The 113,083-nt window shown below is 54.3% G+C and carries 120 protein-coding genes and 9 tRNA genes (2 of these 129 cut by a window edge); 73 read left to right on the plus strand and 56 right to left on the minus strand.

Annotated elements, in window-relative coordinates; translation table 11 throughout:
- Together CLOEV_RS07715 and rlmD are read right to left on the minus strand one after the other, a co-directional pair.
- On the minus strand, positions 1 to 712 hold the 5' portion of the coding sequence (locus tag CLOEV_RS07715; protein ID WP_034442945.1) for a recombinase family protein. It extends 212 nt beyond the left edge of the window; 712 of the gene's 924 nt are visible here — the first part of the coding sequence; its start codon is at positions 710 to 712; its stop codon lies beyond the left edge, outside the window.
- A gap of 297 nt (positions 713 to 1,009) precedes the next feature.
- Positions 1,010 to 2,380, minus strand: coding sequence for a 23S rRNA (uracil(1939)-C(5))-methyltransferase RlmD (gene rlmD, locus CLOEV_RS07720; protein ID WP_034442947.1), 1,371 nt, complete (start codon positions 2,378 to 2,380; stop codon positions 1,010 to 1,012).
- A 238-nt stretch (positions 2,381 to 2,618) separates the two neighbouring features.
- On the opposite strand from rlmD, the gene CLOEV_RS07725 reads away from it, so the two are divergent.
- Both CLOEV_RS07725 and CLOEV_RS07730 read left to right on the plus strand, forming a co-directional pair.
- The gene (locus CLOEV_RS07725) at positions 2,619 to 3,089 is read left to right on the plus strand and encodes a signal peptidase II (protein ID WP_034442951.1); all 471 of its coding nucleotides are present in this window, start codon (positions 2,619 to 2,621) and stop codon (positions 3,087 to 3,089) included.
- A gap of 98 nt (positions 3,090 to 3,187) precedes the next feature.
- Positions 3,188 to 3,955, plus strand: a complete 768-nt coding sequence (locus CLOEV_RS07730; RefSeq protein WP_034442954.1) for a C39 family peptidase — start codon at positions 3,188 to 3,190, stop codon at positions 3,953 to 3,955.
- 105 nt (positions 3,956 to 4,060) lie between these two features.
- Here the strand turns inward: CLOEV_RS07730 and CLOEV_RS07735 are convergent, their stop codons facing one another.
- From CLOEV_RS07735 to CLOEV_RS07780, 10 genes are all read right to left on the minus strand, one after another.
- Positions 4,061 to 4,630: a 2-oxoacid:acceptor oxidoreductase family protein gene (locus CLOEV_RS07735; RefSeq protein WP_008711833.1), complete on the minus strand. Its 570-nt coding sequence runs from the start codon at positions 4,628 to 4,630 to the stop codon at positions 4,061 to 4,063.
- Between the two features lie 12 nt (positions 4,631 to 4,642).
- Positions 4,643 to 5,473: a thiamine pyrophosphate-dependent enzyme gene (locus tag CLOEV_RS07740; protein WP_008711836.1), complete on the minus strand. Its 831-nt coding sequence runs from the start codon at positions 5,471 to 5,473 to the stop codon at positions 4,643 to 4,645.
- Between the two features lie 2 nt (positions 5,474 to 5,475).
- Positions 5,476 to 6,606, minus strand: coding sequence for a 2-oxoacid:acceptor oxidoreductase subunit alpha (locus CLOEV_RS07745; protein WP_008711838.1), 1,131 nt, complete (start codon positions 6,604 to 6,606; stop codon positions 5,476 to 5,478).
- Between the two features lie 2 nt (positions 6,607 to 6,608).
- Complete coding sequence (locus CLOEV_RS07750; protein WP_008711840.1) at positions 6,609 to 6,809, minus strand: 4Fe-4S dicluster domain-containing protein; 201 nt, start codon at positions 6,807 to 6,809, stop codon at positions 6,609 to 6,611.
- Positions 6,810 to 6,974: 165 nt separating this feature from the next.
- Entirely contained in the window at positions 6,975 to 7,628 is a 654-nt protein-coding gene (gene tsaB / locus CLOEV_RS15985) for a tRNA (adenosine(37)-N6)-threonylcarbamoyltransferase complex dimerization subunit type 1 TsaB (RefSeq protein WP_051484968.1), read from the minus strand.
- Complete coding sequence (gene tsaE / locus CLOEV_RS15990; RefSeq protein ID WP_051484969.1) at positions 7,625 to 8,137, minus strand: tRNA (adenosine(37)-N6)-threonylcarbamoyltransferase complex ATPase subunit type 1 TsaE; 513 nt, start codon at positions 8,135 to 8,137, stop codon at positions 7,625 to 7,627. Before tsaE ends, tsaB begins: the two co-directional genes overlap by 4 nt.
- Entirely contained in the window at positions 8,112 to 9,644 is a 1,533-nt protein-coding gene (locus tag CLOEV_RS07765; protein ID WP_169732209.1) for an NAD(P)H-hydrate dehydratase, read from the minus strand. The genes tsaE and CLOEV_RS07765 overlap by 26 nt, the downstream gene beginning before the upstream one ends.
- Before the next feature lie 2 nt (positions 9,645 to 9,646).
- Positions 9,647 to 10,012: a holo-ACP synthase gene (gene acpS / locus CLOEV_RS07770; protein ID WP_008711847.1), complete on the minus strand. Its 366-nt coding sequence runs from the start codon at positions 10,010 to 10,012 to the stop codon at positions 9,647 to 9,649.
- Positions 10,009 to 10,764, minus strand: coding sequence for a glucosaminidase domain-containing protein (locus tag CLOEV_RS07775; RefSeq protein ID WP_084482240.1), 756 nt, complete (start codon positions 10,762 to 10,764; stop codon positions 10,009 to 10,011). Before CLOEV_RS07775 ends, acpS begins: the two co-directional genes overlap by 4 nt.
- A 2-nt stretch (positions 10,765 to 10,766) precedes the next feature.
- The gene (locus CLOEV_RS07780) at positions 10,767 to 11,162 is read right to left on the minus strand and encodes a response regulator (protein ID WP_034442963.1); all 396 of its coding nucleotides are present in this window, start codon (positions 11,160 to 11,162) and stop codon (positions 10,767 to 10,769) included.
- Positions 11,163 to 11,623: 461 nt separating this feature from the next.
- Here CLOEV_RS07780 and CLOEV_RS07785 point away from each other — a divergent pair, with 461 nt between their 5' ends.
- Positions 11,624 to 12,814, plus strand: coding sequence for a tyrosine-type recombinase/integrase (locus CLOEV_RS07785; protein ID WP_034442966.1), 1,191 nt, complete (start codon positions 11,624 to 11,626; stop codon positions 12,812 to 12,814).
- Positions 12,815 to 13,133: 319 nt separating this feature from the next.
- Here CLOEV_RS07785 and CLOEV_RS07790 read toward each other — a convergent pair whose 3' ends face one another.
- From CLOEV_RS07790 to CLOEV_RS07800, 4 genes are all read right to left on the minus strand, one after another.
- Complete coding sequence (locus CLOEV_RS07790) at positions 13,134 to 14,192, minus strand: hypothetical protein (protein ID WP_034442969.1); 1,059 nt, start codon at positions 14,190 to 14,192, stop codon at positions 13,134 to 13,136.
- 76 nt (positions 14,193 to 14,268) lie between these two features.
- On the minus strand, positions 14,269 to 14,520 hold the full coding sequence (locus tag CLOEV_RS16415; RefSeq protein WP_218915512.1) for a hypothetical protein: 252 nt from the start codon (positions 14,518 to 14,520) through the stop codon (positions 14,269 to 14,271).
- A 114-nt stretch (positions 14,521 to 14,634) separates the two neighbouring features.
- Complete coding sequence (locus CLOEV_RS07795; protein WP_034442973.1) at positions 14,635 to 15,171, minus strand: PH domain-containing protein; 537 nt, start codon at positions 15,169 to 15,171, stop codon at positions 14,635 to 14,637.
- Positions 15,172 to 15,294: 123 nt separating this feature from the next.
- Positions 15,295 to 15,639, minus strand: coding sequence for a helix-turn-helix transcriptional regulator (locus tag CLOEV_RS07800; RefSeq protein ID WP_034442977.1), 345 nt, complete (start codon positions 15,637 to 15,639; stop codon positions 15,295 to 15,297).
- Positions 15,640 to 15,822: 183 nt separating this feature from the next.
- On the opposite strand from CLOEV_RS07800, the gene CLOEV_RS16420 reads away from it, so the two are divergent.
- The 55 genes from CLOEV_RS16420 (at position 15,823) to CLOEV_RS08075 (ending at position 55,932) form a co-directional block, all read left to right on the plus strand.
- Complete coding sequence (locus CLOEV_RS16420) at positions 15,823 to 16,053, plus strand: helix-turn-helix domain-containing protein (protein ID WP_169732211.1); 231 nt, start codon at positions 15,823 to 15,825, stop codon at positions 16,051 to 16,053.
- 266 nt (positions 16,054 to 16,319) lie between these two features.
- Positions 16,320 to 16,757 carry a hypothetical protein gene (locus tag CLOEV_RS07805; protein WP_034442980.1) on the plus strand — a complete coding sequence of 146 codons (438 nt, stop codon included), beginning with the start codon at positions 16,320 to 16,322 and terminating at the stop codon, positions 16,755 to 16,757.
- 14 nt (positions 16,758 to 16,771) lie between these two features.
- Complete coding sequence (locus CLOEV_RS07810; RefSeq protein ID WP_034442984.1) at positions 16,772 to 17,152, plus strand: MerR family transcriptional regulator; 381 nt, start codon at positions 16,772 to 16,774, stop codon at positions 17,150 to 17,152.
- Between the two features lie 181 nt (positions 17,153 to 17,333).
- On the plus strand, positions 17,334 to 17,558 hold the full coding sequence (locus CLOEV_RS07815; protein WP_034442987.1) for a hypothetical protein: 225 nt from the start codon (positions 17,334 to 17,336) through the stop codon (positions 17,556 to 17,558).
- Entirely contained in the window at positions 17,555 to 17,782 is a 228-nt protein-coding gene (locus tag CLOEV_RS07820) for a hypothetical protein (protein WP_034442990.1), read from the plus strand. The genes CLOEV_RS07815 and CLOEV_RS07820 overlap by 4 nt, the downstream gene beginning before the upstream one ends.
- Positions 17,766 to 17,939, plus strand: a complete 174-nt coding sequence (locus CLOEV_RS16795) for a hypothetical protein (protein ID WP_156938382.1) — start codon at positions 17,766 to 17,768, stop codon at positions 17,937 to 17,939. Before CLOEV_RS07820 ends, CLOEV_RS16795 begins: the two co-directional genes overlap by 17 nt.
- Before the next feature lie 71 nt (positions 17,940 to 18,010).
- Positions 18,011 to 18,514: a putative metallopeptidase gene (locus tag CLOEV_RS07825; protein WP_034442992.1), complete on the plus strand. Its 504-nt coding sequence runs from the start codon at positions 18,011 to 18,013 to the stop codon at positions 18,512 to 18,514.
- 238 nt (positions 18,515 to 18,752) lie between these two features.
- A complete protein-coding gene (locus CLOEV_RS07830; RefSeq protein WP_034442996.1) occupies positions 18,753 to 19,562 on the plus strand; it encodes a ParA family protein in 810 nt (269 codons plus the stop codon).
- 382 nt (positions 19,563 to 19,944) lie between these two features.
- Positions 19,945 to 20,319: a hypothetical protein gene (locus tag CLOEV_RS07840; protein ID WP_034443002.1), complete on the plus strand. Its 375-nt coding sequence runs from the start codon at positions 19,945 to 19,947 to the stop codon at positions 20,317 to 20,319.
- Positions 20,320 to 20,328: 9 nt separating this feature from the next.
- A complete protein-coding gene (locus CLOEV_RS07845) occupies positions 20,329 to 20,523 on the plus strand; it encodes a hypothetical protein (RefSeq protein WP_034443005.1) in 195 nt (64 codons plus the stop codon).
- 4 nt (positions 20,524 to 20,527) lie between these two features.
- Positions 20,528 to 20,764 (plus strand): hypothetical protein, encoded by a 237-nt coding sequence (locus tag CLOEV_RS07850; RefSeq protein ID WP_034443007.1) that lies wholly within the window; start codon positions 20,528 to 20,530, stop codon positions 20,762 to 20,764.
- On the plus strand, positions 20,765 to 21,133 hold the full coding sequence (locus tag CLOEV_RS07855) for a hypothetical protein (RefSeq protein WP_034443009.1): 369 nt from the start codon (positions 20,765 to 20,767) through the stop codon (positions 21,131 to 21,133).
- The gene (locus CLOEV_RS07860) at positions 21,117 to 21,305 is read left to right on the plus strand and encodes a hypothetical protein (protein ID WP_034443011.1); all 189 of its coding nucleotides are present in this window, start codon (positions 21,117 to 21,119) and stop codon (positions 21,303 to 21,305) included. The genes CLOEV_RS07855 and CLOEV_RS07860 overlap by 17 nt, the downstream gene beginning before the upstream one ends.
- The gene (locus CLOEV_RS07865) at positions 21,296 to 22,828 is read left to right on the plus strand and encodes a DNA cytosine methyltransferase (protein ID WP_218915513.1); all 1,533 of its coding nucleotides are present in this window, start codon (positions 21,296 to 21,298) and stop codon (positions 22,826 to 22,828) included. The genes CLOEV_RS07860 and CLOEV_RS07865 overlap by 10 nt, the downstream gene beginning before the upstream one ends.
- Positions 22,829 to 23,530, plus strand: a complete 702-nt coding sequence (locus CLOEV_RS07870; protein ID WP_034443017.1) for a phosphoadenosine phosphosulfate reductase domain-containing protein — start codon at positions 22,829 to 22,831, stop codon at positions 23,528 to 23,530.
- A gap of 145 nt (positions 23,531 to 23,675) precedes the next feature.
- On the plus strand, positions 23,676 to 24,551 hold the full coding sequence (locus tag CLOEV_RS07875; protein WP_034443021.1) for a helix-turn-helix domain-containing protein: 876 nt from the start codon (positions 23,676 to 23,678) through the stop codon (positions 24,549 to 24,551).
- Positions 24,544 to 25,404, plus strand: a complete 861-nt coding sequence (locus tag CLOEV_RS15995; protein ID WP_084482248.1) for an ATP-binding protein — start codon at positions 24,544 to 24,546, stop codon at positions 25,402 to 25,404. The genes CLOEV_RS07875 and CLOEV_RS15995 overlap by 8 nt, the downstream gene beginning before the upstream one ends.
- 12 nt (positions 25,405 to 25,416) lie before the next feature.
- Positions 25,417 to 25,944 (plus strand): hypothetical protein, encoded by a 528-nt coding sequence (locus CLOEV_RS07885; protein ID WP_034443024.1) that lies wholly within the window; start codon positions 25,417 to 25,419, stop codon positions 25,942 to 25,944.
- 370 nt (positions 25,945 to 26,314) lie between these two features.
- Positions 26,315 to 26,923, plus strand: a complete 609-nt coding sequence (locus tag CLOEV_RS07895) for a tyrosine-type recombinase/integrase (RefSeq protein ID WP_034443029.1) — start codon at positions 26,315 to 26,317, stop codon at positions 26,921 to 26,923.
- A gap of 358 nt (positions 26,924 to 27,281) precedes the next feature.
- Positions 27,282 to 28,583 (plus strand): site-specific DNA-methyltransferase, encoded by a 1,302-nt coding sequence (locus CLOEV_RS07900; RefSeq protein WP_034443033.1) that lies wholly within the window; start codon positions 27,282 to 27,284, stop codon positions 28,581 to 28,583.
- Entirely contained in the window at positions 28,576 to 29,127 is a 552-nt protein-coding gene (locus tag CLOEV_RS07905) for a hypothetical protein (RefSeq protein ID WP_051484972.1), read from the plus strand. Before CLOEV_RS07900 ends, CLOEV_RS07905 begins: the two co-directional genes overlap by 8 nt.
- Complete coding sequence (locus tag CLOEV_RS07910) at positions 29,030 to 30,859, plus strand: terminase gpA endonuclease subunit (RefSeq protein WP_084482250.1); 1,830 nt, start codon at positions 29,030 to 29,032, stop codon at positions 30,857 to 30,859. The genes CLOEV_RS07905 and CLOEV_RS07910 overlap by 98 nt, the downstream gene beginning before the upstream one ends.
- A 2-nt stretch (positions 30,860 to 30,861) precedes the next feature.
- Positions 30,862 to 31,035 (plus strand): hypothetical protein, encoded by a 174-nt coding sequence (locus CLOEV_RS16800; RefSeq protein ID WP_156938383.1) that lies wholly within the window; start codon positions 30,862 to 30,864, stop codon positions 31,033 to 31,035.
- 201 nt (positions 31,036 to 31,236) lie between these two features.
- Positions 31,237 to 31,449, plus strand: a complete 213-nt coding sequence (locus CLOEV_RS07915; protein WP_034443035.1) for a hypothetical protein — start codon at positions 31,237 to 31,239, stop codon at positions 31,447 to 31,449.
- Positions 31,446 to 33,008: a phage portal protein gene (locus tag CLOEV_RS07920; protein WP_169732213.1), complete on the plus strand. Its 1,563-nt coding sequence runs from the start codon at positions 31,446 to 31,448 to the stop codon at positions 33,006 to 33,008. Before CLOEV_RS07915 ends, CLOEV_RS07920 begins: the two co-directional genes overlap by 4 nt.
- Positions 32,989 to 35,076 (plus strand): prohead protease/major capsid protein fusion protein, encoded by a 2,088-nt coding sequence (locus tag CLOEV_RS07925; protein ID WP_051484975.1) that lies wholly within the window; start codon positions 32,989 to 32,991, stop codon positions 35,074 to 35,076. Before CLOEV_RS07920 ends, CLOEV_RS07925 begins: the two co-directional genes overlap by 20 nt.
- A 14-nt stretch (positions 35,077 to 35,090) precedes the next feature.
- Positions 35,091 to 35,567: a DUF2190 family protein gene (locus CLOEV_RS07930; protein ID WP_034443037.1), complete on the plus strand. Its 477-nt coding sequence runs from the start codon at positions 35,091 to 35,093 to the stop codon at positions 35,565 to 35,567.
- Positions 35,568 to 35,570: 3 nt separating this feature from the next.
- On the plus strand, positions 35,571 to 35,894 hold the full coding sequence (locus tag CLOEV_RS07935; RefSeq protein ID WP_034443041.1) for a hypothetical protein: 324 nt from the start codon (positions 35,571 to 35,573) through the stop codon (positions 35,892 to 35,894).
- Positions 35,891 to 36,484 carry a hypothetical protein gene (locus CLOEV_RS07940; protein WP_034443043.1) on the plus strand — a complete coding sequence of 198 codons (594 nt, stop codon included), beginning with the start codon at positions 35,891 to 35,893 and terminating at the stop codon, positions 36,482 to 36,484. Before CLOEV_RS07935 ends, CLOEV_RS07940 begins: the two co-directional genes overlap by 4 nt.
- A 7-nt stretch (positions 36,485 to 36,491) precedes the next feature.
- Positions 36,492 to 37,079, plus strand: a complete 588-nt coding sequence (locus CLOEV_RS07945) for a hypothetical protein (RefSeq protein WP_034443046.1) — start codon at positions 36,492 to 36,494, stop codon at positions 37,077 to 37,079.
- Positions 37,060 to 37,353: a hypothetical protein gene (locus tag CLOEV_RS07950; protein WP_034443048.1), complete on the plus strand. Its 294-nt coding sequence runs from the start codon at positions 37,060 to 37,062 to the stop codon at positions 37,351 to 37,353. The genes CLOEV_RS07945 and CLOEV_RS07950 overlap by 20 nt, the downstream gene beginning before the upstream one ends.
- A gap of 4 nt (positions 37,354 to 37,357) precedes the next feature.
- On the plus strand, positions 37,358 to 38,836 hold the full coding sequence (locus CLOEV_RS07955) for a phage tail sheath family protein (RefSeq protein ID WP_034443049.1): 1,479 nt from the start codon (positions 37,358 to 37,360) through the stop codon (positions 38,834 to 38,836).
- A gap of 12 nt (positions 38,837 to 38,848) precedes the next feature.
- Positions 38,849 to 39,373 (plus strand): phage major tail tube protein, encoded by a 525-nt coding sequence (locus tag CLOEV_RS07960; RefSeq protein ID WP_034443051.1) that lies wholly within the window; start codon positions 38,849 to 38,851, stop codon positions 39,371 to 39,373.
- On the plus strand, positions 39,373 to 39,648 hold the full coding sequence (locus CLOEV_RS07965; protein WP_034443053.1) for a phage tail assembly protein: 276 nt from the start codon (positions 39,373 to 39,375) through the stop codon (positions 39,646 to 39,648). Before CLOEV_RS07960 ends, CLOEV_RS07965 begins: the two co-directional genes overlap by 1 nt.
- A 209-nt stretch (positions 39,649 to 39,857) precedes the next feature.
- A complete protein-coding gene (locus tag CLOEV_RS16805) occupies positions 39,858 to 39,995 on the plus strand; it encodes a hypothetical protein (RefSeq protein WP_156938384.1) in 138 nt (45 codons plus the stop codon).
- Between the two features lie 41 nt (positions 39,996 to 40,036).
- Complete coding sequence (locus tag CLOEV_RS07970; protein ID WP_034443056.1) at positions 40,037 to 43,105, plus strand: phage tail tape measure protein; 3,069 nt, start codon at positions 40,037 to 40,039, stop codon at positions 43,103 to 43,105.
- Between the two features lie 14 nt (positions 43,106 to 43,119).
- Positions 43,120 to 43,311, plus strand: coding sequence for a tail protein X (locus CLOEV_RS17530; protein WP_410171537.1), 192 nt, complete (start codon positions 43,120 to 43,122; stop codon positions 43,309 to 43,311).
- Position 43,312: 1 nt separating this feature from the next.
- Entirely contained in the window at positions 43,313 to 44,431 is a 1,119-nt protein-coding gene (locus CLOEV_RS07980) for a phage late control D family protein (RefSeq protein ID WP_034443060.1), read from the plus strand.
- Positions 44,428 to 44,907 (plus strand): phage baseplate assembly protein V, encoded by a 480-nt coding sequence (locus tag CLOEV_RS16000; RefSeq protein ID WP_051484976.1) that lies wholly within the window; start codon positions 44,428 to 44,430, stop codon positions 44,905 to 44,907. The genes CLOEV_RS07980 and CLOEV_RS16000 overlap by 4 nt, the downstream gene beginning before the upstream one ends.
- A 9-nt stretch (positions 44,908 to 44,916) precedes the next feature.
- Positions 44,917 to 45,210 (plus strand): PAAR domain-containing protein, encoded by a 294-nt coding sequence (locus CLOEV_RS16425; RefSeq protein WP_034443062.1) that lies wholly within the window; start codon positions 44,917 to 44,919, stop codon positions 45,208 to 45,210.
- A 52-nt stretch (positions 45,211 to 45,262) separates the two neighbouring features.
- On the plus strand, positions 45,263 to 45,616 hold the full coding sequence (locus CLOEV_RS07995) for a phage tail protein (RefSeq protein ID WP_169732214.1): 354 nt from the start codon (positions 45,263 to 45,265) through the stop codon (positions 45,614 to 45,616).
- Positions 45,603 to 45,941 (plus strand): GPW/gp25 family protein, encoded by a 339-nt coding sequence (locus tag CLOEV_RS08000; RefSeq protein WP_034443066.1) that lies wholly within the window; start codon positions 45,603 to 45,605, stop codon positions 45,939 to 45,941. Before CLOEV_RS07995 ends, CLOEV_RS08000 begins: the two co-directional genes overlap by 14 nt.
- On the plus strand, positions 45,938 to 47,083 hold the full coding sequence (locus CLOEV_RS08005) for a baseplate assembly protein (RefSeq protein WP_034443068.1): 1,146 nt from the start codon (positions 45,938 to 45,940) through the stop codon (positions 47,081 to 47,083). Before CLOEV_RS08000 ends, CLOEV_RS08005 begins: the two co-directional genes overlap by 4 nt.
- A complete protein-coding gene (locus tag CLOEV_RS16005) occupies positions 47,076 to 48,611 on the plus strand; it encodes a phage tail protein (RefSeq protein ID WP_051484978.1) in 1,536 nt (511 codons plus the stop codon). The genes CLOEV_RS08005 and CLOEV_RS16005 overlap by 8 nt, the downstream gene beginning before the upstream one ends.
- A gap of 14 nt (positions 48,612 to 48,625) precedes the next feature.
- Positions 48,626 to 49,006, plus strand: a complete 381-nt coding sequence (locus CLOEV_RS08015; protein WP_051484979.1) for a phage tail-collar fiber domain-containing protein — start codon at positions 48,626 to 48,628, stop codon at positions 49,004 to 49,006.
- 21 nt (positions 49,007 to 49,027) lie between these two features.
- Positions 49,028 to 49,951, plus strand: coding sequence for a hypothetical protein (locus tag CLOEV_RS08020; protein ID WP_034443070.1), 924 nt, complete (start codon positions 49,028 to 49,030; stop codon positions 49,949 to 49,951).
- A gap of 32 nt (positions 49,952 to 49,983) precedes the next feature.
- A complete protein-coding gene (locus CLOEV_RS08025; protein ID WP_051484980.1) occupies positions 49,984 to 50,349 on the plus strand; it encodes a hypothetical protein in 366 nt (121 codons plus the stop codon).
- A gap of 5 nt (positions 50,350 to 50,354) precedes the next feature.
- Positions 50,355 to 51,464 carry a hypothetical protein gene (locus CLOEV_RS08030; RefSeq protein ID WP_051484981.1) on the plus strand — a complete coding sequence of 370 codons (1,110 nt, stop codon included), beginning with the start codon at positions 50,355 to 50,357 and terminating at the stop codon, positions 51,462 to 51,464.
- Between the two features lie 83 nt (positions 51,465 to 51,547).
- Positions 51,548 to 51,904 carry a four helix bundle protein gene (locus CLOEV_RS08035; protein ID WP_034443072.1) on the plus strand — a complete coding sequence of 119 codons (357 nt, stop codon included), beginning with the start codon at positions 51,548 to 51,550 and terminating at the stop codon, positions 51,902 to 51,904.
- Positions 51,905 to 52,191: 287 nt separating this feature from the next.
- On the plus strand, positions 52,192 to 53,247 hold the full coding sequence (locus CLOEV_RS08040; RefSeq protein WP_034443074.1) for a reverse transcriptase/maturase family protein: 1,056 nt from the start codon (positions 52,192 to 52,194) through the stop codon (positions 53,245 to 53,247).
- 207 nt (positions 53,248 to 53,454) lie between these two features.
- Positions 53,455 to 54,105, plus strand: a complete 651-nt coding sequence (locus tag CLOEV_RS08050) for a glucosaminidase domain-containing protein (RefSeq protein WP_034443078.1) — start codon at positions 53,455 to 53,457, stop codon at positions 54,103 to 54,105.
- Position 54,106: 1 nt separating this feature from the next.
- On the plus strand, positions 54,107 to 54,688 hold the full coding sequence (locus CLOEV_RS08055; RefSeq protein WP_034443080.1) for an N-acetylmuramoyl-L-alanine amidase family protein: 582 nt from the start codon (positions 54,107 to 54,109) through the stop codon (positions 54,686 to 54,688).
- An 18-nt stretch (positions 54,689 to 54,706) separates the two neighbouring features.
- Positions 54,707 to 54,982: a hypothetical protein gene (locus CLOEV_RS08060; RefSeq protein WP_051484982.1), complete on the plus strand. Its 276-nt coding sequence runs from the start codon at positions 54,707 to 54,709 to the stop codon at positions 54,980 to 54,982.
- A 250-nt stretch (positions 54,983 to 55,232) separates the two neighbouring features.
- Positions 55,233 to 55,616 (plus strand): hypothetical protein, encoded by a 384-nt coding sequence (locus tag CLOEV_RS08070; protein ID WP_034443088.1) that lies wholly within the window; start codon positions 55,233 to 55,235, stop codon positions 55,614 to 55,616.
- The gene (locus tag CLOEV_RS08075; RefSeq protein ID WP_034443091.1) at positions 55,606 to 55,932 is read left to right on the plus strand and encodes a hypothetical protein; all 327 of its coding nucleotides are present in this window, start codon (positions 55,606 to 55,608) and stop codon (positions 55,930 to 55,932) included. Before CLOEV_RS08070 ends, CLOEV_RS08075 begins: the two co-directional genes overlap by 11 nt.
- Positions 55,933 to 56,299: 367 nt before the next feature.
- Here the strand turns inward: CLOEV_RS08075 and CLOEV_RS08080 are convergent.
- From CLOEV_RS08080 to CLOEV_RS08100, 5 genes are all read right to left on the minus strand, one after another.
- Positions 56,300 to 56,374 (minus strand) — tRNA-Val (locus CLOEV_RS08080).
- An 11-nt stretch (positions 56,375 to 56,385) separates the two neighbouring features.
- Positions 56,386 to 56,461, minus strand: a tRNA-Lys gene (locus CLOEV_RS08085).
- Positions 56,462 to 56,486: 25 nt separating this feature from the next.
- Positions 56,487 to 56,562 (minus strand) — tRNA-Lys (locus CLOEV_RS08090).
- Between the two features lie 24 nt (positions 56,563 to 56,586).
- Positions 56,587 to 56,663: transfer RNA gene (locus CLOEV_RS08095), tRNA-His, on the minus strand.
- Positions 56,664 to 56,701: 38 nt separating this feature from the next.
- Positions 56,702 to 56,778 (minus strand) — tRNA-Arg (locus CLOEV_RS08100).
- A gap of 247 nt (positions 56,779 to 57,025) precedes the next feature.
- On the opposite strand from CLOEV_RS08100, the gene CLOEV_RS17645 reads away from it, so the two are divergent.
- Together CLOEV_RS17645 and CLOEV_RS08110 are read left to right on the plus strand one after the other, a co-directional pair.
- Positions 57,026 to 57,268: a CPF_0552 family protein gene (locus CLOEV_RS17645; protein ID WP_462804606.1), complete on the plus strand. Its 243-nt coding sequence runs from the start codon at positions 57,026 to 57,028 to the stop codon at positions 57,266 to 57,268.
- 80 nt (positions 57,269 to 57,348) lie between these two features.
- Positions 57,349 to 57,867 (plus strand): MgtC/SapB family protein, encoded by a 519-nt coding sequence (locus tag CLOEV_RS08110; protein ID WP_008711854.1) that lies wholly within the window; start codon positions 57,349 to 57,351, stop codon positions 57,865 to 57,867.
- On the opposite strand, the gene CLOEV_RS16430 is transcribed toward CLOEV_RS08110, so the two are convergent.
- The 3 genes from CLOEV_RS16430 to CLOEV_RS08120 all read right to left on the minus strand — a co-directional run bounded on the left by CLOEV_RS16430 (position 57,815) and on the right by CLOEV_RS08120 (position 58,918).
- A complete protein-coding gene (locus CLOEV_RS16430; RefSeq protein ID WP_084482255.1) occupies positions 57,815 to 58,201 on the minus strand; it encodes a cupin domain-containing protein in 387 nt (128 codons plus the stop codon). The two genes, CLOEV_RS08110 and CLOEV_RS16430, sit on opposite strands and share 53 nt — an antisense overlap.
- Positions 58,202 to 58,295: 94 nt before the next feature.
- Positions 58,296 to 58,370: transfer RNA gene (locus CLOEV_RS08115), tRNA-Val, on the minus strand.
- Positions 58,371 to 58,504: 134 nt separating this feature from the next.
- Positions 58,505 to 58,918, minus strand: a complete 414-nt coding sequence (locus CLOEV_RS08120) for an IS30 family transposase (protein ID WP_051484983.1) — start codon at positions 58,916 to 58,918, stop codon at positions 58,505 to 58,507.
- Positions 58,919 to 59,056: 138 nt separating this feature from the next.
- On the opposite strand from CLOEV_RS08120, the gene istA reads away from it, so the two are divergent.
- On the plus strand, positions 59,057 to 60,607 hold the full coding sequence (gene istA / locus CLOEV_RS08125) for an IS21 family transposase (protein WP_034442200.1): 1,551 nt from the start codon (positions 59,057 to 59,059) through the stop codon (positions 60,605 to 60,607).
- A complete protein-coding gene (gene istB, locus CLOEV_RS08130; protein ID WP_034443094.1) occupies positions 60,600 to 61,334 on the plus strand; it encodes an IS21-like element helper ATPase IstB in 735 nt (244 codons plus the stop codon). The genes istA and istB overlap by 8 nt, the downstream gene beginning before the upstream one ends.
- A gap of 7 nt (positions 61,335 to 61,341) precedes the next feature.
- Here istB and CLOEV_RS16810 read toward each other — a convergent pair whose 3' ends face one another.
- Positions 61,342 to 61,521 (minus strand): hypothetical protein, encoded by a 180-nt coding sequence (locus tag CLOEV_RS16810; RefSeq protein ID WP_156938386.1) that lies wholly within the window; start codon positions 61,519 to 61,521, stop codon positions 61,342 to 61,344.
- The gene (locus CLOEV_RS08135; RefSeq protein ID WP_051484897.1) at positions 61,518 to 62,204 is read right to left on the minus strand and encodes an IS30 family transposase; all 687 of its coding nucleotides are present in this window, start codon (positions 62,202 to 62,204) and stop codon (positions 61,518 to 61,520) included. Before CLOEV_RS08135 ends, CLOEV_RS16810 begins: the two co-directional genes overlap by 4 nt.
- Positions 62,205 to 62,394: 190 nt before the next feature.
- Here CLOEV_RS08135 and CLOEV_RS08140 point away from each other — a divergent pair.
- A tRNA-Leu gene (locus CLOEV_RS08140) sits at positions 62,395 to 62,478 on the plus strand.
- 225 nt (positions 62,479 to 62,703) lie between these two features.
- Here the strand turns inward: CLOEV_RS08140 and CLOEV_RS08145 are convergent.
- The 10 genes from CLOEV_RS08145 to CLOEV_RS08190 form a co-directional block, all read right to left on the minus strand.
- Positions 62,704 to 65,976 carry an autotransporter outer membrane beta-barrel domain-containing protein gene (locus tag CLOEV_RS08145; RefSeq protein WP_034443096.1) on the minus strand — a complete coding sequence of 1,091 codons (3,273 nt, stop codon included), beginning with the start codon at positions 65,974 to 65,976 and terminating at the stop codon, positions 62,704 to 62,706.
- Between the two features lie 409 nt (positions 65,977 to 66,385).
- Positions 66,386 to 66,883 (minus strand): folate family ECF transporter S component, encoded by a 498-nt coding sequence (locus CLOEV_RS08150; RefSeq protein WP_008711859.1) that lies wholly within the window; start codon positions 66,881 to 66,883, stop codon positions 66,386 to 66,388.
- Positions 66,884 to 67,160: 277 nt separating this feature from the next.
- Positions 67,161 to 68,576 (minus strand): glutamate mutase L, encoded by a 1,416-nt coding sequence (locus tag CLOEV_RS08155; protein ID WP_034443099.1) that lies wholly within the window; start codon positions 68,574 to 68,576, stop codon positions 67,161 to 67,163.
- A complete protein-coding gene (locus CLOEV_RS08160; RefSeq protein WP_245591116.1) occupies positions 68,563 to 70,308 on the minus strand; it encodes a cobalamin-dependent protein in 1,746 nt (581 codons plus the stop codon). The genes CLOEV_RS08155 and CLOEV_RS08160 overlap by 14 nt, the downstream gene beginning before the upstream one ends.
- Positions 70,309 to 70,418: 110 nt before the next feature.
- On the minus strand, positions 70,419 to 71,402 hold the full coding sequence (locus CLOEV_RS16010) for a mechanosensitive ion channel family protein (RefSeq protein ID WP_008711864.1): 984 nt from the start codon (positions 71,400 to 71,402) through the stop codon (positions 70,419 to 70,421).
- A 153-nt stretch (positions 71,403 to 71,555) separates the two neighbouring features.
- A complete protein-coding gene (locus tag CLOEV_RS08170; protein WP_008711866.1) occupies positions 71,556 to 72,485 on the minus strand; it encodes a peptidylprolyl isomerase in 930 nt (309 codons plus the stop codon).
- Positions 72,486 to 72,592: 107 nt separating this feature from the next.
- Positions 72,593 to 75,067, minus strand: a complete 2,475-nt coding sequence (locus CLOEV_RS08175; RefSeq protein WP_034443105.1) for an ATP-dependent Clp protease ATP-binding subunit — start codon at positions 75,065 to 75,067, stop codon at positions 72,593 to 72,595.
- Positions 75,067 to 75,564: a UvrB/UvrC motif-containing protein gene (locus CLOEV_RS08180; protein ID WP_008711870.1), complete on the minus strand. Its 498-nt coding sequence runs from the start codon at positions 75,562 to 75,564 to the stop codon at positions 75,067 to 75,069. Before CLOEV_RS08180 ends, CLOEV_RS08175 begins: the two co-directional genes overlap by 1 nt.
- Positions 75,565 to 75,575: 11 nt before the next feature.
- Entirely contained in the window at positions 75,576 to 76,061 is a 486-nt protein-coding gene (locus CLOEV_RS08185) for a CtsR family transcriptional regulator (protein ID WP_008711874.1), read from the minus strand.
- Between the two features lie 157 nt (positions 76,062 to 76,218).
- Positions 76,219 to 76,638 carry an OmpH/Skp family outer membrane protein gene (locus CLOEV_RS08190; RefSeq protein WP_008711876.1) on the minus strand — a complete coding sequence of 140 codons (420 nt, stop codon included), beginning with the start codon at positions 76,636 to 76,638 and terminating at the stop codon, positions 76,219 to 76,221.
- A 249-nt stretch (positions 76,639 to 76,887) separates the two neighbouring features.
- Here CLOEV_RS08190 and CLOEV_RS08195 point away from each other — a divergent pair, with 249 nt between their 5' ends.
- Positions 76,888 to 77,808 carry a carbohydrate kinase family protein gene (locus CLOEV_RS08195; RefSeq protein ID WP_008711879.1) on the plus strand — a complete coding sequence of 307 codons (921 nt, stop codon included), beginning with the start codon at positions 76,888 to 76,890 and terminating at the stop codon, positions 77,806 to 77,808.
- Here the strand turns inward: CLOEV_RS08195 and CLOEV_RS08200 are convergent.
- The 19 genes from CLOEV_RS08200 to ygfK all read right to left on the minus strand — a co-directional run bounded on the left by CLOEV_RS08200 (position 77,805) and on the right by ygfK (position 99,943).
- Entirely contained in the window at positions 77,805 to 79,094 is a 1,290-nt protein-coding gene (locus CLOEV_RS08200) for an adenylosuccinate synthetase (protein WP_051484984.1), read from the minus strand. The two genes, CLOEV_RS08195 and CLOEV_RS08200, sit on opposite strands and share 4 nt — an antisense overlap.
- Positions 79,094 to 80,092 carry a divergent polysaccharide deacetylase family protein gene (locus CLOEV_RS16015; protein WP_051484985.1) on the minus strand — a complete coding sequence of 333 codons (999 nt, stop codon included), beginning with the start codon at positions 80,090 to 80,092 and terminating at the stop codon, positions 79,094 to 79,096. The genes CLOEV_RS08200 and CLOEV_RS16015 overlap by 1 nt, the downstream gene beginning before the upstream one ends.
- Positions 80,093 to 80,104: 12 nt before the next feature.
- Positions 80,105 to 81,310 carry a S41 family peptidase gene (locus tag CLOEV_RS08210; RefSeq protein WP_245591117.1) on the minus strand — a complete coding sequence of 402 codons (1,206 nt, stop codon included), beginning with the start codon at positions 81,308 to 81,310 and terminating at the stop codon, positions 80,105 to 80,107.
- A gap of 23 nt (positions 81,311 to 81,333) precedes the next feature.
- Complete coding sequence (locus CLOEV_RS08215) at positions 81,334 to 82,551, minus strand: murein hydrolase activator EnvC family protein (RefSeq protein WP_008711887.1); 1,218 nt, start codon at positions 82,549 to 82,551, stop codon at positions 81,334 to 81,336.
- Positions 82,552 to 82,570: 19 nt separating this feature from the next.
- Positions 82,571 to 83,455, minus strand: coding sequence for a cell division protein FtsX (locus CLOEV_RS08220; protein WP_008711889.1), 885 nt, complete (start codon positions 83,453 to 83,455; stop codon positions 82,571 to 82,573).
- A complete protein-coding gene (locus CLOEV_RS08225) occupies positions 83,442 to 84,137 on the minus strand; it encodes a cell division ATP-binding protein FtsE (protein ID WP_008711892.1) in 696 nt (231 codons plus the stop codon). Before CLOEV_RS08225 ends, CLOEV_RS08220 begins: the two co-directional genes overlap by 14 nt.
- 7 nt (positions 84,138 to 84,144) lie before the next feature.
- On the minus strand, positions 84,145 to 85,092 hold the full coding sequence (locus CLOEV_RS08230) for a transketolase family protein (protein ID WP_008711894.1): 948 nt from the start codon (positions 85,090 to 85,092) through the stop codon (positions 84,145 to 84,147).
- Positions 85,082 to 85,909 (minus strand): hypothetical protein, encoded by an 828-nt coding sequence (locus CLOEV_RS16020; protein ID WP_051484987.1) that lies wholly within the window; start codon positions 85,907 to 85,909, stop codon positions 85,082 to 85,084. The genes CLOEV_RS08230 and CLOEV_RS16020 overlap by 11 nt, the downstream gene beginning before the upstream one ends.
- On the minus strand, positions 85,902 to 86,912 hold the full coding sequence (gene csaB, locus CLOEV_RS08240; RefSeq protein ID WP_051484988.1) for a polysaccharide pyruvyl transferase CsaB: 1,011 nt from the start codon (positions 86,910 to 86,912) through the stop codon (positions 85,902 to 85,904). The genes CLOEV_RS16020 and csaB overlap by 8 nt, the downstream gene beginning before the upstream one ends.
- A gap of 18 nt (positions 86,913 to 86,930) precedes the next feature.
- Positions 86,931 to 88,838, minus strand: a complete 1,908-nt coding sequence (locus tag CLOEV_RS08245) for a DUF5693 family protein (protein ID WP_034443108.1) — start codon at positions 88,836 to 88,838, stop codon at positions 86,931 to 86,933.
- Positions 88,831 to 89,430, minus strand: coding sequence for a Maf family protein (locus CLOEV_RS08250; protein ID WP_034443111.1), 600 nt, complete (start codon positions 89,428 to 89,430; stop codon positions 88,831 to 88,833). Before CLOEV_RS08250 ends, CLOEV_RS08245 begins: the two co-directional genes overlap by 8 nt.
- A complete protein-coding gene (locus CLOEV_RS08255) occupies positions 89,427 to 89,675 on the minus strand; it encodes a hypothetical protein (protein ID WP_008711903.1) in 249 nt (82 codons plus the stop codon). The genes CLOEV_RS08250 and CLOEV_RS08255 overlap by 4 nt, the downstream gene beginning before the upstream one ends.
- A gap of 2 nt (positions 89,676 to 89,677) precedes the next feature.
- The gene (locus CLOEV_RS08260; RefSeq protein ID WP_008711905.1) at positions 89,678 to 90,487 is read right to left on the minus strand and encodes an undecaprenyl-diphosphate phosphatase; all 810 of its coding nucleotides are present in this window, start codon (positions 90,485 to 90,487) and stop codon (positions 89,678 to 89,680) included.
- Positions 90,488 to 90,498: 11 nt separating this feature from the next.
- Entirely contained in the window at positions 90,499 to 92,130 is a 1,632-nt protein-coding gene (locus CLOEV_RS08265) for a Na/Pi cotransporter family protein (protein ID WP_008711908.1), read from the minus strand.
- 52 nt (positions 92,131 to 92,182) lie between these two features.
- On the minus strand, positions 92,183 to 93,892 hold the full coding sequence (locus CLOEV_RS08270) for a ribonuclease J (RefSeq protein WP_008711909.1): 1,710 nt from the start codon (positions 93,890 to 93,892) through the stop codon (positions 92,183 to 92,185).
- 192 nt (positions 93,893 to 94,084) lie between these two features.
- Positions 94,085 to 94,160 (minus strand) — tRNA-Glu (locus CLOEV_RS08275).
- Between the two features lie 14 nt (positions 94,161 to 94,174).
- Positions 94,175 to 94,248, minus strand: a tRNA-Gln gene (locus tag CLOEV_RS08280).
- A 59-nt stretch (positions 94,249 to 94,307) separates the two neighbouring features.
- On the minus strand, positions 94,308 to 96,893 hold the full coding sequence (xdh, locus tag CLOEV_RS08285; RefSeq protein ID WP_008711911.1) for a selenium-dependent xanthine dehydrogenase: 2,586 nt from the start codon (positions 96,891 to 96,893) through the stop codon (positions 94,308 to 94,310).
- 44 nt (positions 96,894 to 96,937) lie between these two features.
- Positions 96,938 to 99,943, minus strand: a complete 3,006-nt coding sequence (gene ygfK / locus CLOEV_RS08290; RefSeq protein WP_034443115.1) for a putative selenate reductase subunit YgfK — start codon at positions 99,941 to 99,943, stop codon at positions 96,938 to 96,940.
- Between the two features lie 300 nt (positions 99,944 to 100,243).
- Between ygfK and CLOEV_RS08295 the strand changes: the two genes are divergently transcribed.
- The 4 genes from CLOEV_RS08295 to ygeW all read left to right on the plus strand — a co-directional run bounded on the left by CLOEV_RS08295 (position 100,244) and on the right by ygeW (position 104,724).
- Positions 100,244 to 100,888: a helix-turn-helix transcriptional regulator gene (locus CLOEV_RS08295; RefSeq protein ID WP_034443118.1), complete on the plus strand. Its 645-nt coding sequence runs from the start codon at positions 100,244 to 100,246 to the stop codon at positions 100,886 to 100,888.
- 25 nt (positions 100,889 to 100,913) lie between these two features.
- Positions 100,914 to 102,122 (plus strand): diaminopropionate ammonia-lyase, encoded by a 1,209-nt coding sequence (gene dpaL / locus CLOEV_RS08300; protein WP_034443121.1) that lies wholly within the window; start codon positions 100,914 to 100,916, stop codon positions 102,120 to 102,122.
- A gap of 63 nt (positions 102,123 to 102,185) precedes the next feature.
- A complete protein-coding gene (locus CLOEV_RS08305) occupies positions 102,186 to 103,496 on the plus strand; it encodes a YgeY family selenium metabolism-linked hydrolase (RefSeq protein ID WP_034443124.1) in 1,311 nt (436 codons plus the stop codon).
- Positions 103,497 to 103,527: 31 nt separating this feature from the next.
- Positions 103,528 to 104,724 carry a knotted carbamoyltransferase YgeW gene (gene ygeW, locus CLOEV_RS08310; RefSeq protein ID WP_008711920.1) on the plus strand — a complete coding sequence of 399 codons (1,197 nt, stop codon included), beginning with the start codon at positions 103,528 to 103,530 and terminating at the stop codon, positions 104,722 to 104,724.
- Between the two features lie 163 nt (positions 104,725 to 104,887).
- Here the strand turns inward: ygeW and CLOEV_RS08315 are convergent, their stop codons facing one another.
- Positions 104,888 to 107,872: an ATP-binding protein gene (locus tag CLOEV_RS08315; RefSeq protein WP_034443127.1), complete on the minus strand. Its 2,985-nt coding sequence runs from the start codon at positions 107,870 to 107,872 to the stop codon at positions 104,888 to 104,890.
- Between the two features lie 241 nt (positions 107,873 to 108,113).
- Between CLOEV_RS08315 and CLOEV_RS08320 the strand changes: the two genes are divergently transcribed.
- The 5 genes from CLOEV_RS08320 to CLOEV_RS08340 form a co-directional block, all read left to right on the plus strand.
- Positions 108,114 to 110,132 (plus strand): urocanate hydratase, encoded by a 2,019-nt coding sequence (locus CLOEV_RS08320; protein WP_034445609.1) that lies wholly within the window; start codon positions 108,114 to 108,116, stop codon positions 110,130 to 110,132.
- A 135-nt stretch (positions 110,133 to 110,267) separates the two neighbouring features.
- Entirely contained in the window at positions 110,268 to 110,945 is a 678-nt protein-coding gene (locus tag CLOEV_RS08325) for a class I SAM-dependent methyltransferase (protein WP_034443129.1), read from the plus strand.
- A 36-nt stretch (positions 110,946 to 110,981) separates the two neighbouring features.
- Positions 110,982 to 111,275, plus strand: a complete 294-nt coding sequence (locus CLOEV_RS08330; protein WP_008711926.1) for a YciI family protein — start codon at positions 110,982 to 110,984, stop codon at positions 111,273 to 111,275.
- A gap of 35 nt (positions 111,276 to 111,310) precedes the next feature.
- Positions 111,311 to 112,114: a gluconate 5-dehydrogenase gene (locus CLOEV_RS08335; protein ID WP_034443133.1), complete on the plus strand. Its 804-nt coding sequence runs from the start codon at positions 111,311 to 111,313 to the stop codon at positions 112,112 to 112,114.
- A gap of 176 nt (positions 112,115 to 112,290) precedes the next feature.
- Positions 112,291 to 113,083, plus strand: the 5' portion of a protein-coding gene (locus CLOEV_RS08340; protein WP_051484989.1) for a branched-chain amino acid ABC transporter permease. 71 nt of this gene lie beyond the right edge of the window; only the first 793 of its 864 coding nucleotides appear in the window; the start codon lies at positions 112,291 to 112,293; its stop codon lies beyond the right edge, outside the window.

Raw genomic sequence — 113,083 nt, forward strand, 5'->3', positions numbered from 1 at the left:
GTGTCAACTCAATTGTCCGTTTGTTCCACTTATCTTTTCCGGTTGGTGATTTGATACCTAGATTTTCCAGTTCTTTTAGGATGCCTGTCACGCTCTTTCCACCCAGATACAAGTTGAAAATCTTCTGAACAACGGCTACCTGTTCCTCATTAACAATTAATTTTCCGTTCTCATCGCTATCATATCCATAACATTTTCTATCAGCCAGTTTTGAAGTGCCTTGTTCTACTTTCTTCTTAATGCCCCATTTTATATTTTCACTTCTGCTCTCATTTTCTGCTTGTGCCAATGCCTCTACAATGGAAATCATCAGCTGGTTGTCCGTTTCATAAGAGTCCAAATTTTCTTGTTCGAAAATAACACGAACATCAGATTCTCTTAATACTTTTAAGGCTTCAAGTGTATCAACAGTATCCCTGCCAAACCGGCTAAGACTTTTGGTTATCACTATATTAATTTTATTTTTCTTGCCATCTTCAATCATACGAGCAAAGTCTTTTCTTGGCGATTTAGATTTACCAGAAGCAATATCAATATAAACATCAACTAATCTCCAAGTATCCACTGTAGCCACATGTCCGGTGAGTGCTGAAATTTGAGCGGTAAGACTATTTAATTGTTCCATATCATTTGCACTAACCCTGCAATAAATTCCAACTTTCTTTTCAATCTTGGAACGTACAGCGGGGATATAGTTTACTCTCTTTTCCATATCCGCCTCTTGTGGCTAATCAACATCAAGTGTATTTTCACGCATGATGAATAGCCTATTTTTCTTCAAACCACCCATATACTCTAGCGAAAAATCAATTTACAATCATTCCGTCAACTTGCCATCACATCTTAACAATCCTATCTCCACAACCTACCCGTTTTCAAGCTGTCAACTCGACCCTACGGCATTTTTGCAGTGGATATGTTTAGTTCCTCGATTACAACCAAAAATTTGAGGGCTGAAGTTTAACCTCCAGCCCTCAGAAAGCCCTTTATTTCAAGCCTTTTTCACACATTACTTCTGAACCCTTGACATCAACACGACACTCTCAACGTGCCCCGTCTGTGGGAACATGTCAAAGGGGCGCGCCAGCGACAGTGCGTAGCCGCCTTCGGCTAGGCGCTTTGTATCTCTCGCCAGGGTCGCCGGGTTGCAGGAAACGTAGACTATCCGTTCCGGGGCTATTTTCAATATGGCGGCGAGCACCTTTTCATCACAGCCGGAGCGCGGCGGGTCCACTACGACGACGCCGTACCTGTTGCCGCTGAGGCTGCCGGCGATGTCCTCGGCCTGCGCGGTGTGCGGGATTATCTTTTTTATTCCATTGCGCCCGGCGTTCACGGCAATATATTTCGCCGCCGGCTGCCAGCTCTCGACGGCCGTCACCTCGGCTCCGCCCGCGGCGAGAAAGACGGTGAGGCTGCCGACGCCGGAATAGAGCTCGAGTATCCTGTCCGCCCCGCCGGCAAGCGCCAGCTCCGACGCATATTCGTAGAGGTTGCGGGCCTGCGCTGAATTTACCTGAAAAAAGGAGCTCGCTTCAAAGGTGAATTTGTATCTCCCAAGTTGTTCGCTCATCCGCTCTTCGCCAAATAAAGATACGGTCCTGCTTCCCCAAATGAAGTTTCCGGACGCCTCGTTTATGTTGTAGACCATCCCGGAAAACCCCGCTATTTTTTCAGCGATGGAGCGAAGTTTGTTTTCTTCTTTTTTAGCAAGCGGCCTTCTGCCGACCACCGCGCACAGAGAATCTTCGCCAAACTGCGCCTGTCGAACCACGATATGGCGTATCAGCTCGTGCGGCTGCGGCCGCCCCCCCTCTTTGGCCCCGCAGAAACCCTCTTCGCGCAGCGCCGCGAGAAGCTCCCGCAGGTTTTGGTTTATTTTTGGCAGCAGCACTGGACAATTTGAATAAGGTATTATATCGTGGCTCCTCGGCCTGTAAAAACCGGCGCGCAGGTTTTCTCCGCGAAGGCTCTGCACCGGCAGCGAGGCTTTATTACGGCAGCCCCACCGCTGTGGCGACGGGACGCATTCAAGCACGTTCGGATTCGTTATTTCGCCTATCCTTGTAAGGGCGTCAAATACCGTCCTTCTTTTCAGCTCAAGCTGTGCGTCGTACGATATATGCTGAAGCTGACAGCCGCCGCAGCGCCCAAAAGCGCCGCAATTCGGCGGCGTGCGCAGGGGCGATTCGGATATCCGCCGTATGACCTTGGCCGTCCCGTAATTTTTCTTTTTTGAGACGATGCGCGCCTCCACCTCTTCACCGGGAAGAGCGTCCGGGACAAATATCACGAACCTTTCCTCTCCGGCGCGGACCACGCCTTCGCCCTCATTATTAAGATCTGCAACTGTCACGCGTATTTTATCACCCTGTATCATGTAAGATACTATACACTAAAAACCGTGTCATTGCGCGGGCAAGATTTATTTTATAACTGAAGCCGCATATTATCTGGCGCTAGTGTCCCTGACCACGGAGAAAAAGGGGTTTCTCCCATGGCTTGAAGAGAATATAATGATAAGCGTTGCGAAATGACCGCCGCTCACACCGGGGCTCCGGCGACGGCGCATCCGGGCGGATGGGCGCAAATGATTTTACAACGACGGAGGGGATCGATTGAAGAAATATCCTGTTTCAAGGACGGCAGTTTTTTTGACCGCCGCCGTTTTCTCTTTTCTTGTCGATCACCTGACAAAAATCGCTGCGCAGAGGCTGGCTTGGAAGACCAGCTTCAACGAGGGCGTCTCGTTCGGGCTCTTCAATTCAGTCGATCCTGCCGCCCTATCGGCAGCCAATATCGTGATTCTCTTTGTATTGCTCATTCTCTGTATAAGATCCTCCGGCAGAAGAGGCCCTGCGTTCTATCTCGGATGCGGAATGATGTTTGGCGGGACCGCCGGCAACCTTGCCGACAGACTGGCCCACGGCCGCGTGATAGATTGGCTGCCACTTCCCTTTTCGGAGTTCTTTTTCAGGTCAGGCTTGTGGGTGAACGCGGCGGATATTTTTCTTACCGCCGGCTCGGCGACGGTCATTCTTGCGCTGTGGATGGCCGCCGGTGCGGATAAAGGGTCTGAGGCCGACTGACCGGCAGTTCGTCAATTCAGTAAAACTATGCCGAATGCTCCGAAGCGGCTTTTAATTTTATGTTATCATAATACGTATTCAAAAAGGAGATGTTTTTCATGAAAAAATTACGATTTTACATACTGTTAACTGCCCTGATCATCACTTGTCCGACCGCGGGAGCCGCCGAACGTGTCGTACCGTTCCCTCATGAACTCGACACGCAGTCGTCGGGGGCCTCTTCATATAACGCGGCGGGTGACGTGAAGGATTCACCCTATTTCCCGGTCATGGATTATTATGCGCTGAAAAGCAATTCAAAAGGCCTTACGATCTTGAGCGCTTTCCCCACCTACCAGCAGACGACGGAGGTCACCTGCGGCCCTGCCGCCGCTCTTACGGTGCTCTACTATTTCGGCAATAAAAAGTATGACGAACATATGCTATCTATCTTGATGGGAACGCTGCATGAGGCAAAGAATGGCGGAGAGATGGGAACTTCGACCTCCGGCATGGTGAAGTTCTTTAAATCCATCGGCTGGAAGGTAGCCTCAAGCCTGGACCGCCCTAAGAACAGGGCTCATGACTTTGAGACCCCCGAACAATTCAGAAACTTCATCCTTAAAAACTTGCGCGAGGGCGTGCCCGTGATGGTAGAGAACATGTACTGGGGCGGCCATTGGCGCGTCATCATCGGATACGACACGATGAACACCGAAAAGACGACCGACGACGTGATTATCTTCATGGACAGCTATGACGTGCTGGACCACAGACAGGACGGCTATACGGTACAGGCCGCCGAAGGCCTCTTCTACACATGGAAGGATATGGAATACCTGCCGAAAGGCGAACGCGTGCAGCAGTGGCTCACGGCCCGTCCGTAAATCATCGGCGAAACAGGCGATATTCCAATCTCAATATTACGACAAAAAGAGGGGCCTCTTACGTGAGAAGCCCCTCTTTTATATTCTTGCGTCCAGGCTGTGAAGCTATTTCTTCGCCGCCACTGCCTCGGACATCATCTTGTAACCCTCTTCGAAGGCCTTTTCGTTAAGCTCTTCGGTTCCCTTGGGAACGCGGGCAAGGATGGCGTCTTTGATCGCCTCGGGCTTCGTCAGCCCCTTGTCCTCAAGCACCTTCGCAGCCGTCCCAAGCGCCACCATGTTGACGACGAGCTCGCGTCCAAGTTTCTCGCGGGCCGTTCTTACGATGGGGAGCATGTAGATGTCGGCGTCAAGTTTCGGGGGGTCCGTCACAAAGAAATCATCGAGAATGACGGTCGCGCCCTTAGCCGTATCGTGGCTGTAAGTGTCGCAGGCTTTCTGAGTAAGGATGACCTGAAGGTTGGGATGGGCAGCCTTCGGATAATCTATTTCGTCGCGGTCGTAGACCACTTCAGATTTCGAAGCGCCGCCGCGGGCTTCCGGGCCATAAGCCTGGCTCTGAACCGAATTGAGGCCCTCCGTACGGAGAGCGGCGGCCTCACCAAGGATCACTGCGGCGAGGATTACTCCCTGTCCGCCGGATCCAGCAACGCGAATTTCAAAACGATCGCCCATGATCCGTACCTCCTATGCCTTTCCCTGCGCGCGCGCGATAACGTCGTTGTAGCGGTCGGTGTATTCGCGGGCGTTTTCTATGTTGACAAATTCGCCGACAACGATCTTGCCCTCGAGCTCCTCGGGGGTCATCTTGTCAGCCTGAGCCTTAAGGACCGTATGCTCCTTAAGGAACTTGATGTTGTCTGTCGGACGGCTGCGCTTGTTCTTGCGGCCAAACTGCGTATGGCAGAAGGAGATGATCTCGACGAGCGCAAAGCCCTTCTTCTGATGTTCGATCGCCTTCTTGAGTATCTGTTCGCACATCACGGGGTTCGCTACCGTGGCGCGCGCCACAAAGGTCGCGCCCGCGCCGGCGGCGAGCTTGCAGATGTCGAACGTCGGGTCTATCGATCCGTAGGGGGCCGTCGCGGCGAAGGCGCCTTCCGGCGTCGTCGGCGAAGCCTGTCCGCCCGTCATACCGTAGATGTTGTTGTTCATCAGAACGGCTGTGATACCGATGTTACGGCGGCAGGCGTGGATGAAGTGGTTTCCGCCGATCGCGGTGCCGTCTCCGTCTCCCATAACGTTGACGATCGTGAGATCTGGATTGGCCATTTTAACGCCCGTCGCGAACGCGAGCGAACGTCCGTGCGCCGTGTGGAGCGTGCAGGCGTCGATATATCCGGGCATACGGCTTGAGCAGCCGATACCTGATGAGATGCAGACCTGCTCCCTGGGGATGTCAAGGTCGGCAATGGCGCGGAGGATGGAATGCATGATGATACCGTGTCCGCAGCCGGGGCACCAGATATGGGGCATGAACTTTGAGCGCAGGAGTTTCTTTACATCTTCGCGTGGCATAGTTACGCCACCTCCTTGATGAAGGACATAATCTCAGCCGGCTTGTAGAGTTCGCCGTTGATAAGGTTCTTCGCGTGTACTTCGCAGTTGCCCTTAACGGCTCTTTCTACTTCGAGCACCATCTGTCCGGCGTTGAGCTCCGGTACGATGATGTGCTTTACCTTCTTTGAGAAGGCGGCTATTTCTTTATCCGGGAAGGGCCACAGTGTGATCGGGCGGAAATGTCCGACCTTTACGCCCTGCTCGCGAAGCTCGCGGATCGCGCGCAGCGACGAGCGGGAGACCGAACCGTAAGAGATTACGACGATCTCGGCGTCTTCCATAAAGTCTTCTCTGTATTCGACGATCTCGTCGCGGCAACGGTCAACCTTACGGATGATGCGGTTAGCCTTGAGGTCGATATCGGGAGCGTCATTTGTCGGGAAGCCCCACTCGTTCGTGGTAAGCCCCGTAACGTGCCAACGGTAGCCATCACCGAATGCGGGCATCGGAGGGACGTCGTCGGCATCGGGACGGTAGGGCACGAAATCATCGGGAGCGACCGTAGGCTTTTTGCGGTCGATCACTTCATAGGTGCCGGGTTCGGGGATGGTGATCTTCTCACGCATGTGTCCGATGACCTCGTCAGCCATGACAAGGACGGGCTGGCGGAAGCGCTCTGCCATGTTGAAAGCCTTGACCGTGAGCGAGTAGCACTCGGGGATCGAGCAGGGAGCATACGCGATAGTGGCGTGGTCGCCGTGCGTTCCCCATTTGGCCTGCATGACGTCGGCCTGGGAAACCTTTGTGGGAAGACCGGTAGAGGGGCCGCCGCGCTGGATGTCGGCGAGGACCATGGGAATCTCCGCGATATATCCATAGCCGAGGAGCTCCTGTTTAAGGGAGATTCCGGGGCCTGAGCTCGCTGTCATTGCCTTCTTGCCCGCTATCGAGGCGCCGAGGGTGGCAGCGATACCGCCGATCTCGTCCTCCATCTGAACGAACTTTCCGCCCAGCTTCGGAAGCTCTTCGGACATAACTTCCATTACCTCTGTTGACGGGGTGATAGGATATCCGCCGAAGAATCTGCATCCCGCGGCGATAGCGCCCATTGCTATGGCCTTATTACCCTGCCAAAATTCGTTCTGGGCCATAATTATTCACACTCCTTAACAGTGATTGCCAGGTCAGGGCAGATATTCTCGCACTGACGGCAGCCAATGCAGTCCTCCGGACGAACTGCGACGCACTTAACCTGATCGTTAAGTTCCAGAACCTTCTTGGGGCATATAGCGATACAGAGGCCACATCCTTTACACCATTTCTCAACTATTTCGATGTTGAACTTCTTCGCCAAAAGACCCACCTTCCTTCCACACATCTAATCGATTTTGTCTGTCAACCAGAATTACAGAGACGCGATTGGCATAACTCTTCGTATTATGCCAAAAGTTGTGAATTTATTCAAGGAAAAGATTAAATTCTTTATTTTCTGATAACTTAAAAATATTGCGAACATTTATCAATCGCACGGCCCGATGTCAGGCTCACGCAGATATTGTCCGCGGACGTCGCGCGGCGAGACCGCGTTGTCCGAATAAAATTCGCCCATGAGGGCACATGCCGCTCCGTCGGCGCTCTCCCGCTCTATCACGGCATGGCCGCATTCCCGCAGTCCGGCGTACTGGCCGATGTCGGGAGATACGATCGCCGCTCCCGGATATCCTCTCAATATTTCTATCAGCGCGTCCTCGGAAACAAACCGGGGAGATACAAGGGCGCGTCCATACAGCGAATCGTATACCGCGGCATAGCAGTGACCGCGCTTTGCTTTGAAAACAGGCGCGAGGCAATCGTGTCTCTCCTTAAGATCCCAAATAAATATTTCCAGCGACGACAACGGCACCACCGGTACGCGCAGCGCCTCGGCGAGTGCCGCTCCATAGGCGATACCGGCACGGATCCCCGTATAATAGCCGGGACCTGTGCCGACCGCGATACGATCTATCTCGGCAAACGTGATCCCCGCCTCTTCCAAAAGTGCCGCCGCGATGACAGGCAATTCTTCCGACTGCCTGCGCCCAAGTTCCTGGCTGCTCCCGCCGGCCGCTTTCCCGTCTATCGCGAGGCCGACGTTTGTCCATCGTCCGGCACAGTTTATCCCCAGTATCTTCATTTCGTCATCCCCATCGATTTTATCTCCTCGGCAAGCCGCTCAAAGGCCTCGCGCGGTCCGCCGCCATGGCGGGTAAAGGTTAACATTCTGGATTCACTGCCCCCGGGGGCCGTCTCAAATTCAATATCTATCCTACCGTTTTCCGGGGCCTCCGGCCACCGGTCCGCCCACTCAACGACCGCCGCATAGCCATCTTCGAGGTATTCTTCTATCCCAAGCGAATCTATCTCCACCTCCTCTTCCAGCCGGTAAAGGTCGACGTGAAGAAAAGGGACCGTGCCCTCGTATTCGCTCATTATAATGAACGTCGGACTCTTTACGCGTTCGTATCCCAACGTATGGCCGATACCCTGGGCAAGCTTTGTCTTTCCCATTCCCAGCGTTCCCTTGAGCAGGATGAGAAGCCCGGGATATACGACCCTCCCCAGCGCCGTCCCTGCAAGGTAAGTCTCTTCCGGGCCGTCGCTAATAACGGCGAAGCACTTATCTGAGTATCGCTGGAATTTCATCCGCTATCTCCCTTGCGAATGCGCCGCGCAGCCCGAAGCGGGCCTCCAAAACTTCGCCCGCGGCGCCGTGAGCCAAAGCCCCCGCCGTCGCGGCATCGGCGATCGAAAGTCCGGCGGCGATAAAGGCGCCGATTATCCCGCTCAACACATCGCCCGAGCCTGGGACGGCGAGCGCGGGCGAACCCGTGCCGATCATCCGTAACGGCCCGCCCGAGGCAATCAGAGTGTTTCGTCCCTTAAGCAGAGCCTGCCCCGTCTTAACGGCAAGTGCCTTGACGCAATCCGCGCGCCCCGCATCTACTTCGGCGGGAGACAGGCCAAGAATACGCCCTGCCTCCGCGCTATGCGGGGTCAGCAAAACGTCTTCGCGCGAGGGGAGCCCTGCCCCGCTTTGCGCGAAAAACCAGAGCATGTCCGCGTCAAGCAGCATCGGCAGCCGGCAGTTTTGCCAAAGCCAGGAAAATAATTCTCCGACCCCGTCGGAGCGTCCGCAGCCCGGGCCGGCGACAAGCGCCGCGCATTTAGGCAGACATTCGGCAAGAACGGACACAGCCGGAGCGCTCTCGACCTCGCCGTTTCTCGTGGCAAGCGGCAGGACGATGACCTCCGGCATCTCGGCGGAAAGGTGCGGCGCTATGAAATCCGGCACCGCCATAAAAACGAGCCCCGCGCCCGCGCGCAGAGCGCCTCTGGCCGTAAGCAGCGGCGCGCCGCGATAGCTGCCGCTGCCCGAATATATAAGCAGATTGCCGCGGTCCGTCTTATGTATGCTGCGCGAAACTTCAGGCAGCAGGTCGTGCAAATCATCCAGCCCCCAGAGACTCAGAACAGGCTTTTGGGGCAGTATGGCATTAGACGGTATGCCGATATCCGCCGTTATTATCCTGCCGCAGGCCTCCAACGCCGGCAGGAAGGCCATTCCGCGCTTGGGTGCCAGGAAGGTAACCGTCTCTGCGGCCTTCACACAGGGATCGTAGACAGCTCCGTTTTCCGGATCGATGCCGGAGGGGATATCCAGGGACAAAATCTTTTTACGCCCCTCCAAAAGCCTTATGAGACGCGCGGGCTCCTTACGCGGAGCTCCCGCCGTCCCGGTCCCGAGCAATCCCTCTACGATACAGCCGGCGCCGTCAAGCAGCGCCGATATCTCGGAATCGATCAGCTTCGGCGTATCAAAAATCCGCAGGCGGCCACCATTCAGCCGTCTCAGTATCGCAAGATTTACGGCGGCGTCGTTTCTGTAGGCTTCGTCGGCGTCGCTTTTCAGCACCGTTACCTCCGCTCCGCCGATGATGAGGTGGCGCGCCGCGGCAAAGCCGTCGCCGCCGTTGTTTCCGCGCCCCGCCAACACCACAAAACTGCCCTTTGGATCACCTGACAGCCTGACGGCCTCACGGGCGGCGTTTTTTGCGGCATTCTCCATCAGCACCACGGACGGCACGCCATATTTATCGGCGGCGATAATGTCCGCTTCACGTATATCCGCAGGCAAATAAAAATTTTTCACCGTCATCCCTCCAAAACGACCATGGCGGCGGCCATGCCCGACTCATGCGAAATGCTAAGAAAAACTTGGTTTATTCCCTCTTCGTCGAGGCGGCTCTGAAAGTCGGCGCTGAAATTGAAAATAGGCCCTTTCTCAGTGCGGATGACCTCGCAGGCATCGAGCCCCATCTTCCCCAGCCCCCAGCCCCCGGCCTTGGCCAACGCCTCTTTTGCGGCAAAGGCCGCCGCATAGTGCAGCGCGGCGTCCGCCCTGTCTCCGGCATACGCGATCTCGTTCTTTGAGAACAGACGTTCAACAAAGCCAGCGCGCGCGGCGGCCTTTTTCATCCGCTCTATGTCGCATAGATCGATACCGATGCCTTTAATCATGATCCGCCTCCCAGCGCCCTCTCAACGGCTATAATCTGCCACTCCTCAAGTATCCCGAAGCCCTTCGCGGTCTCAAACTGTCTGTACAATTTCCTTTTCCATGAAGGACCGTATACCTCCGGTGCCAATTTTACAGCCTTTACAGCGAGTTTTTCAAAATATCTGTGATCCGTGGCCCATTTTCCATACCTTCCTTTGTACAGGCCGCCAAGGTATCCCCATATATTATTATTATGCTTCGCCGAAAGAGGATAGTCATCCCTTATTTTCCGGGAATAATCGCCGAGGAACTTCTTCAGCGACCCATACTTTCTGAATGAGGACGCAACCATCATACTCTTTCCGCCGACGCGCTCCTCGCTCTCCGTATCGATATACGGCATGCCCAGCATCTTCCAGGCGCTGTTTGCCTTTATCCCCGCGCCATTGTTGCCCTCGCGCCAAAGGCGGCTCTGCCAGTCGCCGGTCTCATGCGAACAGTGAACGGCGGCTCCAAATGGATTTACACTCTTATACCTTTTCGCCGCCCGGTAAAAATCTACCGAGGAAAAAGCCTCGGTTCTCCAGGGGACGGACAGCAGGCAAAACAAAATGCAGAACAACACACCGCGGCATAAAACGAGATAATGATGTTCCGCATTCGGGAAATATCGATTTTTTAGTTTTTTAAACCCGTCCGATAACACAAAAAACTGCCGCTCAATTTGATAAGAGATTCTATAGCCTGTCGATATTATGCACCGAAAATCCATATTTACGCTTTTATCAGCGCAGCCAGGATATTGTACAGGTTTGTCGGGTCTACCGGTTTGGCAAAATGGGCGTTCATTCCGGCCGCCAGAGAGTTGTTCCTGTCCTCGCCGCAGTCCTTCGCGGTCATCGCAATTATCGGTATCGTTCCGGCGTCGGCCTTGCGGCTGGAGCGAATAGCCCTGGCCGCGTCAAGACCGTCCATTACCGGCATACTGATGTCCATCAGGATCGCGTCAAAGTATCCCGCCGGCTCATTAAGGAACAGCTCAAGCCCAGACTTGCCGTTATCCGCATGTACCACGGAAATGCCCTCATGTTCAAGTACCTTTATAGTGATAGAGGCGTTTAAAGAGTGGTCTTCACATAGCAATATACGCTTTCCGGTCAGTGCAACCATATAAACTCTTCCTTCCCATGACGTAATGTATGATTACTCATAAACTCCATAATTAAAATTATACCATTTTTTACAAAATGGTCATCATCTATGAGCGGAAAATCCTACGCAGATGATGGACAAGCGCCAATACCCGACGCTGTGGCACTTACTTTGTCTTTTTAATTTTACAGCAGCCAGACGATAGGCCAGAAAGATAAAAGGACCTTCGGAAAACTCCGAAAGTCCTGTGATAGCGATGGTGGGCGATATTGGGTTCGAACCAACGACTTCCACCGTGTGAAGGTGATTATATGTAAAACAACGGGAAATGCTACGTTTTCATTATTATCATTTTTGTTGATTACCACAGAGTTTATTGCGTTCTATGTTTTATTGTCTTTTCCCCTGTGTTATAATTTTTCCAGAAAAACAGTAGCCAATCAGTAGCCACTCTATTTCTGGAATCAGGGGGAACGAAAATGAAAACAAAGCTCACCCAAACCATGATAACATCACTAAGCCTCTCGGAGAAGAGGACAGTGTACCGCGATTCTCAAGTTCCGGGGCTAACTCTGCGAGTTGGCGCTACGGGCAAGAAGTTTTATCTCGACTATAAAATAAACGGGAATCGCCGATGGTATCTGATCGGAGACGCGGCTTATATGAAACTGGATGAGGCCAGACGCGAAGCCCATGCCTTTTTAGGTATCCTTGCCACAGGCAAAGACCCGCTGGCCGTGCCCGAGCCACTTATGACATACAAGGCCCTGCGGGACGATTATTATGCTCCATGGGTAAAAGAGCACCGTAAAAGCGGCGCTGAGACCATCAAGGGACTTAAGCGGTATTTCGCCCAATTTGACGATAAAGCAATCAACGAACTTACGCTTGCAGACATGGAGGCGTGGCGTCGGGAGATGCGTGAGAAGAGGCATCTTAAGTCCGCCACGCTAAACAGGTCGGCGGGGTATTTAACCTCCATGATCAACTGGGCTGTAAACAAGAAAATCATATCTTCCAACCCTATAGCCGACCTTGAGCACCTGAAGGAGACAGATTCTAAAAAGGCTTGGCGCTTTCTGTCGAAAAACGAGATCGTTATTTTGAAGGAAGCGCTAGCCGCCAGGGACAAGCAGGTGCGCGACGGTGCGAAAAAGTGTATCTATGATATCCCTTTGCCTGGAGCTTACCCCGACCCTCTAACTCCTATGGTACTGACGGCGTTATATTCCGGCATTCGCTGGGGCTCCCTGGTTGCTCTGCACTGGCATAGCCTCGACCTCACGCATGGCAGCATCTACCTCGAGGCCGACGATACCAAATCTGAGGACATGCAGAGCATCCCTATCAACGGCGCTCTCTTAGCCGTACTTCATGATTGGCAACAAGAGTTCCCTTCTGCCCCCGGCGATCTTGTTTTTCCGGCTCCGAAGGGCGGAATATTCTATAACGTCAACGCTGCGTGGTATGAACTGCTTGCCGACGCAGGCATTGGCCATCTGCGCTGGCACGACTTGCGCCACACCTTCGCATCGCAGCTCGTAATGGCCGGTGTGCCGCTCAACACCGTCCGCGAGCTGCTGGGACACAAAAACATAAAAACGACCTTGCGTTACGCTCATCTGGCACCGCAGGGGCTAAAATCGGCTGTTGAACGCCTGGTGGATTGAAATTTTAGTTGTAGACGGAACTGCGGTGTCCAATCTTCACCACGAGAACAATAAGGCGTCCATATAACATTAAGATAAAATTTTTTTCTTTTGTGGTGCTGTATTCAAGCTTCGTGATATTTCCAAAACATGAAAACGACCCTGAGTTACGCGCACCTAGCGCTACAGGACCTAAAATCCACAGTCTAGGTACTAAAGTAAACCACCGCTTGACAAACATGTTGAAAAAGGAGAAATTACTTGCGAACATTTGTGAAAGTAATTTCTCTTTTTTGGGTCAAACGGTAAAGTGTTTTTCTGGTTAAACTTAAGAGCGTTCCTAGATCCAACCGGCCTGGTTCATCATCAGTACAGCGGTCTCCGCGACGCTATATTTTTCCTTTTTATTCTCAAGAAAGAAATCATCTATGGCTATGGCGAGCTGTTCTGCATATGGCTTTATGGCAGCCACGACTTCAGGAGTGTTAGAGGTTTGAGGAATATTAAGATTGAGTTTCTTGTCCTTGTAGAATTTAAAAATATAGTCGGCGCAAGTGGATATTCGGTTTTGATGAGATGCCTTTAACCAGTCCGAGGAGCTTTTATCATGCAGCGTTCCACACTGATACCATTCTTTTCCGACTTCATTTCTAGGAATCGAATATCCCATATCTGCGAATCTTTCTGCGTCAGGGCCTGGCCATCCTTTTAGAAGACCCTCCATCATGATATTGCCCGCCTCTTTTTCAGTGAGCTTATTCTTTTTACGAAATTCGGCTTTTTGTTCATCAGCGTTAAAGTCCGGGTCTTTTAATGCAATACGTTCAGCAAGAATCGAATTGCTATAAAAAGCCTTCCTCTTTTTCTCAGGCATCTTCCCGACTATAAATTTTGACACATCTACAAAATAATAATCTGAAATGTCGGGTTCTCCGTTACCATTTCCTTTATCGCCAATATCAATGGTACCAGCAGCAAGACTATTAAAATTTTCAACCTTATCATGGAAAGCATTTACCCATACTCTATCTACTTTCTCCTCTTCTTTTACTTTTTTAGCCACATGTTCAAGCACCTGTCCAAGCTGCTCTTTAGTCAACCCAAGCGGGACGGTAATTATTACTTGCCGTCTGGAATAATTGAGCATATTTGCATTTTTTACGGCAAGCATCGTATAATGCTTTGAAGGATCAAATGAGGGCGCTGGAGCTTTTTCAGGTTCGGCGGCGGTCTTTTCTTGTACTGGTGCAGGAGCGGGAACATTATTGTTCGCCTTCTCGTTTTTAGGTGGTTCGGGCAGCAATGACCCAACAGCAGAAAAAACACATAAAACGATGAGCAAAATACCCCACCATCTTTTATACCACGGCTTTGTCGGAATAATTTTTAACTCTCCCATTTATACCTCTCCTATACGACTACAATGATTTTTTAAATGTGATATCCACTAATGCTATCGCGTGTGCAAGTAAGTTTCATTGCGGCGGCCTGCATTTTTTGCAGGGGCCGTATCCTTGGTCTTTGGCTTCTTTGAGTGTGATTTCAATTTTTGATCTTGAAAGACTTCCGCATCCGTCCCTGTGATATTTTGCGCCGGTGCGAGTAATGTAGACAATCGTGTTGCTCGATGTTGCTGTTGGTTGCGGCGGCGACGCCACGGCTATTGCAGAGGCAGACAATATAAAAAGCAAAACAAGGAAAGCGAAAACTTTGATATGTTTCTTCATAGCTACCACTCCTATATTTAGATGTAACCTGCACTTGCAGGGTGTAGCCTAATATTTAGGAGGTACTTACTATGTTGACAATGTTGAATTTTGTTTAAAACATATCCCAAAAACTCAGTTCAGCAATTTAGCCTTTGCCGCCACATACTCTTCATCTGTTAAAAGCCCCTTTTCTTTCATACTACCCAGCCGTTCCAATTTTGAAATAATATCATCTACAGGTGCTTTACTTCCCACAGCAGTAGGATTAGTATGCGTATATTGATTATGTATGTGGTTGGATATAATTTCATTCATTTTAGAAACGTCGGCCTTTGCAATGTTGTCAATAATGACATCCCCCGATGATGTTCCAATAGAAATTTTTCCCATTAACATGCCGAGTTTATGAGAAATAGAGCTTATCTTATCGTAAGGGTACTCAATTTGTTTTAATCCGTAAATAAACCCCTTATCGAGAAAAATGAGGCGCATGTTTGTTGCTGTAATGAGCCATGTATTGCCGTCTGTGAACCCGCTTGTCAGAAACAATATCTCTTCGCTTTCGCGCATTATCTCTGGCAAAAAAGCAATTTCTTTTTTGGTACCAAATGAATCGAATAGGCCAACTGATTTGATTTGAGCGTCCACAACATCTTTTGATAATGCCATAAAAATCACTCCTATATTTAATAATAACCTGCAAGAGCAGGGCGTAGCCTATATAGAGTGGAGATATTATTATAGTGGTGCGGCTTCTCTCATATTTTTCCAGCAAGCTTCAAAAGATGATATCTATCCAGCGCTTTTTTTTGATGTTTTGGCACGGTATTTCTGATAACTAAGATAGCCAGCAAGCTCTTCTTTACCCTTTTTATCTAAGCCTCTAAAAAGTTCGATCAAATCCTCTTCCTCGGCAGACAATATAGTAGACGTTCCCTCCAAAGGTGGCGTTGGGGCAGCAATAAGATCCGCATACGCGCAATTTAAGACTTCTGCTAATTTTTCACCAGTTTTCCGCGTAAAATTGGCGTCCTCCGATTCAATCCTGCTGATAGAGCGGAGTGACACGCCACTTATTTCTGCTAACTGTAACTGTGTCAACCCTTCTTTTTCTCGAAATTCCTTTAATCTATTCACGATATCACCATTTAAAAGGTACTATAACATGCAATATTTTGCAATAGAAAGATATTGATAGTTAATTTTAATAAAAGTGTAATATATTGCTTGACTTTTAGGCAATATATTCATATACTACAAACACGCAACATATTACTATTGCATAAATTAATATATTGCATGTTAGAAGGAGGGATCAGATTGATAAACGCAGAAAAACTTCGCACGAGAAGAAAGGAATTAGGCCTAACGCAGCGCACTCTTGCGGACAAAGCAAAGATTGCCTGCAGGAACTTGGCGCGGCTCGAAAATAACGAAGGCGATACCACGACAGGAGTACTTCTTTCTCTTGCAAAAGAGCTTGATTGTAGTCCTTTAGATTTGCTTATTGATGTTTCAAACCCTACCCCGCCCCTGCCACGAACGGGCTAAAAGCAGGGGCGAAAAGCCAAGACAAGCCCACGCCACAGGAGATCGCGGCGGAGATCGCCGCGTTTCGTGACGCGATCAACGCTCTTTTCCCCGAACTGTCCGACCGGGACGCCTACGCCGACATCTTACTCGACCTGAAAGACAACGGCCGCATCGACGCCCCGGAGATGAGGGCAAAGATCGAAAGAGGCATCAAAGCGCTGGAAGCATCGCTGGCGTAAGGGCAACGCCGCACTATGACAGCTGAATAGAGGGGAGATTGGCTTATGAGGTTGCGGACGGTCTTTGAACAAACCGGCTGGCGGCGGCCGTATCCGCAGGTGCTGTGTATGCGGTACGAAACGCTCTGCAAGATAACGGAGTATGGTTACGACCTAAGCGACGCCAGCTTCGTAGATTACGCTCGCCGGCGAGGATGTCTGAACGCGGCGTTCAGAGAAGGAAGCGCCCTTCGTGAATATGTGCGAGATCATTGGCGCACGCTGGAGGAGTTCCTTGCCGACAATCGCATCGATATCACGCACGCGCAGCTTTACAAGGGCAAACGGCATAAATATACGCACGAGGAGATACTTGGCAGCTGGAAGATCGTATTAGTGGCCAGAGCGCACTTACAGGACTGCTGGGAGGTCTGGCACATGTCAGCGGCGGAATGCAGGCCCGTACCGCCGGCAATGCAGCTTGGACAGACGACATTGTTCTAGAAAGGGGTGAGGATATGGAAAGCATCGTAGCCGTCCAGGTAGCGGACGCGACAGCAATATACGCAAAGCTTGACGAGCTTTGCGAAAAAGTAAACCTACTGCTAGCGGAGCGAGACTCCCCCGTTCCGACCGGCGCTAACCCAAACAGCATGACGACGGCGGAGGCGGCCGTATATCTGGGGATGTCAAAGGGGCAGCTCAACAAGAGCCGCATCAAAACGGCGAACGCCTGCGACGGGCCGCCATACCACGCCACCGGCGGAAAGGGGTCAAAGGTTTATTACGTGAAGTCGGAGCTGGACGAGTGGCGCGCCGCCTCAAAGATAAAAGCGGGGCGCGTCATGACAAAGATGGAGCAACGGCTCGCCGCGATAGAGCGCGGCGGAAAATCATGAAAGGAAGGACGAAATGAAGTGGAGGGAATAGCTTGCATTTTGGGAAGTATATTCGCGGCGGCGGCGTTGGTCTGCACATATATGCTTGTTGGCTATGTGCTGCGGGCGCGTGAGAGGGAGCGGAAGCTACGGAGGTTTTTGTACATCGAAGACCAGCGGAATAAAAGGAGGCGGGGTGGCGATGACCACTAGGGGGTGTGGACGTTCAAAATATATATCCCCCAGGCAAGCGATAATCCTTGCCTGCTACAGCGCAGGGATGTCCCGGCGCGATATAGCAAAGAAATTAAAAATAAACATCAACGCTTTAGAGTGTGCCGAGAATCTCATCTCGGACTATTTCAAGGAATATGAGATGGCTGACTGCGCCCGAAAGTGGCAGCAGGAAAGGAGCAATGCAAAATGAGCGGTGCACCACTTAGAGATAAGATAGAACACGATGTGTATCTGATAGATATGCTTTTAATGGATATAAAGGACGGCCTCACGCGCAAAAAACCCCTCCCGCTTAGACAATACGCGCGATGCATAAGCACTGTCGCTGATTCGATGTATGGTGTGCTTGACATGTATGAGGAGCTTCGGAATTCTGACAATGAAGAGGATGGTGAAGATGATGGGCAAATATGAATACGCGGCAATGATCCTCGATTACCTCTGCGACGGCGATCGTCGCATGTTAAACGAAAAGGCCAGGAATATTGGCTCTATAGCCACAATCGACCAGATGGGAATGCTTGCGGCATTAGCAAACAAAGAACCCTCCGGCGTTGGCCAAAGGGCGTAAGGGAAAACCGAACTTCATTAGGCGGCAGTCACAACCTGCCGCCTCAGATTATAACATAGGGAGGCACTAATATGACAGTGAGAACAGACGCTGAATTTGATTATGAAATCGCAATCGATAGGATTCGCCCCATTGCGGAGGCCCTCGTCAAAAAGTATGACGAACTGCACCATATCGACCCCGATAAGATACTCTTTGTCGTAAACCACAAAAGCGTAGGCAGCCGTAAAAAAGTAGTGCTCGCGAGGACGAGCTTGGTACCGCCGAAATGGGCGGAGCTGCTCTACCAGCTTGGAGGCCGCTCATATTTTTACATGATCGAATTTATAGCGAAGACAACGGCGGCGATGGACGAATCGCAGATGATCGCGGTGGTTTATCGCGAACTGCGCAAAATCGGACCGGAGGGCGAGATACTTACCTATGACGTCCAGGACTGGTGGCAGATATTGATGGGGCTCGGACGCAAATGGTATTACCCAGAAAATTCGTGCCCGAACCTGCTTGATGATTCCGTCGACTGGCGTAAGCTCATGGGCACCTATTACGAAGATATCCGGCATGAGCCTGATTGAGATACTGAAATCCTGTTTTCGCTCCCGCGAAACCACACGCCCGCTCCGACCGGACAAAGCGAGACCGGCAGCTTGCGTCAAATGCGCCGACTGCCGGCACTTTGACCGGCCAGAGCGAATGAATACCTTCTGGCTCTCAAACCTGCGCCGCTGCGGCGCGACCGGCGAGATGCGCTGGAAGGGCGACGACGCCGAGCGATGCCCGGCATTTGATTTTTACGATCGGAGGCGGCAATAAATGACAAAGATTATCGCCATAACAAATCAAAAGGGCGGCGTCGGGAAGACGACCACGGCCCACAATCTGGCGGCGGGGCTGGCACGTTTCTACAACCGCGCCGTCCTGCTGGTTGACCTAGACCCGCAGGGCAACCTTACCGCCGCCGCGGTGCCATTTACCACGGATATTGAGAAATTTCGCAATATATATGACGTCCTCACTGGCGCTGCGCCGATGCACAACGAGGAGGACAGCGCCTACAGCGCCTCAGTCTGCACTACCAGCATCATTGGCGACAACGCGGTACAGATATCGCCTTATTCGCCGAAGCTCGCATACATCGACCTTGAGCTCGGCTCAAAGCCCGGGCGGGAATACAGGCTAAAAAAGGCTCTCGCCATGGTAGAGCCATTCTACGACTATATCATCATCGACACGCCTCCGGCGCTGGGGCTGCTGACCCTCAACGCCCTGACGGCGGCCGACGAGGTGATCATCCCCTGCCAGGCGGATATCTTTTCTCTGCACGGGATGGCACAGCTACGCGACACGATAGAAACGGTGCGAGAATACACAAACCCTAAAATACGTATCGGCGGCATCCTGCTCGTGCGCCACAACCCCCGCACGGTACTGAGCCGCGATATCACCGTCACAGTCGTACACGCCGCGGAATCCCTCGATACAAAGGTATTCAAACGCACCATTCGCGAATGCGTGGCGCTGCGCGAGGCGCAGTTGAACAAAGTCGATATCTTTACCTACAAGATGGATACCAACGCGGCGATGGATTATTGCGAATTTGTCGGCGAGGTGTACTACTCATGAAATCGTTCAGGGACAACCCCGCGCTGCGTTTTCTGACGCCTGCTTCCCCGGAAGCCGATCCGGTAAATGAAAGAGATGTTGCGCCGATACCAGCACAAGCACCGGCGCAAGCACAAGCACCGACACAAGCGTCAGCACAAGCACAAAGAGACTGCCTTACGAAACGCCTCCCCATCATGCTCGACCTGGCCATGTATCAGGGGGTATGCAATGAAGCCTCTCGCCAGCGTGTGAGCTTAGCCGAGCTTGTACGCCGGGCACTGACGGAATACTTGCGGGAGCGAGAGTGACAAGATGGGTAAACGATATCTATATCGCGACCGTATCTTGTATATAAAAGCATATCAATCGGTGAACAACGTAAATTACGCGCCGTTTTTTATTGACCTTAAGGGATACGCGCGCCTGTTCCTTTTCCGCGGAGAGCTATTCATACGTCAAAGAATGGAAGACGCGCAGGCCGACCTTGACGCCTTCGCGCAGAAAAGAGGGCTCCGTGAAGCAAAAGCCAAGTAAAGAACACCCGATACTCTTCAGCGCGCCGATGGTCAAAGCCCTGCTCGAAGGCCGTAAAACGCAGACGCGCAGGCCGCTGAAGCCGCAGCCGGAAAATTGCCAAGTACGGCAGGAAATCGGCGACCCCCGTTGCCCTTTTGGGAGCGTCGGGGATCGCCTTTGGGTGCGCGAGACGTACAAGATCGTGCCCGCGGCCGCCGGCGATCAACGCCACCGCGAGGAGACTGGGGCTGAACTATAAGAGGGCGGCATGGAACGCTATGTAAGACAAAAGATAGAAACGACGATGGACGGCGAGATGTGCGCGCCGGGGTGTTACTTCTACTCCGAAAACCGGCGCAAGCCCATCTGTTGGCTTGGGCGAGGGAGCGAACGGCTCCGCGAAGGATGTCGGACGGCGCTTTGCAGATATATGGAAGAAAAAAGAGGAACGGAGGAAGCATAATAACATGATAGAAGGAAAATTAATCTTGCTCGACAACGTCCCCCCCGGTTGCTGCTCTGAGTGCGCTGCTAATCATGCTCCGGACATCCCGCACAACAAAGACAGCTTATTTTATATGTACAAATTTTACGCAAAAAACGGTCGCTGGCCAACATGGAAAGATGCTATGGCACATTGCCCAGATGAGGTAAAGGCGCTGACTATTAAAGCGCTTAAAAAGCATGGAATTGAGGTGGATTAGATGCCGCATGACTTTGAAAAAAATTATCCGTTGCCGTTTAGGGCACATGTCTTTCAAGAAAAGCTTTTAAAAAAACCTAAAACCCTGATGGTCTATGCGAGGAATGGTTACTACATTTTTTCGTCCCGCATCGAAAATAGGTTTGACGTGTTTAAGTATATGGTATCCTGCGCGAACCTCATGCCGGAGGCGGCGGAAGCGCTGAAAACGGCGCAAGGCGCACTGGAGGCAGTAAAAAGCTCACCGCTTTGTAATTTCTGCTCCGATATTAGTCTGTGCGAAATCTGCGATGTACGAATAGCACTGGATAAGGTGGCTTCCGTCCTCGCGAAGCTCGAAGGAGCAACTGTGAATGAAAAGCAGATATGAAGAAATCACGCGAGATCTGGGGATAGAAGGATTCGCGATGTTCCTCCGCGATTCCGCGAAAGAAAAATGCGAATTCTGCGAATATAAGGATGATGAAGATAAATGCCCGACAGGAGATGTTACTTGCAAAGACGGCATCAAAAAATGGCTGGAGGGATCGGATTGGGACTAATAGTTGACAGCTTTGCCGGCGGCGGAGGCGCGAGCACCGGCATCCGTATGGCTACGGGACGCGATCCTGATATAGCAATCAACCACAACGCCGAGGCGATGGCGATGCATAAGGCCAACCACCCCGGAACGCGGCACTACATCGAGGATATATGGGGCGTTGACCCACTCTCCGTTACCGGCGGCGAGCCGGTTGATCTGATGTGGCTGTCGCCAGACTGCACCCATTTTTCCAAGGCTCGCGGCAGTGCGCCGAAGTCTGACCGCATCCGCGGGCTGGCGTGGTCGGCGGTAAAGTGGGCGCGCCGCGTTCGCCCCGCCGTTATCGTGCTGGAAAACGTCGAAGAATTCCATGACTGGTGTCCGCTCGACAAACACGGAAAAGCAAAGATGCATCTCCGGGGCATCACCTTCGCAAAATTTGTGCGCCACCTGCGCCGCGAGGGATACTCCGTCAACTGGCGCGAGCTCGTGGCCTGCGACTACGGAGCGTCGACCTCGCGCAAGCGTTTCTTCCTCGTCGCGACCGCCGACCGCACGCCGGCGCAGTGGCCGAAGCCTACACATGGCCCAGGGCGGAAACCGTACCGCACGGCGGCGGAGTGTATCGACTGGTCCGTGCCAGCGCCCTCCATCTTCGAGCGCAAAAAAGAGCTTGCTGACGCTACCAAGCGGCGCATTGCGAAGGGGATCATGCGCTACGTGGTACGCAACCCCAAGCCCTACATCGTGGCGAAAGATAAAGCTCCCTTTATCACGGAACATGCCAACGCCTCGAAGCAGCGGAACTTTGCCGCCGACGACCCTCTGCGTACCCAATGCGCGCAGGTAAAAGGCGGACATTTCGCCCTCTGCGCCGCGTTTTTGCAAAAATACCATGGCGCGCACAAAAATGGAGGAGGCGGGTTTCGGGGACAGGGGCTTGACATACCCCTTGCCACGCTGGACGCATCAGGCCGCTTCGGCCTCTGCACGGCGATCATCACCAAGCACTATACAAGCGACGACGTGGGACGCAAAGTAGATCAGCCCCTGCCTACTATCACGGCTAACGACCACAACAGCCTCACCGTCTGCCACCTCATGCGCCAGTTCGGGACGTCGACAGGCACGGCGCTCGACAACCCTCTAGGCACGGTCATGCCTCAAGGCGGCGGCGGTAAATCTGGGCTTGTGGCCGCCCTGATGGTCAAATACTACGGCAGTGAGCGAGGCGGAGAGCCGCTGTCCGAGCCGATTGACACGATAACGGGCAAAGACAGGTTCGGCCTTGTTACCGTGGAAATAGAGGGAGAGCCGTACATCATCACCGATATCGGCATGAGGATGCTCACGCCGCGGGAGCTCTTCAACGCGCAGGGTTTTCCGCGGGACTATATCATTGCCCCTATTTACAACGGCAAGCCCCTCACCAAAACCGCGCAGGTGCGCATGGTCGGCAACAGCGTATGCCCACCGGTGGCCGAGGCAATCGTCAAGGCCAACTGCGGCTTTATGACGCGGCAAGAGCGAGAAGTGGCGTAGATGTCCAAATACATTGCTAGTGTTAGTTGGGGCAAGGATAGCCTCTGTATGCTCTTGCTCCTGATCGAAAAACAATATCCTCTTGATGAGGTTGTTTTCTTCAACACAGAGATGGAGTTCCAGGGCGTCTATGACACAAGAGATAGGGCTCTTCCTCTTCTGAAGAAACATGACATCACCTATACAGAGCTGTATCCAAAAGACCAATTTCTTTGGAATATGCTCGATAGGCCCGTAACGGGAAAGAATGGCAATGTCCACAAAGGTTACTCATGGTGTGGTGGCCCATGCCGCTGGGGAACGACCGAGAAGCTTCGCGTTTTGGATGCTCATTGTAAGGACTCGTTTGTATACGTTGGCCTCGCTCATGATGAAAGAGAGCGACTGGGGAAAAATCGAGCAGCCAACAAGATATTCCCTCTTGCGGAATGGAAAATACCCGAGGGGCAGGCCCTTATCCACTGCTACCAACGTGGTTATTGGTGGGAGGAAAACGGAGTGTGTCTCTATTCTCTGCTGGATCGTGTTTCTTGTTGGTGTTGTTCGAACAAAAACCTCAAGGAATTACGAAACTATTATAATTACCTCCCTTATTATTGGGAGAAGCTAAAGGATCTGCAATCCCGTACTAGCCGGCCATTTAAGCGCGGGGTATCGTTGCTTGAGTTGGAAGATCGGTTCCGGCAGGAGTGCAGTAGATGAGTCAGTCGGCCTACCACCGTAAATATAATCATATGCCCAGCGATCACGAGCTGGGGGTCTAGTCGCTACGGAACTTAGAAAAAATAGGGATGACTGATGTTTCGTGGATTCTGGATGATGGTCGGGAGTGAAAGGATGAAGAACAATGACGTCGGATGAAGCCATCCTGCAAATACAAGATGATCGCGGTTTCTGGTTCGCGGCCGTTGACATCTGCGTTCTCCGCGACAAGACCCTTTCTTTTAACGCGAAGGGGGTTTATGCCGTGTTGGTCGCCTTTGTCAATATTGGCACCAAGGAGTGGGCGATTAAAACAGAGACCCTCGCGGCGGAGTGCGGCGTCAGCCGCCGCACCGTAATGTACGCGCTGAAAGAGCTTGTAGAGCATGGGTATATCGAGAGGAAAAAGCGTCATGCAGATGGGCATCAAATTGCCTCGATATATAAAATTATCGGTCATAAAGCAGCGTGCAATATACGCACTCTGCCGAAACAGGAGCAGCTTGATGAGCCAGCGTGCAATATACGCACTCAGCAGGGTGCAGAATATGCACACCAATTACAAGAACCAGAGTCTTTAAATAATACTTTACCTTCGGTAAAGGGGGCTGACGCCCCCGAGGCAGCGTCGGAGGATATCAGGCTAATCGATAAAATCCCTCTGGCGATGCGTCCGACGGCGGAATATCTATTGCTCAAAACGGGGCGCAAGGGCCTAATCCCCTCGGAGGTGGGCTCTCTGCTGGCGCTTGAAAAAATCCACCTGCCAGCACGCATCCAGCAGGAGATCAATACCGCCGTAAAGCGGTTCGCCTCGCGAGGGCGGCCATTATCCGGCCTTACCGCTGACTATCTTTACGAGTCGCTTCGGCACCAGAACTCGCGATCGGCGAGGAAAAAAGCGCCGCCGGACAACGGCGCGGCGCAGGCACAAGTACAAGCACAAGCACAATGGCAGGAAGACGAGCACGACAAATATTTATTTGAAAAATTCGGGAAGGGGGTTGAGCAAATTGAGTGAATACGCAAAAAAGCTTGAAATACTTGAATGGGTGCGGCAGTCTTGTCCCCAAGCCTCCCTGTGCGACATCCCTGACGATACTATGGAGCTGGAAATCGCAATGGAACAAAAAGACTGCTATCGACATTGCCCTGGGATCTCCGCATGCAAACATTGCGGGTATATATCTCTGCCGGTGTTGTACCCCTACACCGTGTCGCGCCCGCCCTACTACAAGACCGCCTGCGCTCCCTGCAAGGTGCGGGTTTTGGCGGCAAAAAAAGCGGCAATCGAAACTTACGTGAAAAACTGCGGTATACCAGCTCGCTTTAAACAGGCGACATTTGCGAATTTCACTACCATACGGCGCGCGCCTAAAATCGGGCTGGCAAAGTCAATGGCTCAGGACTGCGTAACGCAGGAGCTTGCCCTTACCCTCATGGGCACGCCCGGCACGGGGAAAACCCATCTTGCCGTGGCTATGGTTCACGCCTGGCTGGCCAAAGGCAAATCAGCGGTTTTTATCCCGGTAGTATCTCTGCTCGACGAAATAAAGCGCGGATACGGCCCCTACTCGCCGCTGCCGAAAATCGAAGACGCCATAAAATGCGCGGATTTTGTCGCCCTCGACGACCTCGGCGCTCAAAAAGACAGCGATTGGGTAACAGAACGCCTTTGGGAGCTGATCGACCAGCGCTACCGTGAACGAAAGCCGATCACGATCACGTCTAACGCCGGAAGTAAAGATCAGCTTGTAACAATGGCCGGCGACCGCGGACCACAGATCGTAAGCCGCCTGACGGACGAAACATTCGGGCATTATCTAGTGCTTAACGATATCGATTATCGCAGCATAGAGCCGAAGAATCGCTAAGAGGAGGACGCGATGCCGCAAAAAACGGGACTCGAAAAAACTATTGAATTTCTGGAGACGATCCTCTCTTTCGAGAATGGCGTCGCCGTCCTTCTCGGGGTGGCTCCTATCCCATCTGTAGAAGATATGTACAACGCGCTTAAAAAGCCGCAGGCCGATTGCGGCGTGCGTGTGGATGGCGGCGCGTCTGTGTATATGGCGGAGGCTATGCTTATGACCGTGGAACCGATAGAAGCGACTGTCCAGAGTCTCGGAGGCTGGGAAAACATTTGGAGACTGACGGAAAAATACAGAGAAGAATATCCGCAGATGTGGAATAAGCTAGTGCCGCTCGCCAGTATGCTGCGGCCTGGCGGCATCATCCGCGACGGTGAGGGGGGCATGAGCGCCGTCCTCTCTCGTCGCTTTGATGGAGTGCGGGGAAAGACGCTCCGCCGCTGGAAAAAGAGGATTATAAAATCTCTGGCGATACATCTGCTTTCCTGGGCATATACGGATGGCTATAATATCTCTTACTACCCAGATAAAAAACTCAACTGACAAGTGAAAAACGGGTGTCCGCACTAAGGACCTTGCTCTGTCCTTGTCAAGGCATATAATGTTATCATTCGATATGTTTCAACATTAACGATTCAGGGCCTTTTGCCGGCACTCGGCAAGGGCCCTTTCACTTATTATGGAGGTGTTGTGTTATGCCGGTGGATATTGAGCGCGAAGTCGTGATATGGTGTCGCCTGTATGGCCGCCGCCGGCGGGTCGGCAGCTCAAACGCCTTTTGTTCCCCTATCCCCTTCGATGCAATCCCGATAATCAGGTGCCTCGAATGCGATAAAAAAATTATGATGAAATGGATTCAAAAACGCCTTGACCGCAACTGGCCGATAGGCAAAATAACGGCGGCGTGCGGGGGATGAACAAAACCGTCCCGCTACGCACAGAACCTGAGATACATTCCTTCCTGGCTTGTCTTAAGAGGTGGAATGGTAATTATTATATCGCGGCTTTGATCGGCATCAATTGGGGACTGCGGTGCAGCGACATATTGGCTATGCAGGTAGGCGACGTTATTGCGGGCAGCGGCAAGCGCGTGCAGATCATCGATCGCCTGAAGGTTAACGAAATAAAGACCGGTAAAGAGCGGCACATTTTTGTAACGGACAAAATGCGTAAAGAGCTGCGTGACCATATCAGGAGCATAAAGGGCTGGACAATAGAGACGCCGCTGGTACTGTCACATAAAAAAAACCCATCCGGCGGGGCAAAGGCATTATCACGACAACAATTGTGGCATGTCATCTCAGTGGCCGCCGCAGAGTGCGGTATACGCGGGGATGTAGGCACACATTCCCTACGCAAGACTTACGCATACCAGGCATGGAGAAATGGTACGCGAGTAGACGTTATCCAAAAAGAGTTCGGCCACGCATCCATAGAGACAACACATAGATACGCCTGCATCCCCAACGAAGAGCAGGAAAAAATCTATCGCAGAGTTGATTTTTCAGGCAGCTCACACTAGAAACCGAAACGCTTTTTCTGTGGATATGTGTATAACCCAGAAAATCACTTTAGTACGTTAAAGTTTTGTGGATAACTCATATTTTATACGCTTTAGTTTGCTAAAGTTTCCGCTCCACCGCTTATTTTATCGTTCACGGAAAAATCTTACACAATACTAGAAACGTAAGATTTAGACACGAGGGTTCGTGTCAGCATCATAAGAGCTAAATGTCGTAGTGGAGGGCCTCCACGGCAATCGCGGGTCCTTCTGGGGCAAAGGGGGCCTGCGGGGCTGGCGAGGCGCGGGGTTTCTGTACAAAAATTCAGGTTACCCCCCGTTTCGGTTTCATACAAAGACGGAAAGGAGAGATATAAGGATGGAAATTGTCTTTTTGAACCCAAGTACATTGTTACCTTATGCCAACAATTCACGCAAGCACCCCGAGAAGCAGATACGCAAACTGATGGCCTCGATTCAGGAATTCGGATTTCTCATTCCTGTTTTTATTGACCGCAGCGGAACGATTATCAAGGGCGCTGGAGCCACGGAAGCCGCCGTGAGACTTTGCCTTGAATCTATACCTTGTATATATATTGACACACTGACCGATGCGCAAAGGCGCGCATATATCATCGCCGACAATCGCCTTGCCGAAGATTCTGAATGGGACAAAGAAACGCTTGCCGCCGAGATGTTGCGGCTTCGCGATGACTTCGGCCTAGATCTCTCGATTACGGGTTTTGAAAACCGCGAAGTGCTGACCCTAAGCCTAGACTCAGTGGAGGGGTTTTCTCCTGAGGATGGCATACCGGACATGGAGCCAGCCGTTGTTTCGCGCCCGGGCGACGTCTGGCTTTTAGGTGCACATAGCATCATTTGCGGAGATTGCACGGACCCGGCTATCGTTGAACGGCTATTTGACGGTAGCCGCCCTCACCTCATGGTTACCGATCCTCCGTATGGGGTCAAATATGATCCTAAATGGCGCATGGATAACGGGCTCTCAAAATCGAAAAGGACCGGCACGGTGCTGAATGACGACCGTGCCGATTGGCGCGAGGCATGGAACCTGTTCCCTGGGGATGTCGCTTACGTTTGGCACGGCTCTTTGCATGGCCGCACCGTCGCAGAAAGCCTTGAAGTAAATGGTTTTATTTTAAGAAGTCAAATAGTATGGATTAAACCGAATCTGATACTGAGTCGTGGCGATATCCACTGGCAGCACGAGGTATGTTGGTACGCCGTGCGTCGCGATGAAACTGTATGCCCAGAGCTGCCGGGGTATTGCGGTGACAGTTATCAAGCTTGCTGGTACGCCGTGCGCGAAGGCGAGATATCCCATTGGCAGGGATCGCGGAAGGTATCCAGCGTTTGGGAAATAGATTTCAGCGGCCAAGATGAGAAAACTATACATGGTACGCAAAAACCTGTGGAGTGTATGAGGCGCGCAATCCTGAACAGCTCGAAGGTAAACGATATGGTATATGACCCATTTTCCGGGTCCGGTACAACCATTATTGCCGCGCAGTCTTGCCGGCGCAGGTGTCTTGCTGTAGAGCTTGATCCCGCATACGTGGATATGGCCGTGCGGCGTTGGCAGCGATATACATCCCAGAGCGCGACACTCGCCGAATCTGGCAAAACGTTCGACAAATTAAGGCGGGAGCGGCGTGAGTGATGTCGTGGGGGGCAATCTTTACTCTAAAAAGATTATCGCAGAACTCTTAAATCTCTCAGAACGTCGAGTCGAACAGCTTGCTCAAAAGAAAATTATCCCCAAGGCAGAGCGTGGCAAGTACGATCTTGGTCCAACCGTAAAAGCCTACGTAATGTACCTCCAGCAAAAACTCACTGGCGGCGGCGAGGCTATCGACGTTTCAGAGTTTAAGGACAGGCTGCTTAAGGCCAAGGCGCTTGAGCAGGAGGCAAAGGCACGCCTGCGTGAAATTATGAAGCTGGAACGCGAGGGAAAGGTAATTGACCGCGCCGAGGTTGTGGAACAGTGGGCGGCGCGCTGCGTAGAGCTTAAATCCGCATTGCTTTCCATTCCCATGCGTGTGGGTTTTCGCTTCCCCGACCCTGAAACTCGCCTAATAGTTGAAGAAGAAATGGAAATGGCTATACATGAAATCCTTGAAACGTACAGCAGAAACGGTATTGGCAAAATGGACGACGGCGGAGCTTCGGGCGCTGGCACCGCCGGAGAAAATAAGTGTGAGTGAATGGGCTGACCATAACAGGGTGTTGACATCTGAGTATTCGGAATTGTCTGGTCCGTGGCGCACGGACCGGACTCCATATTTACGGGAGCCGATGGACAGCTTCCGATCTGCCGGCGTAATAAAGATTTCTCTAGCTTTTGCCACCCAGCTCGGAAAGACGGAATGCGAATACAACATGATAGGCTACGCCGTGGACCAGGATCAGGGAAGCATGCTATATGTTTTGCCGACGGATACGCTGGCGAAGGATATTTGTAAAGGGCGTTTTCGGAGCTTTATCCGAAATTGCGCTGCGCTGCGGGAAAAGTTCGATTTTGAACGCTCTGAAATTCAGAGGCTCTATTTTCCCGGGATGGAAATCGCTTTCGTGGGCGCGAACAGCCCATCACAGCTCGCCTCTCGCCCTGTGCGCTATGTTTTCTACGATGAGGCCGACAAGTTCCCGCTGCGCGCCGGCGACGACGCCGACCCATTCAAACTGGCCGCCGAACGAACAAAGACATACTATCGCCGTAAAGAGGTCGAGGTGTCCAGTCCGACATATGATTCCGGCCATATATGGCGATCGTGGTTGGAAGCGGACGTGCGCAAACGGTATTTTGTCCCCTGTCCGCATTGTAACGAATTATTTGTAATGCGCATGAAAGATATCAAGTGGCCGGAAGAGATGAACGCGCTCGCGCCGTCGATACGCTTAAAAAGGGTCTCGGAGGAGGCGTGGTGCGAATGCCCGCACTGCCGCCGCGCAATATTTGACAAACACAAGCATATGATGCTGCGGGCCGGAAGCTGGCAGCCGGTTGAATACGATAAAAATCTGGAAGACTGGGTAATGAGCCCGCAGAAAATAGCCCGTCCCCGGCATGTCGCTTATAACCTTTCAACGATATATTCGCCGTGGAAGCGCTTCGGAGATGTGGCGAAAGAATTCCTCGAATCAAAGGACAAGCCTGAAAAACTGATGAACTTTGTAAACGGCTGGCTTGGCGAGCCGTGGGTGAATCAGGCAGCGCGGATGCGTTCGGACGTCGTGCTTGAACACCAGCTGGAGTATGAACGCGGGACGGTTCCCGAGGGCGTCCTGATGCTGACGGCGGCAGTGGACGTCCAGAAAGATCACTTCTGGTGGTCTGTCTACGGTTGGGGCGAAGGGATGACGAGCTGGCTGGTCGACTTCGGCGGCGGCCCGGGAATCTGCGAAACATGGATCGATATCGAGAATGTATTAGAACGGGAATACCGGCAGGCAGACACGGGCGAGACCTTCCGAGTCTTTTTCTCGCTTATAGACTCCGGTTTCCGGACGGAGGAAGTATATGAGTTTTGCCTTGAACATCCAGGCCTGACATGCCCTTCAAAGGGGCTTGATGAGACCTCGGCGAAAGGCATCCCCTATCGCATCGGTGTGATCGACAAGATGCGTTACACGGAGTTGAAGCTCTTCCTGCTTGATACGGAATTCTACAAAGATTTTGTATACGGCAGGCTGGCGCGAGCGCCTGGCGAGCGAGGAAGTTTCAGCGTCTTTGCTGGATGTCCTCGCCAGTTTGCCGATCAGCTCTGTTCGGAGCATAAGGTAACGGAATACGACCGCAAAGGGCGCGCAAAAGGGCTATATAAAACCATCATGAGCGGGATTGACAACCACCTGCTGGACTGCGCGGTCGGCAACTTTGCGGCAGCGGAGATCGCCGGCGTCCGCACGTTGCGGGCGGACGAGGAGGATGATTGATTGTGAAAGATGAAAAACGCCAGATCATATTCTCAATCATTACGGATAAAAACACGGGTGAGACGCATCTGCAAATCCCTGAGAAAAAAGGGCTTTTACTTAATCGCGAAAATTCTTTGAATTTGATTTCTCGTCTCAGCGATCATGTAATCCAATTGAAGAGTCAATCTCAATAGCCTTATTTGAGGGAATTTTCTGGTATCCGTAGGTGCGAAGAAATTCGTCAACAAGGAACTGTGCTTCGCTTTCAGAAACTTTGCGATAGGCATAAATATCAAACGTGGTGTCCAAGTCAATATAACTAATCCTTGTGACAACTTTATTTCCAGACATGTTAATCACCCCACGCTAATTATAACGTTTAAAGGAGGCCCGTCATGCGAACAATTGAAGAGATAGAAGTCGAGCTTGGCGAAGTGAGCGCCGCAATTCGCGCCATCGTAACGGGAGCGCAAAGCTATGACCTTGGTACGCGGTCGGTAACCAAGGCCGATTTATCACAACTAAGAGCTTTGCGGGCAGAGTTGATGTCCGAGCTTGGCGACGCCGAGGGAGGCGGCGTGCGGTTGATAACATGGGCGGGAAGATGAACGAACAACTGACCTTGCTTGACAGGCTGATAGGCTGGCTTTCGCCGGAGGCGGGCGTAAGGCGCGCCGAATTTCGTATGGAGATGCGCAGCTATGACGCCGCCCGCATTGACCCGCAGGGCGGCAACTGGTTTCCGATAAACACCACTCCCGAGCAGACCGACGCCCCACACCGCAATCTGGTCCGCGCCCGTATGCGTGACCTTGAGCGTAACGGAGACGTCACGGAGGGCGTCATCGGCGCGATGCTACGCAACGTAATCGGCACCGGATTTGTGCTTGAAGCCCAAGTTTGCAGCGCCCGCGGCAAGACGCTGGACGTCATAAACGACCGAATCGAAGAAATATGGAAGGAGTGGTCTTTGGCCGAAAACTGCGATGTAACGGGAGACAGCTCATTTTCGGAAATATTAGAGATGGTCATGCGCCGGCACGCCATTGACGGGGAAATATTCATCGTTAAGGTGGTCGACCCTGACGGGTATCTGCCTTTTAAACTCCAGCTGCTGGAGCCCGACATGCTGGCCTGTGACAGGTTTCAGTATGGAGCTAATTATGTGTTCGGCGGTATCGAAGTCGACAAGTATATGAAAGCCGTAGCTTATCACTTTCGGCCAGACCCGCTGCCATATTTCCGCGACCAGACGATCGTCCGTATTCCGCGCGAGAATGTGATCCATATTTTCACCAAAAAACGCCCGCAGCAGACACGCAGCTTATCAGATATGGCCGTCTGCACGGAGCGCGTGCGCAATATACAGGAATATATTGGCAACGAACTTGAAGCGGCCCGCAACGCGGCGGCTATCACCGCATTTGTCGTCAAGGAGAAGGGGGCATCCGGCCCCGGAATAGGCAACCCCGTCGGCGGCAAAGGCGACAAAACCAAACGCTATGAAGAGATTCGGCGCGGACAATACAACGTGCTCAGCAAGAATGACGATATTAGATTCCCCACGCTGGGACGGCCGAACGTCAACGCCGCCGGTTTCACCTCGTTTCTCATCCGCCTGATCGCCATGGCTTGCGGCCTCAGCTATGAGACTGTTTCGCGCGACATGTCGCAGGTCAACTATTCCTCGCACCGCGGCGGCCAGCTTGAGGACCGGAAGACATACACGAAGATGCAGAAGAGGCTTGTCGCCAAACTCTGTGATCGCGTGTACGAATGGTTTCTTGAGGCGGCCGTCATGTCCGGCAAACTGGCGCTGCCGAGGTATTTCGAGGACGAGCGCGCGCGGCGCAGATACGCGGCCCATAAATGGAGCACTCCCGGATGGAAGTGGGTAGACCCGCAGAAGGAAGCCTCCGGCATGGAAAAGATGCTCGCTCTTGGCATTACGACACTCTCGGATATTTGCGGCGAGCAGGGCAAGGATTATTACGAGGTTATGAAGCAGCGTAAAAAAGAGATTGACGAGGCTCGCGAGCTAGGCATTGAACTGCCCTGGTTTTCAGGCAAGGAATCCACGTCTGCCGAGGAATACAACAAGCTCATGAACGAAGAGGACAATCCACCGTCAAAAAAGGAGGGTGAAAATGAAGAAGAAACCAGTTAAACCCGCCGCCACCCGCACGGCATATTTTTCTCCGTCGCAGACGCATCAGCGGGAACTTAGATTTGAGGCGTCGGCGGATGAGGGCTCGCGGTCAATCGAGCTCTCTTTTTCGTCGGACTGCGGCCTGCGGCAATATGATTTTTGGACCGGCGGATGGTATTCGGAGGTCCTCGACCACAGCGAAGAGGCAGTGGACCTTTCCAGGCTAAGCGAGATCGGCGTGGCTCTGTTCAACCATGACGCAGATCGCGTGATCGGCCGCCTTGAGGACGTCCGCATAGACCGCGAGTCAAGGAAGGGCAAATGCCGCGTCTTGTTTGACGAAGACGAACGGTCGGATGAGATATTCCAGAAGGTGAAATCCGGCACGCTGAGAGGCGTTTCCGTCGGCTTCCGCGTATATCAATGGGAGGAGGTCCCCGCCGACGGAGTGTCCCGCGAAGGCATCGAAGGGCCGGCGTGGATCGCCCGCAGGTGGGAGCCATACGAGATAAGCATTGTAAGTTGTCCGGCCGACAAGACGGTAGGAATAGGCAGAAGTATCAATAACAACGAAGAAAGGGATGATTCAGCAGTGAATGAATTTCGTGAACAGATATTAGGGACTTTTAGGGATTTGGCGGCGAAGAAGATTCAGCGGGCCGCTTTTGAGGAAACAATCCGCAGCATACTTGCGGGTGTTGATGACGAAGAGGCGCCGGAGGCTATGCGGTTCGTCAAAGAGATGAGAGAGGCCGCAGGGCTTGAAGCGCAGCCTGAGCCTCAGCAGAGCGGCAATAACGGCGTGAATCTTGAAGCGGAAAGAGCACGGGCGACGGAAATAATGGCTATCTGCGGCAAGTACCATGTCCCGCAGGAAGAGGCGGCCCGGTATGTCAGCGAAGGGTTGTCTGTCGAGGCCGTTTGCCGCAGCATTCTGACAGCACAGGCGGAAGGGACTTCCGGAGTCAGCACCGGACGCAGCGTAAGCATTGGCGAAGATGGGCGGGAAAAATTCCGCAGCGCCGCCCGAGACGGCCTGAGAATGCGGCTTGGCAAGCGTTCCGATAAATTCGCGCCCGGCGCGGAAGACTTCAGGGGCATAAAGCTTTCCAACCTCGCGCGTGAATGCGTGGAAAGAAACGGCGAGAGCGTTTCCTACCGAGACAACGAAGATGATATCGCAAAGCGCGCTTTTGCCACGTCGGACTTCCCCATCATCATGACGGACCTTGCGAGAGTGACGCTGCTTGACGCGTATAACGAGGCCCCGACGACATGGCAGCGTTGGTGCGGAACCGGCAGCGCCAGTGATTTCAAGGAGCAACACAAGGTCCGTTTCGGCGAAATGCCGCTGCTTGAGCCTATTCTTGAGGGCGGCGAGTATAAGATGGCCGACCTGATGGAGACAAAAGACTCTTTCAGCATCGGCACGTTCGGGAAAAAATTCGCGCTGACCCGCAAGGCTATCATCAATGACGAACTCGGCGCTTTTGCCAGAATCCCGCAGCTTTTCGGCAGCGCTTCGGCCCGCACGATAGAGCAGACGGTCTATAAGCTGCTTTTCTCAAACCCCGTAATTGGCGAAGACGGCAAAACGCTCTTCCATGCCAATCACGGCAACCTTGCCGGGACAGCCTCCGCGCTGGGGATAGCGTCACTATCTGCCGCCAGAATTGCGATGCGCAGGCAGACGGGGCTCCGCAAGGATGCAGAAAACAAGGTGCAGCTGAATTTGACGCCAAAATACTTGCTGATTTCGCCGGAGCTTGAGACACTGGCGCGCCAGATACTCTACAGCGACACCGATATTACGGCGACAAACCCGGGCGTGATAAACCCGTTCAAGGGCGTTTTCGAGCCGGTGGTCATACCGCACATAACCGATTGGAGTTGGTATCTTGCGGCGTCGGCGTCTGAGATCGACACGGTGGAAGTAGCATTTTTGAACGGACAGCAGAGTCCGACAATCGAGCAGATGCCGGGATGGAATACCGACGGCATGGAGTATAAGGTGCGCGTCGATTTCGGCGTCTGGTGCTACGAATATCGCGGCATGTACAAAAACGCCGGCGCGCAGCCCGCGTAAGGAGGTATATATAAATGAGCAGACAGGCAATACCCGTACAGCGCGGGGAATCGATAGACTATAAAAACAGCGGAGAGAATAAGATAAACGTCGGCGATGTCGTCGTTTTCGCCAATATGTGCGGTATCGCGGAAACAGACATAGACCCCGGGGAAAGCGGCGCGGTGCGGCTTGACCAGGCGTGGGAGCTTGGAGCCGTAACGGGATCGGAATTCGCGGTCGGCGATATTGTGTACTGGAATCCCACCAACGAATACGCGACCAAGACGCCGACGAATAATACCTTGCTTGGTATTGTCATCGCGCCCAAGGCGGCATCGGCGGCAAGGTGCCGCGTAAAGATCGGTGTACTCTGCGCTGCGGTAACAAGCAATCCCGTGGCCGACCCCACAAAAATATTGGAGCACAGTCACAACACGACAACCGGCGCGGTGGAGCTTGCCACAGCTGCTGCAGGGTGGTCTGTGGAACCCGTGCCGTCAGGCAACTAAATCATGTCCCTGCGGGATATGATCGAGGCCGATATCGACTCTGTATTTCTCAGTCATACCGATTTCGCGGAAACCATCGCTCTTGACGGCATATCAATATCAGGCGTTATCGAAGAGATATCGCCTGCGGCGGCAGCACAAGACCAGAAATATGAGGGGACGTTCGCGCGTTCCCTCTATATTTTTGTGAAGTCGCTGCCCGTGCCGCCAACCACAGGCCGGCGAGTGGTGCTGACGCGCGCCGGGACCGATGAAAGGTGGACGGTAGAAGAAATAATCGAGACCAACGGCATGATGCGGATACGGCTTAAGGCGGTGGAATCATGATAGAGACAGAGATTCGCGGTCTGGACGATATAAAAAAATATCTTGAAGCGATACCCGACGAGGCCGAATCTGTATTGCGGCAGAGCGTGAATAAGGCCGTTCAGATAGCCCACCGCGAGGCGTTGATACAGATATCTCGCCGCTACACGATAAGCATGCAGAACGTTGAGAAGGAATTTAAAGAAATTAGCGCGAAGGGCGGCAGTATCGCGGCAAGGCTGGAAAGCCGGGGCCGCCCGCGCGGAGCCATGAACTTCAATGTCAGTCCGAAGGAAGGAAACCCCTCCCCTGCTTGGACCTCAAAACGCGGATACGCGACGGAGATCCTCCGCGGACAATTTGAAGATGTCAGCAGCGATTATTTTTGGATTCAATTAAAAGGTGGACATGTTCATCTTGCCCGCAGAAGTAAAGAAAAGAAAAGTGTAAACGGGAAAGAAGTGTCTGTAAATCGCTATCGTGTATTCCGGACGGTTTCTACGCCGCAGATGCTTGGCAACGAGGAGGTATCCGAAAAGGTGACGGAGGTCACAAAAGCCGCCCTTGAGAATATTTTCAGCGCGGCGATGGAACGCCGGCTTACGAGGTAATAATCTCATGATTGAGCTGCTTTTTGCATTGCGATCCTTTTGCCTCGATGCGTTAAAGGACCTAAGTCTTTCGAGCAAAGCTCGCGGACGCGGCGATCTGCCGGCTTTTAAGGGGTTTATCGGCGAGATCCCCGGCGACGGAAAAAAACCGGATTCCAGCGAGTTCCCGCTCCTGATTTTCCGGTTAATCGACTTTGACGACCCCGCTGATTTGCCGAACTCCACTCTGACGCTGCGCATCATCGCCGGCGTATACAACGAAGAGGAGAACAACGGCGACAAATGCAGCCCTGGCTATCACGATTTGCTTAACGCGCTTGAACGGCTGCGCCACGCGCTCTTAAAAACACGGCGTATCGGCGGCCGGTGGATGCGCGTAAACAAATTACAGGGCGGCCCGTTTGACATACAGGCATACCCGTATTGGTTCGGCGACATCATCGTACAGTACGATGAGCGTCAAACCACGGAAGAATTCAGCATAGAGGAGGAAATAGATAACTATGGCAGCGCGTATGGAAACGACGAAACAAGCAACTGGCGATACCCAGCTGATAGCCCAGACCGAACCGACGATGAACGTCTCACAAGATGAGGCTGAACTGGGAAAGTATAGTTTTAAGGGGCCGAGGATTTATGTCGGGCCGAATGTGCGTACAAAAGGGCTCCACTTTGGCTCCGGCTTCCGCGATGGTTTGCCAAGAGCGGTGGCGGAACTCTGCTCCAAATGCCCTGAGATATTCGAGCTCTTTGTGGAGCCCGCCCACCTGATGGAGTTTCGCGAAAAGATGGCCAGAAAAGGCACCGCAGAGCATCAGGCGCTTTTAACAGCATCGAAATTCCTGACACAAAACCCAAAGGAGGTATAAATAGATGGCATTTTTCCACGGCGTAAAGACGACCGAATCACCGACAAGCATCATCCCCGCCGCTCCATGCGAAGCGGCAATGCCGGTCTATTTCGGCACGGCACCGGTGCACCGCACGGCGGCGCTAAAGAACAAGATAAACTACCCTATCCTTTGCAACGCCTATGACGATGCTGTAGCAGCCCTGGGGTACAGTGCGGATTGGAAAAAGTGGACGCTTTGCGAGAACATATACGCCGAATTCGCCCTGTTTGCGATGAAGCCCTGCATATTCGTGAATGTTTTCGACCCGTCTATACATAAAACGAGCGTAGCGTCCGAATCGCTGACATTGTCAAAAGGAGAGTCGAAGCTCGCGAACACGGACGCGGTCCTCTCCTCCGTCGTCGTTAAGGACGCGCAGGGGCAGACAGCCTACGTACTCGGCACTGACTATACCGCCAGTTACGATGTCGACTACAATGTAGTTATTGCCAGGAAGTCGACCGGCAGCATCTCATCCGACACGGCGGAGCTCAAGGTTAGCTACGACTACGCAGACCCCACCAAGGTAGACAAAGACGATATCATCGGCGGTATCAACGCCGCCACCGGCGACGAAGAGGGGCTCGAAGTGATCGAAAGAGTCTACCCCATTACTCGCAAGGTTCCGGGGCTGATCGTCGCCACGGGATGGAGCCACGACGTGGAGGTCGCCGCCGTGATGGCCGCCAAGGCGTGGAACATCAACACGCTGTTCAAGGCGTTGGCAATAATAGACATACCCGTGACCGGCACCGGCGCGCCGGAGCTCTATACCGACGTGCCGGCGTACAAGGCAAGTAAGAATCTAGTCGACGATCTGCAGCATGCCCTTTGGCCGATGCTGCGCCTCGGCGAGACCGAATACCGCTACAGCTCGCAGTTTGCGGCGTTAATCCAGTGGACGACACACCATAAGGGCAAAGACATCCCCTACGTCTCGCCCTCGAACCAGAACATCAAATGCGACAGCCTGATATCCGGCGCGGAAAACGCCCGCAAAGAGGTGTCCATGTCGCTTGCGAAGGTAAACTACCTCAACGAAAACGGCATCACTACGGCGCTGAACTTCTCCAAAGGCTGGACCGCCTGGGGCAACCGCAACGCCTGTTATCCGGGCAGCACAGACACGAAAGACGTGTTCATCACCAACCGCCTCATGTTCAACTGGCTGCAGGCGGAGTTCATCCTTACCTTCTGGCAGAAAGTTGACGCCCCGATCACGCGCCGCCTCATCGAGACGATCGTCGACAGCTTCAACGACAGGCTCAACGGTCTCACGGCGCAGGAGGCGATCCTCGGCGGGCGCATCGAGTTCAGAAAGCAAGACAACCCCGTATCAAGCCTCATCGACGGGAAGATCAAGTTCAAAATATACCTTACACCGCCACCGCCCGCGGAAAGCATTGAAGGTGATTTTGAACTGGACCCGGACTACCTTGACGTGCTATTTGGCGAATAGGAGGAATAAGAGATGATAGGAATACCTGAAAAACTGGTAAACGCTCGCGTTTTCAAAAACGGCAGCCAATTCCTTGGTGTAGCGAATATTGACCTGCCACAGTTGCAGGCGATGACCACCAGTATAAAAGGCAGCGGTATCTCTGGCGAAGTTGATTCGGTGGTGACGGGGCACTACCAATCCATGCAGATGAAAATCCAGTTCCGCACACCCACAGACGCAAGCCTTGAGCTTTCTGCGCCAATAGCCCACGAGCTGGACTTTAGGGCGTCGCTCGACGTATCGGAGCCAAGGACTGGGCTACGAACAATATCGGGGATAAAGGTCTGGGTGAAGGGCACGCCAAAGTCAAACGGCCTTGGTAAATTCGAACCAGGAGCCACGATGGACAGCGAAGTCGAGCTTGAAGTGTTGGCTTTGGGCGTGTGGATAGACGGCGAGGAATGCGTCTATCTGGATAAGTTCAATTATATTTGTCGCGTGGCCGGCGTCGATTATCTCACCGCAGCCAGAGCGGCGGAAGGAGTAGGAGATTAATGGAGATAAAGCTCTCAAAAGAAATGGAATTTGAGGGGAAAAAATATGAGGCGCTCGACCTCGACCTAGATGCTCTTACTGGCAGGGATCTGATCAACGCGGAAAAAGAGGCGTCAGTGATGTTGTTCCGCCCCGCAACGGATATCGATAAGACATATCAGGTATGCGTCGCCGCGTTGGCCTGCAGGGTCCCCTCCGATATGCTAATGTCTTTACCTGGCAGAGATTTCTCAAAGATAACTTCCGAGGTGCAAAATTTTTTGCTCGGAGTCTAGGCTCGCAGCCGGGGCAGACAGTACGGGAGATCTGTGTCGCCTTAAACAAAGCGACACAGACTCCAATATCATTCTGGATAGAGATGTCTCCGCTGGAATGGGAGCATTGGGCTGACGCTATCCATAAAATCTCGAAACAGTCAGAAAAGCGCTGATTGCGAAAATAAGTTTATCTTCTATGGTATAATGAAACAAAAGGAGGCGGGAACATGATTCGACGTTACGATAACGATGAAGAAAACATCCATATTGAATACGATGAAACGCGCGATCGCATGATCGAGTGGGTCGCCCTTATTGTGGTTTTCTTGGCAATAGGGACAGTTCTCGCGCTTGTTTTTTCCTGATTTTTCAACGGTGACCGCCGCCCGCAAGGGCGGCTTTTTTATTGCGAGGTGACATGATGCCAGGGAAGGAATTAGAGCTATCCATCGCCATAGGCGGCTATCTGTATCCGCAACTTGGCAAAAGCATAAATAGAGCAAAAAAGGACCTTGACGCACTTGGAGTACAGGGAACCGAAACACAAAAAAAGCTTGAAGCCATCGGAACACTGAACCGCAATCAAATGGCCATGGAATCCCAAACTAAGAAACTCAAGGAAGCTATCCGCAAGCTGAACACCGCAAATGAAGAACTGGCGAATTCGGATAAAAAGAACGAATCATCGCAAACAAAACTGACGCGCAAACGCGATGAAGCAGCTGCAAAAGTAGCCCAACTAACAAAGAAAACACGGGATCTGTCGAACGCCAATCAGGAATATAAAAAGAGAGTAGAGGCTCTCTACGGCCCCATAGGCAAACTAAAGGCGTCGGAGGACGCGTTGCGCACATCAAAAGAAAAGATGATCCGGCTACAACTAAGGCAAGCGGATCTTGATGCCGCACGCGAAAAACGCACACAGCGGATGTACGCCGCGCAGATGCGTATTACAGCCGCAACAAGGATCGCCTCCGTAATGCAAGGACCTGTGCGACAAGCAATGGAAGGTGAGGATCTAAATTTCAGGCTCGGAACCGTAATAAACGTGCCCGAAAAACACAAAAAAGAAGCGCTCCGCAAAGCTAGGGGGATTGGCGCGGAGCTTGCTAAAGCAGGATACGCAAGTTACGCGGAAACACAAGACATACAGTATGCTCTAAATTCCGCAGGATTGACTGCATCTCTGGCAAGAAGCGCTACAAAAACCGTAGCCTCTGTATCTAAGGTCACCAATGGCAGCATGGAACAAGTGAGCGAAGTAATGGCTACAGCATATAACAATTTGGGCACCAGATTGAATGGCAGTGATGAACAAAAATTTTCGCGCATAGGAGATTTGCTCGCAAAAATTCAGTTTAAGTACCAGATTAGGGACTTCGGCCAACTTGGCGAAAGCATGAAAAGAGGGTCCGTCGCCATAAGCCAATATAACGCCCAGCTTGAACAATCCCTCACCGCAATTGGCTTGCTAAACAGCGCCGGGCTTCAGGGCGGAGAAGCCGGAACGGCATATTACGCGATGCTAAAAGGCTTCATGAAGACGGCGCAGGATATCCCTAGCGTCCTCAAAAAGACCAAAAGCGGCGAATTGGATGTGGTCGCTTCGCTGAAAGAATTGATGCGCGGTACGTCAAAAATGTCAGAAATTGACAGAGCGCAGTTTATGACGGAAAAGTTCGGCGATGAAGGCGCTAAAGCGCTTGTGCCCCTGATGGACAAGATAAAGGAATTGGAGGATGGCTACAAAGACGTAGAAAAATCATCCCAAAATATTGTTGCCAAAAATATGGATGATTACTTGAAACTTACCTCCACAAGACTAAACGCAGCCAAAGAGTCCGCCTATGCGCTTGCAAGGTCGCTGGGCGGCGCGCTTGCTCCAAGTGCCATCACACTTTTTAATTTTCTCGGCAAGGTCGCTGACAAAATAGGCTTTTTTGCGGATAAGTACCCAATGCTGACCAAGGTAATCGTATTCAGTGCCGCCGCGCTGGTCGGAGTGAACCTCCTTGCTGCCAGCGTGCTGTATCTTGCCTCCGGGTTTAGCACGCTGACAACGGCAATTGGCGGCAGTATCCAGTTTGGGAGGCTTTTTAAAAGCGCCCTCGACGGCGTTGAAGTCTCGGCTGCGAAAGGCGGCAAAGCGGCAACTCGCCTTGCAAAAATATGGAAGGGCCTGCGAAACCCAGGAAGCCTCGCCCTGAAAGTTAAAAACAGCAAAGTGGGCGATATTGCAGGCAAGACATTTGCCTTGAGTAAAAATGCGGCAACAAAGACATGGCTGTATCTTAAAAATGTGAAATGGGATGCCGTATTTCTAAAAGCGAGAGCAGCCTTTAGCTTCGTGGGGAAAATGGCCGTGTCTCTGGGCCGGCAAGTTGTGTCTGTTGCAGCCCAAACGGCGTCTTTGGTTCGTGGAAAAATCGGGCTGCTAATAAACTTTATAAAAGCTATCCGCTGGGGTGCCGCTATTGGCAAAATGAAAAGCGCTTTTATCGGCGGCAAGGCGATCATCGGCGGCATCGGCAAGGCGATGCTGGCGATGATGACAGGGCCGCATGGGCTCATGATTGCCGGCATCGTGGCTGGCGCAATCGCTATCGGAGCGGCGGCATACCTCATATACAAGAACTGGAGCAAAATAAAGGTGTTTTTCTCGGACCTCTGGAAACGTTTTGCCGAAAAGTTCCCTTGGGTGGCGGGCATCATCAAAGGCGCAGCCATGGTTATAGGCGGCGCACTCGATGTTATATGGGGTGCTCTTAAGAAAATATGGGAATGGGGCTCAAAGGCGCTGCAATTCTTAGGCTTTGGGGGAGGGACTCCCAAAGCGCCATCGGGCACTGCTGTCACAGGTAAGATGAAAGCATCTAAAACAAGCCGAAAGATGCCGAAGATGGCTAAGGGCGGATACGTGTCGAAACCAACCGTAGCGCTGGTAGGCGAAGCCGGAGACGAAATAATTGTACCCGTAACAGACCGAAGGTATGGAATCCAGAGGCTCGCGGAGGCCGCAGCGCATCTTGGCTTCCACATCGCCCCGGTACAAAACGGAGCCGTCGAAGGGCACGGCAGGCCAGCAATGCAGGCGTTGAGAGAAAAGACGCCAATATCCAAAATCGCAGCAGTAACGAAACATATTACCGTTCGCAACCTAGGCTCTGGCAACAACGAAACAACAAACAAAAGTAGTTTTGCCGAGCTGATATACAACATTACACAAAAGCTGATATCCGAACCCGCGGTAAGCAAGAAGAGCGATATCATAGAGAAATTACAGAATCCTCACTTAGGAGCAAAGGCGGAGGCTATTGGCGACAAAGCTGCTCCCAAAATAACATATGCCCCGAATTACACTTTTTATGGCCCAGACAGAGAAAACCTCGTTGACGTCCTGAGGGAAGACAAAAAACGATTTAAGAGGTTGTTAGAAGAAATAATGCACGATAAAGAGCGGGTGAATTTCGCATGAGAACCATTACAACAATGAGCGGAGATACGTGGGATGTAATTGCATGGCGCATATGGGGCGACGGCGCTGACCAAGGCCACATGGCGGATCTCATCGGGGCCAACCAGCAGCATGTGCAGACAGCAATGTTCCCAGGGAATGTGACGCTGGCAGTACCGGAAATAACGGAAGAAGAGCCGGCATCGGTCCCGCCGTGGAGGCAGTGAGATGCCGGAAGTGAAAAAAAATGACAAGGCACGCCGGGCGCGCCTTGAGATAACAATCGCGGGGGCTGATATCACGAAGGATATCGCCCCTTTTCTTGTCTCTTTTAGCTATGAAGATAACCGCAGCGGCGAAGCCGACTCCATCTCCGTAACGCTAGAAGACAGAGACGGGCGCTTTCGCGGCGACTGGTTCCCGAAGAAAAATTCTACGGTCACGGCGGCTATAAAAGTATCTGATTGGGAAAAAAACGGCGATAGCCAAATCCTGAAATGTGGAACTTTTGAACTCGACGAAATAGAGGCAACGCAAGGCTCATTAACGATGAAAGGGGTATCCACCCCGATCACCGCGGGGGGCCGCCGCGAGAAAATAACGCGAACATGGGAAAAGGCGTATTTGAAGACCGTTGCCCAGGATGTGGCGAAAAAGGCCGGCTTGGAGCTGAATTATACGGCTGTAGATAATCCATATTTCGGGAGAATAGACCAGAAGCAGGAGTCTTCGTTGGAGTTCCTTTCCCGGATTGTACATAAAGCGGGATTGGCAATCAAAATTGTGCACGGTAAAGTGGCGATATACAACGAGGTTGACGCAGAAAAGGAGGAGGCCGCGTTCACCATAGTACGCACAGGCGGCTATGTAACAGATTGGAATTTTCGCACGCAGTCCGTGGATACGTATAAATCATGCGAAGTCAGCTATTTTGACCCGAAAACCAAGGTCACATTCACGGGCACAGCTACATCTTCCGGCGAGAATGACCCCAGCGGACAAGTGCTGCGAATTAGCAATGAACGAGTCGAAAGCAATGCCGAGGCAATAAAACTCGCCGAGAAAAAACTGCGCGATTCCAACAAGCGTGAAGCGACCGGACATCTGGACTGCGTGGGCAATACCCTCATGCTCGATGGCATGGTTATAGCCGTCTCCGGTTTCGGCACTTTTGACGGCAAATATCGCATCGCAAAATCAACACACTCCATAGATAGCAGCGGCTATACAACCGCTGTAGACCTGGAATCAGGTCCGCCATCCGTGCGGGCCGGAGGTAAAGGCGAGAAAAAAGCGGACAAAAAGAAGAAGGGCAAGAAGGATTGGAGTAAATACTGGAAGGAGTGAGAACCACGGCCAACTACGAAGACCTGTTTCGCATCGGCGAAATTTCCGCCGTATACCCCGAGCGACATCGCGTTCGCGTAAAATTTGCCGACAAAGACGGGCTTGTATCTGATGAGCTGCCGGTGCTCGTCGTCGGCTCGCTCAAAAACAAAGCGCAATGCCTCCCCGACGAGGGCGAACTTGTGCTTTGCGCTTTTCTGCCCAGCGGCGAAGAGGCGGGCTTCGTGCTCGGGTCATTTTACTCGGAGGCGGATCTGCCTCTGTCAAACGACCGCGATGAATATGTCCTGAAAATTCCCGGTGGCGGTTGTATCGCCATGCATCGAAAAAATCACACGATCACTCTGGTCGATTATCACGGGTCAAAGATGGTGTGGAAAAACGGCAACATCACGCTAAAAAGCGCGGCGAATATCTATCTCAATCCAGACGGCGACGTGCCAGTGCCGGCGCACATCTCGGCGCAGTTTGATTAGGCAGAAAAGATGCCAGCACTGACAAGACAGGGCGACAACTGCACGGGGCACGACGATTGCCCTCCGCGTCCGCTTGCCACTGGAAGCCCAAACGTATTCGTGAACGGTCGCCCAGCCGGGCGAGTAAATGCTGATCAGTACGAAAACCACGGGTGCTTCGCCCATGCTTCCCACAGCGCCGTGATAGCATCCGGCAGCAGCAATACTTTTATCAACGGCTTCCCCGCTGGGCGCATCGGCGACCCCGTAAGCTGCGGCGGCAGTGTTGCCGTGGGCAGCCCAAACGTATTTGTAGGAGGGTGATATATATGGGATAGGCAGCTTTGGCAAAGTGATATTTGAGGCAAGTTCAGATTTGGTACGCACCTTCTCCGAACTACAGCAAAAAAATTCGGCTCGCTACGCCGAACACGAGGTTATCGGCAAAAAGCCGTTACTTGAATTCCTCGGGCCGGGACTTGAAGAAATATCCTTTAAGCTACAGCTAATGTCCAGCTTGGGCGTCAAACCCGATGAAGAGGTGAAGGTGCTGCAGGAGATGCGCGACGCCGGGGAGGTAGGACAGCTCATTTTTGGCGAGATCAAAATCGGCAAGTTCGTCATAGTAGACCTATCCCAGCAGGAAGGGCCACGGGATAGGCATGGCGCGCCTACGTGGATCGAGGTCGAGCTAACCATAAAGGAGTATGTTTCACATGCTGACAAATGAATTGGAGGTAATGCTTGACGGTAAAACTGATATATTCGGAGCAATAGGCTTACAGAATATACATAATTGTCTTAACGCTATCGCCTCGACCCGAATCGGAAGCGTGCCGCTCTATCGCCATTTCGGCACGGATTGGGAATGGGTAGATAAACCGGAACCATACGCAATGGCAAAGTATCGCGCCGACCTTATGGAGGCGATAGACAAATACGAGCCGAGAATAAAGGTGATATCCATCTCGTTCAGGCGGAGTACAGCGGATGCGTTCGACGGAAAACTCTATCCGATTGTAAGATTTAAAATCAGAGAGGGGGTGGAAATATGAGCTTGTTCAGCACACTGCCGCAAGTGGAATTCGCGCCCAAAGAGGCAGATGCAATACTGGAAGAGCTCGTCGCCAGATATGAAGATGCCGCTGGGATAACGCTATACCCCGCAGACCCGGTGCGGCTTTTTCTGAACACGATCGCCTATGAACTAGCGCAGCAGCGCAGCTTGATAGATTACGCCGCGAAGATGAATCTACTGGCGTATGCGCAGGGCGATTACCTTGACCACCTCGGTGCTTTTGTCCCTGTGGCACGATTGCCAGCAACTGCGGCTACCGTGACAGTACGGTTTGCATTATCCGCTGTGTTGGATATGGCCGTAACCATTCCTGCGGGCACGAGGGTAACGCCAAGAGCATCACCCGATCTCTATTTTGCCACGGATGCCGTTGCGGTTGTTCCTGCTGGCTCGCCGTACGCTGATTGTGTATGTACATGCACATACACAGGAAAACAAGGCAACGGTTTTTTGGCAGGGCAGGTACTTTCACTGGTAGATCCGATCGAATACGTTAAGAGCGTGCTGAATGTTACTACTAGCGCGGGCGGCGCAGATATCGAAGGTGACGAGAGTTACCGAGAACGTATCCAGCTGGTACTTGAATCGCTCTCAGTCGCCGGTCCAATTAACGCTTATCGATATTGGGCGCTTTCCGCAAGCGCAAAAATCGCGGACGTATCCGTCGCCGGACCAGCAGAAGATGCCGAGATAGACCCTGGCAACGTATACATATACCCGCTCCTGCAGGATGGATGTTTGCCGGACGCAGAGACCCTACAGGCAGTAAATGCGGTCGTGAATGCGGATGATATACGACCGCTTACGGATAACGTGCATGTCTGCGCGCCAACCCCAATAAAGTTCACGCTTACCATTACGTACTGGATAGCAAAAGATATGCAGACGCAGGCCGTGGCCATTAAAAAAGCGGTAGATGCGGCCATTGCAGAGTGGATAGTGTGGCAGAGAAATAAGCTGGGGCGCGATATCAACCCGTCAGAACTTATACACAGAGTAATTGCCGCGGGCGCAAAAAGAGCGGTCGTAACTTCTCCATCATTTACCAAGGTGAGCTACAAGCAAGTAGCGATTTGTGCATCTTCGGGGATTACGTTTGGAGGGCTGGAGGATGGCTAAGCTATTGCCAGACCTGAGTCTGTTTGACATTCTCCCTGATTCAATATCCGACATTACAGAAGTGCGCAATGGAGCAACAGCAATCGATCCTGAGTTAAGGAGAATATCAGTAGCAACGAAAGAAGCCCTCTTGCTCTCACGCATCGACGAACTTGACGAAGATACAATCGATCTGCTGGCTTGGCAATTCCACCTCGATGTTTATGAGCCCGCCCCCCTTTCGATCGACATAAAAAGGAAGCTCATAAAAACGGCCATCTCCTGGCATCGTAAAAAAGGAACGAAATGGGCGGTATTGGAGCTACTCTCCACGCTAGGCTATGACTGCGAGATATTTGAGTACAAGGATCTGATTGCGGCATCTGAAAAAGCCGGCGTAAAGTTCCTTGATGGTACGTGGGATATAGCGACCAATAACGGCGTGGATATATTCGCTCCAGTCGAGGGCTTCCCGGATCTTGCGAATTGGGCCTGCTTTGCGGTAAAAACAAATCTGACCGCATTCGATCACCCTAATTGGCCGGATGATCTCAGGTGGGCTGTGAACGCAGCCAAACCAGCCAGGTCGTACGCGCTGTACTGGTATTGGATTTATATGCATTTTATCGTTAAGGTCCTTGCCAGAATGACGCGGCTGTACATGAAAAAAGAGTTTAGAGTATGCTATCCGTGGTGCTGGAACGTCATCGACCCATACGCGCCATGGTATTTAGGCACAGACGGAATCACATATGCCCTTGGCGACGAAGGACTATACCTAGACGGAACATGGTGTTTAGGCGATGGAACGAACCCCGTATACGACAGATATGTCTACGACTGCGGGTTTTATATCGATTTGGCAGCATCTAAACAAATACATCTTCGTTATGGTAGCGTCGAGTATATAGCCTCCGGCGAACCCACGCCACTTTGTGTCGGCGACAGGTGGTATCTCGACGAACGTAACGCATTTGTACTCCGCTCCGTAAAAACGATGCGCAAAGGCTCCAATTTGAAACTCAATCCGCTAACATCTGTCGGTTCTGCATCGCACTACCACATTACGTTTGGGCACAATGCAACGTATCTCGACGATTTTTATTATCTCGACGGCAGTTGGAATATTGCCGCCGACACGAAAATCGCAATCGGCGACCTACGAAAAGGTACTTGCCTAGACGGGACGTGGGATATCGCCAATGAAGGCACGTACAGCATTAACGGCGAGCGCCAGTTTTCGAAAACTGTACCTATACCACTTCGCGGGCCATTAATCGGAGAGCGGTGTGAGCGATATATCGGTGATACAATCTGCCTCGATCTTGACGGCACATGGGAGATCGCCGATGAATATTATTTAGGCGACGAGCTGTACCTCGACGGCTCCTGGGACCTTGGGGCGGGATTCCATCTCGGAAATGAAGACCGCAATTATATAGACGGCTCATGGGATATATGTGATGAGACGCTCTACCTTGACGGCACGTGGAACATCGACGACCCGATGCCAGAGTGTCATGGCGTCGTCGAAATACATAAAGTTTAGGGGGGGTGATAAATATGGCAGAAGGAGTGACAACAAATGCTTTCCGCAAGCGCATCGCCGCACAGATGGCTGGAGGCGCGGTTTGTCCCAAAATTGCACAGATGGCCTTTGGCGATGGCGGACATAACGCGGATGGTACCGCAAAAGCGGCCAACGCGGAGCAAACGGCTTTAAATCACGAGCTGCTTCGCAAGGACCTGCTCACTGTACAGCAGGAGGATGGCTATTCGGTCACGGGCATGGGGAGATTGCTAAAAACGGAATTAGTCGGCCAAACGATATCCGAGGCAGGCTTGTTGGACGCATCTGGCAATTTGGTGGGCCTCAAAAACTTCGCAATGAAAATAAAAGAAGAAGATGAGTGGTACGACGTGAGCATTCGCGTCGATTTCTAATCTAAAAAAGGAGGGAGCAAATTGACTCTTCCGCATACGATAATAACCAAAATCCCCGTAAACGAAAGGACTCCAGCTAATCCAGCAACATTTAATACACGTTACGCTGAGGTCGACGATAATTTTACAAACCACGAAACTCGCCTGACCAATAATGAAGCAGAAGTCCGTAACGCCCGTGGCGGCAAGGATAACCTGAACGAGCGCCTTGCAGAAATGGACAACAGTATTTCCGGCCTTGACCCAGATATGCAGAACATGCTTGTGTCCAGCATCATGCAGGCGTTGTCCGCTGCAGGGAACGCGAACAAGGAAACCAGAAAAACGCTCGAGCAGCGTTTTCAGACTGGCATCGCAACGATCCACAACAGAGGGATCATCTCGGGTTGCGTGGTAACGAAGTCGAGCACTGCAACGCGCAACTGCTCTATGGCAGCCGGCAAGATATTTATCGGCGGCAGGATTATCCCTGTAGAAGCCGAGCCGAACGGGGCCGCCATCCCTGGCAACAGCGGAAGCTCCGCCGCATACTGCTACCTTTACATCGGCAAGAATACCTCTGGCAAATATGAGATGTTCTGTACCGCGCTCGGGGAGGATGTGCCAGACGGCGGCCTGCAGCTCTACAAAGTGACAGTTCCCGCCGGCAACATCGAAGCCACAGACCAGTACCTCACCAGCTGCACCCTCACCGACGTGCGGCGTATGGAAAGCGGAGCGCCAGCAGTGTTCGCCACCGCACCCTATATCTATGTAGCGATGCCGCACTCGATGCTCAACGCCGATTACGCCATCGACATAGATATCATGGACTTCACCGGGTGTGGCTTCCAACTTGGCTATGTCTATACGGCGGACCGCGCTGCCAACGGCTTCAAACTCTGCTTAAACGGAGTGGCTGATGATGTGCGCTGCCGGTGGACCGCGCGTAAATTGGATTTATAGGCGTTACGTTTTTTAGAAGAAAGGAGACAAGCATGAGAATAACTGAAATGCAGTCAGGCCCGCACGCGCTATATAGCCTTGCGGGTACTATTTTGTCTGTTGGAGATATCTCCATTGACCTTTTTGCCGAGCAAGACGACACACAGCGGATAATCGATATCTGCGCAGACAAAAACGGCGCGCTTACAAGGGGCATAGGCGAAGCATACGTGGTCAACGTCCTTATCCCACCAGCCCATTACGTAGATGTCCCAACCGGAGAAAACGACGAGGATGGCAGACCCGTGTACATACCAGAAAAACAGCCGCTTGACACCGAGCGTGTAGAACTACTGCTTTGGAGATACGCGAAGCCTGTCACCCAGCCCCAGACAGGAACAATAACAGAGGAGGAATAACCCACATGCCGACAATCTTTACAAAGGATACGCTGCGCGCCAGCGTGGAGGCCGCAACCGGCGGCCACGTAACCGTACTCTACGACGATAAAGGGTATCCGAGCTACATGTACAAAATACCCAAATTCACCATCGGATTCGCGTTCAAGTCCTTACTCGGGGACAGCTGGGCAAACTCGGCGCTCGCTTCGCGCGAGAACGAGACTTTTCCTGCGTTTGTAAAAAATGGCGTAGAGAAGAGCGAGCTATACATCGGCTGCTACAAAGGCAAGTTGTACGATGGCCGTCTCTGTTCGGTCCCCGGCGTAGATCCCACAACATACATCAATTTCGACGCCGCTTCAAAATCCGCTACCGACAAGGGTGAAGGGTGGCACATTATGTCCATCTGGGAACGCGCCGCCCTGATACACTGGTGCGCAAACAATAAAAAGATCCCGCGCGGCAACACATACTACGGACGACACCATAGCGCGACCTACGAGTTTGGCGCGAGACAAGACGGCGGCAAACCTGGCGACACCACCGGAGACCCTGCGGCGCGCACGCTCACTGGCTCCGGCCCCGCCTCATGGAGACACAACGCGGAGCAGTTCGGGATAGATGATCTCTGCGGCAACATCTACGAATGGCTTGTAGGCTTCAAGCTCGTGGACGGCGTGATCAAGATGATCTCCGACAACTACTTCGACCAGGCGGAAACATCGTGGCCTGGCAGCCTCGGAGCTCTCGATTCCACGGGTGGCACAACAGACGGCACCGGAGTAACGGACGCGGGCGCGCCAGTGTTCGCCTCCGCTGTGACGAAAAAGACAGGGGAGGAAAAATATGCCGTTCAGCCGACATACTCATCCCGCGCGGCGGCAACAGGATACACCGTGCCGATCGGCCTGATCCTCGCTGGCATCGCCCCTGCAACCCGCATCTCCGGCACCTACGATACGGATGGCGCGCCCAACGGCGCACTCTACATGCGCAACGTCGGGGAGCGCTTGCCGCTCGCTGGTGGCAGCTGGAGCAACACGTCCGACGCCGGGGTCGCCTGCCTGGACCTCGATAATCTGCGCTCGACCTCGGGCAGCAGTGTCGGCGCGCGTCCCTGCTTTGTCGCGTAGCGACACTCGAGAATCCGAAAATCCGGCCAATCCGTAATCCGGTTTTTGGTTTTAGGTTTTAATCCGAAAAAGGGGGTTTGTCTTTGGCAGTTGAAGAACTTAGGATATTGGCAACGGCAGAGCGCATGGAAACATGGCTACATAGAACATTGGAAAAAATTCCAAAGTATGCAAGGTTTCCGGTATACGCGCAGATGAAGGGTACTATGCGTATTTTGCGCAGACTAATACTCGAATGCAATCAGGCCAGGGATAAAACCTCTTATTTCACCAAGATAGATCTGGAGCTTTTGCTGCTCCGATCTGACGTGCGCGTTATGCTCGAATCGCGTCTCATCACACCGGGGGAATTTAAAGTTTGGGGCGAGGAGATCGATAAGATTGGCAGACAATTAGGCGCATGGGGTAAAGCCTGCCATATATATACGGCAAAGGGGTAAAGCTAGAAGCGCTTGCCGCTCGCTGGTGGCAACTGGAACAACACGTCCAACGCCGGGGTCGCCTGCCTGAACCTCAATAATCTGCGCTCGAACTCGAACAGCAATGTCGGCGCGCGTCCCTGCTCTCGCCCGGAAAGACAGATGCCGCACGGCTACGGCTATGCGGCCAGTGCACGGGCAAAAGGAGCGTTACCCCTTCCTCGCAGCAAACGGGGAAAAGATTAACTGGGTCCGGCCTCAAGTAGCGAATGCGAAAGCGGTCGGACTTTTTATGAGGTGAAGATAAAATGCCTAAAACCACAGGAAAACTATGGGAACAGGTAATACATTTCGACAATATATATTCGGCATACCTTGCGGCCCAGGAGGGGCACCGCACCAAGCGCCCAGCACTTGCTTTCAGGGATCGGCTTGAAGAAAACCTCATACAGCTGCAAAACGAGCTTATCTGGCACCAGTGGCGGCCATCGCCGCCCCACTATTTTACAATCAAAGATCCGAAGCCGCGCTGCATCGCAGCGCCCGCGTTTCGCGATCGTGTTGCTCACCATGCGCTCGTACAAATTATCGAGCCTTGCTTCGAGCGGCGATTCATAAGCGATAGCTACGCCTGTCGCGCCGGGAAAGGAACACACGCTGCGGTGAGGCGCGCCCAGCAGATGATTCGCTCGGCGCAGGATGCATGGTGTGGACACGTTTACATCTTCAAGGGTGATATCAAAAGCTATTTTAAAAGCATCGACCACGGCATCTTGAAAAAGATTAACCGAAGGACGATACGCGACCGCGATGCACTCTGGATGCTGGACAGGATCATCGATGCCGGCGGGGACGGCGACAAAGGGCTAGATATAGGAGCGCTAACAAGCCAACTTGAGGCCAATGTTTATGCCGATATTTTGGACCACCAAGTGAAGGATGTATGGAGGTACCAATATTACGAACGCTATATGGACGATTTTATCATCCTCGGCGGCAGCAAAACAGACGTCAGGGCCGCGATGCGCGACGTAAGCAATTTCGTGGATGAGAATCTCATGCTGAAGCTCAACCCGAAATCGGGAGTGTTCCCGGCGTCGCAGGGGCTTGACTTCTGCGGCTACAGGATATGGGCGACGCATATCCTGCCCAGAAAAAGGAACACAAGAGGGATACAGAAAAAGCTCCGGGGAATGGCGAGGCGATATGCCGAGGGCGCACTTGACATTGACGTTGCATGGCAGACCATAGCGTCGTATCTCGGCTATATGAAGCATTGCAACGGCTACCGTACGAAGGCAACATTTCTTGAAGATTTGGTATTCAGTCGCGCAAGGAGGAAGGACGACGAAAACAATCAATAAGTTGGTAGAGGACGAGATTTTTAACCTGTCTTTTAGCTGTTCCGCCAGTTTGGCCGGTGAGCCTACAAAAAAAGACATCGGTAACGCCATAAGCGGATACAAGAAAATTGCCAGTATCGCTACGTACATGGCCGGCATTCTTGAGCTTACGGCGGATTCGGAGATAGAGATACCATATTGATGCATTTTGAGGAGGAATAATCCCCAATGGCAATAACAAATCGCGGCAAAGTATGGCTTGCCATATTAGCCGCTTGCCTGCTTTTCTGGCTACTATGTTTTTACGTTGCACGTGCAGCTTTCGGTGCTACTCCGGCGCAGGAATTTTTCGCGGCGGCCCGCGCCCAGCCCGGAATAAACGCCTACGCGGCGACTTGTCAAAGCGCTATGGAAACTGGATACTGGCAGAGTGAGCTTTGGCGCAGGGCTTACAACGGCGCGGGCATCAAGGCACCGCTAGCATGGCGAAAGAGCGGCAAGCCATACATACGCATCGCAAGCCCAGAGTACAGCAACGGTAAATATATAACAAGGGAATCGTATTTCCGAAAGTACGATTCCCTTGTTATATTTCTGTCCGACTATGCCCAAAAAATAGCAATAGATTACCCCTATTCGCATCGCCACCTTGATAACTTCTGGCTCTATTTTGCGGGCATGTATAGAGGGAGGGTTGGTAATTGGGCCACGGATCATCAATACTATGAAAAGTTCGCTCAAATGGCCGTAAAACTCGCGCCTGAAATACTCGGCCCTGCATGGCGCGCAAAGCTGCTTTGCGCCTACGAATACGCCAAAAATGAACTTGAGCCATGGCAGAGAGATGTTATCAACAAGCAATTAAGGGAGGTTATGTAAAATGAAAATAGTAATAGACCCTGGACACGGCGCCCCCGACAGTGGCGCCATTGGCCCGCGAGGTACTCTCGAGGCAGATATCAACCTCAGCGTTGCGATAGCTCTTTCGAAAGAGTTGTGCCGGCGCGGGCATGTAGCATCGCTGACACGCTCCGGTCTGCGCCGAATTTTCGCCGACAACAGAGGGGCCGACCTCTCCGCGCGCCCAGCCTTCGCCAACCGCATCGGCGCGGATTGCTTTGTATCGCTCCACTGTAATGGGGCGGCCAATGTTGCTGCCAGTGGCTTCGAGATATACACCACTATCGGACAAGATCGCAGCGACGCGCTCGCTACGGAGATCTTCCGTGCGTGGAGCAATGTTTTCAGGGCCCAGCGTAAACGTACAGATTACACCGACGGTGACCCAGACAAAGAGGCCAACCTAAAAGTGTTGCGTGAATGCCGTGTGCCATCTGTTTTGATAGAGATGGCGTTTATCAGTAACCCTGCAGAGGAACAATGGTTACTCAGTCCGACAAATCACCACAGAATGGCTTTCGTTATAGCCGATGGCATAGTGCGTTGGGGCAAAAGTGTATAATTGTAAGGAGATTGAGGCATGACAGTAACACTCGAAAACATCACTACTTACCTAGCTATAGTTACCTTCACGGGCGGAGCGGTGAAATTCCTCATAGTGAATCCGTTGCGCACATCCATAATGGCTCTCCAAGCATCCATAGACAGGCTTGAGAACCAGTTGTTAGTATTAGATGGGAAAATGGACAAAAATAAAGAACGGCTTGTAATGGTCGAGGCATCTGCAAAACAGGCGCATAAAAGGCTGGATTGCCTCAATAAAGTTCTCCGTATGCAGAGTAGTGACGACAAATGAGTTGGCACAAAGCACCGGTACGCAAGCCCTTAACCATAATTATCGTAGTATTTACCTTGGCGTTAGTGGCATGGTATGCACGACTTGACAAAGACGTGCCACAAAACATGATGTACCTACTTGCGGCCTTGAATGGTGTATCTATTGGCGGCTATATGGGCAGTTCCGCTTATGAATCCCGTTACGGCGATGGATGGAACGGTATGTCACAGTCCATGGAATACACCAGTCACGAAAAGGAGGAGACACATTGATACCAAAACACAAGGCTGTAAAAGCACGTAAGAGGATCTGCGAGTTATGCGCGTTGTTTATCGCGGCGATCCTGCTGGTGGCCGTCGGGTGTTATGCCGGACAATGGCTCGCGGCGCGGCGGCTTAAGGCAGATGTGTCGGAGCTGCCAAAGCAGGAAATGATTGCCACCGACAATGCGACTAAAAACCTGAAAAACGTTATTGAAAAGGCGCAAAACGAGAGAAACAAACTGCCGGAGGTGGTTAGGGGTGCAAAGGATGATATCAGGCGCGATGTGGCTGGCCTTGATAACAACGGCGTTGCTGGCCGCTGGAACGGCCTGTTGGGGCGATACCGGGAAGATAGAGCTGCGGCCGAAGGGATACTCGTTGAGCAGTGAGGCGTATGTCGTGCCGGTTGCCGACGGGCGTGACACGGTGGAGATGATAGAGTCTCAGGCGGCGGAGATTGGAGCCCTCAGGAAGCATGTGTCTGCGCAGGACAGGATCGTCGATGCCATCAGCGCCGACATCGTAGCTCTGGAGGGCGCTGTCGCGCGGGAGCGGGCGGCTTGGCAAAAGAGCGCCGAGGAGCTCCAGCGGCAAAACGGAAGGCTGCGCTCTCCCTGGTCTGTTGGGGTGTTCGCCGGGTATGACGCAGTCCACCAAGAAGCGTGCGTTGGCGTTGGGCTGGTGTATTCGTTTTTGCGATTTTGATAAAGTTTTATTTTGTGCGGGCGGGGCTTAGGCTCCGCCCAATTTTTTTGTGCCTTAATTTATTCCATCGCAACCCTTAGGAGGCATGTATCTTCACAGAACAGGATAGTTGATACCATCAGCGCCAACATTGTGGCTCTGGAGGGCGCTGTAGCGCTGGAACGGGCGGCTTGGAGGGAGCACGTCGAGCAGCTTCAGCGGACCAACAAAAGACTTAGCCCTTGTCCTTTGAGGTGTTCGCAGGGTATAGCGCAACGCACAGAGATGCGCGCATCGGCGTCGGGTATGTTTTTTGTTTGGTAGCCAATCAGTAGCCAAAGAAACAAAAAGGACTTTCGGAGTAACTCCGAAAGTCCTGTAATAGCGATGGTGGGCGATATTGGGTTCGAACCAACGACTTCCACCGTGTGAAGGTGACACTCTACCGCTGAGTTAATCGCCCGGATACTAAAATGGTGGATCGTACAGGAATCGAACCTGTAACCCCCTGATTAAGAGTCAGGTGCTCTGCCAGTTGAGCTAACGATCCAAATGACTTGCTCGTGATATTAGACTGGTGGATCGTACAGGAATCGAACCTGTAACCCCCTGATTAAGAGTCAGGTGCTCTGCCAGTTGAGCTAACGATCCAAACATCTAAAACCTGTTATTTAGTGGGGTGAGTGACGGGAATTGAACCCGCAACCACCGGAACCACAATCCGGTACTCTAACCAATTGAGCTACACTCACCATAAATAACGCTATTCCGTGCTTCGCACTTATTAAAGTGGCGCGCCTGAAGGGACTCGAACCCCCGGCCCACTGCTTAGAAGGCAGTTGCTCTATCCGACTGAGCTACAGGCGCACATCTCACACTGCCTCTGCCGAAGCACGCAGATAATTATAATCAAAATACAGTTTGTGTCAATACGAAAATCAAAAAAAGCGGCGATTTTTTTACCTTACGGCGACAAAGCTGCTTTTTTATAAAAAAATAGGCGATAATGCAAATTGTGCAAAATACTTTTATGTGCTAAACTGAAATCAATGAATTGTAAGATAAATATAAATAATACAAATAAGGAGCGCTTGAAATGAATTGTTATCAGATCATGGCAATACGAATCTATGACCGAGACAAAAGTGCCGTTGAGGTACAGCGGGTGCTTACCGAGTACGGATGCTCGATTCTTACCAGACTTGGGCTCCACGATCAATCCACCCCGGGGACATGTTCGCCGGCTGGTCTCCTCGTACTTCAGCTTTGCTGCTGCAACGAAACCTCAAAAGAGCTTGAAAGCAAGCTCAACGCGCTCAATGGTGTGAAAGTGCAGTTAGTGGACCTTTCGGATTAACGGCCTTTACCGGCAAATGGGCGGAAGAGCCGGAGCCTCTCCGGAGCTTCTGCCCGCTTTTATTTTGAGGAGGTTTGAAAATGTATCTGGGGGAAGCTGAGATCTTATGCAGGCTGTTGCTGGCGGCCCTCTTCGGCGCAGTTTTCGGGATAGAGCGCAAGCACAGAAATAAACCGATCGGCGCTCGTACACATATACTTATCTCTATTGCCGCCTGTACGGTTGCGATCATCTCATCATACGGCTTCACCGATCTGGCCTTTTCCTATCCTCATGACGTCAGTGTTAGGACGGACCCCGCACGCTTGATGGTAGGGATGCTTACCGGCATCGGTTTCATCGGCGCGGGAATAATATATAAAAGCCCCCACGGAGATATAAAGGGCATTACGACGGCGGCCGAAGTATACCTCATGGCCGTGCTTGGTATTGGTTCCGGGTTGGGGTTATACCTGCTTTCAATATCGTCGGCCGTGTTGGCTTACATCACTTTGATATGCTCCGAGGATACGGTCACATGTCTTAGAGATAAATATTACGTTCCCCTTAAGCTTTGGCTTGAAAAACTTCTTCATCGCCGGCACTCCAGGGGGGAGTGACGATGCAGAGAAACTCCAGCCTCTTTTGACCGCGGTTGACGATGGACTGTTCCGCCCCCGGAGGCACGACGGCACAACTTCCCGCCTCAAGTGAGACGCTCTCTTCGTCGATATGGATCACCGCTTCGCCGGAGAGGATGACATATGTTTCGGATGCTTTGATAAGCCGGTGGGGCAATGTACGCCCTCCTGCCTCGACATAAGCGTGGGAGAGCGAATAGCTGTCATACGGGAGCGCCGTGCGCATCGGATGCAGCACTTCCGCAAGTTCGCAACGGTCTCCAGCGGTGAAATGCTCTTCACGAAACATGTTCTTTATAATCGGCCTTCTCATATCACTATGCACGCTCCTTTTTCCCTTGCCGCCGGTTGTTTTTACGGATGAAAAAAGGGTCCTCGGCTTCTCGCTGAGGACCCTGAATTATCAATGGTGGACAATAGAAGAATTGAACTTCTGACCTCTTCCGTGTCAAGGAAGCGTTCTACCTCTGAACTAATTGTCCGTGACCTGACAGGAAGAAATTTTACCGTGGAATTCTTATTCTGTCAACACCCTGCGTGATTTTTGTTGGGCCGATTGAAAAATCAACTGCCCCCCCAAGGTAGTGTAGAAATGCTCCTGCATATTGTCACCTGTTTACAGTAACGGGACAGGTTGTTCCGAGACCTTGCCTCTCCCTGTTTCGGTCACCATAATAGCATCCAATTCGGCTTCCCACAATTCTTGTGGCGTCTTATAGCGGTGTCTCTTGCGGGGCAACGTGTTGATATAACCGGAAATCCTTACCATGTCTCGTTCCGTCAATTGTTCAAAGCTGCTCCCTTTGGGGATAAATCGCCTCACTATACCATTCCAGTTCTCATTCGTCCCACGCTCAAAACTGCTATAAGGATGCGCATAATATATCTCTGTTCGCCCGTTACGCTCCATCTCTTCACTGGAGGCAAACTCGGACCCATTGTCGAACGTGATGCTTTTGAATATTTTGCTAAAAGAGTCTCCGTAGTCTCTCTCCAATCTGTCCAATACTTTGAGTATTCCGCTCCTCAAAGCGCACCTAAAATCCTTCGCATGAGCCCAGTGTAATTATGCAAACGAGCCCAGCGTCACGGCGGCGAGCCCAGAGGTATTTCTGGTACCCTTGCGCAATACGCGTACTGCGTAAATAACACAAGGGAGGTCATTAATATGACCATGTACAGAGAGATACTTCGCCTTCACTTCGAAGGCGGGCTGAGCCAGCGGGATATTGCCGCCAGCTGCCGCTGCGCCCACAGCACTGTCAAGCGGATCCTTGCAAGAGCCGCAGAGCTGGAGCTGGATTTTAACAAGATCAAAGAGCTCTCGGACAATTCGCTTGCAAGGATGATCTATCCGCAGGCCATACTGCCGCGTATCCAGAAAGAACCGGATTACGCCTATATACATAAGGAGCTTGCCAGATCAGGCGTCACGCTTGCTCTGTTATGGAACGAGTATTGCGCGGCATGTCAGGAAAGCGGCGATATCCCGTATATGTATTCACAGTTCAGCAAGAATTATAAGGAATATGCGGCAGCGAACAGCACGTCTATGCATATCGCCCATAAGCCTGCCGAGGTCATGGAGGTCGACTGGGCCGGCACAAAGATTCTGCTTCGAGATGCCGTTGCCGGGAAAGAAATAAAAGCGTCTCTCTTCACAGCCTGCCTGCCATTTTCAGGTTATTGCTATGCCGAGGCATTCGCGGACGAGAAGCTGGATTCATGGCTCACAGCGCATATCCATGCGTATGCTTTCTTCGGAGGAACGGCTAAGATTCTCAGGCCGGACAACTTAAAGACCGGGGTCGTCAGGTCAGATAAGTATGACCCTGAAATCAACAGCGCTTACAGAGAACTCGCTGAGCACTACGGTGCTTTTGTCTCTCCCGCAAAAGTACGCAAACCAAAAGACAAGCCCACCGTCGAGGGAACGGTCGGAATGCTCACCACTCATATCATAGCCGCCGTCAGAAACGTTGACTATCATTCATTAAAAGAACTTAACAAGGACATCTGTCTCAGATTCAGACAATTCAACGACAGGCCCTTTCAAAAGAAAGAGGGCTCACGCAGCCTCCTGTTCTCCGTTCAGGAGAGCCGGTATCTGAGTCCGCTGCCTGAATTCTGTTATCAGATAGCCCATTACAAGGATGCCGTCGTTCCGGCAAATTATCATATTCAGGCAGAGGGCGGGAAATACTACAGTGTGCCCTATGAGTGTATCAGAAGAAAAGTAACGGTAAGGAGCACCTCTTCTATGATAGAGGTATTCTGCGACGGAGAGCGGGTCGCCTGTCATATACGCAATCGGGGAGCTGAACGGTATGTCACGGACAGTTCTCATATGCCTGAGGCGCATAGACAGCTCTACGCCTGGAACAACGACAAGTTTCTTGAATGGGGCGCGGAGATAGGCGGCGGCACTCTCTCCGTGATACAGAAGATACTTACCAGGAACGGACATAGCCTGCCGGGCTACAAATTCTGTATGGGGCTGGTATCGCTGAGTAAAAATTATGCCGCGCAGGATATAGAGAACGCCTGCAGGGCGCTTCTCGCCCTTTCTTCCGCCCCGAGCCTGAAATCTATGAAGCTCGCGCTCAGCGCTGTTACCGCGAAAAGAAACGCTGATGATGATTCGACACAGAATGATGGGCCTTCCGTTACAGGTTTCAGACGCGGCGCAGGCTACTACGGAGGCAAGAGCGATGATTAGCCAGCAGACGATAAACCAGCTGCATGATATGCACCTCAGTTTCCTCGCCGGCGACATCAAGGAGCGACAGGCCGACGCTTCTTTCTGCGAACTCAGCTTCGACGAGCAGATAACCGTCATTGTGGACAGAGAGTGGCATAGGAGGCGCAGCAAGCGCATTACAGACCTTATAAGGGAGGGGCAGTTCTGCTACAACAGCGCTTCAGTGCTTGAGATAGACTATGCACAGGAGCGCGGACTGGTAAAAAAGCAGATAAACGAACTTGCGGCCTGTTCTTATATTGAAAACGGACACAACATCATGATCATGGGAGCCACCGGAGTGGGAAAAAGTTATCTCGCATGCGCGCTGGGAACGGCGGCCTGCCGCAACCGCTATTCCTGCCGTTACACCCGAACGCCGGAACTGCTGGATCAGCTTGCGATGGCGAGGACCGATGGCTCTGTACGCCAAATTATACAGCAATACAGAAAACCCCGGCTCCTTATCCTGGACGAATGGCTTATAACCCGGATCAGCCATGGAGGACTTGAAGACATCTTTGAAATAATGGAGTGCCGCAGCACAGAACAGCGCTCGACCATATTCTGCAGTCAGATAGAGACCTCGGAATGGCTGGCTGCGCTCGGCAATTCGTTGATGGCCGAAAGTTTAATGGACAGGATCATTCATTGTTCGTATAAAATCGTGCTTCACGGCGACTCAATGAGGAAGAAAAAGGATTGAAGTCTATTCAAGCCAGTACGGTCGAAATGAAATAACGCATCTCAATGAATGGGCTCGCCGTCGTTACGGTGGGCTCGTTTGCTACGGAACAGAATTTCATGACCTGCGGAATGGTGGGCTCTTTGGAGCGTAATATCCATACTTCTACGATCCTGCTGCTCTCTTTGTCTCCTACACAAAACATCATGCCATTCCTATCTTGCGTTCAACCAACGTCAGGATATGTCCACTCTGCTCTTTTCCTACAATACCGTCTCCTTCCCAATGACCGAATTCTTTGCGCTCCTGAATATGCTTTGGCCGTTCGTATATACTACGTCCCAATACCTTTTTACGCTCTCTCCTTAAACTCTTTGGCTTACGGCGTACCTTCAGCGGTAAGTCGATATTCCTGGTTCGCACTATCCTATCTTCGATCCAGTTATAAAATGTCTTTGTCGTAAACGTATGCCTGAACAACCGATTCTCTTTCGCATAACCGACAGCCGCGTCCACAGACCATTTCTCTCTCGAACGAATCTTTGACTCCACGAATTCCACCATATCAGTGCATTGGATGACTTTGTTTTTTGCTCCGCACCTCTTACGATTTTCTTCGTACCTCTTTTGTCCCACTTCGGCCAGATAGATGGTGTATGAAATACGCTCTGACCAGTCCACTTTCTTGCTATAGCTGGGATTTTGCTTCACCTGCGTGACAGTTCCTCGTTTGATCTCGCGCTTGATCGTACTTTTATCCCGCTTTAGAAGCAGGGCTATTTGGCCTATGCTTAAACCTTCTTTGTAAAAACGTTCGATCGTATCTCGTTCACAGCGGTTGATATGAGGTGTTGCTTTCCGCTCTTTTGTGGTATCTTCTTGATGGCTCATTGGAAGTCCTCCTGGCATCTGTTGGTTTGGCGACAAACATTATGCAGGATTTTCTTCCTTTGAGCTATTTCTTTCTTCTACTCCACTGGGGGCAGTTGATTTTTCAATCGGCCCGGGATTTTTGTTGTTGTTCAGTGATAAGTATTTTCTTGCTTTATATTAAAAGGCAAGGTAAAATATTGTACCGGATGCGGGAATGGCGGAATTGGCAGACGCGCAAGACTTAGGATCTTGTGTCATTGACGTAGGGGTTCAAGTCCCCTTTCCCGCACCATTTGTCAACTATTGATAACGGTCAGGATTGGTTAGATTATATCCATAAGTTGTAGATTGTTAGTCAGGGCCCGGAGATTCCGGGTCTTTTTTGTGTTGCAAAGGTTTATCAATAGTTCGCTGCGTGACCAAGCGCTGCGTGACGCACTGCTTGGTCACGCAACGCTTGTCGGCCGCTCTCGGCCGCGTTCAGCACAATGCGCTTTTGATCTCTCCGCCTCCCGTATTACATTTCAAAGGAAAACCCTAGGTATCCTGAAAACGGGTTATTGCAGGCTGTTCCGGCGATGTGCTGCATTCTGAAGGTGAGATATTTTCCGACACCATACTTCCAGTTGCCGCCTACCCCTATTATCGCCATTCCGCCGCCGAGGTCGCTCTTGTGGGTATATTTGCCCCCGTCCATCCATACGTCCGTCTCGCCGTCAAACTCACGCGCGTATGACAGGTCGCCGTGGAGGTTGAGGAGTGTGCCGTTTTCAAGCGTCCATGTGCGGCCAAGCTCTACTCCGCCTCTGGCTCTTATGTAGTTCGAGCTGTCTACATTTACGTGAATGCCGCTGTTGGTGGCGTAATCCGCCGCGCTTATCCTGTACCACGAAAGCTGTAACTGCGGCTCCCAGTACCAGCCGTCACTGTTTTTGAAATCTATTCTTCTGCCTGCCTGGAGCGAGGCGCCTATTCCATTCTGGGCATAGTCTCCCTTCACCCTGTCAAAGCCAAGTACCTCCCTGGTGTAGCTGTCAGGGTGCGTTATCGTATAGTCCGTACTGTATTTGTTGTATTTGATAAGCCCTGCGGCGTACAGACCGCTGTCCGCTCTGTATATACCGTAGAGTGACGCGTGGAAGCTGTCGATGCCGCTGTCTCCAAGGCCGTAGCTAAGATCCCTGTCTGCCTTGCCGTATCCGGCCATGAGACCGGTCCACCAATTTCCGTTTCCGGACCGTATTTTTTTATCGTAGCCGATCGTTCCAGATGTAAATTTCTGGCCGTCTACAAGGCTGTTAGTTTTTCCCATGTCATAGTCCGTTTTCGAGTACGACCCAGTGAACCATAGGCCGCCGTTATATTTGCCGTCGCTGTATATACCCATACGGCTGTACAGCGCGTTGGCCTCCACCTGCCATACTGTTGGAAGTACGAGCGCGGACGCTATGCCCCAGCCGGTCGATGTGAGGTATTTGTCTCCCGGCTCTTCCGGTTTGCCTTCCCCTCTTTTCAGGTACCATTCTTTTTTGCCGGAAACATCCGTACCGTCAGCCAGGCCGTAGTACCATGCGCCGGCGGCTGCCTTCCCGCCGTTAAGGCTGAATAGGGCGCCTTTGTCCGTCTCGGCCGTTATAAGCGCGGCGGATCTTGACGCCGAGGCAGGGCCGGAAGGGATTACCGTTATCATAGTCGCTCCCTCTACCTTTTTGGCGACGAGCTTATCTCCCGTTCCGGCGTCTATGTCGCTTCTCATTACGATCGTGCCGCCGTTTCCGACATAGTCAGCAGCCTCAAGAGTCTTATATGCAGGGGCGTTTGAATCCCGCTCAGAGCTATTTGCACTCTCTTCCCTGAAGTCGATAAGCCCAGCGTTGGCCAGCCTGCCGTTTGTGTACGAGCTGCCAGTAATGTTCCATGCTGAGGTCGCGTCTATATCAAGGTTTATCTTCGCGGCGGTTATATCGCGGCGCGCAGCCGCCGCTCCGTTCCAGTATGTTCCGCCTTTAAGCGTAACGTCCATAGGCGCGGAAGCCTGCGTTGTCGCGGCATGCGCTATATTTCCGGTCAGCTTGCTGTTCGACGCCGCTATTGTGCCGGATGATGTCGTAGAGAGGAGCAGCGGGCCGCTCGCCGTTAAATTGTCCGCGGTTACGACGGAGCCTCTTTCCAGCCAAAAGGCGGCTGTGCCGTCTTTGGAAACTTTTACAACGCTGTTCGATATCGTAACGTCAGAAGAATCGGCAAATATCCCATGAGAACCCTCGCCAGACGTTTTAATTATGCTGTCCGCCACGTCCAGGCGCGAATCGGTCAACGCGGCCGCGCCGGAAGAGTTGATCCCGGAGGTCGCTATGTCGGCGCTCACAGCTTTGGCCTTCGATTTCAAATAGACATATACGCCATACGAATCGTTGCCGGATGTCATGATCGCAGTATTGCCCACGCTGACATTTGAATTATCGCCGGCATAGACCCCATGCGCGGCGGCCCCGGACGTCTTTATTTTACTGTCCGTTATGTCGGCGCTGGAAACGTCTTCTGCGCAGACCCCAAAGAACTCCTTCCCGCCTGCGGTGGTAATATCTACATTTTTAGCTTTTAACGTCGAATTTGCGTAAGCATACAGCCCATACGACGTATCCGTGGATCCTCCGTTCGTCGTTATATTTACATTATCTAAGTCAGCGTGCGAGTTATCCCGCAGAAAGACGCCGTTCGCCCAGTCTCCCGACGTAACAATAGCGCTGTCCTTTATTGTCGCGCTGCTGCGGGGGGTGAGGTCCGCCCAGCTATAATTGCTCACGAAAACCGCATGAGAATTTGTTCCTCTGGCATTTATGGTCGTGCCTGCTATGTCCGCGCTTGAGCCAAGATACACCTCTACGCCGTATTTCTGCTGACCTTCGGTCGTTATGATACTGTTTTTGATATTCACACAGGCGTTATCAGTTACGTTGACGGCAAATCCTGTCTCATTATCATTGCCTTTCACGTTTATTTTGCTGCCTTCTATATCTACGGCGTTGCGAACCCTGGCGTCCGCAGAATATTCTTTTTGCTTATTGTTGTCGCTGCCGTCCTGATAATAACGTGTGCCCGAGGCGTAGACTCCGGACATCGCATACCCGCCGCCGTTCACCGTTATGTCGCTGCTCTTTATCGTGCTCTTCCCCCCGCAGGAAAGAAGCCTGACGCCAACGCCGCCATCTGTCCCGTCGCCGCTCACGACTATAGTCGATCTTTCGACATTCAGTAAATTATTCTTGCCTGTGCCCGTGATATCTATTCCACAATTCTGGACCTTGATAGAACTGTTCGTCACGGTAACCGAGGAGTTATCCTGGACCATGATTCCCTTACTCTTATTTTTCCCACTGATATCCGTATTTACGATATCGACAGACGAATAGGAACTTGAACGGAGAATCCTGGAATCGACTGTTATGCCGATGCCATACTCCCCCTCCGCGACTATATCGCTACTTGCTATGCGGATGGAAGAACCGCTATTTATAAACACAGCCCCTTTGTTATTTGCGTCGAACTTGCCGCCTGCGCTAAGCTTTACGCCTTGCAGCTCCGCATCGGCGCTGCCGGTAAAGATAACGGCAGGCTGTTCATCCCCCGTGACCGTCACAGTGTCGCCGCTGACCAACGCGGCCGACGACGCGGCGTTTCCCGTGTAAGTGAGCGTCTCGGTATAACCAGTCCCGGCTCCGGCAAATGAGGGATCATATATGACAAAGGCCGATATCAATACCAGCAATGAGATAAAATATATCACCATTGACATGCTGCCCCTTCCCGATCCGCCATTTCCCATCCGCTGAGTGCGCAAACACCGTGACGATCTGAGCATCTCTGTTAGTATCATGTTTTTCCCCTTTTCTTTTATTGATTTTCCATGCTGTTCTATCTGTACATGCGGAAAGATTACTATCGACAATATTAGTAAGCAAATCAGATAGTTTTCTTTTTAAGCAATTTATTCTGCTTTTGTTTTCTGTTTATAGAAAATAACCGGTGATAAGGCGGCTGTTATATAAAAACAGCACGCTCTGCTTTTTAGTCAGCTTAAGTTGATTGTTACGAAACATGCGGCAAAAATACAAGGCGCCCTGCATGACGGCCCTGCCTGCCGCAGCCATGCAAACGAGGCTGAACCGGCAGCGTCATTGCGCCCGGCAGGGTCAAGATTATCTTAATTTCGATATTCTGCGTCTGATCTGATAAAGGACGATATATTGAACGGGAATCATTATGATGGTCTGTGTCACCCTGACAGTCAGCAGCCCAGCAAAAGAGGCCCCCGTCAGTATGGTCAGCCAGTATGTCGAAAGGCACAGCCCGATGCCCAGGCGGTTGATGCCAACGGCAGCCGCCAAACGCCACCGGCCTTTTTCCTCTTCGTTGAGAAAGAGTCCCCAGACAGCGCCCTCCAACATGGACGATATGGTAAAACCGGGAAAGTAAACACCGATCGGAAACAATACGGCTCCGATAATATCCGCAAGCCCTCCAGCTATTCCGCCCCAAACAGGGCCGTAAAGCATACCGCATACAGCGATGGGAACAAAACCGAACCCAAGCCTGACGACCGGCGTCGAGATGGAGCAGAACCTGGTAAGGACGATATTTACGGCGATAAAAAGAGAAACCGCGACTAAGACACGGGGGCGGGTTTTTCTATACATATTTCTTTACTCCCATATATATGCTATTCATATCCGCATACACCGCATCTATCCTGCCTTTTGCCGCCGCTTCCCTGATTGATTGCTTCACCCTTAAACAAAAACATACAACGCCTCTCTTATGACGATAGCTGCCAATATGATATCTTTTATTCACTGCGAGAGCAGTTTAGCATTTAATAGGTATTTTGCATATATCAATGTGGTTTTTGACGGTATCTTTTGCAGAAACTTAAAGTTTCGCTATGAGGATGGTTTTCTCTCTACGCTAAGCGCCCTATGCCAGACAGGCAGTGTCTTTAAGAGGCTTAAGGCACTTTTTCATTATCGCCAGCGCCGCCTTTGGGTTCCTCTGCGCTAAAAGTCCCATCGCGTAGAGAATATACCTCTCGTCAAGATAGAACCGCCCCTCTTCGGGCAGCAGCGTATCCTCCTCGCGGTCTTTCCGCAGCGCCTCCGAGAGGAGCGCGCCCGGATCGCCGCCGTTCAGCAGCGGGCCTCCCGTGCCGATGATATTTTTCACGCCGCGAAGGTCTTTCCCCCGCTGGATCAGCTTGCAGCCCGCCGAAGCCGAATGTTCCATGCGTCCGGCGTGGCGTCTGGCGGCAACCCTCACGCAGAACGCGGCAAGCGCGGAATCCAGGCGGATATCTTCTTCGGAGGCAGGCAGGAGAGAGTTGTCTTTCACTCTGCGTGCCACCGCCTCCGCGGCGAAGGATTCGGAGACATTAGCGCCCGCCGCCAGCTTTTGGATGCCCAGTTCTTCGGCGGCGATCGCCGATGATTCCCGCACCCCGAGATCACCCTCCACAGTACGTTTGGCAAATCCCTCGGCGGCCCCGGTGATGCGCGCGCCCTCGCAGAGGCGCCGTTCCGCAAATGAATGGACATCCGTCGTCGCTCCGCCGACGTCAAAGATGATCAGCTCGCCAATACCTTTTTCTCCCTCGCACCCGCGGGAGAGAAGTTTTCCCGCCGCAAGCACGGCCGCCGGCGTGGGCATCAGTATCCCGCCGCCGAGCATTTTCCGCACACCATCCAGCCCCTTCATATCGATGATGCGTTTAAGGAATATTTCACGCACGATCCCCTCCGCCATCCCGGTATTCAGCTCCCCTACCGCAGGGATGATGTTGTCCGCGATAAAGCATTCCTTACCGCACGCGGCAAGCAGAAAGCGCGCCTTCTCAGCGACAAAACTATTGCCGGCGTATATCACCGGTATTTGCAGGGAGCTTGCGGCAAGGACGGAGGCGTTGTGCAGCAGCGCAGCCTCGCTGCCGCGTTCATAGCCGCCGCAAAATAAAATTATTTCTACCTTCTCCTCCGCAAGTTTCGCAAGGTCTGACTCATTTATCTTCCCGGCCAGCGTCGTCATAATCTTCCCGCCCGCACCAAACGCGGCGCAGCGGCCGGCGGTGACGCTGAGGCTGCGGCTGAGGCCGATCACCGCCATGCGAAGGCCTCCCGCGGCGCTGGAAGAGGCGAGTTTCAGCGCGCTTTCAAACTCGGATGCGGAAAGAACGCTTCGCGCCATCTCCAGGCAGCGCTCAAGCCCGAGCCGCGCGTCGCTCTTTACGGTGGAGGGAGTGCCGCCGCTGAAGAGTATCCTCTCTTCGCGCACGGACGCCACCGTCACCTTTGTGTGGGTGCTGCCAAAATCAAGCAGCACGGCCATTTTATCTTTCGGCATAGATCTCTTTGACCGTGGAGACGATCTTGTCCATGTCGTTGTCACAGTTTACGCCGAGGGACTTAAGTTCTTCGGTGACGTCGACGGCGAGTGAGCCGCCCTCCGTGTTCTCATTTAGGAGGCCGCCCAGGATAAGTACCGCCTCCGTTCCCGCTTCATTCATTTTTTCCGTAAGCTCCCGAGCGTAGCTGAGCGCGATCCCGTTGTAGGTGCTCAGCGCGACGGCCCTGGCCTCCGTCTCTATCAGCGTCTCGACGACATCTTCCGGCGTCACGTAATTCCCGAGGTCGAATACGGCGGCTCCGGCCTTTGTGAGTATCGTCTTGACGATCTCCTTGCCGTAGTCGTGTATGTCCGTGGAGCCCACTAGCACCTTTTCGCCCGACAGCGTCTCGTCCGGTCCTCCGAGGCGCGTAATGGCCTCGTCTTTTTTTGCGTTGAGATTCTTCATCATATCCGTGGGGCGCACGGGAGTCCTCTCGCCTGCGGCGTTTATCTCCCCCGCGCCGAAATGGTCCTCAAGCTGCCGCGGCCCGATAGCCTTCAGCGCCGCAAATATCTCGCCCGGGTGCGTTATATCCACGCCGAGGTCGTCAAGGGCGTTCATCATCCGTTCAAAGAATATCTTGCCGCAGAAGATATAGAGGTCGCGTTCGGCGTTCACCCTCTCCCAGTTGATGAATGGCTCCATAAATTTCGATTTCTCTATCATCATATCGACGGTCAGGTGGCCGTCGACGATCTCCTGCGCGGTCGGTATGCGCACCGCCTCCGTCACGGGGACGGAAGCGACGGCGTGGCCGGTGGGCGTGTGCCGCTGGAATATCGCGTCCGCGAGCGAGAATGAGGCCAGCGCCCCGTAGTTCCGCTGATAGTCGAGGCCGTAGTCAACAGTATTACCGAATATCATCGTCCCCGGCGTGTGATGCTCGTTGAGCTTCTCCATCACCGAGTGTATTATTATCCGTCCCATCGGGTCGCTGAAAAGGTTTCCGTAGGCGAAGGCCATTCGCGCGCCCAGCATATCCTCGACAAGATGGCGTTCCATCATCGCCCAGCCGGTTATGCTCGCGAGGTCTCTGAACTGGTTGCCAAAGCCGTCGTCCATGTTTGAATGGACGATCGTACCCTCGACCTTTCCCATCAGCATAAAGGCCGTCAGCGAGTTGACGGTACGTTCGTATTCAAGCTCCACGCCCGGGTATTCGTATGTAAAGTAATGCGAGACGTTCCCTATCGAGGTGACACCGGCGTTAAGGGCGAGGATCGTATTTTCCAGCGCGTTCGGCGAGCCGATCATATGGTCAGACATATGCGGCTGCACAGGTACGATCTGCCCCAGAGCCGCCCATTCCTCCGGCGTGTTGAGGATAAGCCCCGTGCCCTTCGGCAGTTTGCCGCGATGCGCGGCGGGCACCCCCATCACCCAGTCGAGGATGAAACCGAAGCGGGTTATGTAGCTGCCGCGCCGTTTCAGTTCATTGTAGATAAACTCGATATTTTTCGCGGTCTCATCCCAGGAATTCCAGCCGACGTGCGAGTGCTTGGATATAATTCCGGCGGCCATCGCGCGGCGTTTGTATTCAGCCTCGCTCTTGACGCCGTGTTCGCGGAAGAAGAGCGTCTCTCCGACATTGATATCTTTCGCCAGTTTGGCCGCCTCAGCCTCTATTTCGGGAAGAGAGGGAAGATCTTTCCATTCAAATCTTTTATTAAATTTTATTTCCAACATGACCACACCCCGGTATAAATTCATATGAGCTAGATTCTATCTCTTATCCGAATTTTAGCAAATAAAAATGACCGGAACAGCCATTCACCCCGGTCATTTTCTAAATATTCTTATAACTGAGCTCCGGTTTCAGGAGGTCTCTGCGTCGAACGCAGCTCCTGAGCCTTGGCGATCTCAGCCAGAACCGCCGGATCTGAAGAGGCCAGATAGTTGCTGACCGCCGGATAGGCGAACTTGATTCCCGCCGCGGAATAACGTTTGTGCAGCTCTTCGCGGAATTTGTACCCCACCCGCCACTGGTAGCCCGGAGCTGTTTTTATAAAACAACGGAACTTGACCCCGTTCTGCTCATACCCGGTGATGCCGTTGAATACCGGGTCGGGGAATATCTTCGGATCTCCCTGCTTGACGGTCTCATCCGCAAGCTCCATCAATATCCGCTTCGCCTCGCCGTAATCTTCCTCGTATGGGATCGTCACGTAAATGGCGGTATAGGACCAGTCCTTAGTGTAGTTTATGACGTTCTGAATGGCGCTGTTGGGGATTATTATGAGGTTGCCCTCAAGGCTGCGCAGGCGGGTGAGGCGCAGCGTAAAGTGCTCCACCGTGCCCTGATAGTCGCCTATCTGTATCCAGTCGTTTACATTGTACTGGTCCTCCACGATTATCAGCACGCCGTTGATAAAGTCGCGTATGAGGTTCTGCGCCGCGAGGGAGATGCCCAGTCCGGCGATGCCGATACCGGCGAGGATGGGTTTTACATTGATGCCGATGGCGCTGAGTATCACGAAGCACATCACTGTGGCGAGCAGCACGCGCAGCATCTGGGTCGTGAGCTGCCGCAGCGTGGACATGCGGTACATCAGCCAGGCGCGGCGTATCTCGTCGTCTTTATAGACGGTATTCCTCGCGCGTTCGCCGGCGGCCCGAAAAATATGCGTCATGAGGTAGGGAATGGCCTTATCCAAAAGGTACCAGACGAGGAGGACAAAAAGGATAAAAAGTATCGTCGCCATGTTCTTCAAAAGAAGTTCAAAGAACATTTCTCCCTTGTATTCAAGAAATTGTCTGTGGTAGCCGGTGACAGTATCCATAAGGTATTTTCCTCTTCAATATTATTCAATTTATTTTCGCCTTCTATATTGTAACCGATAACGGAGAGGGAAGATCGGTAATATGTTCATAAAACAACGGGCCGGAGGCAATTTAAGCCGCCGGCCCGTTTTAGGTCCACCCTGATGCTATCGTTATTTAGAGGCGTTATCCGCGGGCTTCTCCGCGGCGGGAGCGTCCGGAGTCTTGGGAGCGGGAGCCGCGGGAATGCCGCCGAGGTTTTCAAGCGCCTTCTCGTTGATCTCGACCTTGACCTTTTTTCTGAGGTCATCAAGTTCCTTCGCTATATAGCTCATCTGAAGGCGCTGTACGATCTCATCTTTCGCCTCTTCAAATGTGAGCTGCTTGGAGGGGCGGCGTTCCAGGACTTCGAGCACATGCCAGCCCAAGTCGGTCTTTACCGGGCCGACGAGCGAATTCAGGCGCGCGTCCGCCGTCGCCTTGTCGATGGACTCAGGCATCACGCCCTTCTCCATCCAGCCAAGGTCCCCGCCGCGCGCCGCCGTGTTGGTGTCGCGGCTGAATTTTTCGGCGGTTTTGGCAAAATCCTTATTCTTGAAGATGTCCAGTATCGCGTTGTTGGCATCCTTTTCCGTAGAGGTCAGGATGTGGCGGATGTGGGCGGCGGGAGCCTGCACGAATTCCCCTTTATGTTCGGAATAATATTTTTTCATCGCTTTGTCGCCCATATCCCACTTTTTGCTGATCTCCTGGAGGTATGCCTCGAGGAGGAGCTGCATCCTCTGCCATTTGATTTTCAGAGCCACGTCCTCACGGTCGGCGAGGCCGCTGATCCGCGCGCCCTCGGCAAAGAGCATCGCGTCGGCCATCTGTTTCGCCATCTCGGCGCGCTCGGCGAGCGTGGCCTGAGAGAGCATGAGCCCCACCATCATGGGATTGCCTCCGGCCGTGCTCTGAAGCACTTCAACTACCTCGTTGGGCTTCAGCGATTCATTGCCGACGACGACCGCCTTTTCTTCCGTTGCGGCAAAGGCCGATACGGCTACCGCGGATACGGAGAAGGCTACGACCGCCCCCATGACAAGTTTCTTTCTTAATGACATTTGAAGTTCCTCCTTGAGTTATGATTAATCTTTCCTTGACTCGCAATATGCTACCATAAAAAATAAAAAACGAGGGCGGTTAATTTACTGCCCCCGTATTTTTTATCTTAGTTTTTTCCGCAAATCTGGAAACTTAACGATTCTCCGTCGCGGCTTATCGCGATCTTATCGCCGTCTGTAATATTACCCTCCAGCAGACGGTTGGATATTTCGTCCTCGATCATCTTTTGTATCGTTCTTCGGAGAGGCCGCGCTCCATACTTCGGATCGTAGCCTTTGTCGAGGATGAAGGCCTTAGCCCCTTCGTCGAGTTCGATGCCGATATGGTTGTCCTTGGCGCGCATTTTGACCTCTTCGAGCATGATGTCGACGATCTTTACCAGCTCCGGCCGCCCCAGCGGCTCAAAGACCAGTATCTCGTCTATACGGTTGAGGAACTCCGGACGGAACGCCTTTTTGGCGGCCTCGATGACCGTATCCCTCATGCGCCTGGCGTCCGCGGCGCTCTGTTCTTCCGCCCCGCCGAAGCCGAGGGCGCGTCCGCCCATATTGTCAGAGACGCCGATATTGCTCGTCATGATCACGACACAGTTCCTGAAATCGCTGACGTGGCCGTGCCCGTCCGTTAGCCGCCCGTCTTCAAGCAGCTGAAGCATTATGTTGAAGACGTCGGGATGGGCCTTCTCTATTTCGTCGAAGAGCACGACGGAATAGGGCTTGCGGCGGATCGCCTCCGTCAGTTTGCCGCCCTCCTCAAAGCCGACATAGCCGGGAGGCGCGCCGATCAGTTTAGCCGCTTCGTGGCGCTCCATATACTCGCTCATGTCCATGCGGATCATCGCGTCTTCGCTGCCGAAGAGAAATTCCGCGAGCGACCGCGCCAGCTCCGTCTTGCCTACGCCGGTCGGCCCCAAGAAGAGGAAGCTGCCTACCGGGCGTTTTGGGTCCTTCATGCCGCTTCTCGCGCGGCGCACCGCGCGGGCCACCGCGTGGAGGGCCTCTTCCTGCCCGACCATGCGGTTCTTGAGCTCATCCTCCATGCGCAGCAGTCTGCGGCTCTCCTCCTCGGTGAGCTGCGTCACGGGTATCCCCGTGCTCTCCGCCACAATGGAGGCGATATCTTCCGGCGTTATCTCCGGCGTTATCTTATTGCGGGATTCGCTCCACTCACGGCGCCATTGCTCGCTCTGCTCCTTCGCCTTACGTTCCTCGTCGCGCAAAAAGGCGGCTTTTTCAAACTCCTGAGAGGCGGCGGCAGCCTCCTTCTCCTTGCAGAGGTCATCGATGCTGCGTTCCAGCGCCTTAAGCTCCTCTGGGATCTCAAGGGTGTTGATGCGCGCGCGCGCCGAAGCCTCGTCGATAAGGTCTATCGCCTTGTCGGGAAGAAACCTGTCGGTTATATAGCGTTTGGAAAGCGCCGCCGCCGTCTCCAGCGCTTCGTCTGTGATGCGCACGCGGTGGTGCCCTTCGTAACTGTCGCGCAGCCCTTTGAGTATCAGCACCGTCTCTTCCTCCGTGGGCTCGTTGATCTGCACCGGCTGGAAGCGGCGCTCAAGCGCGGCGTCCTTCTCTATATACTTGCGGTATTCGTTTATCGTTGTGGCGCCGATCACCTGGAACTCGCCGCGCGAGAGGCTCGGCTTGAGGATGTTCGCGGCGTCGACGGCCCCCTCGGCGCCGCCGGCGCCGACGATCGTGTGGATCTCGTCGATGAAGAGAATGATATCCTTGGTTTCGCGAATCTCCTTCACAAGGCGTCTCATGCGTTCCTCAAATTCCCCGCGGTACTTCGTGCCCGCAACGAGGTTCGCCACATTCAGCTGCATTACGCGCTTATCCTTGAGTATCTCCGGGATATCGCCGGTGAAGATCCTCTGCGCCAGCCCCTCGGCGACGGCGGTCTTGCCGACGCCCGGCTCGCCTATGAGCACAGGGTTGTTTTTCGTGCGGCGTGAGAGTATCTGTACCACGCGCTGAATCTCCTTGACGCGCCCGATGACGGGGTCCAGCTCTCCGTTCTTCGCCATCGCTGTGAGGTCGATGGCAAGCTGGTCCACCGTGGGCGTCTTTGAGTGCGCGCCCGGCTGCGCCCTCCCCCGCTGTTCCTCGGGCTGACGCGGGGCCTGCTGCCCGCGCTCCGAGGATATCCCTCCGAGCTGCTCGGCGACGAACCGCCGGCACTCGTCAAGCTCAAGCCCGTGCGAGGCCAGCAGGCGCGCCGCCATCCCCTCTCCCTCGGCAAGGACCGCGAGGAAGATGTGTTCCGTGCCGATATAGTTCACGCCCATCCTGCGGGCCTCGCGCATAGCGAGATCCATCACGCACTTCGCGCGCGGGCTCATCGGCAGGTCTATCTGGCCGTAGCGCGGCGTCCCGACGCCGGCAAACTGCTCGATCTCTTTAACAAGCACCTCAGGGGTGAGGTCATAATCCGCCAGTATCTTCGTGATGAGGCCGTCGTTGTCGTAGAGCAGCCCCAAGAGGATATGCTCCGTCCCGATCACCTCATGGCCCATCCGCAGGGCCTCTTTATGCGCAAGCTGGAAGACGCGCTTGCCCCGTTCCGTAAAATTGTGCCACATTATAATTCACTGCCTTGTGTCATATTAGATTTTTTGAGCTCCGCCATCCTGTCCCGGAGCTGCGCCGCATACTCGTAATTTTCCGATTTAACGGCCTCATCCATTTTCTTGGAAAGCTCCGCGAGCTCTTCCTCCGCGGACATAACTCGCGCGGAGGCCTCCGGCCCCGCATTTTCCGTCTCCGGAGAGTCCTGCTCGCCGGCCGGCTCCTCAAACATAGAATCGGGAAGCACCCCGCCGCAGTGCGGGCAGAGGCGCTTATCTTTTTTGTTCGCATAAACGCCGCGCAGGGCGGGAAGCACGAGATCTTTGAATGCCTCCTCTATGTTCAGCAATCCCTCGACAGAGAAGGACATTTTCATCAGATTCGAGACGTCATCCAGATGCAGATGGGCCTCGGCGCATTCCCTGCAGAGATGCTGTACATGCCGCTCTCCGTTTATAACATTGACGAGATGGATCTCCGCACGCTTGACTTTACACTGTTCACACAACATGGCAGCGCCTCCTAACTAAGCGCAAGGCTCGTAAGTAATTTTTTTAACAGGTCCGCTCTCATGATCTCGCGTTTATGAATAGAGATATCATAGAGAGTGCGGCCATATTCCTCCTGACTCCGAAGGGCGACTTCGATAAGAAGCCTTTCGCGGGCCGAAATCAGCTTCCTATTCTGCAGATTCATCAAAAGCCGCTTGGATTCCTGCTCCGATATTTTGTGCCCGATAAGGTCCTCAAGATGCAGCACCTCTTCGTCACAGTTTTTAAATGTCAGCTGTACGACTCTTATATAACCGTGCCCTCCGCGCTGGCTCTCGACCAAAAATCCGTTCTCCGGCGCGAATCTGCTTCTCAGGACATAATTTATCTGACTCGGAACGCATTCAAAGAGCTCCGCGAGATCTTTTCTGCGAAGTGAAATGGTACCGCCGCCATTTTCTTCAAGGAGCTGTCCTATATACTCTTCTATTTTCCTCGTAAGACTCGATGATGCCACTGTCTTCACTCCGTTTCTCTGATTTTGGACAAAAGCCCGCCTGAATTTAACCAATAATGATTATATATTAGTGGTCAATATAAGTCAATCATAGTCAAAAAAGAAAAAACACCGCCCCGTTAAGGGCGGCGTTTCGTGTCTTGCCTCTCTGCGTCCGTTACTTCTTAAGGGCGTTGGCGACGTCCTGCGTGAGGTCGATCCCTCCGTAATAGACGAGCGCCTTGTTTATCACGATCGTTATGCCCTTCTGTTTGGCGACCTTGGCGATCGTATCATTTACCTCTTTGAGCACGGGGTTCATAAGCTTTGCCTCTTCTTCCCGCATTTCGAGCTGGAGGTTCTGGACTATGTCGCTCTTTTTCTTCTCGTCGCTCTCTTTGTCAAAGGCCGCCTTCGCCGCGTTCGACTTTTTCTTGCCGAGCTCGTCAAGCTGTTTCTGAGCCTGCTGGAACTTCGAGAACTGCTGCAGCACTCCCATATCGTCCACGTAACCAACTTTGTCTTCCGCTGCGTACGAAATCGCGCCGAATGCGAAAAGCGCCGCTATGGCAAGCAGTAATGCCGCTGTTTTCTTCACCTTATTACCTCCCGCTTAATTACAAATATCACTGATATTCTTGACTTCAATGACGCACAAAGAAATTTTATCTCTCGGAGCAAATATTGTCCATAGCGAAGGAAGATATTTTGCGCGCCCTATTTCGCCCCATGCGGCTGTTAAGAGGTTTGATGCGTCTGCGCTGAGATAGCCTCCCTCCTTTCCCATAATCCGCCAACCTGTGTTAATATTTAACGCGTAAAAACCGCTGCGAAGGAGAATTTGTCTATGCCTGCTGAAACCGTCGTCTTTGGAACCGTCTTTATGGACTGCAAGGGCTTTGCCGCCTACCGTTATGACCCGCTCGGAAGGAATGTCGGTTCCGTCAGGTTTATACATGGCGGCGTCGGGCGCAACGTCGCGGAGGACCTCGCCTCGATCGGCGCGAAGGTATCGTTCGTCTCCTCGGTGGACGACAGCGCCCTCGGCCTCGAGGTACTGAACAGGCTGAAGAACGAGGGGATCGACGTCGGCCATGTGCGGCGCGCGCCCTCTTCGGGCATGGGGCTCTGGCTGGCGATCATGGACCAGAACGGGGACCTTGCCGCCTCCATTTCACAGATGCCGGACCTCTCCATCATGGACGAGATCGTCAGAAGCGAGGGCGAATCTATCGTCGCAGGCTGCAAAAACGTCATTCTCGAACTTGACCTGAATGATCATATCTCGACGACGGTACTCTCGCTCGCAAAGAGGTACGGTAAGAAAGTTTACGGCATTACGGGAAATATGGAGGTCATCCTCCGCAACCGTCCAATGCTCGGCGGCCTTGAATGCTATATATGCAACGAGACGGAGGCGGGACGCCTTCTTGAACGCGAGATCCCCACTCGTGAACCGGAGGCGGCCCTCGCGCTGCTGCGCGGGTACGTGGACGCCGACGGCCTCAAATCGATGGTGATAACGATGGGTGAACAGGGCTCGGTATATTATGACGCCGTTTCCGCCGAGTCCGGCTTCTGCCCCTCGATACCGACAAAGGTGACGGACTCCAGCGGCGCCGGCGACGCCTTTTTTTCAGGCACCGTCGAGGCGCTGATACGCGGTTTTCCGCTCGGCCAGGCCGTAGGCTACGGCACAAGGCTCGCTTCCTGGACGATCGAGGTGGCGGAACCGACGCGAACGCCGCTGCCGGGAAATCTCTTTTAATCTATCCTATAGAGGGCGTTGCCCCATTGTGTTCCGAGGCCGGTCCAGATGACCCGCAATCCCGTGTATTCTTCGATGAAGCGGATATAGCTCTGCGCCTGCTGAGGCAGCAGGTTGAAATCGGTGCAGCCCGGCAGCTCTTCACGCCAGCCCTCAAGCGAGACATATACCGGCTCCGCCTTTTCCGCCTCTTCGGCCGAAAGGTCTCCGCTCGTGCGCAGTTCGCCGCCGATCATGTAACCGGTGCATATTTTAAGTTCGTCGATACCGGTAAGGACATCCAGCTTCGTCACCGCTAAAAGGTCGGCGCCGTTGATATGCGCGGCGTATTTTAGCGCCGGAAGGTCGAGCCAGCCGATCCGCCTTGGGGCCTCCCCTATTTTGCCAAATTCACTGCCGCGCGTTCTGATGAAGGCGGCGACCGCGCTTTTATCCTCCGTAATGAAGGGACCGGGGCCGCTCTTCGTGCAGTAGGCCTTGGCGGCGCCGATTATCCGCAGCGACGCGTTGTGCCGCAGGCCGGCGGAGAGAAACGCCGCGGGGGCAGTGGTCATTCCCGGCATGACATAGGGATATACGCCGCAGTTGAGGTCGTTGAGGCTCCCGTCGCAGCCCTCGAAGAGGGTCCCGACGTTGCTCTCGACGGCCTTCGATATGGCGTCTTCCACCGGGCCGACGTAAGGGACGAGCCTCTGCCCCTCTTTCATTATCTTCGTAAAGAGTTTGTCGGCGTCAAGGGGCTTTTCGTTGTATATTTTTTGGAAGTATTCATTTTTTATTGTGAGGTTCAGATCCAGCCTTTCACGCAGCCGTTCCGGATAAAGCAGATCACCCGCCCTTATCCCCAGGCGGCGCACATTGTCCGTTACCGCGTGGCCGTAGCCGCGCTGATCCATCGTGCGGTTAAGGTCGTGGCCGAGAAGGCGTCCGGCCAGGACGTCAAGTCTCTTATGATAGTCGAGGATCAACGGGCAGCGCGAGCTGATGAGCAGGCGCGAACGGAAGACGCCGGCCGATTTGAGAGCGGCGAGCTCATCCGAAATTTTTTCCAAATCAAGCGTCACGCCGTGGGTTATCACACAGAGCTTTCCGGCGTGATGGATGCCGCATGGCAGATAGTCGAGAGTAAAGCGCTCGCCTCCGGCGCTTATCTGATGCCCTCCGGTCGCCGAGCCATGAAAGCGCACGATGACCTCCGAGCGATTCGCGAAGAAATCCAGCAGCCGGTTCTTGCCCTCGTGCCCCCACTGCAGCCCGACGATGATGTTGTTCTCGGAGGAGACCATCAGATATCCCCCTCCCGCGGGCCCTCTTTCATCAGCTTCAGCATCTCCGGGACCGTCACAAGCTTTACGGGCAGGTCTTTGCGGTTCTTATTGAGTTCTTCGAGAAACATCACCGTCGACGGACGGAAATGGCAGATCACTACCAGCGCGCCGCGCTTTTGGGCGCTCTTCACGATCTCGCGGAAGCGGGCGGCGATGGCGTTTTTATCGGCGGTATTGTCCAGAAATCCACGGTTTAACAAGGCAGGCACCCCGGCCGCGGCCGCGGTCTGGTAGGCGACGCTCTTGCCGGAGGTGCGGCTGTCGACGAACAGAAGGCCGCGTTCCCGGAGCTCCGCCATCACCGGCTCCATCAATTTGGCGTCCGCGGTGGCGAGCGAGCCGCGGTGGTTGTTCAGCCCGATCACTCCCGGCAGCGAGTCAAGAGCGGCGGCGGTCTTCTGCCGGACGGCGGCCGCGCTCATGCCTTTGCCGATGATGTACTGCGAACCGTCCTTGTCTACCTCGGCCTGCATCGGCAGGTGCAGCAGGCAGGGGATGCTCCTGGACGCCGCGAGTTCAAGGGTCTCTTTTGAATTGCGCTGATAAGGTATTATCGCCCAAGTGAGCGGGAGGTCCAGCGCCGCGACACGCCTCGCATATTCCATCTGTCCGCCGCCGTCGTCGACGATGAGAGCCAGCAACGGCACGGGGCCGTTGTATTTTTCCTCTGCGGGCAGTTCGGCGACGGGCGGCGGCAGCTTCGGATCGTCTTTTTTTATCGCGCCGTGCGAGCCATCGCCAATATCGACGGACGCTGGGAGGTCTTTATCTTTTGAGCTCTCTTTTATCCCGGCGTCCGGGCTGGCGGCGATAGTCGCCTGATCCGGCGGCGGAGTGACGGGGGACTCCCGCCGCCCGACCGCGGCATATATAAGAGCCGCCGCGAGCAACAGCAGCAGTGTCAGCCTTATTATACGGGAACCGGCGCTCCGCTCTTTCTTATAATGTCTACCCATTTGGGGGCCGTCCTATTTTTTCTCTTTTATTTTCTGCCTAAGCACGCCCAGCGCCTTCTGTAACTGCTTGTCCTCTTTTTTGTCTTTCTTGGGCTCGCCCTCCACCTTTATGTCGGGCTGAAGTCCCTTGTGGTCGAGGACAAATCCTGACGGCGTGTGATAGCGCGCGATCGTCACATATATGCCGGAGCCGTCGGGAAGGTTGAAAAGGGTCTGCACAGATCCCTTGCCGAATGTCTTCATGCCGACGATAGTTCCGCGTTTATGGTCTTTCACCGCGCCGGCGAATATCTCGGCCGCGCTGGCGCTGCCTTCATTGACGATTACGACAAGAGGCAGGTTGTTGGCGCGCCCTTCTTTAGCGGATAGTATGTCGTTAGCCTTATCAAAGCGGCCCTTCATGCCGACGACGACTCCTTTGGGAATAAACTGAGAGGTCACGTCTACGCAAACGTCCAGGAGGCCTCCCGGGTTGTTGCGCAGGTCCATGATGATCCCCTTAGCCTTCTTTTCCGTCGCCTTCTTGATCGCGGCGCGCACTTCCCCGTCCGTTTTAAGGTTGAAATGGTTCAGCTTTATATAGGCGATCCCGTCGCCCAGCATTTCCATACGCACAGTCTTTATTTTTATTACCTCGCGCACGATCTTCACCGGGATCAGCTTATCGACGTTCTTGCGGCGTATCTGGATCGTCACGGGCTTGCCGGCGGGGCCGCGCAGCATCTTCACTACTTCGTCGCTCTCCATTCCCATGACGTTCTTTTCGTCGACCTTGATGATCTCGTCAAGGGGCTTTATACCGGCGCGGTCCGCCGGAGTATCCTCGATGGGGGCGATGACGATCGTCCGTCCGTCGCGGGAGGCCATATAGATGCCAAGCCCGCCGTACTCGCCCTCCATCTCCATGTTTTCCTCTTCAAGCGCCTTCGGCTCGACAAAGCGGGTATAGGGGTCCTCAAGAGATTCTACAAGCCCTTTCAGAGCGCCGTAATACATCTTAGTGTCGTCGACCTTGCCCTTTTTATCGCCGTCGACCTGATAGGTGGAGAGGGCGAGCTTTACCTGCTTGATTATCGCAAGCTGCTGCGGGGTGAATGGCAGGCTCTTTTCCCAGTCCGCGCCTACCGCCTGGGGAATTTTATAGAGAGAGACGCAGAGAAGTACCCCTATCAGAACTCCAGCGGCGATATTCAATATTTTTGATTTCAAATCTATCACATGCCTTTCTTAATCTTTGCCAGTTATTTAAGGTACTTCATCGGGTCCACCGCGTTGCCGTTCACGCGCACCTCGAAGTGGAGGTGGTTGCCGGTGGCGACGCCGGTGGAACCTACGCGCCCGATCACGGTCTGACGCGTTACCTTCGCGTCCTCCGCCGTATCTATTTTTGAAAGGTGCGCGTAGACTGTGGTAAGGTCTCCGCCGTGATCGATGATCACGACCTGGCCGTAGCCGCGCATCCAGCCGGTGTAAAGGACCTCTCCCGCGTCGGCGGCCTTGACAGGGGTACCTTTAGGCGCTCCTATATCCAATCCGGTATGCGTGATCTTCGTCTTGAAGACGGGATGGATACGCGTGCCGAACGGACTGTTTATCGTTCCCTGCACCGGCCATGCCAGTCGTCCGCCCTTATAATAGTTCGGCGTCGGAGTGGATGGTTTGCCCTTCTTTCGGTTGGCTTCGTCGCGCAGCCGTTTTTTCTCGGCAAGCAGCTTCTTTATCGCCGCCTGCATCTCCTGCGAGGCCCTCAGCAGCTCCGCCTGCTGCGCAATGAACAGCTTCTTGTCCCTGCGGACCTTGGAGAGCAGTTCGTTTCGTTCGTCGGCGGCGCTCTTCAGCTCTTTGTTCTGCTGTTTAAGGTCGTTATTCTGCCCCTTGAGGCGCAGGTGCTCCTTGCGCAGCTCCTCCTGCGTCATCGTCAGGCGTCGTTTTTGCTCGACCAGGTCGTTGATGAGCTTCTGATCCTGTTCCGCGATTTTTCCGAGCAGGTAGGAATTCGCGAGCGCGTCCTCCGCTCCCTGAGAGGAGAGCAGGAGGTTGAACTCGGCGACCCCTCCGTATTTGTATATGTTTACCAGCCGCTTTTTCAGTATCTCCTGCGCGGCGCCGATATTTTTATTGGCCTCCTTTATGTTGTTCGAAAGGACGAATATATTGTTCTGGACCTTTCTCATCTTGAGGCTGACGACGTTGACCTTTTGCTGCGTCACCGTTATCTTCTGGCTCAGCACGCCTATCTGCTCCGCAACGTTCTTTTCCTGACGCTGCTTCTCTTTGATATTCTTGTTTACCTTCGACATCTGGCTCTGGATCTTTTGGAACTCGCGCTCCTGCTGTTTTATCTCCGCCTCTATCTCGGCCGCCGTCTTCGCCGCCGCCAGAGCCGGCAGCGGGGCGCAGAAGAGCACCGCGACGAAAAAGAGCGCTATCAGCCGGATTATTTTTGCATGGATGCCCATAACGATTACCGCGGCGCTGCTAGAGCGGCTTGGCCGCCTTCCTGATAAATTTCTCCACGGCGATCAAACTGGCAAAGAGGCTTACCACCGTCCCGCAGCAGATGAGCACCAGGCTCAGGTTGGCGAGAAGACGCGGCGACTCGATAAAGGTCAGGAACGGCAGCATATCTTTCAAACACGCGACCGCCCTGAAATAAGAGTATCCCAGCGCCGCGGAGGCGGCAAGCGCCCCCGTCAGGCCAAGGAGGAATCCCTGAATGACGAAGGGGAAGGCGACGTAGGTGGCGGTCGCGCCCACCTTCATCATCACATCTATCTCCTCGGCGCGGGAATAGACCGCTATCCGGATCGTGTTGAAGAGGACCACGCCGCTCGCGGCAAGAGCGACGATGAGCATCACGAGCGAGAAGCGCTCGACAAAGGTCGAGAGGCGCGTAAGCTTCTCGGCGACATGGCCCGCGTAGACGATATCGTCCACCTCGGGGACCGCCATCAGCATTCGCGCAGTATCCGAGACCTCGGAGGCGCGGCTCACTCGCACTTCGATGCTCGCCGGCAGGGGGTTGGCTCCAAGCAGCGTCACCGCGTTCGCCTGGTTTCCAAGGCGCGCGCGCAGGCGTTCCAGGGCAGTTTCTTTTGTGATCACCTTAACACTTCTCACATTACGCATCGCTTTTATGCTCTTCGCGGCGGCCTCAAGATCCGTATCCGGTTTCATATAGGCCTGTATCGAAAGCTGGTTTTCCATCGTGCCGATGACGTTCCTTATATTTAGGATAAAGAGCATCGTCGCTCCTATCACAAAGAACACGGACATTGCGGTGAATACCGTAAGGAGGCTCATGCCGAAATGGCGCCATATCAGCCTCCAGCCGTCTCTCAGAATATATTTAATACGTGACATCAGCCTCATAGCCTCCTTCCTTGTCGTCGCGGATCACGCGCCCGCGTCTTATCTCAATGACGCGGTGCCTGTAGGTATTGACGAGCAGCTGATTATGCGTCGCCATTATTACGGTCGTTCCGGCGGCGTTGATATCCAGCATCAGCTGCATGATCTCATCCGCCGTATGGCTGTCCAGGTTTCCCGTCGGCTCGTCCGCCAGTATCAGCGAAGGCTCGTTGACGATCGCGCGCGCGATGGCGAGGCGCTGCTGCTCGCCGCCGGAAAGCTGCGGCGGGTAAAGGTTCCGCCTCCGCCAGATGCCGACGGTCTTCAGCACATCCGCAACGCGCTCTTCGATCTCTTTATAGGGCACGCCCATCACCTCGAGGACGAACGCGACGTTCTCAAAGGCCGTTATGTTGGGCAGCAGGGCGAAGTCCTGAAATATAATGCCTATATCGCGGCGGAATAGGGCCAGCTCAAAGCGGCCTATCTTTCGCAGCGCGCGGCCGCCCACGCTGATATGCCCCCTGGATGGGACGACCTCGCGGAAGATGCAGCGCATAAGCGTCGTCTTGCCGGACCCGGTCTCACCCACCAGGTATACGAATTCTCCGCGGTCTATGTTAAGATACACATCTTCAAGCGCGACGATGTCCGGCTCAAATATCTTTGTGACGCCGGAAAACTTTATGTCCATATTTCAATTACCTCCTGCGCAGCGCCCACGCCTGAGCGGACGCGTCAGCTATCTCTTTCCAAGTCAGTCCGTAGTACTCGCGAAGCTCTTCGGGAGTACCGCTGTTTACAAATTGATCCTCCACCGCGACACAGCGCAGCGGCACCGGATATGTCCGGCCGAGGCACTCTGCGGCGGCGCCGAATAGTCCGCCGATATTGCTGTGTTCCTCGGCCACGACGCAGCAGCCGGTCCTGCGGACGGACGAGAGCAGGACGCTCTCGGGGAAGGGCTTCAAACTGTAGCAGTCGATGACCTCGGCGCTGATATTCTGGCGTTCGAGCTGCTCCGCGGCAAGCAGGGCCTCGCCGACCATGATCCCGCAGGCACAGATCGTGACGCCGGTCCCGCCGCGCAGTATGCGTGCGCCGCCCAGCCGGAAGGATTCACCGTAGGAATCGTCAAGGATAGGCGCAGGCGTGCAGCCCAGCCGCATATAAAACGGCATCTCGGTGTTTTCGTTCCTGTTGATGATACCCTTGAGTGCTGCTCTGTCTGATGGAATAAAGACGTTCATGTTGGGGATAGTGCGCATAAGGGCAAGATCCTCCAGCAGCTGGACGGAAGCTCCCTCATGGGCGCACGAGAGGCCGCCGTTCAGCGCCGCTATGCGGACGGGAAGCTTCGGCAGAGCGATAGCTTCGCGTATATGCGCGTAGCCGCGCCCCACAAGTTCGGCGACCCGGCCGACCAGCCACGGCTTCTTCCCGGCGATCGCGAGGCCGGCGGCCCGCATTAGCGCGTTCTCCGCCCGTGACCCAGTTCTGATGAACTTTTCCTGAGGCAGTCTCTCAAACGGCTCCGTCTCAGTCACCTCATCGGTCGTCAGCAGAACAAAATCCTCATTGATAAGCGCGTATTCCGTGATAAGTTCACAGAAGGCCGCGAAAGTCGATATTTTTTCGTTAGTGCCCATTGGACTTTACCTCCAGTTCTTCCAATGCCTGATCCAGCTCGCTCATGCTCAAGGAGTGCGCGGCCTCCGAGCGGCCCGCGTCGGATACGGAAAGGCCGAGTTCGCCCACGGTAGAGACGAAGAGCGCCTTGGGACCGCCGCCGCTGTAGTCAAAAGAATCGCAGGCCTCCTCAAGAGAACGGAAATCTTCCGAAACGGCCCGCCTGACGCGCCATCCGCAGGATGAGAGCGTCTCCATATTGTCCTCGCTGATCCGGCTGCCGCCGTCAGCCTCCGCTCCGCGCGAAGCGATCACGCTCAGAAGGTTAGGTATACGGCGGCGGCCGATATACTTCATCTCGCCGATAAATTCTTCCGACTCGAAGGAGAGGTCGGCGGTCAAAAATACGACGCGCGGTTTACCCTCTTTGCCGGCAAGTTCCTCAGCCAGCGCGGCGGCCATCGCCACCGCCGGCTGAACCGCGAGGCACGGCGCGTCGATCCCCGGCGTCCTTTTAAAATCCGGCAGCGCCTGGAGCATCGCCCCGAGGCGGCGATAGTGCCACAGATGTTCCCTTTCAAAGAAACCGCGCCGCGCCAATACGGCGTACAGGGCCGGAACGGCGGCGGGAATGTCCGTCACAAAACGGTCGCGGTCTTCCCGGCGCGGTTCGGCGGGAACAAGAAGAAGTTCCTCCCAGTAGAGATAAACGAGCAGATCCGCCGCGGAGATAGATGTTTCAAAGGGACCGGAGCGCGCCAACCCCACCATGCGCAGGATGTCCTTCCGCACCTCGGCGGCTATTGATTTAAGCTCTTCAATTCTCTTGTCATCCATTTATATCACCCAAAACAGAGCGCAGCCCCGCCGCAAAATTCTCGCGTACCGCCAAACGGGCCTCGCGCAGAACGGTATCATCGCCGCATCCGCCGAGGCCTACGGGGCCCTCGCCTATAGTTTCAATATTATAACGCATACAAAACCCGGAAACCTTAGGATCATACGCGCAGCCGGCGAGCGGAACTCCCGCAAGGAGGCAGAGCGCTAAAAAATGCAGCCTCATGCCCACCGCTCCAGACGCTCCGGCGGCAGCCGCCGAAAACTCCTCGATGTTTCTCACAGTTATTATATCTCGGATTTTTATATATTGCAGGGACCTCAGCCTATCGATTTCCGCGGCATCTTCGCCGGCAAGGGCGACGCCCAGCACCTCCCAGTTGTTTGCCTCAGCCAGTTCGCGGCACCTCTTCGCCGCCGTCAGCGCCAGGCCCTCGTAGCCAGGACGCGCGTTAAATAGGACCACAGGCTCTTTCGCCGAGCTCCTTTCAGGAGCGAAAGACATCGCCAGGTCAGGCGTGAGCTCCGCGCTGATGCCAAGCTCTTCAGCCATCTTCAGCGAACGACCGTCGCGCACGCTTATGTATGAACAAAGCGAAAAGGCCCGGCGCGCGACGGCGCGTGACGCTTTTGAGTTAAGCGGCCCTATTGACTGCCCCGCGGCCCATATCTTCATTCCCTTCATTTTCGCGGCCCACATCACCGCATAATAATAGAGACATGAACGCAGGCTGGTGGCATCCTGAAAAAGCCCGCCTCCGCCCAGCAGAAGCGTCCGGCTATTTGAACAGGCAGCCGACATTTCGCCAATCTTCCAGCGGTTGAAAGCTCTGATGCCAAGCCGCTTTTCACTGTCGGGCGGCGCGGCCGAAAGGATCGCTATCCTCTCGCGCGCCACTCCGCATTCGCGCAGAAGGCGGACGGAAGCCTCGGCAAGCAGCTCGTCGCCGAGGTTGCCGAAGCCGTAATAACCGAGGAGAAGGACGTCAAAATCTTTTTTCAACGATATCTTCCGGCAGAGCTAAAGGCTCTTGTAAAGTCTCCGCCAAAGCGGGATAAGCATAAAGTGGAGCGCCGCCACGCCGACCACGCCAAGCAGCAAACCAAGCCACCATCCGTTAAGCACGCGGATGACGCTGAGGTAGAGAAGCGTGTGAAAGTGGCAGAAGGTATTGACGGCCGAACAAAAGGCAAGCGTCGCCGCTATGCGCACCGCCTCGCGATAGTGAGGGATATATTTGTTGCGCACCAGGTACCAGTAAAGTACGAGCGCCGGATATCCGATAAGGAATTCTTTCGTACGCGGACGCACGACCATCACGCGCTCCATAAAATCACGGAAAGCCACTTCGAGAGCCGGAACATTAGAGACGTTGTCGCTGCGCAGCGCCATCACGAGCAGCGCAAGCATCATGATCCCGATCAGCACCAGCTCGCCCCAGATCGCGGGACGTACCATGATCTCTCCCGCCGTCTCCGGATGGACCCGCCGTGTGAGGTCATGGAAGAGCAGCAGCAGCGGCGGCAGCAGCAGCGTAAGCTTAACGCCGGAAAAGGGCGTCAGCCGCAGCGCCGCGGCCGAGGTGCCATAGAAAGAGGCGATCGACAGCCCCCCCGCCATCACGATCAGAAGGCCGATGACCGAACCGCGGATACGCCGGTTGGAACTTTCGAGCGCCGTCATCGCGCCTTCGGCGGCGGCAAGCGCGCCGCAGAGTCCGCCAAGCAGTTTGGCGGCCAGCGATATCTTCCACATGGCCCCGCCAAGCAGAAAGGCGGCGATAAACAGAATCAGAGCCTGTGCCGGCTTGACGCCGCCATTTTCAGTACCTGCAAGCCGTGAGCAGTAGAACCAGAGGGTAAAAATTATCACAAGGCCGCAGGCCGCGGCTCCGGCTGCCGGCGCAGGCCAGGCCGGCAGAGGTTCCGGCCAGCCCATACGATAACCGCGCGCCTCCAGCGCCTCTTTGTAGGAGGCAAGGTCCTGCGTGAATATCTCCAGGCGGCCGCCCATCTGCAGATCATACGGATGCACCATGATGAAACGGATGGAACGCTCATGGACCGCCCTGATGAACCGGTCGGCTATCGAACCGCGGTTTATATTGCGGGAGATTATCTCGTCGCGCGTCAAGCTGTGCATCGGAATGACAAGTTCCCCCGCCTTGACGGCCAACTGCGGCACGCCTATCTGCTTTATGAACTCCACCTGCGAGAGCGTTATCCCTTTATCTTTCATAACTTTGGCCAGAGGCCCGATCTCCGGATACCCGGGAGCGATCAGCCCCGAGGGTATTATGTTCTTTATCTGCCTGAAGTTGTCCGTAAGAAACAGAAACGCTTCGGCGGTAGTTTTACCGGAGGCGGGAGTACAGGGGCCGGGGCGGAAAAGCACCGCTATGTTGTTTTTCGAGGCAAATTCGAGCGCGCCCATATCCGGGACAAAAGAGGAAAACTTAAACTCTTCGACCGTACCGGGCAGCAGTATGCAGTTGTATTCGGCGCCCGAAACAAGTTCGGCGGCGGGGAGCTTGATCTTTATATATTTATAGAGCACATCGGCGTACCGGAGCTTTGCAGGGTAGCGCAGAACTGCCCTGTTAGGCATCTTTTCCGCCTCTTCGGCGTCAAGCAATAAGGCCGCGGAGCCGAAACGCAGTGGCAGAGGATTATGGATCGCAAGTTCGTCTCCGGTATATTCCGAGACCGCGACGCCCATGACGCCGAGGTCGTTTACCTTATGCCACACCGCCAGCGGGCTCTCCGCGTTTTGATAGGCAAGCGAGGCTATGTCCTTATATTCCGTAATAAAGGCGACGGTCTTGTTGGCGTTTTCCGCGCGCAGCCGCGCGGCCAGACCCGCCAGCGCCAGCAGCATGGCGAGCAGCAGAGCGGCGTAAAGCAGAGTGCGTTTGTTTATTTTATTCATCCTTATACCTCCATTGCGCCGAAAGCGCTATTCCCATATCCGCAAACATTTGGCTGACGCAAAAGAGAGGAAGCCCCACGACATTGAAATAACATCCGTCGATACGCTCCGCGAGGAGAGTTCCCCTCTCCTGGACGGCGTAGCCTCCGGCCTTGTCCATGCTCTCCCCCAGCGCGATATAGGCGTCGATATCCTCTTTTGACAGACGCCGGAAGGTGACGCGCGTCTCCTCTGCCCGGACCAGCCTTCGTCCGTCCGGGGCAAGCAGCGCGACGCCGGTAAATACGGAATGGGTGCGTCCGGAGAGCTCTTCGATCATAGCGGCGGCCTCCTCCACGCTGCGCGGCTTGCCGAGGATCTTGTCATCGACGGCGACCACCGTGTCCGCGCCGAGCACCCAGTTCCCTGGGCAGCGGGAGGCGACATCGGAAGCCTTCTCGTCGGCAAGGCGCTTCACAAGCGCCGCGGGAGGTTCGCCCGCCTTCGTCTTTTCAGCTATGTTTGAGGGGATCACCTCAAAGTTCCAGCCCAGGCCGGCTAAAAGTTCGCGCCGCCTGGGGCTCCCGGAGGCGAGTATCAGTTTGCCGATCATCGCGTTATTACGATGCCGGTGATAGCGCCGATCAGAGTTCCCAGGTTCAGCTTCAGCGCGAAGAGGAAGCCGATACGCACCATCACCAGGTCTATCTGGCGAATGTCTATCGTAAAATCGACGACGTTGGCAAAAAGCACCGAAGTCGCGGGAAAGCGCTGAAAAAATAACCCCAGCCAGGTACCCAGTATCATACAGAGCAATATGACGCCCCAGCGGATCGATGAATTTTTGATGAACGACATTTTTACCACGCTCCCAGATACGTCACGCCGATGGCGGAAAGTCCCGCGATAAGACAGTATATGCCGAAAAACCACCACTTTGAGGCGATCACGAGTTTTTTAAGGATAAAGAGCGAAAGCAGGCCGCTGGCGAAGGCGCAGACCGCGCCGAAAAACCATCCTGGGGGCAGCGTTGAAGCAAAATTATGCCATCCGCCGATCTCAAGCGCCTGTATGAGCGTGGCGCCGATTATCGCCGGGATCGACAGAAGGAAGGAGAAGCGGAAGGCCGATTCCTTTGAAAGCCCGGCGGCGAGCCCCGCCATGATGGTCATGCCGGAGCGCGAGATGCCTGGCATTACCGCAAGCCCCTGCGCGATCCCCACGTAAACGCCGTCCATCAGCGCCACCCTGCCGTATCCCTCGCGTATCCAGCGGGAAGCCACGAGCAGAATGCCGGTAACGACTAGCCCGATGCCGACCATCAGAGAATTGAGCGAGGCCTCCTCCGCAAAGTTCTTAAGCGCAAATCCGATCACTCCCGTTATGATCGTACCGACGATCACCGCCCAGCCTATGTGCCAGCCGGTTTTTTTTCTGGCTTCGGCGTTTGTGAATCCGGCGCACCACTGCGCGAGAAACGTGAAGATATCCGTACAGAAAAACAATATCGTGGCAAGCGTCGTCGAAACGTGCAGCACCAGGTCATAGTTGAGCGGCGGCAGCTCTATCCCCAGAAATATCTTGGCAAGCGCCAGATGACCGGAGCTGCTGACCGGCAGAAATTCTGTAAAGCCCTGTACGAAACCGAGAATTATCACATCAATATTCATTATATGGCACCTCACACTTTTGCTGTTTTTGTGCTATGGTGAAGCCTCTCTATATCGAAGACCACCATCGCAAGGTTGTTGGCGTGGTCGCCCACGCGTTCAAGATTGCTTAATATATCTATAAATATTACACCAGCTCCCGGGCTGCAGCCGCCGGCGTTGAGCCGCGCTATGTGCTGGGCGCGCAGGGTCTTTTCCATGTAGTCTATGCGTTCCTCAAGCGCCAGGACCTCTTTCGCAAGCGCGGGATCTTCATCCTCGAGGGCCTGGATGCTCTTCGTCAGCGCTGAGATGACCAGTTCGAACATCTCGTTGCCCTCTTCGAGCGCCATCCGCGACAATGAAAGTTTATGGTCCTGAAGATACTGATACATCTCCACAAGGTTCGTCGCGTGGTCTCCGATCCTCTCCACATCTCCCACGGCGTTCGTGCATGAGTTAAGCAGCAGGGAAAGGTCCGTCGAAAGACCGGTCTGCCCCGTCTCCGTCGAGTAACGGACTATCTCGTGGGTCATCTCGTTGACATTGAGTTCCGTACGTCCGACGTCGTCGACAAGTTTTTCGTTGTTCTCAATAAGTATCCGGCGGCAATTATCGATCATCTGCAGCGTCAGGCAGGCGAGGCGTATCATCTCCTTGCGGACCGCGTCGACCGCGGCGGCGCGGGAGGCCGTGATCAGCACGGGATTGAGGTAGATGGTCCCGGTAGCAACCGCGTTCTTGTCGTCCGGGATGATTCTGCGGATGAACTTAGCATATTGCGAAACGAAGGGCAGAAACATAAAGGCGATAATGATGTTGAATATAGTATGCGCGTTCGCCACCTGGCGCGAGATGGTCGTAGCCGTCAGCTCGATGAGCATCGTATACATCGGCAGAACCATCAGAATGGCCGCCGTCCCCAATATCTTTATCATGACATGCGCCGCCGCCGCCTGTTTCGCCGCGCGATTGGCTCCCATGGAGGCGATGACCGCCGTTATCGTCGTGCCGATATTGTCCCCGAGGATGATCACGATCGCCGTTTGCAGCGGAATGACCCCCTGGGCCGCGACCGCCATCGTCAGGCCGACTGTGGCCGAACTCGACTGCACGATCAGCGTGATTATGAGTCCGGCCATGAAAGCAAGCCCAGGATGGCTGCCAAAGGCCGTCAGAAGGTCGGGGCGATCCTTCAAAAAAGTAAGCGGCTCCTGCATCATATTCATCCCGATGAATAGGAGCGCGAAGCCGATTATTCCGACGCCTATCTGTTTGCGGCGCTTTTTGTGACAGAGGATGCAGATCGCGGCTCCCACCAGGGCGCAGAGGTAGGCGACATTAGTGATGTCAAAAGCGATCAGCTGCCCCGTGACGGTCGTACCGATATTCGCTCCGAGTATGACTCCGATCGCCTGCGTCAGGGTCATGAAACCGACGTCGACGAAACTGACTACCATGACTGTAGTGGCGCTGCTGCTTTGCAGAATGGACGTGACCAAAGTTCCCACCAACATGCCCTTGATCGGCGTGCCGGTAAGTGATCCGATCAGCTTTCTGAGACGGTCTCCGGCGATTATCTGCAGGGAATCCCCCATAATGATGATGCCATAAATGAGAATTCCCACACCAGCTAATACCTGAAGAACAGCGCTTACAGACATATAAAATCTCTCCTCAATTTTTATGCGGCTTTAAGGCCGCATAATCTGAATTCTATATATATGAGACCAGAGGAATGATGGTGGGATAATTGCGGGAACTCCTCGCAAATACCTCGCGGATCCTCTTTCGTATCTCGGTCGGCAGCGTCTCTCTCTTAGCCCCCGGTATGCGCGCGAACTGCGTCACTGCGCTCAGCACCGCGCCCTCAAGCTCGCGGAAGGTGCTGCCGTCATCCGCGGAATAGACGCTTCCTCTCGTCTGTATCTGGACCGGAGCCGCCGGACGCATATTTTTATCCAACGACACCGACACGACGACGAGGCCGTTCTCCGCCATCTCCCGGCGCTCGCGCAGAATGCTGCCCTCAAACTCACCTAAGACCACGCCGTCAATGAGCACGGGGCCCGCCTGCACATGGCCGGTTATCTCCGCCCTCGCGGAGCCGCTGAATTTGAGAAGGTCTCCGTTCTGAAGGATAAAAATATTCTTCGCGGCCACGCCCATCTCCTTCGCGAGCTGCGCGTGGCGCACCAGATGGCGGTATTCCCCGTGGCAGGGGACAAAAAATTTCGGCCGCGTAAGGCTCATCATCAGCATGAGCTCGTCACGGGAGGCGTGTCCCGAGACGTGTATCTTCTCGTCGCGCTCGTAGATGACCTCCGCGCCGCAGCCAAAGAGGCGGTTGACCGTCTGGCTGACCAGTTTTTCATTGCCGGGGATCGGCGTAGCGGAGATGATCACAAGGTCTTTGGACCCAAGCCTCACCTGGCGGTGCGCTCCGCGGCTCATCAGCACAAGTCCTGAGAACGGCTCTCCCTGGCTCCCCGTCGTCAGGACGACGACGCGGTTGTCGGGAAGATGGTCGGCCTCCTGGGGAGAAATAATGATGCCCTCCGGTATGTCGAGGTAGCCCAGCTTCTCGGCTAGCTCCACGTTCGCGATCATGCTGCGTCCTACCAGCACCACCTTGCGGTTGAAGCGCGCGGCGGTCGCGATTATCATGCGGGACCTGTTGAGGTTGCTCGCGAAGGTCGCCACGACGATGCGCCTGTCCTTATAGAGGCGGAATAGGCGCTCGAAGGTCTGTCCTATCATCTTCTCCGAGGGCGTGGCTCCCGGTTTTTCAACGTTCGTGGAATCGGACATCAGGAGAAGCACTCCTTCGTCGCCAAGGCGCGCAAGGGCGCTGTAGTCCGAACGGTTGCCGTCTATCGGCGTGGGGTCGAACTTAAAGTCGCCGGTATGGACGACCACGCCGGCCGGCGTGTAGATCGCCAGGGCGTTGGCATCCGGTATCGAGTGGCACATCTGGATGAACTCCACCTCAAAGCAGCCGGCCTTGATCCTGTCGCCCGGATAGATGTAATGAAATTCCGGGACGTAGCCGGTCTTCGCGTCGAGCATCTTGTTCTCTATGAGGCCGCCGGCAAGCCTGGAACAATATACGGGAACGTCGATGCGCGGCAGTACGAACGGCAGCGCGCCTATGTGGTCCTCGTGTCCGTGGGTGATGAAGATACCCCTTATTTTTGATTTGTTCTCCATGAGAAATTCTACATCCGGAATCACAAAATCTATTCCGAGCATATCCTCCTCCGGAAATTTAAGCCCGCAGTCAACTATGATGTAATCGTCGCCATAGCCGAATACCGTCAGATTCTTGCCGATCTCGCCCATTCCTCCAAGCGGACAGACAAAAAGGTCGGCATTTTTGACCCTGCGTTTACGTGTATTACCCTTCTTCTTTTCGGGATCAGCCATTAACACAACTCCCCTCCAATATATTATCGTATCACGAGTTCTGATATTGAGCTATAGTTTTATGTTAGCTATTCAGATTTTTTTGGCAATGTTTTTATGCGGGAACAAAAAATCATTGTCCGCCAGCCTTCCAAGCCCTGCCGCGAAAACGAAAAAGGACCGCCTTCCCGGCGGTCCTTTTTCGTTTATATTTGGCAGTCCCTAGGGGATTCGAACCCCTGTTAACGGGCTGAGAACCCGCCGTCCTGGGCCCCTAGACGAAGGGACCACATCGCAATGTTGTGGCTGGGGTACAAGGATTTGAACCTCGATTACCTGATCCAGAGTCAGGCGTGCTGCCGTTGCACCATACCCCAATTGGGCCGAACGGGGAATATTATATAGGAATTCAGGATATTGTCAACAGGCAGGATTTTTATTTTTTCCTCCTGCTGTAGGGAGTTTCTTCCAGCGGCAGCTTCGTGCGGAATATGCGGTCCACGGCATAATATGCGCCAGCCACGGCCGGCGCGGTCGGGATGGTGCTGATCTCACCGATGCCCTTCGCCCCGTAGGCGACGTCGAGCAGCTCTTCCTTCTCGACGTAGATCGCCTTTATATCCGGTATCTGATCGGCGCGCATGAGTCCCAGCGTGCCGTATTTATTTTGCGGCACACAGTCTTTCAGGTCAAAATTTTCCGTCAGCGCGTAACCGAGCCCCATCAATACGCCGCCCTCTATCTGCCCCTGTATCGCGATTGGGTTGACGACTTTCCCCGAATCGTGCGCCGCGTAGACCTCCTTCACGCGGCCGTCGTCACCGAGGACGACGACATGGGTCGCGAAGCCGTAGGCAACGTGGCTCTTCGGATATGGTTTTTGCGAGCCCAGCGGGTCCGTAGGCTCGAAATATTCCGCAAAGAATTCACGGCCCTCAAGCTTTGAGAGGTCTCCTCCGGCCTCGCGCATCGCCTCACGCAGCTCAGCCGACGCCATGCGCACAGCTTCTCCGGTGATCAGCGTCTGGCGCGAGCCCGAGGTCGTCCCCGAGTCCGGCGCGACCTCGGAATTGCTGCCGAGGTTCCTTATCTCCGCCCGTCCCAGGCCGGTCGCCTCCGCCACCATCTGGACGAATACCGTCGCGCAGCCCTGCCCGATATCCGATGCCGCCGCGTAGATCTCGACGACGCCGCCGCGAACTGCGAGCTTTGCGCGCCCCTTGTCGGGGAGGCCGACGCCGACGCCGGCGTTTTTCATCGCGCAGGCGATGCCGGCGTGTCCGGCGTTCTTTTCATAAGCCTCCCGCACCGCCTCAAGCGTCTCCTTAAGGGCGGTAGAACGGTCCGCTATCTGCCCGTTGGGAAGCACCTTTCCCGGCTCGATCGCGTTGCGGTAGCGTATCTCCCATGGGGAAAGGCCGGCCTTTTCCGCGAGCAGGTTTATCGTGCACTCCAGGGCAAATTCGCTCTGGCAGACGCCAAAACCGCGGAAGGCTCCCGCCGGCGGGTTGTTCGTATAGTATCCGAAGCCGCGGATATCGGTATTCTGGTAACAGTAAGGGCCAACCGAATGGGTGCAGGCCCGTTCAAGCACCGGGCCGCAGAGCGAGGCGTAGGCACCCGTGTCAAAGTATATTTCACAATCAAGTCCCGTGAAGATGCCGTTTTCGTCACAGCCAAGCGTGAAGGTGCCCTCCATCGCGTGGCGCTTCGGGTGAAAGGCTATCGACTCGCTGCGGGAAAATTTCACCTTCACCGGCCTGCCGACGGCGAGCGCCGCCAGCACGGCGATGTGCTGCGCGGAGACGTCCTCCTTACCCCCGAAACCGCCGCCGACCAGTTTATTTTCCACCACGATCCGCTCCGGCTCCCAGCCGAGCATGATCGAGATCTCCTTGCGCGTGTCATAGACTCCCTGATCCGAGGTGTAGACCTTGACGCCGTCCTTGTATGGAAAGGCGAGGGCGCACTCCGGTTCGAGAAAGGCATGTTCGGTGAACGGCGTGCTGTAGCTTTGCGTGACGACATACTTCGATTCGGCCAGCGCCTTTTTCGCGTCGCCGCGCGTAACGTGGCGCGACTGGCAAAGGTTGCCCTTTTCATGGACTGGCGGCGCGCCCGCGGCCATCGCTTCGCGGATGCCGCGCACCGGTTCAAGCTCTTCATAATCGATCTTAACGAGTTTTTTCGCCTCCGCGAGAACTGCTTCGCTCTCCGCGACTACGAGGCAAACAGCGTCGCCGACGCATCGGGTAACGCACCCTTTGGCGATCATCACGTCCCAGTCCTGCTGGATGTGGCCTACTTTATTGTTGGGGACGTCCTCGGCCGTGAGCACGGCGAGCACGCCGGGAAGCGCCAGCGCCTCCGAAGCGTCTATATCAAGCACGCGCGCGCGCGGATATCTTGAGCGAACGGCCGAGGCGTGGACCATGCCCTCCATTACGACGTCGTCCACATATTCTCCGTAGCCGAGCACCTTTTCGCGCACGTCTATGCGGAAGGCCCGTTCGCCTACGCCGAAGGAACGACCGTCCTCAAGCGCCTCTTCTATCACGGCGTCGCCGCGCAGTATCGCCGCGGCGAGATCTATTCCCTCGATGATTTTTTTATAACCGGTACAGCGGCAGATATTGCCGCGGACGGCCTGTTTTATCTCCGCCTCCGTAGGAGCCGGGCTCCGGTCTATCAGAGCTTTGCCTGCCATCACCATCCCCGGTGTGCAGAAGCCGCACTGGACGGAACCCATCGCGCCGAAGGCATAGACGAATGCCTCTTTTTCCCTCTCGCTGAGCCCCTCGACGGTGATTATAGTCTTGCCGGCCGCCCTTTTCGTCGACATTATACAGGAACGCGTCGCCTTGCCGTCCACGATGATCGTGCAGGTACCGCAGGCGCCCTCGCTGCAGCCGTCCTTTACGGAACGCAGCCCGAGATCGTCGCGCAAAAAGCGCAGCAGCGGCTTATCCTGCGCGGTCTCATAGACTCTGCCGTTCACAGTAAAACTGTATAACTCTTCCATTTTGTGACTCTCCCCTTCTTTATTAGCAGTCAGGGCTGTTTTTTTTACCTTACGCGGGAGTTTCCTTCCGCCTGGGCAAGAGGCAGATGTTCCTCCGCCGCCGCAATGAGCGAGATCACCTCGGCGGGAAGCTTTTCCGCAAGATACTCTTTGCCGCCCCTGTATTCCGTTCCGTCCAGCCGCACCAGATAACCGCCCTCCACCGCCGCGTAGCCGGAGTTTTCACTGTCGGCAAAGTCCCGCTCGCCGGCGAAGTAGGTGAATTTATCTTTATACGGGGCGCTGTTCCAGGGACAGAAGGTCTCGCAGTTGCCGCACTCGTTGCACATAAGGTCGACGTGTATGATCTGCGGACGCCCAGCCGCGTCGTCCACCACGACGTTGGCGCGGTTCGGGCATACGTCGGCGCAGTTTTCGCAAATGACGGAACATTCGAGGCAGCGTTTCGCCTCGTCTTTTGGCTCGCCGGGAGCGGCAAGCAGCCCCTTCTTGGCACAGGCCGATTCGGCGCTGCCGCTGTCGGCCGCGGCCGCGTCATAAGGGGCAAGCCCCTCCGCGCGCGTTATCGCGTCGGCGGCCGCCCTCGCGTCGGCGATCGCCTCGACCACCGTCGCCGGGCCGCGGCGCGCGTCGCCGATGACATAGACGTTGGCTGCGCTCGCGGACGTATCCTCTCCGCAGACCGCACGCCCTCTGTCGTCGACGGCAAGACCGTTGCCGATGAAGAATTCACTCTCCACGTCCTCGCCGACCGCCGTGATCACCGTGTCCGCCGGTATCTCGACGGTCTCCGCCGTCTCGACGGGACGGCGGCGTCCGGAGGCGTCCGGCTCTCCCAACCTCATGCGCGCGCAGAAGAGCGCCCCGTCGCGGAAGGCCTTCGGCGCGAGCAGCTCGCGGAATACGACGCCATCTTTCAGCGCCAGTTCAAGCTCTTCAAGGTCCGCGGGCATATAGGCCTTTGTCCGCCGGTAGATGAGGCTGACACGCTGGACCCCGGGGACCCGTTTCGCGGCGCGCGCGGCGTCCATCGCCGTGTTGCCGCCGCCGATGACCGCCACATACTCTCCCAGCTCGCCGCACTCGCCGTTTTTAAATCTTTCAAGAAAGTCGAAGACGTCGGTCGTCTCACCTTCGTCAAGCTCGAGTTTTCCATGCTTCCAGGCGCCGTTGGCAAGCACCACATATTTATATCCGGCCTTTTTAAGTTCGGCGACGCTGTACCGCGGAGCGTTGGCGACAAATTCGGCCCCGTAGGCCGAAACGATATCAAGGTCCTTGTTTACCGCCTCGGCGCCGATCCGGAAATCCGGGATGATGCGGCTGACTACGCCGCCAAAGCGGTCGCTCTTCTCAAAGACCGTCGCCTTTATCCCGCTGCGGCCAAGAAAAAACGCCGCCGCCATGCCGGCCGGGCCCGCGCCTATTACCGCGGCCTTCGCTTCGCTCCGCGCTTTGGGACGCGGGAGCTCTTTCATCGCTTCGGCGATCCCCTTTTCCGCGCAGAGGAGCTTGACGGCGCGTATCTCCACCGACTCGTCGTAGAAGCCGCGCGTGCAGCCGTTCATGCAGCGGTGGCTGCATATCGTGCCGGTGATAAACGGCAGCGGGTTCTTATCAAGTATGACGGAGAGCGCCTCTTTAAATCGCCCCGCCCCCGCGAGCCTGACATACTCCGGCACATTTTGCCTAATCGGGCAGCCCTCCTCACAGGGGGCGATGAAGCAGTCCGTCAGGGGGACGGGCCTCTTTATCTTTCTGTCAGGAGCGGCCTTCGCAGGCTTTCTATATTTGGGGGAGAGCGACGCCAGCTCCGAAAGTTTTTTGATCTTTTCGTTGTCAACGCCGCCAAACGGCGCGCATCCGCGAGAGTCATACTCGTCGGCAAGCTGTTTCATCCTCTGATAACCGCCTGGCTTCAACAGAGTGGTGGCGATCGTGACCGGCCAAATGCCGGCGCCGTAGAGCAAGGAAATATTTTCCGCATCAGCGCCGCCAGACCACGAGATGCGCAGCTTTCCGCCAAAGTCGTTCGAAAAACGCCGCGCCGTCTCAAGTGTCAGCGGGAAGAGCGCGCGTCCTGACATGTACATCTCATCGCCGTCCATCACGTCGTTGGGATTATCTACCGGGAAGGTGTTAGTCAGCTTTACGCCGAACCTTAGGCCGTTGGCCGCCGCTTTTGACGAGAGGCGTTCTATCATCGGCACGGCGTCGGCGTACTGCAGATCGTCAAGGAAGTGGTGGTCGTCGAATCGCATGTAAGAGAAGCCCAGTGCATCCATCTTCGCGCGGGCGTATTCGTATCCGAGAAGCGTCGGATTGCACTTAATAAAGGTATTGAGCCTCTTCTCGTCAAGAAGATACGAGGCGATGCGTTCGATCTCCTGCGGCGGACAGCCGTGGAGCGTAGAGAGGGTTATCGAGCCGCAGACTCTGGGAGAGATGGCTTTGACGTAGCCTTCGTCGATGTTCTTGAAGTTTTTCAGATTCGCGAGCGTCCAGCTTTCGCACTCTTTCCAGACATCCGTTTCGCCGGCATCCTTCAGCCCTTCAATAAAGGAGTCGATCTTTTCGGATCGGATGCCTTCGAGATCATAGCCGACGCTCATATTGAACATGAATCCGTCCGGCGCGCCGAGGGAGAACTCCCGGGAGATCAGCTTCAAGATGTACCAGGCTTTGACATATTCGTCCAGCGCCTGCGGCACGCGAAGCTCGGTGGACCACTCGACGTTGTAACACTCGTCGCGCGCGTCGATGCACGGCTTGGAGACCGGCAGGTCCTCGCCGTCAAGCGTCTGTACCGTCTTCAGCTCAAAAAAACGCGAACCCGCGAAATAGGCGGCGACGATATTTTGGGTCAGCTGCGTGTGCGGCCCCGCCGCCGGACCGAAGGGCGTTTCGATCTTCTCATCAAGAAAGTCCAACGCCGCCCCTTTAGCCCTGTACGGAAAACGCACGCCAAAGATACCCTTATCGTCTTTCATATCCGCAAGGATCCAATTCATCAATGTCCCAAAGGGAATGGGAGTCATTCGGTCGCTCATGCCAGAAACCTCCTGTGCTATGATTGTATTGACGTTAACATAAAAAAAATTTTTAGATATCGGCATTTCATGTTATGTAAAAAGAACGCTCGTCTGTCATTATTATTTTGTGCTTCAATCTGCTCAACTTGATTCTAGCACATATAAAATGAAAAGCAATAGATTCTTCAAAAAAATTTTTAGAATTTCAAAAAATTTTTTAGAAAAATGCTTGACTACGGAAATTATTGTGCTATATTCAATACATACAGACAAAATAGGTAATTATAAATTTAGTCCAACTTGAAAGTAGATGATTACATGCAGGATACGTCAGCTGTAGACTTCATGAAACGACTCGCAAAAGGACTCGCCGCGCAGTTCGGCGAAGATTGTGAGATAGTCATACATGACCTCGAGTCCGAAAACAGAGACAACACGATCGTCGCCATCGAGAACGGACACGTTACCCACCGCGAAGTGGGCGGCGGCCCGTCGCATATCGTTCTTGAAGCCCTCAAAACCCCGGCCGAGAAGCTTGAGGACCATTACGATTATCTTACAAAAACTTCCGACGGACGCCTGATAAAATCTTCTTCCATATATATAAGGGACGATGGAGGGAAGCCGGTCGGCATCTTCTGCATAAACTACGACATCACCAAGTTCGCGATGGCGGAATCGACGATGAAGAATTTTCTGCATGTCGCGCCGCAAAGCGAGGAACCGGAGCGCATCCCGCAGAACGTGAACGAGCTGCTCGACGAACTGATCGACAACGCCGTGCGGCACGTCGGAAAACCGGTGCCGATGATGAAAAAGGCCGATAAGATAAAGGCTGTCCAATATCTGAAAAACAACGGAGCCTTTCAAATACTCAAATCGGGCGACCGCGTCTGCAAGCTGTTTAAGATCTCAAAGTTCACGCTTTACAACTATATAGATTCCATGGAACCGGAAAGTTAATCCATATTACGAAGGAGCGGCTGATATGAATAGTATCAAATGGATCGAGAACAAAATGCCCAGGACAGAGGACAAAGAGCTCGAAATAATGGCTCTTTGCAACGTGAAGGCCGCGCGCGCCTTCCACGAAAGTTTCCCGCAGTATAAGGTGACGCCCCTGGCGGAGCTGAAAGAGCTGGCAAAGCTCTATGGGATCGACAAGCTGTGTGTCAAGGACGAGTCCTACCGCTTCGGCCTCAACGCCTTCAAGGTGCTCGGCGGCTCCTTCGCGATGGCGCGCTATATTTCAAAGCTGACGGGACGTTCCATCGAAGAGCTCACCTACGACGTGCTCACCTCGCCGGAGCTTAAAAAAGAGGCCGGAGATATCACTTTCTTCAGCGCCACCGACGGCAATCACGGGCGCGGCGTCGCCTGGGCGGCAAACAAGCTAGGCCAGAAATCGGTGATAATGATGCCGAAGGGCTCGCAGAAAGCGCGCTTCGACAATATCCGCAAAGAGGGCGCGGTGACGACGATAGAGGAATTCAACTACGACGACTGCGTGCGCAAAGCCGCAAAGGCCGCGAGCGAAACGCCGGGCGGCGTGATCGTCCAGGATACCGCCTGGGAGGGCTACGAAGAGATACCGGCCTGGATCATGCAGGGCTACGGCACGATGGCGCTGGAGGCGGACCGGCAATTTGAAGAGGCGGCAAATGAACCGCCGACGCATGTGTTCGTGCAGGCCGGAGTCGGCTCGCTAGCGGGAGCCGTCGTCGGCTACTTCGCAAATAAGTATCCCCATGCGGCGCCTACCTTCGTCGTCGTCGAATCAGACCAGGCAGACTGCCTCTACAAATCGGCCTGCGCCGGAGACGGCGGCATCCGCATAGTCGACGGCGACATGCAGACGATCATGGCGGGGCTTGCCTGCGGCGAGCCGAACACCTCGTCATGGCAGATACTGAAGGACAAAGTCTCGGTATTCGTCTCGGTACCGGATTGGGTGGCGGCAAACGGCATGCGCGTCCTCGGCGCGCCGATCAAGGGAGACCCCCGCGTCATTTCAGGCGAATCGGGCGCGGCGCCCGCCGGGTTCCTCTACTCGCTGATGACCGACGAGGGGCTGGCTCCGCTGCGCGGGAAGCTCGGCATCAATGAAAAATCACGCATCCTCCTCTTCTCCACCGAAGGGGATACGGACCCGGAGAATTACCGCCGCGTCGTCTGGGAGGGCGCCAACGAAAAATAAACGGGACACGCGCTTCAAAAGATATTCGATACATAAACAATATTTTTGTCAGGAGGGTATATTATGGATTTCAACGCGGTAAAAAAAGCGGCCGAAGGCTGCAAGGCTGATATGACAAAGTTCCTGCGCGACCTCGTCGCGATCCCCGGCGAGAGCTGCGGCGAAGAGGGCGTCGTAAAGCGCATCGCCCAGGAGATGGAAAAGGTTGGATTTGACAAGGTGGAGATCGACCCGATGGGCAACGTCCTCGGTTACATGGGCGGCGGCAGGACGCTCATCGGCTACGACGCCCACATCGACACCGTCGGCCTCGGCGAGCTTTCAAACTGGAAGTTCGACCCGTACGAGGGATATGAGAACGATACGGAGATCGGCGGACGCGGCGCCAGCGACCAGCTCGGAGGCATCGTCTCCGCGGTATACGGCGCCAAGGTCATGAAGGATCTCGGGCTTCTCTCCGACAAGTACCGCGTGCTGGTTACGGGAACGGTGCAGGAGGAGGACTGCGACGGCCTCTGCTGGCAGTACATCATCAACGAGGATAAAGTCCGTCCGGAGTTCGTCGTCTCCACCGAGCCGACCGACGGCGGCATCTACCGCGGACAGCGCGGACGCATGGAGATACGCGTCGACGTAAAGGGCGTCTCCTGCCACGGTTCGGCCCCCGAACGCGGCGACAACGCGATCTATAAGATGGCCGACATCCTTCAGGACGTACGCGCCCTCAACGAAAACGACGCCGCTGACGACAAAACCGTCAAGGGCCTCGCGAAGATGCTCGAAGAAAAATACAACCCCGAATGGCGCGAAGCTAATTTCCTTGGGCGCGGCACCGTCACCGTCTCCGAAATATTCTTCACCTCGCCGAGCCGCTGCGCCGTCGCCGACTCATGCTCCGTCTCCCTGGACCGCCGCATGACGGCGGGCGAGACGTGGGAAAGCTGCCTTGACGAGATCCGCGCGCTGCCGGCGGTCAGGAAATACGGCGACGACGTGACAGTCTCAATGTACGAATATTCCCGCCCCTCCTACAAGGGACTCGTCTATCCCATCGAGTGCTACTTCCCCACCTGGGTCATCCCGGAGGACCACAAGGTCACCAGAGCTCTTGAAGAGGCCTACAAAAACCTTTACGGCGCCGCGCGCGTCGGCGCGGAGGAGACTCTCGCCATGAGGACGGCACGGCCGTTGACGGACAAATGGACCTTCTCCACGAACGGCGTCTCCATCATGGGGCGCAACGGCATCCCCTGCATCGGCTTCGGCCCGGGGGCGGAGGCCCAGGCCCACGCGCCGAACGAAAAGACATGGAAGCAGGATCTCGTGACCTGCGCCGCCGTCTACGCGGCGCTGCCGGAACTTTATTGCAAATAAGCCACAAATAAAAAATCAGGAGGATAATATAATGCCGCTTATGGAAAAATATATAAACACTCTGAACGGGCTCGATTTCTCCGGTATGTACAACAACGACTTCTTCCTCACCTGGGAGAAGACGCGCGGCGAACTCGACGCGGTATTCACGGTCGCCGACGCGCTGCGCACGCTGCGCGAAAACAACGTCTCTTCACGTATCTTCGACAGCGGGCTCGCGATCTCGCTCTTCCGCGACAACTCGACGCGCACCCGTTTTTCCTTCGCCTCGGCCTCCAACCTTCTCGGCCTTGAGGTGCAGGATCTCGACGAGGGCAAGTCACAGGTCGCGCACGGGGAGACCGTCCGCGAGACGGCAAACATGATCTCCTTCATGGCCGACGTCATCGGCATCCGCGACGATATGTACATCGGCAAGGGCAACGCCTATATGCACCAGATCGTCAACGCCGTCAAAGAGGGCTTTGAAGACGGCATCCTCGAGCAGCGCCCGACTCTCGTCAATCTCCAGTGCGACATCGACCACCCTACGCAGACCATGGCAGACACTCTCCACGTCATCCGCGAGATGGGCGGCGTGGAAAACCTCAGGGGCAAAAAGGTGGCGATGACCTGGGCCTATTCCCCCTCCTACGGCAAACCCCTCTCTGTGCCGCAGGGCGTTATCGGCCTGATGACGCGCTTCGGCATGGAGGTCGTGCTCGCCCATCCCGAGGGATATGAGGTGATGGAAGAGGTCGAAGAGGTGGCGAAGAAGAACGCCGCGGCCTCGGGCGGCTCCTTCCGCAAGACGAATAATATGGCGGAGGCCTTCGAGGGCGCGGACATCGTCTATCCTAAGAGCTGGGCCCCCTTCAAGGCGATGGAAAAGCGCACGAACCTCTACGGCGCCGGCGATTTTGACGGGATCAAGACCCTTGAAAAGGAGCTGCTCACGCAGAACGCTAACCATAAAGACTGGGAATGCACCGAGGAGATGATGAGGAGCACGAAAAACGGCAAGGCTCTCTACCTCCACTGCCTGCCCGCCGACATCTCCGGCGTGAGCTGCAAAGAGGGCGAAGTGGCGGGCTCCGTATTCGACCGCTACCGCGTGCCGCTCTACAAAGAGGCCAGCTTCAAGCCCTACATCATCGCGGCGATGATCTTCCTCAGCAAAATGAAAGACCCCCAGGCCGCGCTTGCCGCTCTGGAGAAGAGAGGCCGCGCGCGCCAGTTCATGAGATAAAAAACCCATTTTTCCCACGGAGCGCCAATGGGCTTAAAGCGGCCGCTTCGTTGAGATATTTAAATTTTCGGCAGAAATGCGACGGCGTCGTATTTCTGCCGAAAATTTTTTGAGCGCATGTATCACATACAAAGGCCGCGGGCTACGGCGTAGATGGCTGCCGTCAAAGCCCCAGCTCTTTTCTTATGCGTTCGGCACGGTGCGCAGCCCCGAAATCCTCATAAAGTTTTACCGCGGCTTCGGCGTAATAGTCCCAGGGTCTGTCAAGATAGTCTGTGACGGCCGGCGACGATCCCGCCGCCAGTTTGCCCACCCAGCCCTTTGCCATAAACTGGGCGGCGCACCAGCTCTTTTTGCCGATCGCCGAGAGGAAGTCGGCCTTTTCAAGAGAGGCCACAGCCTCCCCAAAATCTCCGCGCCGCGCGTCGCATATCGCTTTGAGGCTGTAGAGGATAGAGCTGCAATGGCCGCCGCGCGAGCTTTCAAAGAGGGAGACGCCGTCGCCTATGTAGCGGGCGGCGAGCTTCCAGTCGCCGAGGTCGAGCGCGGCGTCCGCCGCGTGCGCGCAGAAATGGCTGCGTCCCCAGAAGAGCCCCGCCCGCCGGCAGCGCTCTATGCAGTATTCAAACCGCGTCAGCGCAAACGAGCTTTCCCCGCGCCACTGGCGCATCTCTCCGATGTAGCAGGTGGGCGCGAGAAGGTTCAGCGTGTAAAATTTCCCCGTCAGCTCAAGCCCCTCAAAGACCTTGATCGATTCGCGGAATATCCTTTCCGCCTCCTCATAGTCCCCCTCTATCAGGCTCGCCATGCCGATCAGCCTCAGGGCGAGGCCGACATGGTTTTCCTTTCGCAGCCCGCGCGCGAGGGCGAGGATCTTCTTTCCCTCCGCGCCGAGCTCCGCGCTCCTGTCGGTCTGCAGGTAGTGGTGCGCGATATCCTCAAGGCAGTGCATCGCCGTCTCGTCATAGCCGCCCTCTTCGGCTATCCGCAGCGCGGAGTCCGTCAAGCGGCGTCCCTGTTCATACTCGCCCCAGTTGATCTTGTAGCCGCCGTACATTTCGAGATAAGAGGCTTCAAGCCGGCGCAGCTCCGATTCTCCGGAGACCTCCTCGGCTCCGCAGCTCTGGAGTATATCGCGTATCCTGCCGAACTTGGCCTCCGTCTCCTCCCTGCCGCTGAAGGGCAGCGAGCATTTTAGCAGGACGGCGTCCCTTATCATCGGGAAGAGGATGTGGTTCAGGTTTATATGGAAGCTCATCTCCCGCAGATATTGCTCAAGGACCGCCCTCTTTTCTCCCGCCATGCTGTGATGATGGCGCAGCATCGCGGAGAGCGCGGGGCTCCATATATGGGGCGAATAGTGCCGCTTCAATATTTCGGCAATACGCCGGTGCAGCTGTTTCCTCTTAAAACCGGGGATCGCGTCGTAAACGCACTCCCGCACGTTAACGTGGATAAAATCGACGCAGTAGTCGTCGTTTTCCTTCACTTCGCATATCAGTCCCCGCCGCAGCAGTTCTTCCGCGTCGGCGGTTATCAGCCCAGGGTCTTCGCCAATGAGCATGGCGAGATCCTCGACAGACGCGGGAGCGCCGAAAACGGAGAGCGCGGAGAGCATTTCGCGCTGCGGCGGCGAAAGTTCGTCCATCCGGCTCATGATAAGCCCTCTGAGGCCGTCCCGGCACTCGGCGCCGCTGTTGCCGCGCAGTATCCGCACCATCTCGGCGAGAAGCAGCGGCATCCCCTCGCTCTCGCGCATGAAGTAATCAGCGCCTCTCGTCCTCAGCACCTCGTCGGAGAGAAAGGCACGGCAAAAACGCAGCACCTCTTCGCCGGTGAAGGGCATGAGGCGCATCTGCATAAAGTTCCGCGCGGGGACGGGTTTTATGTTATAGATCATCTTGATTATCGCTTCGGCGCTCTCCGGGCGGCTCGTCATGAAGATCACGGCCGGCACGCGCAGCTCGGGGAGGAAGACGCGCAAGAGGTCAAGCGACTGCGCGTCGAACCAGTGCATATCCTCAAATATGAAAAAGAGCGGCTTGCCCCTGTACAGGCGGGCCGAAAGTCCGGCAAGCGCCTTTCCCACGGCGAAAATGTCACGTTCAGGGATGAGCGGGGTACCGCGGCAATCCTCTCCGGAGATGCCGTAGAAGTGGCGCGAGAGGACGGAGAGCGTCCCCGCATCGACCGCCATGTTTTCCTCCCGGAAACGCTCGACAAGGCGCACGGCAATATTGTTCCACGATGAGTAGGGGAATTTTTCGCCGATCGACATCGGGCAGGCGGAGAAGACATCGCCCCTCTCCTCCGACAGGAGTTCCGTAACGTAATTTACGAGCGCCGTCTTCCCCACGCCCGCCTCTCCGTGTATGAAAAAGAGCGGCATACGCCCCTCCGGAGCGGACGCCATATCGATGATCTTACGCACCTCTCTGTCGCGGCAGCAAAAACATTGTCCCGAACCGCCGCCGCGCGGCGATTCCGCAAGAAGCTCCTGCTCAAGGCGGCGCAGCCGCAGCCCGGGTTTCACGCCCAGCTCCCTCTCCAGCCTTTCGCAAAAGGTCCGGCAGAGGGAGAGGGCTTTGACAGCCTGCCCCTCTTTTATGTGAAGTTCTAGCAGCCCGGCCATGCTCTCCTCGTCGCAGGGATCGAGCTCAAGTAGCGCGGAGAGTATCCCGCGGCGCTCACTCTCTGCCCCCTCGCTTCCGAGAGAGGCGAGCCGCGTCCGCAGGAGGCCGGAGACCTCGTCTCTGATCCGCTTGCGCGAACCGGCGAGCCACTCGCAGAAATCGGCCGAATCCACCGACTCAAAACCGAGAAGAGGCTCCTCGAATACCACGGAAGGTATCTCGGCGGAGAGGTCGAGTCCGCCCAGGTCGGTCTCGAAATCCGTAAGGTTGAGATATCCGCGCTCGGCGGAAAAATTATGGGGCAGCGTCTTCCGCAGCAGATAGACGGCGTTGCGCATGTTGCCCGATGCCTGCCGCTCGTCGCGGTCTCCCCAGAATAGGCACTTGACCCGCTCCTTTGAACGGCGGCCCTCGACGGCAAGGTAAAAGACGACGGCCTCCGCCTTTTTAAAGGGCATCGCCAGCCGTTCGCCGTCCAGCTCGATATAGGCCTCGCCGAGAAGATGCAGCTTCAATCTCAACCTCTTTCCCCCATCCTCAAATTTTATCCGACCATGAATAAATTTTTAATTTATGATGTCAAATAAATATAAAAAATTTGTCAAAAGCGCGAAAAATTCAATTCGCCGCGAAATCAAGCGGGGAAAACCCGCGCCTCTATTTTACACAAATTTTATACGCAGAGGTTAGATTGTGAGCAGCCAAAATAAAAATCCCCGCGCCTCTGCCGCGGAGGTATTACAGGAGGTCATAAAGATGATGGACAACAGGTCGCTTGAAGACGCGATGAAAGTCAGGCTGGAATTTCCCGACGGACTGCCGCGGAAGAAGGAGTTTGATCCGCAGTACCGCCGCGCGCCGAACCGCGTTTACACGCTCAACGAAAAGGAGACGGTGCTCGCGCTGAAGAACGCGCTGCGCTATATCCCGGAAGAGTACCACGCGGAGATCGCCCCCGAATTCCTTGAGGAGCTGCGCACGCGCGGACGTATCTACGGCTACCGCTTCCGCCCCGAAGGTAAATTATACGGAAAGCCGATCGGCGAATATAAAAGCGGCTGTATCGAGGGCAAGGCCTTTCAGGTGATGATCGACAACAACCTTGACTTCGACGTCGCGCTTTACCCCTACGAGCTCGTCACCTACGGCGAAACGGGGCAGGTCTGCCAGAACTGGATGCAGTATCTCCTGATAAAAAAATATCTTGAGATATTGACGCCGGACCAGACTCTCGTCCTTGAATCGGGCCATCCGCTCGGCCTCTTCAAATCATCCCCCACCGCGCCGCGCGTGATGCTCACCAACGGCCTGATGGTCGGCCTCTTTGACAATCAGGAGGAGTGGCACCGCGCGATGCAGCTCGGCGTCTCGAATTACGGACAGATGACGGCGGGCGGCTGGATGTACATCGGGCCGCAGGGCATCGTCCACGGCACCTACAACACGATCCTCAACGCGGGCCGCATCAAGTTCGGCGCGCAGGGCGGCGAACTCAAAGGCAGGCTCTACGTCACCTCCGGCCTCGGCGGCATGAGCGGCGCGCAGCCCAAGGCGGCGGACATCGCCGGCTGTGTATCGATAACCGCCGAAGTGGATCTGTCGCGGATCGAAACGCGCCATGAACAGGGGTGGGTCAGAAGGATCGCCGGGTCGCCGGAAGAGGCCTTTAAGATGGCGAAGGAAGAGACAGCCGGCGGCGAAGTCAGCTCGATCGCCTTCCACGGCAACATCGTCGATCTGCTGCAGTATGCCGTCGACCATAACGTCGCCATCGACCTGCTCTCCGACCAGACGAGCTGCCACGCCGCCTATGACGGCGGATACTGCCCTGCCGGCATTACCTTTGAGGAGCGCACGCGGCTGCTCAAGGAAGAACCGGAAAAATTCCGCCTGCTCGTCGACAGGACGCTCAGAAAACATTTTGAACTGATAAAGATACTTGTAGACCGCGGCAGCTACTTCTTCGACTACGGCAACTCCTTCCTGCGCGCCGTCTACGACGCTGGCGTCAAAGAGGTGGCGAAGAACGGCGCCGATACCCATGACGGCTTCATCTTCCCAAGCTATGTGGAAGACATCATGGGACCGCTGCTCTTCGACTACGGTTACGGCCCCTTCCGCTGGTGCTGCCTCTCGAGAGAGCCGCAGGACCTGCACAAGACCGACATGGCGGCGATGGAGTGCATCGACCCGAACCGGCGTTTCCAGGACCGCGACAACTGGACGTGGATCCGCGACGCGGAGAAAAACCGGCTCGTCGTCGGCACCCAGTGCCGCATCCTCTACCAGGACGCGGAGGGACGCATCCGCATTGCGCTCAAATTCAACGAGATGGTGCGTAACGGAGAGATCGGCCCGGTGATGCTCGGGCGCGACCATCACGACGTCTCCGGCACCGACTCACCCTACCGCGAGACGGCAAACATCAAGGACGGCAGCAACATCATGGCCGACATGGCGACGTTATGCTACGCGGGAAACGCGGCGCGCGGCATGAGCCTCGTGGCGCTGCACAACGGCGGCGGCGTGGGTATAGGCAGATCGATCAACGGAGGCTTCGGCCTCGTGCTTGACGGCTCTTACCGCGTCGACGAAACGATCAGGAGCGCGATGAACTGGGACGTGATGAGCGGCGTGGCAAGGCGCGCCTGGGCACGGAACGACGGCGCGCTCGAAGTCTCGGCGGCCTTCAACGGCGGCCGCACCGGGCAGCACATCACTCTGCCCTATCTCGCGGACGAAAAGTTCCTCACCGAACTTGTGGCAAAACGGTAATACTTTCTGACGGGGACGGGGCTCCGTAACGGCGCCCGTCCCCGCATCTTATATCGCGGCGCGCCGGTTCCAACAGAGGCGTTGAGGACAGGCGGCGGCGATAAAAAATAGCTTTCAGGAAAGTGAGGCGGCAGCGTGGCAAATCTAAACTATTATGCGGAGAGACTCAACGCGGAGAGGCTGCGCCAGGTATACGAGACGAAGCTGCCGCGCGTCGCCGAATACCTGCAGAGAGAGATAGACTTCGTGCGGAGCCGTCTGAAAAAGAGTGACTGCGTCCTTGAAATTGCCGCCGGATATGGCCGGATCATGAGGGAGATCGCGTCTGGCGTCAAAAGCGTGACCGGCATCGATATTTCGGAGAAAAACGTCGCCTACGGCAAGGAATACCTCAAGAATACGAAGAACGCCGGACTCCTGGTCATGGACGCGCACCGCCTTGATATGCCCGGGCAGTTTGACGCCGCGTTATGTCTACAGAACGGTCTCTCCGCGGTAAGGGCGAACGAGCCGGAGGCTTTCGCCGCCAAGGTGCTGAAGGTATTGAAAGCGGGAGGTACCGCCTATTTCAGCACATATCATCCGAAATTCTGGGAACAGAGGGTCGCGTGGTTCAAGGAACAGGCCGCCAAAGGCCTGCTGGGCGAATTGGATATGAAAAAGACGAAAGACGGCGTCATCGTCTGCAAAGACGGCTTCCGCGCGACGGCGCACCCGCGCGGAACTCTTGAAGAGATCGGGCGTTCAACGGGATGCGAATGGCAAATATTTGAGGTGGATGATTCAAGCCTGTTTCTGGTGATCAAAAAATAATATCCAAGTGATACATCGTGAAGGAGGGGCTTCGCCATGTTCATAGTCATCACAAAATATGTCAAGGATATCGAAGAGGTGGACCGCTGGCTGCCGGCGCACTCCGCCTTTCTCGACAGGTATTACGCGCGTAAGAAGATCATCTTCTCCGGACGCCGGAATCCGCGCACCGGCGGCGCGATACTTTTCAGCGTAGATGAAAGAGCCGAGCTGGATGCCATACTCGCGGAGGATCCCTTCAGAATAAACGGCGTAACGGAATGCGAGGTCTGCGAGATCATCCCGACAAAATACGACGAGGCCTTTGCCATATTCGCCGAGAGGGCATAGGACAGTAACTTTTCCTTATAAAGGAGGCGCGAAAGATGAACGGCGGAAAGCTATTCTCACTTGAGGGCAAAAACGCCTTTGTCACGGGCGGAGCGCGCGGCCTCGGCTTCGCGATGGCCTGCGGGCTCGCCGAGGCGGGCGCGGCGGTATTTTTTAACGCGAGGAGCGAAAAGTCCGTCGCCGAAGGCCTGACGGCCTACCGGCGCAGGGGCGTCGAAGCACGGGGATATCCGTGCGACGTCACCGATGAAGAGGCTGTCGCGGCGCTTTTCTCCAATCTTTGCGGCGAATACGGCGCGATAGATATTCTCGTCAATAACGCCGGAATAATCAACCGCACGCCGATGACGGAGATGAGTGCGGAGGAGTTCCGCCGGGTAGTCGATACGGACCTCACAGGCCCCTTTATCGCCGCAAAGTCCATTATCCCGCTAATGATCAAAAGGGGCGGCGGAAAGATAATCAATGTCTGCGGCATCATGAGCGAAGTCGGCAGGGAGACCGCGGCGGCATACGCCTCCGCGAAGGGCGGCCTGAAGATGCTCACAAAAAATATTGCCGCGGAATATGGCGGCTGCAACATCCAGTGCAACGGCATCGGCCCCGGCTACATGGCGACCGCGCTGAACGAGTCGCTGCGAGAAAAGATGCCGGACGGTACGATAAATCCCTTCGACCGCTTCATCCGCGCCCAAACCCCCGCGGGACGCTGGGGCGACGCGGCGGGAGATCTGGTCGGACCGGTCGTCTTTCTGGCCTCCAAAGCCTCGGATTTTGTAAACGGTCAAATATTGTATGTAGACGGCGGCTTTCTGTCATACCTAGGACGAAGCTGCTGAATAACCGCTGGCATAAAGAACATGGTGTTAATTAGAACATGTTTCAGAAATTTTAGAATCGTTATTTTTAATTTATAAAATTAAGTTAATTAGACATTTAATCAGTTTACATTTATAAATACGAGGCTTAAAATATATACATCACCTAATCCTTCTTATGAGGGGATGTTTTGCATATGGAATTGTTTATCGAACAGTTTCTGAACGGTTTGGGGGCGGGGGCGATGTACGCTCTCATAACGCTTGGCCTCGCTCTCATCTATGGGGTCATGAAGATACTCCACGTCGCGCACGCCTCAGTCTATACAGCCGGAGCTTACATGGGGCTCTATATCTTCCTCTCGACGGGCAGCGTGCTGATCGCAGTGATCGTGAGCATGGCTTTCTGCTCGCTCCTCGGAGTGCTCATAGAGCGCTATATCTATTACCCGCTGCTGAAATATCCTCCATACGTGCCGCTTATAAGCAGCATCGCGCTGCTTATCGCGATCGAAGAGCTTTGCCGGCTTGTCGCGGGGCCGGAGGTGCGCACCTTTTCCGCCGCGCTCCCTTTTCCCTCTGCCGTGGTCTGCGGCGTAACGATCTCGTCCACGCTCATGGCCGTCTACTGCCTCACCGTGGTGATCCTCATCGCGCTCTGGCTGCTGATGACTAAGACCGAGCTGGGGCTTGCCATGCGGGCGGTCGCGCAGGATATGGAGACGGCGGCCTCGCTTGGCGTCAACACCCAGCGCACGGTGGCTCTGACTTTCGTCATCGGCTCCGCGATCGCGGCGATCGCCGGCATTCTGATGGGCATTTATTATAATCAGGTCTATCCGATGATGGGCGAAGTCCCAGCCTACAAGACTCTGGCGCTCATCGTTGTGGGAGGCATGGGCTCGGTGCCCGGCGCGGTGCTCGCTTCGCTGCTGCTCGGCCTCGGCGAGACCTTCCTCATCGGCTACGCCAACATCCCGATGCCGCGCG

The sequence above is a fragment of the Cloacibacillus evryensis DSM 19522 genome (assembly GCF_000585335.1).
GTDB classification, from domain to species: domain Bacteria; phylum Synergistota; class Synergistia; order Synergistales; family Synergistaceae; genus Cloacibacillus; species Cloacibacillus evryensis.

Bases quoted from the DNA above. Each gene is read 5' to 3' on its own strand.
- CLOEV_RS07950 (WP_034443048.1), top strand. From the start codon at position 37,060: ATGAACGTCTCACAAGATGAGGCTGAACTGGGAAAGTATAGTTTTAAG.
- CLOEV_RS07785 (WP_034442966.1), top strand. From the start codon at position 11,624: ATGAAAACAAAGCTCACCCAAACCATGATAACATCACTAAGCCTCTCG.
- rlmD (WP_034442947.1), bottom strand. From the start codon at position 2,380: ATGATACAGGGTGATAAAATACGCGTGACAGTTGCAGATCTTAATAAT.
- CLOEV_RS08015 (WP_051484979.1), top strand. From the start codon at position 48,626: ATGGCAGAAGGAGTGACAACAAATGCTTTCCGCAAGCGCATCGCCGCA.
- istB (WP_034443094.1), top strand. From the start codon at position 60,600: ATGATTAGCCAGCAGACGATAAACCAGCTGCATGATATGCACCTCAGT.
- CLOEV_RS07795 (WP_034442973.1), bottom strand. From the start codon at position 15,171: ATGGCATTATCAAAAGATGTTGTGGACGCTCAAATCAAATCAGTTGGC.
- CLOEV_RS07955 (WP_034443049.1), top strand. From the start codon at position 37,358: ATGGCATTTTTCCACGGCGTAAAGACGACCGAATCACCGACAAGCATC.
- CLOEV_RS07875 (WP_034443021.1), top strand. From the start codon at position 23,676: ATGACGTCGGATGAAGCCATCCTGCAAATACAAGATGATCGCGGTTTC.
- CLOEV_RS08180 (WP_008711870.1), bottom strand. From the start codon at position 75,564: ATGTTGTGTGAACAGTGTAAAGTCAAGCGTGCGGAGATCCATCTCGTC.
- CLOEV_RS07935 (WP_034443041.1), top strand. From the start codon at position 35,571: ATGTCCCTGCGGGATATGATCGAGGCCGATATCGACTCTGTATTTCTC.
- tsaB (WP_051484968.1), bottom strand. From the start codon at position 7,628: ATGAAGATACTGGGGATAAACTGTGCCGGACGATGGACAAACGTCGGC.
- CLOEV_RS07780 (WP_034442963.1), bottom strand. From the start codon at position 11,162: ATGGTTGCACTGACCGGAAAGCGTATATTGCTATGTGAAGACCACTCT.
- CLOEV_RS08110 (WP_008711854.1), top strand. From the start codon at position 57,349: ATGTATCTGGGGGAAGCTGAGATCTTATGCAGGCTGTTGCTGGCGGCC.
- CLOEV_RS07745 (WP_008711838.1), bottom strand. From the start codon at position 6,606: ATGGCCCAGAACGAATTTTGGCAGGGTAATAAGGCCATAGCAATGGGC.
- xdh (WP_008711911.1), bottom strand. From the start codon at position 96,893: ATGGAAGAGTTATACAGTTTTACTGTGAACGGCAGAGTCTATGAGACC.
- CLOEV_RS16415 (WP_218915512.1), bottom strand. From the start codon at position 14,520: ATGAAGAAACATATCAAAGTTTTCGCTTTCCTTGTTTTGCTTTTTATA.
- CLOEV_RS08170 (WP_008711866.1), bottom strand. From the start codon at position 72,485: ATGTCATTAAGAAAGAAACTTGTCATGGGGGCGGTCGTAGCCTTCTCC.
- CLOEV_RS16795 (WP_156938382.1), top strand. From the start codon at position 17,766: ATGATGGGCAAATATGAATACGCGGCAATGATCCTCGATTACCTCTGC.
- CLOEV_RS07885 (WP_034443024.1), top strand. From the start codon at position 25,417: ATGCCGCAAAAAACGGGACTCGAAAAAACTATTGAATTTCTGGAGACG.
- dpaL (WP_034443121.1), top strand. From the start codon at position 100,914: ATGAATAGTATCAAATGGATCGAGAACAAAATGCCCAGGACAGAGGAC.
- CLOEV_RS08265 (WP_008711908.1), bottom strand. From the start codon at position 92,130: ATGTCTGTAAGCGCTGTTCTTCAGGTATTAGCTGGTGTGGGAATTCTC.
- CLOEV_RS07775 (WP_084482240.1), bottom strand. From the start codon at position 10,764: ATGGATTTTCGGTGCATAATATCGACAGGCTATAGAATCTCTTATCAA.
- CLOEV_RS08250 (WP_034443111.1), bottom strand. From the start codon at position 89,430: ATGATCGGCAAACTGATACTCGCCTCCGGGAGCCCCAGGCGGCGCGAA.
- CLOEV_RS08145 (WP_034443096.1), bottom strand. From the start codon at position 65,976: ATGGTGATATATTTTATCTCATTGCTGGTATTGATATCGGCCTTTGTC.
- CLOEV_RS07900 (WP_034443033.1), top strand. From the start codon at position 27,282: ATGGAAATTGTCTTTTTGAACCCAAGTACATTGTTACCTTATGCCAAC.
- CLOEV_RS07845 (WP_034443005.1), top strand. From the start codon at position 20,329: ATGGAACGCTATGTAAGACAAAAGATAGAAACGACGATGGACGGCGAG.
- CLOEV_RS08255 (WP_008711903.1), bottom strand. From the start codon at position 89,675: ATGTCGTTCATCAAAAATTCATCGATCCGCTGGGGCGTCATATTGCTC.
- CLOEV_RS07730 (WP_034442954.1), top strand. From the start codon at position 3,188: ATGAAAAAATTACGATTTTACATACTGTTAACTGCCCTGATCATCACT.
- CLOEV_RS16810 (WP_156938386.1), bottom strand. From the start codon at position 61,521: ATGATGTTTTGTGTAGGAGACAAAGAGAGCAGCAGGATCGTAGAAGTA.
- CLOEV_RS07980 (WP_034443060.1), top strand. From the start codon at position 43,313: ATGCCGGAAGTGAAAAAAAATGACAAGGCACGCCGGGCGCGCCTTGAG.
- CLOEV_RS07945 (WP_034443046.1), top strand. From the start codon at position 36,492: ATGATTGAGCTGCTTTTTGCATTGCGATCCTTTTGCCTCGATGCGTTA.
- acpS (WP_008711847.1), bottom strand. From the start codon at position 10,012: ATGATTAAAGGCATCGGTATCGATCTATGCGACATAGAGCGGATGAAA.
- CLOEV_RS07910 (WP_084482250.1), top strand. From the start codon at position 29,030: ATGAAATCCTTGAAACGTACAGCAGAAACGGTATTGGCAAAATGGACG.
- CLOEV_RS08245 (WP_034443108.1), bottom strand. From the start codon at position 88,838: ATGAATAAAATAAACAAACGCACTCTGCTTTACGCCGCTCTGCTGCTC.
- CLOEV_RS07920 (WP_169732213.1), top strand. From the start codon at position 31,446: ATGAACGAACAACTGACCTTGCTTGACAGGCTGATAGGCTGGCTTTCG.
- CLOEV_RS08195 (WP_008711879.1), top strand. From the start codon at position 76,888: ATGCCTGCTGAAACCGTCGTCTTTGGAACCGTCTTTATGGACTGCAAG.
- CLOEV_RS07805 (WP_034442980.1), top strand. From the start codon at position 16,320: ATGAGGTTGCGGACGGTCTTTGAACAAACCGGCTGGCGGCGGCCGTAT.
- CLOEV_RS08295 (WP_034443118.1), top strand. From the start codon at position 100,244: ATGCAGGATACGTCAGCTGTAGACTTCATGAAACGACTCGCAAAAGGA.
- CLOEV_RS07790 (WP_034442969.1), bottom strand. From the start codon at position 14,192: ATGGGAGAGTTAAAAATTATTCCGACAAAGCCGTGGTATAAAAGATGG.
- CLOEV_RS17530 (WP_410171537.1), top strand. From the start codon at position 43,120: ATGAGCGGAGATACGTGGGATGTAATTGCATGGCGCATATGGGGCGAC.
- CLOEV_RS08040 (WP_034443074.1), top strand. From the start codon at position 52,192: ATGCCTAAAACCACAGGAAAACTATGGGAACAGGTAATACATTTCGAC.
- CLOEV_RS08160 (WP_245591116.1), bottom strand. From the start codon at position 70,308: ATGTTGGAAATAAAATTTAATAAAAGATTTGAATGGAAAGATCTTCCC.
- CLOEV_RS07960 (WP_034443051.1), top strand. From the start codon at position 38,849: ATGATAGGAATACCTGAAAAACTGGTAAACGCTCGCGTTTTCAAAAAC.
- CLOEV_RS07895 (WP_034443029.1), top strand. From the start codon at position 26,315: ATGAACAAAACCGTCCCGCTACGCACAGAACCTGAGATACATTCCTTC.
- CLOEV_RS17645 (WP_462804606.1), top strand. From the start codon at position 57,026: ATGGCAATACGAATCTATGACCGAGACAAAAGTGCCGTTGAGGTACAG.
- CLOEV_RS08230 (WP_008711894.1), bottom strand. From the start codon at position 85,092: ATGGGCACTAACGAAAAAATATCGACTTTCGCGGCCTTCTGTGAACTT.
- CLOEV_RS08030 (WP_051484981.1), top strand. From the start codon at position 50,355: ATGCCGACAATCTTTACAAAGGATACGCTGCGCGCCAGCGTGGAGGCC.
- CLOEV_RS16010 (WP_008711864.1), bottom strand. From the start codon at position 71,402: ATGGATACTGTCACCGGCTACCACAGACAATTTCTTGAATACAAGGGA.
- CLOEV_RS16005 (WP_051484978.1), top strand. From the start codon at position 47,076: ATGGCTAAGCTATTGCCAGACCTGAGTCTGTTTGACATTCTCCCTGAT.
- CLOEV_RS08025 (WP_051484980.1), top strand. From the start codon at position 49,984: ATGAGAATAACTGAAATGCAGTCAGGCCCGCACGCGCTATATAGCCTT.
- CLOEV_RS07930 (WP_034443037.1), top strand. From the start codon at position 35,091: ATGAGCAGACAGGCAATACCCGTACAGCGCGGGGAATCGATAGACTAT.
- CLOEV_RS07740 (WP_008711836.1), bottom strand. From the start codon at position 5,473: ATGCCACGCGAAGATGTAAAGAAACTCCTGCGCTCAAAGTTCATGCCC.
- CLOEV_RS16020 (WP_051484987.1), bottom strand. From the start codon at position 85,909: ATGGATGACAAGAGAATTGAAGAGCTTAAATCAATAGCCGCCGAGGTG.
- CLOEV_RS08305 (WP_034443124.1), top strand. From the start codon at position 102,186: ATGGATTTCAACGCGGTAAAAAAAGCGGCCGAAGGCTGCAAGGCTGAT.
- tsaE (WP_051484969.1), bottom strand. From the start codon at position 8,137: ATGAAATTCCAGCGATACTCAGATAAGTGCTTCGCCGTTATTAGCGAC.
- CLOEV_RS16430 (WP_084482255.1), bottom strand. From the start codon at position 58,201: ATGAGAAGGCCGATTATAAAGAACATGTTTCGTGAAGAGCATTTCACC.
- CLOEV_RS07915 (WP_034443035.1), top strand. From the start codon at position 31,237: ATGCGAACAATTGAAGAGATAGAAGTCGAGCTTGGCGAAGTGAGCGCC.
- CLOEV_RS08260 (WP_008711905.1), bottom strand. From the start codon at position 90,487: ATGAATATTGATGTGATAATTCTCGGTTTCGTACAGGGCTTTACAGAA.
- CLOEV_RS07810 (WP_034442984.1), top strand. From the start codon at position 16,772: ATGGAAAGCATCGTAGCCGTCCAGGTAGCGGACGCGACAGCAATATAC.
- ygeW (WP_008711920.1), top strand. From the start codon at position 103,528: ATGCCGCTTATGGAAAAATATATAAACACTCTGAACGGGCTCGATTTC.
- CLOEV_RS07870 (WP_034443017.1), top strand. From the start codon at position 22,829: ATGTCCAAATACATTGCTAGTGTTAGTTGGGGCAAGGATAGCCTCTGT.
- CLOEV_RS08215 (WP_008711887.1), bottom strand. From the start codon at position 82,551: ATGGGCATCCATGCAAAAATAATCCGGCTGATAGCGCTCTTTTTCGTC.
- CLOEV_RS16425 (WP_034443062.1), top strand. From the start codon at position 44,917: ATGCCAGCACTGACAAGACAGGGCGACAACTGCACGGGGCACGACGAT.
- CLOEV_RS08270 (WP_008711909.1), bottom strand. From the start codon at position 93,892: ATGGCTGATCCCGAAAAGAAGAAGGGTAATACACGTAAACGCAGGGTC.
- CLOEV_RS07940 (WP_034443043.1), top strand. From the start codon at position 35,891: ATGATAGAGACAGAGATTCGCGGTCTGGACGATATAAAAAAATATCTT.
- CLOEV_RS07830 (WP_034442996.1), top strand. From the start codon at position 18,753: ATGACAAAGATTATCGCCATAACAAATCAAAAGGGCGGCGTCGGGAAG.
- istA (WP_034442200.1), top strand. From the start codon at position 59,057: ATGACCATGTACAGAGAGATACTTCGCCTTCACTTCGAAGGCGGGCTG.
- ygfK (WP_034443115.1), bottom strand. From the start codon at position 99,943: ATGAGCGACCGAATGACTCCCATTCCCTTTGGGACATTGATGAATTGG.
- CLOEV_RS07735 (WP_008711833.1), bottom strand. From the start codon at position 4,630: ATGGGCGATCGTTTTGAAATTCGCGTTGCTGGATCCGGCGGACAGGGA.
- CLOEV_RS07860 (WP_034443011.1), top strand. From the start codon at position 21,117: ATGAAAAGCAGATATGAAGAAATCACGCGAGATCTGGGGATAGAAGGA.
- CLOEV_RS08150 (WP_008711859.1), bottom strand. From the start codon at position 66,883: ATGTATAGAAAAACCCGCCCCCGTGTCTTAGTCGCGGTTTCTCTTTTT.
- CLOEV_RS16015 (WP_051484985.1), bottom strand. From the start codon at position 80,092: ATGGGTAGACATTATAAGAAAGAGCGGAGCGCCGGTTCCCGTATAATA.
- CLOEV_RS07965 (WP_034443053.1), top strand. From the start codon at position 39,373: ATGGAGATAAAGCTCTCAAAAGAAATGGAATTTGAGGGGAAAAAATAT.
- CLOEV_RS07925 (WP_051484975.1), top strand. From the start codon at position 32,989: ATGAAGAAGAAACCAGTTAAACCCGCCGCCACCCGCACGGCATATTTT.
- CLOEV_RS07825 (WP_034442992.1), top strand. From the start codon at position 18,011: ATGACAGTGAGAACAGACGCTGAATTTGATTATGAAATCGCAATCGAT.
- CLOEV_RS07855 (WP_034443009.1), top strand. From the start codon at position 20,765: ATGCCGCATGACTTTGAAAAAAATTATCCGTTGCCGTTTAGGGCACAT.
- CLOEV_RS08155 (WP_034443099.1), bottom strand. From the start codon at position 68,576: ATGCCGAAAGATAAAATGGCCGTGCTGCTTGATTTTGGCAGCACCCAC.
- CLOEV_RS08055 (WP_034443080.1), top strand. From the start codon at position 54,107: ATGAAAATAGTAATAGACCCTGGACACGGCGCCCCCGACAGTGGCGCC.
- CLOEV_RS08320 (WP_034445609.1), top strand. From the start codon at position 108,114: ATGATGGACAACAGGTCGCTTGAAGACGCGATGAAAGTCAGGCTGGAA.
- CLOEV_RS08200 (WP_051484984.1), bottom strand. From the start codon at position 79,094: ATGGTCTCCTCCGAGAACAACATCATCGTCGGGCTGCAGTGGGGGCAC.
- CLOEV_RS08060 (WP_051484982.1), top strand. From the start codon at position 54,707: ATGACAGTAACACTCGAAAACATCACTACTTACCTAGCTATAGTTACC.
- CLOEV_RS08175 (WP_034443105.1), bottom strand. From the start codon at position 75,067: ATGTGGCACAATTTTACGGAACGGGGCAAGCGCGTCTTCCAGCTTGCG.
- CLOEV_RS07820 (WP_034442990.1), top strand. From the start codon at position 17,555: ATGAGCGGTGCACCACTTAGAGATAAGATAGAACACGATGTGTATCTG.
- CLOEV_RS08005 (WP_034443068.1), top strand. From the start codon at position 45,938: ATGAGCTTGTTCAGCACACTGCCGCAAGTGGAATTCGCGCCCAAAGAG.
- CLOEV_RS08050 (WP_034443078.1), top strand. From the start codon at position 53,455: ATGGCAATAACAAATCGCGGCAAAGTATGGCTTGCCATATTAGCCGCT.
- CLOEV_RS07850 (WP_034443007.1), top strand. From the start codon at position 20,528: ATGATAGAAGGAAAATTAATCTTGCTCGACAACGTCCCCCCCGGTTGC.
- CLOEV_RS08225 (WP_008711892.1), bottom strand. From the start codon at position 84,137: ATGGACATAAAGTTTTCCGGCGTCACAAAGATATTTGAGCCGGACATC.
- CLOEV_RS08220 (WP_008711889.1), bottom strand. From the start codon at position 83,455: ATGTCACGTATTAAATATATTCTGAGAGACGGCTGGAGGCTGATATGG.
- CLOEV_RS08335 (WP_034443133.1), top strand. From the start codon at position 111,311: ATGAACGGCGGAAAGCTATTCTCACTTGAGGGCAAAAACGCCTTTGTC.
- CLOEV_RS08135 (WP_051484897.1), bottom strand. From the start codon at position 62,204: ATGAGCCATCAAGAAGATACCACAAAAGAGCGGAAAGCAACACCTCAT.
- CLOEV_RS08330 (WP_008711926.1), top strand. From the start codon at position 110,982: ATGTTCATAGTCATCACAAAATATGTCAAGGATATCGAAGAGGTGGAC.
- CLOEV_RS08000 (WP_034443066.1), top strand. From the start codon at position 45,603: ATGCTGACAAATGAATTGGAGGTAATGCTTGACGGTAAAACTGATATA.
- CLOEV_RS07815 (WP_034442987.1), top strand. From the start codon at position 17,334: ATGACCACTAGGGGGTGTGGACGTTCAAAATATATATCCCCCAGGCAA.
- CLOEV_RS16805 (WP_156938384.1), top strand. From the start codon at position 39,858: ATGATTCGACGTTACGATAACGATGAAGAAAACATCCATATTGAATAC.